Here is a 111,745-nt window from a genome sequence, read left to right on the forward strand (position 1 = left end):
CGTGTTCCTCGATGCAGGCGACCTGGATCTGATGCATCGCATAGACCATCGCGGTCGACGCGCAGCTTTGTCCGAGGATTTCGCAGATCGTCGCGATATCGGCGAGCGGCAGGCCGGCGCCGCCGAATTCCGTCGAAATCATCGCCGAAAGCAGACGCTCGGCACGCAGCGCGGCAAAGGCTTCTGCCGGAAAGCGGGCTTCACGGTCGACCGAGTCGGCGTGTACGGCGGCCACCTGGGCGGCGCGGCGTGCCGCGGCGCGCCAGCCCGATTCCGTTTCGACTGTTGAAAGCGGCGCGGGCGATGCAAACTGGGCCGGCGCGGAGGCCGACGAGTCCACGCGATCGGGCGCGACGGCATCCTGCGCGAGCGGGGCATTCATGCTGCCGCCTTCGCCTGTTGAAGCTCGCTCACCGCGGCGGCGAGCGAGTCGATGCTGGAAAAGAGGCGCCGGGTCAGCATGCGGTCCGGAATCTCGATGCCGAATTCGTCTTCGATCGCCAGCATCAAATGGACCGTCGCGAGCGAGGAAAGCCCCGCCGCGTAGAGATCGGCATCGTCGGCCAGGGTGTCCGGCGCCACGTCGAGACGTGCCGACTCGGAAAGAATGCGTCGCAGTGCCGTTTTCATGGAATTGAGCCCCTTCAGGAAATGTGTCATCGCACCAGCATTGTTGTGTGGGGCCCGTCGCCGGTGAATCCAGGCCCATTGCACGGCGCCCGGGACGAACGGGAGCGTGCATCGGTTGACGTATTAAACGGACTGCCAAGGTTGAGCGTCAGTGCGATTCCGCACGGAAACGCGCCGGTTCCAGACGTAAGGTGTCGTCATGGCAACGGGTGTACGCCGTTGCGCGACCTGTCTGGGGGAAACCGTGATGAACTGGAAGACGCTGGAATTCGAGCACCTCACCGCGCGCGAGCTGTATCTGATTCTGCGTGCACGCAGCGCGGTGTTCGTGGTCGAACAGTGGCACGTCCATCTCGATGCGGACGGCCACGACGAAGGCGCGCTGCACATCTTCGCTGCGGAAGACATGACGCGTCCGATGCCGATCATGGCGTATGCGCGCATTCAGCCGGGCGACACGGAAGACCCGGAAGTGGTGATCGACAAGGTCCTGACGAGCCCCGCGCGCCGCGGCGACGGCACGGCGGAAGTGCTGATCGAGCGCGCGCTGAACACGATTTCCGAACGCTGGCCGGGCCGCGTGGTGCGGCTTACGGCGCCGATCGGTCTGCGTGGTTTTTACGAGCAGTTCGGCTTTCGCAAGACAGATGGGCCGTTTCTGGATCATGGGACGCCGTTCATCGGCCTGCGACGCCAGCCACGCGGAGGCGGGCAGCCGATGTTCAGCGGGCTGCGGCGTGAGCGGGGTGGTCTGTCGGTCGTCAGTACGTTTGAGCTGCTGTGAATTCGAACGCCGGCTTTCCTGACAGTCTGCCTCCAGGTCGTGCCGCCGGCATGGTGGTTGCGGACGGCATGAGTGCGGTCATACCCTCCGCGGAACGGCCTGGAATGGACCCGGCGGCCCCGGCACAATCGACATATCCGCATGTACACCATCACCTGGGGATGCGGCCGGCTGCCAGGGCAAAAAGGAAAAACCATATCGGCCCGGTTTCGGTGCCTGCCGGCATGTTCATCATGATGTTCGTGATGTGCTTCATGCACATGGGACGGATGGTCGAACTGTTCTATCCGGCCGCCGCCGTGCTGATCGCGCTGTGGCTGTATCGCGTTCACCCGGCGCACTATCTCGGGTTTACGTGCTGGGTATTTTTTCTGTCGGCGGAACTCCGGCGGATTGGCGACTTTTTCGCGGGCGGGTTCAATCCGGTGAGCACGATCATGGTGGCGCCGCTGGCGTGTGCCGCGATATCGGGTTTCGCGCTCATCACGGACATGAAAATTCTCGGGCAGCGGCGCGCGATGCCGCTTGCGCTTGTCCTGTCGGCGCTGCTCTATACGTGGATTATCGGCGTGACACGCGCGGGTTTTTCCGCCGCCACGTTCGCGCTCGCCACGGCGATATTCCCCGCACTGGTCGGCTTTCGCTTTGTTGCCACGTGGAAGGAATATCCGAACTATCAGCGCGTGCTGCTCAACACGTTTATTTTCGGCAGTATTGTGATGGGCTCATATGGCATCTACCAGTTCGTCTCGCCGCCGCCCTGGGATGTGTTCTGGCTGCTTGCATCGGGCATGACGTCCGAAGGACAGCCCGTGCCATTTGGATTGCGGATCGCAAGTACGATGAATTCGTCCGGTCCGTTCGCCAATACGGCACTCGTCTGTATCCTGATGGTGCTGGCGGGCAAGGGCAGGCTGCGCATTGCCGCCGCAATCGCATTGCCTGCGCTGATGTTTACCGCGGTGCGCAGCGCGTGGGGCGGCCTTCTTCTCGGGCTGATCTATCCGATAACGATGCTCGACGGACGCAGTCGCATCCGCCTGATCGCGGGTATCGTGGCCTGCGTTGCGATATGCCTGCCGCTCACCATGATCGACGAGGTGTCGAAGCATTTCACGTCACGGCTCGAGACGGTCCAGAACCTGGGCGAAGACGATAGCTTCCAGGTGCGGGTCGGGATGTATTCCAGCTTCATGAGTCGTGCGCTGACTGACATCTCGGGTCAGGGGTTCGGCACGACAGGCGTCGCAAGCAAGCTGGCGGACACGTCGGACGTGATTGCCGTGTTCGATAGCGGCGTCATGGAAGTGCCCTATACGATGGGCTGGCCCGGCGCGCTGCTCTACGTTTCGGGAATCGCGATGTTGATCTCGCGCGCATTTGCAGCAAGCCGCGCGCGGCCGCACGACCGCCTGGGTGTCTCCGGTGTCGGCGTCGCTGTCGCGATCGTTGCCATGATGATTTTCTCCAATACGCTGGCTGGAATGACCGGCATGTTCTTCTTTATCGGCGTACTCATGCCCGTGAATGGTCTGCGCTATGCCCGCGAAATGGAAGCTGCCGCGCGTCGCGAGAAGGCGAAGCGTCAGGCCGCCGCGCCACCGGCCGCGTCGCCGGCGGTACCTCAATACGGACCGCGTACGGTTCGGTCTGCTTCCATCCATTCCGGAGTCGCATCATGAAAATTCTGCTTGTGACTCACCGCGTGAGTACCAACGACGGCCAGGGGCGGGTGAACTACGAAATCGTGCGTGCACTCCTTGCTGCAGGTCATTCGGTAACAGTCCTCGGTTCGAGGATCGAGCCAGCATTGCTGGAAAACCCGCTCCTGCGCTTCGTGCAGATTCGCGAGAGCTATCTGCCGACCCGGCTTGTGAAGTACCAGATTTTTGCGCTGCGAAGTGGCGCATGGATCGCGGCACATCGCAGGGAGTTCGATCTGATTCACGTGAACGGTTTCATCACCTGGGCGCGTGCGGATGTGAACAGCGTCCATTTCGTTCACGACGGGTGGTATCGGTGCGGCTTCTATCCGATCCGTCTTCGGCAAGGCGCGTCCGCGGCCTATCAGCTCGCTTTCACACGACTCAATATGTGGTGCGAGAAGCGCGCATTCCGTGCCGCACGCACCGTGGTGCCGGTTTCGCAAAAAGTGGCCACCGAGGTGCGGGCCACCGGCATTGACGCGCGAAATCTGCACATGATTCACAACGGCGTCGACGTCGAAGAATTTGCACCGGGCCCGACGCATCGGGAGCGCTTCGGTCTGCCATCAGCGCCATTCCTGCTGCTGTTCGCAGGTGACCTGCGTGTTGCGCGAAAGAACCTCGATGCGGTGCTGCGAGCCCTGGTGTCCACGCCCGCGCACGTGCATCTGGTGGTAGCCGGCGGGGTGGGCAACTGTCCCTATCCCGCGCTTGCATCCACGCTGGGTATCGCCGGGCGGGTGCATTTCATCGATTTCGTGCAGGACATGCCCGCCTTGATGCGTTCCGTGGATGCATTCGTGTTTCCTTCGCGCTACGAGGCAATGAGTCTCGTCATGCTCGAAGCGCTCGCGAGCGCACTGCCGGTTGTGACGGTTGCAACGGCAGGTGGCGCCGAAGTGATCGACAGCGCGTGCGGCGTCGTGCTCGACAGCCCGGAGGATATTGCCGGTCTGGCAGCCGCGATCAGCTGGCTTGCAGCAGACCCGGAACGCGCGCGGACGATGGGAATGGCCGCACGTCGACTGGCGACATCCTTGAGCTGGGAGCAGATGGCCATGCGATACCTGTCGCTGTACGACGACCTGATCGAGGCGCGGGCGCCGGGCGCCAGCGGGACCACGCGCGATACGGTGTCCGCGGCATCATGAGCGAGTCGATCAATTCGCTGCAGATCGGCATGCACTGGTTCGGCGAGCGGCCGGGTGGGCTCGATCGCGTGTTCAAGGCGCTGATCGAATCGCTACCCGCGCAGGGCGTCAACGTACGTGGCATGGTCGCAGGCAGTACACGTGTGTTCGACGAATCAGGCGGTCAGGTGCATGCATTTGCCGATGCCGAAGACCCGTTGTCCACACGTATGTGGCAGGCGCGCCGTCATTCGCGGCAGCTCAAGCGGGCGCTGCGGCCCGATGTGGTGGCGTCGCATTTCGCGCTCTACACGGTGCCGACCGTGGGCGTATTCGCGCGGATTCCGCGCGTCGTGCATTTTCACGGGCCGTGGGCAGACGAATCGAGAGTGGAAGGCCGCAGCAGTGTGTCGCGCATCGCCCGACACGCCCTCGAAAAGTCGGTCTACCGCAATGCGAGCCGGCATATCGTGCTCTCGCGCGCGTTCGGCGACCTGCTGCGCAACCGGTATGGCGTGCCCGAAGAGCGTATTCGCATCGTGCCCGGCTGTGTCGACGTCGAGCGTTTCAACGTCACGCAGACGAGAACCGAGGTTCGCGAGGTCCTGGGTCTGCCGACGGATCGTCCGCTCATCTTCTGTATCCGCAGACTCGTATCGAGGATGGGGCTCGAAGAGCTTGTCGACGCCATGTTCATCGTGCGGCAGACCGTGCCCGACGCGCTGCTGGTCATCGCGGGCACCGGCCCGCTCGAAGCCGCATTGCGCACGACGATTGCAGCGCGCAGGCTCGAGAACCATGTACGGCTCGCGGGCTTCGTCGCGGACGAAACCCTCCCGTTCTGGTATCGCAGCGCAGATGTGACTGTCGTCCCGACCCTCTCCCTTGAAGGCTTTGGTCTGACGACAATCGAATCGCTCGCCTCCGGCACACCCGTGCTGGTGACGCCCGTGGGCGGCCTGCCGGAGGCCGTGGCGCCGCTTTCGCCGGAACTGGTGCTGCCGTCTGTCGGCTACCAGGCGATTGCCGCCGGAATCTCCGACGCACTGCGCGGCAAGCGCGTGCTGCCGGACGAGGCCGCATGCCGCGAATACGCGCGCGCACGCTTCGACAATGCCGTGGTGGCGGCTCAGGTCGCCCGTGTCTACCGCGAGGCTGTAGGCGAACGGTAAGCCGGCGTGGGGCCCGAACTTGTGTGTGCCCCCGCACCGATAGCGCGCCCGAACGCTGGTCCAATACGTCAAACGAGGCATTCCGGCTTGCGCAGGTCCGGTCCGCACGGCAGCAAGCCGCGGTCTGACGATCGCCGCATGAACGGTGATGCCGTCAACCTGGGGGCAAGATGGACAGTCGGATCCTGCGCAACGTCGGCCTGAATCTGCTCGGAACCGCAGTTCCGATCGCGATTTCACTCGTGACCGTGCCGGGATATCTGATCACGCTTGGCGCGGAGCGCTATGGCGTGATGAACCTTGTCTGGACGCTGATCGGCTACTTTGGCGTGCTCGACATGGGCATCAGCCTCGCTACGGAGAACCGCATATCGATTGCCCGCGCGGCAAAAGACCAGTCGCACGAAAGTGTCGAGCAGGTGTTCTTCAGCGCGCTCTTCGTCAACTTCATGACCGGCACGGCCGGCGCATTGCTGCTCTGGGGCATTTCACTCACGTGGCTGAAGATGTTTGGCCACCTGTCGCCCGCGTTCAGTCATGAGGTGTACACGAGCCTGCCGTGGCTGGCCCTCGCCATTCCGCTTGCCAACATTACCTGGGTGATGGCCGGCTCGCTCACGGGCGCCGAACGCTTCGCAGTCTTCAATCTTAACCAGGTGTTTGGCATGGCGACGTTTCAGTGTCTGCCGCTCGCCGCCGCGCACTGGATCTCGCCGACTTTACCCGTCGTGATCGCGACCGCCGTTGCCACGCGCTTTGTCGGCGCGATCATCTTTGGCGTGTCGACGTGGCGCGTGCTGGGCCTGACGCGCTGGCGCCGGCCGCGCTGGCCGATCATCAAGGAACTGTTCCAGTATGGCAGCTGGATTGTGATCGGCGGCAGTGCGGAAATGTTCGCTGCGAGCATTGATCGCGTGATCATCGGCACGATGCTCGGCGCGCGCGCGGTCGCGTATTACTCGACGCCGCAGAATCTGGTGGGTCGCCTGTCGGTGCTGCCGACCGCCGTGATGCGTACGTTGTTTCCACGTCTGTCCGCTTCGTCGCACGTCGACGCCCATGAGCTCGCGCGGCAGGGCATCGCGCTCGTCGTCGGCATTCTCACGCCGTGCACGATCATCGCCATCTGCGCGCTTCAACCGTTCCTGACGTGGTGGGTCGGCAGCGAGATGGCCAGCGCGGGCACCGCGGCGGGTCACATCATCGCACTGTCGGTATGGGTCGGCAGTTCGGCGAGCGTCGTACGCGTGCTGTTGCAGGCGCGTGCCGACCCGGGCCGCGCCGCGCGGATCAGTCTCGTGCAGTTGCCGGTGCTCACCGTGCTGCTGTGGCTCGGCATCTCGACGTTCGGACTCGTGGGCGCCGCGTTTGCTGTGCTGCTGAAGACGGTGATCGATGGTGCAGTGCTGATCATCCTTTCGCGGCTTGGCGGCCGCGCGCTGCTGGGCGTGCTCTTCCCGCACGCGCTTTGCCTGTGCCTCGCGATCGCGATTGCGAGCGTGGTCGACAGCCGTTTGATGCTGGCGGGCACGGCGTTCGCCCTCGTAGCGGTGAATCTCGCGCTGTCGCTGGCGCTTTCGGCGGAACTGCGCGACTTCGTGCGCAAGCTGTCGGAACGCGCCCGTTTCGGGCGCCGCATCGCGCCGCAGAACAAGCCGCTCGACGCTGAAACCTGACGCGATGCAGCACCCGGCGCTCATGACTGTGGGCATGCGCACGGAAGCTTTGCGACGCGCCTGCTGTAATGCACCGGACAGCGTGGAATGCGCGTGATCTGCGTGATGCATCTGATGCGCGGGCGCAACAGCAGGCAACTTGCATGGGACAGGCGTCTGGCGCTAAAGCGTCAACGCGGGTCAACAGGGGAATGAACGGGCGATGGAACGGCTGGACGAATCGAATCAACCGATGGAGCCGATCGTATTTGGCGATTGTTTCGGCTGGCTGCATGGCGCAAACGGCACGCATGCCGGGCGCGGCGTCGTGCTGTGCAGCCCGTTCGGTTACGACATCCTGTGCACGCATCGCGGCTGGCGCAAGCTGGCAGAGGGCATCGCCGCACGCGGCATGCCGACGTTGCGCTTCGACTATCCGGGCTCCGGCGACTCGGCCGGCGTCGAGGAAGATCCGGACCGCGTCAACGCGTGGCTCGACAGCATCGACGCCGCGATCGAAACACTGCGCGTGCGCACCGGTGTCACTGAAGTCGCACTGTGCGGCTTCCGGCTCGGCGCGCTGCTGGCCGCGCGCGCCGCTGAACGGCGCGGTGGCGTCGACGCGCTCGCGCTGCTTGCGCCCGTGATTTCCGGGCGCCAGTACGTGCGCGAACTGCGTGCCCACCGGCAGAGCTGGGCGACGACGCCGGCGGGATTCAGCGCCGATCCATTGCCTGATACGAATACGTATGTCGAGGCGTTTGGCTTCGGCGTTCACGGCGACGACGTCGCGCAACTGTCGGCGCTCGATCTGACGAAGGTCGAATCCAGCGTGGCGAAGCGTGTGCTGCTGCTCGATTCGCGCGGCGGCAAACAGATTGGCAATCTGGCGAGCCGCTACGAAGCGCTCGGCAGCGAAGTGGAAACAGGTCCATTCGACGAATGCGACCGATTCCAGCTGGAGGCGCTCTACAGCGAAGTGCCGGAGGACGTGTTCAGGCGTGCGACTGAATGGCTCGCGCGCGACATGCCGCTGCATACCTGTGAACCGGGAGCCGGGGAACGGATGTGCGGCGAACTGAAACTGCCCGCACAAGCCCTTTGCGAAACACCCGTTTCATTCGAGGTGCCTTACCAGAGCGGCCAGTATTTCGGCATACATTCTGTGCCGGACCGCATTGATCCTGAACTGCCCGCCGTACTCTTCTGCAACACGGGCGCGAGTCACCACATCGGCGACGGACGCATGTTCGTTCTGTTTGCGCGTCGGCTTGCGGAGCGTGGCGTTGCATCGCTACGGATGGATCTCGCCGGGCTCGGTGACAGTTCGCCGCTTTCGCCGACGGTCACACTCGATACTATCTACGCCGACGAATCCGGCATCGACGTCGCAGCAGGCGCGCAGTGGCTCGTTTCGCAGGGTTACCGGCGCGTGGTGGTGGTCGGCGTGTGCGGCGGCGCGTTCAACGGCCTGCATGGCGCGCGCAGGCATCCGGCGATTGTCGGGTGCGTGAGCGTGAACCTGCAGAAGTTCATCTGGGACGGCGAGGATCGCGCGCCCGGCACACCGGTGTTTGCGCAGAGCCGTCTCTACTGGCGCTCGGCATTCAGCCTGAAGAAATGGCTCGAAGCGTTGCACGGCAAGGCGAACCCGATGCGCGCGGCGCGCGCCGTATCGCAGCGTGCATGGCGGCTCGTGCGCGCGCGGACTGGCGATGTGGTGGCACGGGTCGGTGGCGAGGACAGGGATCCGATCCGTACGCTCGCGCGCGATCTGGCCAGCAAGGGCGTGCAGGTGCGTCTGCTGTATGGCGAGTTCGACGTCGGCCTCGAGGAACTGAAGATTCACTTCGGCACGCATGGCAGTGGTCTTGGGCGGTATCCGTCGATCCGCGTCGTCCTGCTGCCGAAACTCGATCACGCGCTGTTTACGGGCGCGGCCCGGGAAGCCGTGATGCGCGACACCGAATCATGGCTTATGCAGTCGATGCGCGAGCCTGCGGTTCCGAAGTCCGACGCGAAGGAAGCGTCGCAAACAAGGCAGGGCGCGGACCGGCGGCACGCCGGACTCCCGCTCAACGCAGCAAATCCTGCCGTCGCGGTTACGGAAACAGACTCCGGCCGTCAGGGTGATACGGCGCTCCAAGGGGCGCATTTTCCAGGAGTCGGATCATGAATCTGGGCAAGGCACTCGATCACGTCAACCAGAGCGCGTGGAATTCTCGCGACGCCAAACGCGAATTCACGACGCATCCGGGCTGGAGCGATCCGGGCGAACGCGCGGCCATCGAATGGGTTGCTTCGCGCACACGCGGCGCGCCCATTCTCGATGTCGGCGTGGGCGCGGGACGGACGGTGCCGATGCTGACCGCGCTGTCGAATGACTACACGGCGGTCGATTACACGCAAAAGCTCGTTGATCTGTGCAAGGAACGCCATCCGGAGATCGACGCGCGCTGGATGGATGCGCGCGACATGTCGGCGCTGCCGTCCAGTCATTACGCGTTCGTGCAATTCAGCTGGAACGGCATCGATTGTGTCGATTACGACGATCGCATGCGCATTCTGCAGGAAATGAAGCGCGTGACGCGGCCTGGCGGCCTGATTCTTTTTTCATCGCACAATCGCGAAGGTCCGGGCTATCGCGAGCCGTTCAGCCGGATTTTCCCGGTGTTCACGTTCAATCCGCTGAAGCTCGGCGCGCGTACGCTACGTACGTTGCGCCGCATGCCGGCGGCGAGCTATAACTATCTGCGCCATGCGCGTCTCACGCGTGATTTCGATGGGTATTCGATTGCGACCGCAGCCGCGCACAACTTCGGCATCGTCATCGTGTACACGACCCTTGCGCACGAACGTCGCCAGATCGCGGACCTTGGTCTCGAACTCGAGGCCGTGTTCGGAAGCACCGATGCCGAGCGCATTCCGGACGACGCACCTTCGTCAGACGCATGGTGGCTGCATTTTGTCGCGAGAAAGCCGGAGCAGGTGGCGTGAGCCTGAGTCAGCGAGTGGCCGGAAGCAGTAAAAAGGCAGCACGTCCGTGCTGCCTTTTTTAATTGACGCATGAGGCGAAGCGGTACTGATTGCGCGTTATACGCCGATTCACGGCGCGACGATCGTCAGCAGGTTGCGCGGCAGTTATTTGCCGCCGCCCGCGCGGCCACGATCGAAACGCGCGACGTTCTCGTCTTCTGTGTGACGTATCGCACGGCGAAAGGACCCTGGCGCCGCTACGATGCCCTGCATGATGCGTCGCAGACGTTCACGCGATGCCGGACCGGCAATCTTGAGGGTATCCAGGGGATGAAGCGGACCTGTTCGTGGCTGACTTACCTGCTCGTAGGCGCGTCCATTTCGCTGGTCTGGGCCGTCACGATGCTGAATCCGGCCCATCTGAACTGGAGCCCATGGGCGTATTCGGAATGGCTGATCAGCTATGACGCGGGCTTCATCCGGCGCGGCATCGGCGGCTGGCTGATCCGTCTCATCGATGGCGATGGTGCCGATCTCGCCACCGTCAATCTTGTCGTATTCGCGAACTACGCGATGCTGAGCCTGCTGATGGTGTGGGTCTGGGCGCGCTCACGCGAACGCAGCCCGGCCGCACTCGCGCTCGCGTTTCTGGTGCCGGGCGGTCTCTTCCAGATGGCGATCGGCAACGCGTTCTTCTTTCGCAAGGAGATCGTTTTTCACGTCGTGCTCGGTATCGACTGCCTGCTTTACAGCATGATCGTCGGGTTGACCGTGATGCCGCGCCGGTTGCGCGCCGCGCGCTGGCTGGCCGCATTCTTTCTCGTACAGGCCGTGGCGTTGCCACTCCTGCACGAATCGTATGCATTCATTTCGTTTCCCGCGGCCTGGCTGATCGCGCGGCGCCTCGCCGCGATGTTCCCCGCGCAGGCCGCGTTTGCACGCGTGGTGAAGGTGTCGATCGCGCTGCAGGTCGTGATGTTCCTGATCTGCGCCGCATTCAAGGGCAACCCGGATATCGCGAGCCAGCTCTGGCACATGCTCGCGCCCGCGGACCGGTCGCTGATCTCGCCGCGGACGCCCACGGTGCCCGGCGGCGGCATCTCCGCGATTGGATGGAGCACGGTTTTCAATCTTTCTGGTGTCGCGTATCTGCTCATGGCCGGGCAGTTCTGGGTGTGGGCTTTCGCGGGCTTCGGCATCGCCTCGATTCTTGTGCTCGTAACGTTGTGGAACGGGCGCGGTTATGGCCTCGCTCACGAAGAGATGCTGCGCCGGCATCTGGCGCAACTCGGGTTTCTCTTTGTCGCCTCGCTGCCGATGTATCTGCTCGGTATCGACTGGGGACGCTGGCTTTCGTCGGTATCGATTTCGTATCTGCTGCTGTTTTTTGTCGATGGTCCGGCGGCGATCACGGTGCCGCAGTTGAAGCATCTCGTGCCGCGCAACGTGCGCGCGCGGATCGCAGATGCATTCGTTGCCACGCCGATCGATGTGATGCGCGGCATCGTTGCTTCGGCGGCCCGCCACCGAAGGGCGTTGTTCCTGCTTGCGCTGTTCTTCTGTCTGACGTTTCGCGCGCCTGAATGCTGCATTACGGTCGGTAGCCCCTTTTACCGGCTGAAGCCGATGGTCGAGCGGATCCTCAATCCGGTGGCGCAAGGCCAGTGACGAGGCGTACCGCACGGCAATGTGGCGCCACGTACAGAGACAAACGGGCCGGCCTGTTTCAATGGGCCAGCGATGCGGATCGCATGCGTCGCCGGCATTGACCTGCTTCTGCGGCGCGGACACGAACCGCGCGCCGCACGTCGTATCGACGGAGAGTGTCGAATGAACGATTTCGTACTACCGCGTGCGCTTCGCGACCGTGACGCCGGTTCGCGTTGCACGGTTCAGCCCGTGATTCTGGCGGGCGGCTCGGGCACACGGCTATGGCCGTTGTCGCGCGAACAGTATCCGAAGCAGATGATCGGCCTCATCGACGATGAATCCCTGCTGGAAGCCACACTGCGCCGTCTCGACGGTGCGTTCGTACCGGCCGCCGCCGATGCGGGCGGGAACGCCATGGACATGGTCCAGACCGCACCGATGATCGTCTGCGGCGAAGACCTGCGGCTTTTGACTGTCGATAAGCTCGAGCGCTGCGGCAAGGCCGCGCGGCTCGTGCTCGAACCGTTGCCGCGCAACACGGCGCCCGCGCTGACCATCGCGGCGCTCGCCGCGCAGGACGACGCGCCGGTGGGCAGCGATCCGGTTTTGATCGTGATGCCGGCCGACCATCTGATCGCCGATCGCGCGGCCTTCGCGCATGCGCTCGAAGAGGCCGTGCTTCATGCGGCGCGCGGCGCGATTGTCGCGCTCGGCGTGCCGCCGGAGCGTGCCGAAACCGGCTACGGCTATATCCGGACCGGCGCCGCGAGTGGACAGAACGGTGCACGGGCCATCGACCGCTTCGTCGAAAAGCCCGACGCGGAACTCGCCGCACACTACGTGGCTTCGGGCGAATACTGGTGGAACAGCGGCATTTTCGTGGTGCGCGCATCCGTCTGGCTCGATGCGATCGCGCAGTGCCGTCCGGCAATCGCGACGGCGTGCGCGGATGCGTTCGCGCACGCGTCGATCGAAAGCGACGGCGCATTGCGTCTCGATCGCACGGCCTTTGCGCGCTGTCCGTCGGATTCGATCGACTACGCGGTCATGGAACAGATCACAGGCGATGAGCGCCTCACTGGCGTCGTCGTGCCGTTCGTCGCAGGATGGTCGGACGTCGGCGCATGGGACGCCGTGTGGGACGTGTCGAAGAAAGATGCCGATGGCAACGTCGCGCGCGGCCGCGTGCTGTTCGAAGGCTCGCGCGACAGCTTCGCGCATTCGGATGGACGGCTCGTCGCGTGCGTCGGGGTGAGCGGCGTGGTGGTCGTCGAGACGGCCGATGCCGTGCTGGTTGCATCGAAGGATCGCGTGCAGGACGTGAAGGCGATCGTCGGCCGGCTCAAGGCGACGGCTGGCACCGAGGCGAAGGAACATCGCAAGGTGCAGCGGCCATGGGGCTGCTACGACTCGATCGATCACGGCGAGCGCTTTCAGGTGAAGCGCATCGTGGTGAAACCAGGCGGCAGGCTCTCGCTGCAGATGCATCATCATCGCGCGGAGCACTGGGTGGTCGTACGCGGCACAGCGCGCGTCACGCGTGGCGACGAACACTTCCTGCTGTCCGAGAACCAGTCGACCTATATCCCGCTTGGCGTCACGCACCGGCTGGAAAACCCGGGCAAGACGCCGCTCGAAATCATCGAAGTGCAGTCGGGCAGCTATCTCGGCGAAGACGACATCGTGCGTTTCGACGACCAGTATGGTCGCGTGGCGAAGTGCGCGACAGGCGAGGGATCTTTGCAGGGCACATCGGGCGGAACCACGGGGGCTGACGATGAATGCACGGGCACTTCCGGTCAGTGACACTGCGTGTCCCGACCGTGCGGCGAGCGATAGCGCCGCGCAATTCGACGAGCGCGATTTTCGACGCGCACTGGGCCGCTTTGCGACCGGTGTCGTCGTCATCTCGACGGGCAGCGGCGAACAGCTGCACGCGATGACCGCCAACGCGTTCATGTCGGGGTCGCTCAAGCCGCCGCTCATCGTCGTATCGATTGGACATCGCGCGCGCATGCACGAGCGCCTGATGCAGGGCGATCTGTTCGGTGTCAGCGTGCTGTCCGACGAACAGGAACCGCACAGCCGCCACTTCGCCGGCGAGCCGCAGACGTGGCTTGCACCGCGCTTCACCGAGGTCGACGGACTTGATGGCGTCGTGCTGCTCGACCGGGCGGTTGCGCGGTTCGGCGCGCGCATTGTCGACCGGCATCCCTGCGGCGATCACACGCTCTTTGTCGGCGAGGTCCTCGTGTTCTCACTCGACGAGCATGCGCCCCTCGTCTTCTTTGGCGGCCGCTACGCTTCGGTCGCACGCGATCATTGAGCGCCGCCGCGCGTTGGCCGCTTTCGGCGCGGCCGCACTGCGCGAGCGCTTTCCTGTGCCGGATTGCGGTGTGCCGCCGCGCGACGATGCGGTACGAACGACCGTACGCGTGCACCGGCCGCTTCCTCGCATTTCATGCAAGGCAATGCAATTTTTTCAGGGGGCGTCTGCCTGAGAGCCGCGCAGTGCGTGTCTTTGGCGGCCGTGCGTTACGTAGACGAAACAAATTGTCAGAGGGATAACCCTGTCAGGACGGATCCCAACTGGCGCATCTGTTGTGAACAAAGCAACGTACAGAAAAGCAATAAGCATAGATACGAGGGCGCAGGGTCAACGGGCAACACAGGCGACATACGCCGCATCGGGGAGAGTGTCATGGAACAGGCGAACAAGGACCGCTCGCTCGTGAGCAAGGTCATGGATGGGCTCGTCACGGGCATCGTCGAAGATAAATATGGCGCGGTGCTGCCGCCGCAGGATGTGCTGTCGAAGGATTTCGACGTAAGCCGTACGGTGATGCGCGAGGCGCTGTCGATGCTGCTCGCACGCCACATGCTCGACGTGCGGCCGAAGATCGGCACGCGCATCCGCCCCATGCGCGACTGGCGCATGATCGACGAGGAAGTCGTGAACTGGCGCTTTCGGGCGAAACCGGATCAGACGTTCCTGCGCGACGTGATCGAGTTCCGCATGCTGATCGAGCCGCGCGCATCCGCGCAGGCTGCGGCACGCGCGACGCCCGCCGAGGTCGCCAGCATTCGCGACGCGTACAACGCGTTCCGCGCGCTGCGCCCAGGCGACGCAGGTTACGTGGAAGCGGACGAACTCCTGCACACACGCATTCTGGTCGCAAGCGGCAACCAGTTTTTCCAGCAGATGGCGGCGATCATTCGCGGCGCGCTTTCGGCTGCGCGCGAAGTGGTCGACCAGAAGGAAGGTGTCTGGCAGACGACGGTCGACACGCACGCCCGCGTGGTGGACGCCATCGAACGTCACGACGCGAAGGAAGCGGAAGCCGCCTCGCGCGCGCTGATCGATTTCACGGCCGACGAGATCTGTCGCATGTTCGAGGCAGAACGGCCGATGTCGGGCTAAAACCTTATCGATGCGGTTCCAGTGAAGGGCAGGCGGACGTTCGCCCGTTCGTCGGTCAGTCTGCCCGGTGCTCACATGCGCGACAATGTCGCCTTCGGCAACTGCACTGGAACAAGCCATCGATGAAAGAAGATACCGTGATCCGCTGGGGGATCGTCGGAACGGGGCGTATTGCGCGCCGCTTTGCACAAGGCCTCGCGCACGTGCCCGCCACGCGGATCGACGCGGTGTGGTCGCGCCGCACTGAACCCGCCGCGGCGTTCGCCGCGGAGTTCGGCGGCGCCGTCTACGACAGCCTCGACGCATTCCTCGCAAGCGATATCGACGCCGTCTATATCGCCACCCATCAGGACAGCCACGCTGGTTACGCGATCGCCGCGCTTGAGGCCGGGGTTCATGTGCTGTGCGAAAAGCCCGCCACCGTCAATGCGGCGCAGCTCGATCGGGTCGTCGCGGCGGCGCACGCCGCGCAACGGCTCTTCATGGAAGCGATGAAGCCGCCGTTCTATCCGCTCTATCGCCAGTTGCGCGCGCATCTCGAAGCCGATCCGGTTGGCGCGATCGGACTCGTGCGCGCGGGCTGTTCGGTGCCGGGCGTGCCGGCGGACCATCCTTCGCTGTCGTTCGATCATGCGGGCGGCGCGCTGCTCGACATCGGCATCTACGAGATGTTTCTCGCCGTCGACTGGCTCGGTGCGCCGCTCGACGTGCAGACCATCGGCCGGCTCGGCGCGACGGGTGTGGACACGTTCGCGAGCCTCAACAGCCGCCATGAACACGGTATCGCGCAGCTCTTTTGCGGCCTCGACCTGGCAGGCAGGGGCGATGCGTTACTTGCCGCCACGGGCGGCCACGTGACGATCCACGAGAACTGGTGGAACCCCACGCGCGCGACGATCCGTTACGCGGACGGCCGTACTGTCGAACTCGATGCGCCATTCGAAGGCGGTGGCCTCAACTACGAGACCGCGCACTTCTGCGAACTGATCCGCGCGGGGCGCACGGAAAGCCCGGTCATGACGCACGCGAAATCGCGGCAGATGATCGCGATGGCCGACGCCGCGCGCGCGACGCTCGGTCTGCGCTTCGCTGCCGACGAGTGATACGATCTGCCCGATCGGGGCGTTGCAGCGAGCGCGCCACGCCCTGATCGAGCTTTCGGATTCCTTGCCGCAGGAGCAGGTCGTGACACGTATGTTGATGAGATTCTGGCGCAGCAACAAAAGCCTGATTGCCTTTCTTGCGCTGATGGTGCTGTTTCGCAGCGCCGTGGCCGACTGGAACGTCGTGCCGAGCGGCTCGATGCTGCCGACGATCCGCGAAGGCGATCGTATTCTCGTCGACAAGATGGCGTACGACCTGCGCATTCCGCTCACGCACATTGCGATCGCGCACCTGCACGATCCGCAGCGGGGCGATATCGTGACGATCGATTCGTCGGCGGCGCATGAGCTGATCGTGAAGCGGCTGATCGGCTTGCCGGGCGACCGTATCGCGATGCGCGACAACGTGCTGTACGTGAACGGCGTGCGCGCGGATTATCAGCCGATGCAGCAGCGGTCGTTGCCGGGCGATGCGCTGTCGCCGGGCGACTATCTGCGCGAGCGGTTTGGGAGTGTGTCGCACGTCGTGCGGCTCTCGGAGATCGCGCCGAGCCCGCGCCGCTCGTTCGGGCCGGTGACGGTGCCCGCGAATGCATATCTGATGCTGGGCGACAATCGCGACGACAGCGCCGATTCGCGCTACTTCGGTTTTTTTCCGCGCAATGAGCTGATGGGACGTACGCGCCGCGTCGCCTACTCGCTCGACCCGGACCACTTCTACAAGCCGCGCTTCGAGCGATTCGGCGCGGCGCTCGATGCGCAGGCGGCACGCGGCGGTTAATCAGACCGCGACGCGCTGGCCTGTGTGGTCGCGCTTATACGTTCGCGTTCGCCAGCGCCTGCGCGCATTCGGCGACGAGCGCCGGGCCGCGATAGATGAACCCGGTGTAAAGCTGCACGAGCGAAGCGCCGGCGGCGAGTTTCGCGCGGGCATCGGCGCCCGAAAAAATCCCGCCGACGCCGATGATCGGCACTGCATCGCCGACTTCCGCACGCAACTTGCGGATCACAACGTTGGACGCATCGAACACCGGCCGGCCCGACAGCCCGCCGGTTTCGTCCGCATGCGGGAGTCCCTTGACCGCTTCGCGCGAGAGCGTCGTGTTCGTGGCGATCACGCCTTCGAAGCGGTGACGCAAGAGCGTATCGGCGATCGACTTGATCTGCTCGTCGTCGAGATCCGGGGCGATTTTCAGCGCGAGCGGCACCAGCTTGCCGTGCAGGTCGGCGAGACGCTGCTGCTTGTCCTTCAGCGCGGCGAGGAGCGCATCGAGTTCGTCCGCGCCCTGCAACTGGCGCAGGTTCTTCGTATTCGGCGACGAGATGTTGACCGTCACGTAGCTCGCGAACGGATACACGCGCTCGAGACAGTACAGGTAGTCTTCGGCGGCGCGCTCGATCGGCGTGTCGGCGTTCTTGCCGATGTTCAGGCCGAGGATGCCGCGATAGCGCGCGGCCTGCACGTTCTTCACGAACTGGTCGACGCCCGCGTTGTTAAAGCCCATGCGGTTGATGACCGCGTTGGCCTCCGGCAGGCGGAACATGCGCGGGCGCGGATTGCCCGGCTGCGCGCGCGGCGTGACCGTGCCCACTTCGATCGAGCCGAAGCCGAGTGCGGCCAGACCGTCGATGCACGCGCCGTCCTTGTCGAGCCCGGCGGCGAGGCCAACCGGATTGCGGAACGTCAGACCCATGACAGTGCGCGGCGCGTCGGGCACACGCGGCGCGAGCGCGCCGGCAAGGCCGGTACGGCCGGCGGCGCCGAGCATGCGTAGCGTCAGATGGTGAGCGTCTTCCGCGTCCATGCGAAAGAGCTGGGCGCGCACGAGCGGATACAGGGAGCTGAACAAAGGGGAACTGAACACAGGACGAAGCCGGGCGGCCGGAAAATGAGAACCCGCTATTTTAGCCGATGCCGCCGCCGCGCCTGCCGTCGGGTTGGGTATCGGGTTTCGCATACGCGGCGGCGCCGACCGGAGAAAGATCGATGTTCGCGGTGTCGAGCACTTTCCAGAGACCGTCGTGCAACCCTTCAAGCGGCCGGAAATTCGCCTTGTACGCCATCTTCTGGCTCTCGCGAATCCAGTAGCCGAGGTACACGTAGGGCAGGTTCAGGCTGCGTGCCTGCTCGATCTGCCAGAGGATGTTGTACGTGCCGAAGCTCGCGTGATGCTGGTCCGGATCGAAAAACGTATACACGGACGACAGCCCGTCGCCGAGGATGTCGATCATGCTGACCATCCGCAGGACGCCCGGGAGATCGGGATGGCCGCCATGCGGCGCTTCGCGGAACTCGACGAGCCGCGAATTGATCCGGCTTTGCAGCAGGAACTGCTCGTACTGGTCGCGGCTGTCGCGATCCATGCCGCCGCCCGCGTGCCGCGCCGACTGGTAACGCATGTAAAGCGCGTAGTGTTCTTCGTCGTAGTGGAGCGGCGCGACGGACGCGATCAGCTGGCCATGCTTCTTCCACACGCGCCGTTGCGTGCGGTTCGGCTCGAAGCGCTCGACCGGCACGCGCACCGGCACGCACGCGCGGCAGCCGTCGCAGTAGGGGCGATAGGTGAAGACGCCCGAGCGCCGGAAGCCCGCCTTGACGAGTTCCGTGTAGACGTCCGAGTTGATCAGATGACTGGGCGTGGCAACCTGCGAGCGTGCGATACGCCCTTCCAGATAACTGCAAGGGTAAGGCGCTGTTGCGTAGAATTGCAGCGCCGAAAGCGGTGACAGCGGCAGCTCATTCGGGTGAGTCACGTTGGCAGCTCTCGAAGCGTTTTCGGGTCCCGCAAAGCCGGCGGTACCTGAGCGGCGCAATCCGGACAATCGCCTTCACGTGAGGCGCACTCCGCCGTTTGCACTTCAGTGTGTTCCGCAGTTTGCACATCACGCCGCACGCGTGACGACGTCGGTCAGTACAGTCTTGTCGAAGCGCCAGGGTATGGACTGCGCATCGACCGAGGCACGGACATGCGCTACGAACGCCTTGCGCGCTATCTCGCGACCGCCGAGCGAAGCCAGATGCGACGTGTTCTGCTGGCAGTCTATCATTTCTATTTCGTGACGTCGCAGGTGAGCGACAAGCGCGGCGAGCGCGATTTTCGAGGCATCCGTGACTTCGGCGAACATCGATTCGCCGAAGAACATGCGCCCGAACGACACGCCGTACAGGCCGCCGACGCGCCTGCCTTCGTGCCAGGTTTCGATACTGTGCGCATCGCCCACGCGGTGCAGCGACGTATAGGCTTCGACGACATCGGCGGTGATCCACGTGCCGCGCTGGCCGTGGCGGGGCGCGAGTGCGCATGCGCGCATCACGCTCGCGAAATCGTGATCGACGCGGATCTCCCATGCGTCGTCGCGCAGCACCCGTTTGAGCGTCTTTTTGAGCGAAGGCGAGACCTTGAACTCACCCGTCCGCAGGATCATGCGCGGGTCGGGGCTCCACCAGAGCACCGGCTGGCCATCCGAATACCACGGGAAAATGCCGCGCCGGTAGGCGTCGATGAGCCGCGAGGGCAGCAGGTCGGCGCTCGCGGCAAGGAGGCCGGGCGCGCCGCTTGCCGCCCCGAGCGCGCGCTCGACGGGCGGAAACGGATCGTCGGGTCCGAGCCAGGGCACCATGCTCGCGGACCGCTCAGCCGTCGCGCAGCGAGCGGAAGATGTCGCCGGTGTGCAGGCCGTAGTTGCCTGACGCACGATCGGCGAAGAAGAACCGGAGTGTCTGGCCGACCGTCGGGAACGCGATGTCGTCCCACGGAATTTCGTGTTCCTCGAAGAGGCGCACTTCGAGGCTTTCCTCGCCGGCGGCGACGTCGAGGTCGAGCAGTCGCGCCATGTAGAAGAGGTGCACCTGATGCACATGCGGCACGTTGAGGAGCGAGAACAGGTTCTGCACTTCGACGCGCGCCCCAGCTTCTTCCAGCGTTTCGCGCGACGCCGCTTCGGCCGTGGTTTCGCCCATTTCCATGAAGCCCGCGGGGAGCGTCCAGTAGCCGTAACGCGGTTCGATCGCGCGGCGGCACAGCAGCACCTTGTCGTCCCACACGGGAACGGTGCCGACCACGTTGCGCGGATTCTGATAGTGCACGGTACCGCAATCAGCGCAAATGAAGCGCTCGCGGTTGTCGCCGGGCGGAATGCCGAGGCTGACTGCGTGGCCGCAGACGGAGCAGAATTTCATGGAAAAGGGGAGGAGGAACGGTGATGGGAGTTTATCACCGGGGCGGGTGTTCACGCCGGCCGACGGTTGTCGCGGGCGCTACCCGGGCAGCGGCCTGGGCCGGATCTGCGTGGAAGTCATCCGGAACGGGCCAGAATCCGGCCGGTATATTGCCGGAATCCGCCGGGAAATGCCCTGGATATGCCCTGGATATGCGTGGGTCGGCCTGGCGGCACGCGCGGCGTTCGAACAGTGACCAGTCGGGTACTTCCTTCACAAGCACTACGTCGCATTCGTCGTTCTTGAAGAGCGTCGCAGGGAGCGGTTTCGTGTGGCGCACGAAGAAATAGCGGTACACGCGGCCGTCCACGGCGTGCCAGTCGAAACCTTCCGCCGTCGATTCCTGCGGACCCGGCCTTACCGCGGGCACGCGATCTGGCCGGAAGCGCACGATCTGCGGGAGGAAGAAAGCAAAGTTGAAATCGACGAAACCGTGCCGCTCGGCCTGATACCACAGCGGAAACGTGTGGTAGGTCCAGAGGTTGTGGACGATCGGGCTTTCAGGCGCGAAGATCAGGCTGAGCGCGCGCTGGCCCGGTTCGGTCGTCGAAAGCAATGTTTCGAACGGCGCGTTCTCGACGGCGAAGCGATGTTCGCGCACCGCCAGTACGCCCAGATACGACCAGCAGAACAGCACGATCACGAGTTGAGTGAGCCGCACGACCACCGGCGACGCTGCGCGTCTTGCGAAAGCGGGGTCAGCCTGAAACATCAGCGCATAGAGGGGCAACAGGAAGATCGGGAAGCGCTGATAGAGAAGTGCAATGCCGAGCGCGTCGGACGGCGCACAAAACCAGACGAACACCATTGCGAGCATCGGCAGCCATGCCGTCGGGTCGCGGTAGTTGAGCTTCGCGCGCAGCAGCCACGGCGCCGCCAGCAGGAACGCCGCGCCGATCAGGAAGTACGCGTCCTTCATCTCGGTGGCGAGCGTGTAGAGCACGAAGTTGTAGACGCGGTGCCAGCCGAACGGACCGGTCCAGTCCCATGCCATGCCCGACGAAGCCTGCGTCGCCGCCCCCTGTATGACAAGATCGTTTTGACGCACGTAGATCAGATAGCCGAGTGTCAGCGCGGCGAGCAGCACGTACGGAACAAGCGCACGGATGATACGCGCCGGTTGTCGCGTGAAGCACGGAATAAACGCCGCGCCGACGGCGCACGCGAATACGAATACGAGTCCATGCGAGAAAAACATCACCACGCCGGTGACGGTCAGACTGATTCCGCCCACGATGCCAGGCGCACGCGCAAAGCGTCGCGCGAGGAGCAGGAAGTAAAGTCCGACCGGCACGGCAAGCAGATACGTATAGAAGCCGTATTGATACGCAAAGCCAAAAAAGCCAGGTACGAATAGCCAGTCGAGTCTCGCATCGGCTTCGTATTCCTTGCGGAGTGCCACGCCCGCTGCGACGTACGCGTAGAACGCGAGCATCATGAAGAGCTTCATCGCGCTCACGACCGGTATCACGTACGACAGCACGAACGCGAGGCCGTACCCGAGCAGATAGGGCGTGAAGTAGTTGGCGCGCACGAGATCGGCCCACGCCGACGTACCGCTCACCAGATCATGCAACAGCGCGACCTGGGCCGCGTGCTGAGGCAGATCGCCCATCGGCGGACGCGGCGCGATCCAGAACAGCGCGCCAGCCATCAGCACTGTGGCGATGAAGAGAATCCGGCAGAGCCACGCACCCGTACCGTGGTGACGATCGACAGAAGCGAGTGAAGCGGAAGCGGTATTCATTGTTAACCTCGTTTACCGGGCACGTTCACCGCACATGCGAAACGCTGCTGCATTCATTGTCGCGATCGTCTCCAGCCTGTGCAACGGGAATGCCTTGCTGGCCGCTCAGGCCTGCGGCGTAACCGATGAAAAAAGGAGAAACACGCCCACCAGCAGGAAGCCCGCGCCGGTCAGCGTCCTTAACGTCAATGCCTCGTTGCTCACCACGCCGAAGACAAAAATTTCGAATACCGTAACGCCAACCATCAACGGATATGCGACGCTCAGTTCGATCTTTTTGAGCGCGATGGCATAAAAAATAAAGCCAAGGCCGTAGGCGCCCAGCGCGCCGACACGCAACAGCATGGCCTGGTTGAACAGTGCGGAAAGGTGGCTGAAATCGTCAGCCGATTTGCCGGCGACCCGAAGCAGCACACTCGCCGTTGCACTACAGGTGCCGCTTAGCAGCAGAAATATTATGTACATTGTGGCGTGTCGCTGGCGTCAGGAGTCGGCGTGCCGCATCGACACGAATCGACACTGTGCGGCACTGCGTTTTCGCAAAACATACAGGGACGACGATTTGACGTGTGTTCGCTAACCCACGTCGCGCAATATCCGAGGGATCAGGGGGGCGCAGAAGGGAGCGAACGAGCGATTGAGAACGACGTTTTGCAGCCGGAGAGCGGGCACGCAGCGAGAGCCGCGGCGACCGAAAGGGACGAGCAGAAAGCAAAGATCAAAAACAAAAAGCCCATCGCAGAGATGGGCTTTGAATTCTTTCGAGGACTGGCTTTAGACCATTCACACGCGACTTGTTTGAATGGTTGCGGGGGTAGGATTTGAACCTACGACCTTCGGGTTATGAGCCCGATTTCACCGGGTTACTACGGGTTACGTCTGGCTACCAGTGTTTTAAAATCAACGACTTATGGATATGATGGGCTGCTGATGTTGCTCGCCGTCTACGGCGGCTATTGCCCAAAATTAACCCAAAAAGAGTCGAAACCATGCCCAGACCCCGTTCGCGCGTCGAAATCAACCGCGACTTCATGCGCGCCCTCGCGCCTTCAGGAACCTTTCAGGAATACGCCGACTCGGCGCTGACCGGTTTCACCGTGCGCGTCACGCCCGCCGGGGCGATCCAGTACAACCTGCGGTACCGCAAGCCTGACGGTTCGTTCGGGCGCAAGCGGATCGGCCGCTGGCCGGAAATGTCCGCGGCGCAGGCTCGTGACGCGGTGCGCCTCGAACTCGAACAGACCCCGCAGAAGCAGGACACGCCCGCCGTGGTCGAGGAAAAGAAGCGCCGGCGCGTCGAGAGCGTGCGGCGCGCGCACGGCTGCCCCAGCCTGCGGACCTTCCTCGACGCCGACTATGTGGGTTATCTCGAAGCGAACGACATCAGCACGGCCAATGCCAATGTCATCCGCTCGTCATTTGAGGACCTGCTCGACCGGCCGCTCAATGAGCTCACGCCCTGGGTGCTTGAAAGCTGGAAAGCGCGCACCGCGAAAACTGGCGTCAAACCGAAGACCATCGCAAACAAGTTGCACGCGCTGCAAGGTTTGCTGCGCGTCGCCGTCAAGGCCGGTCACCTTACCGACAACCCGGCGAAAGAGGTCCCGCGCAACGGCCGCGCCGATGTCGTCGTGCGCTATCTGTCCGCCGACGAACGTGAAAGGCTGTATGCGGCAATGACTGTGCGCGAGGAAGCCAACCGCGACGCACGGCACCGCACCATCGCGCACCGCCGGATGCGCAAGCTGCCCGCCCCGCCATCGCTGCGCCACGTGCGCTACACCGATCACCTGCAGCCGCTCGTCGTGACGGCGCTTCACACCGGCATGAGAAAAGGCGAACTGCTCGCGCTCGAATGGGCCGATGTCGACCTCGAGGTCCGCACGATCCATGTGCGGCGCGGCACGACCAAGGATGACGAACGGCGCGACATCCCGATTACCGACGAACTGTTCGAGTGTTTCACCACATGGAAGCCGCTCGCGCACCGCGTGTATGTGTTCGGCAACCGCGAGACCGACGCGCGGCTCACGGACTTCTCGAACGCGTGGGAGGCGCTGCTGGAGGCCGCACAGATCCCGAACTTCCGCTTTCACGACTGCCGGCACGACTACGCAAGCAAGCTGGTCGCAGCGGGCGTCGACCTGAACCGCGTGCGCGCGCTGCTCGGTCACGCCGACCTGAAAACGGTGCTGCGCTACGCGCATCTGGCACCCGACCATCTGCACGAAGCAATCGACCGGACCTTCAACGCGCCGCGTCGGGAGTCGAAGCGCAAGCGCGCACCGACCGCCGTTGCGCTGCTCGACACCCCAAAAAAGGCGCGTGTTCGTGCGGTGCGTGCGTCATGAGCGACTTGCACTTCGACGGCGCGACGCTTGCCGAACTGCGCGCGATGTATGAGGCGAGCGCCGAGGGGCGCGTAGACGACGAGGCGATCGACCTGTTCGTGCGCGAACTTGAGGACTGCGCGAGTACGGCGCCACAACTGGCAGCTGCGCAACTGCCGACGCAGAAGGAACGCGTACGGCAGTTCAACCGCGTCGCCGGTCATCTGATGGACCTGCATGAAGCGCTCAGCGAGCTCGACTCAGCGGCACGCGGCTGGTGGCTCAAGGAAATCACGAACGCTCTTCCGGGCGTGGGCCGAACCGACGTGCCCGCGGCCGCATTCATGGCGCAGATGCAGCTGCTCGCCCCGGACCTGCTGACCGGCCTGCAGCAGCTCCAGCTCGTCACGCAGCATGCCGCGCGCACGCTGCCGAAAGCGGTGCGACCGGAGCGCCCGGCGATGTTCGCGGCGCGCGGTGTCATCTACACGTTTGAGAATCACCTGCTACCGGTCGAGGCTGGCGAGAACAGCTTCGCCGCCGCTGCGCTACGTGCGGTGCTGCGTCTGATGGACACTACTGCCGACGAAGCCACGCGCGTGGGCTACTGGCTGCAGAAGGCCGTCGGCGAACGCCCGTATCCGTAGCACATCACGCCGCACGCTGCCAAACAAAAAGCCGTCCAGAAACTGGGCGGCTTTTTTGTTAGAAATCCGGGTCGTCGCTCGCTACGCTAAAGGCATTCACCTCAAGTACTGGGAGTCTTCGATGATCCGCACGAGTACGCCACACGCCGAAGTTGCCGAGGTCCCTGCCGCGTCTCCGGAGGACCGTTCCGGAACCGCGCATCACGCCGCCTATACACCGGGCGCGCTCTCGCTGCGGGAGTTTTGCGAGGCCTACGGCCTCAATCGCGCGACCGTCTTCAAGCTGCGCCGCGAGGGGCTTGGACCGGACGAACTGGTCGTCGGCCGGCGCATTCTGATCACGCACGCAGCGGCTCGCGAATGGGAAATGCGTATGCAGGCGCGCGCCCGTACCGAGCGGATCAAGCGCAACCAGGCAACCGGCAAATCGTCCGCGATAGTCGAACCGGCCTGAGCGGAGGCCGCAATGTCCACCAACAAAAACGCCCGGCAGGACGGGCCGGGCGCGACGAGCACATCATGGAATGAATCGAGCGCGCAGAGCAGCGCGCCTTCGCAGCGTAGCGCTTCATGCGCACGGCCGCAAGCCAGCGGGAAGCCGTCATGAGCGGTGCGGCGATGAAGTGGGTGATGCCGGATAGGGACGAACCGCCGAAGTTCACCGATATGCACGCGGAGAAGAAATGGTTTCTCGCTTGCCTCGCATGGGAAGCAAACCGTTTCGATAACCGCATCTGCGCCGAGGACGACCGCGATATCATCACACTCGCCCGCGAGGCGGGTGTGAGCGTACGCGCGGCCCGGCGATACGTGAAGCAGTTCGTGACCGAAGGCATCCTCGAAGTGGTCGGCCGCACCGGCTATCACAACCGCGTCGTGATTTATCTGTTCACGATGCAGCGCACCCGCATTGCAGAAAACGCGCGTCCGAAACGTGCCAGCAACAGCACTATTCAGGATCACGCGAAAAGTGCCAGCAACGACACCATTCAAATGGCGCGAAACATGCCAGAAGATGCATCGAATGGTGACAGCAACGACACTCGAATGGTGCCAGCAGTTACATCGAATGGTGCGGGCAACAGCACTATTCAACCGCCCTCTATATATGGTTTACAAGAACTACCAAGTAAACCACAAGAAAAGCACAACGCTCATTGGCGCGTGCCTAGTCCCGTTTCGCGGGCGAAGCCGCGACCGCGCGATGACGCGGATATCACGAGTAATGCAGCGCACCAGTCCGCAGTCGCTCAGGCGATGGCGATGATCGACGAGTTCTATCCGCACTGCGAGACGAAAACGCGCGGCGAGGTCGAAGAAGGCTGCCTGCACTTCGCGGAGAACGGCGTGGGCCTCGAAGACATGCGCGAGGCGATCAGGACGGCGAAGCGCAAGCAGAAGCCCGGCAGCAAACTCGGGTGGGCGGCAGTGGCCAACGTACTCGACGGCGTGCTGGCTACGCGCAAGTCGGTCATTGGATACCACCAGGCGCAGGACGAGCAGATCAGACGCGGCGCGCAGCAACTCGAAGCGATCTTCGAACGCCACCTCGACAAGCCCTCGTGGACTTCTGGCTGCACCCGGGCCCACATGGGCGAATGGCTCTGCCGCTGCGTTGCGTGGCACAAGGTCGACGTTGCCATGTTCGAGGCCGCCTGCCGCGACGCGAAGAAGAATGCCAATGGACGGGTGCCTACGTGGAAGACCGTGCGCGACTTGATCGACAAGCGAGTGAAGGCGCGCAATAGCGGGGCGCAACACGCCGCAGGAAACAAACCAAATTTTGACCGGCCCGGCGCAATGCCGGGCTCTTTCATCGCGCAGGGCAACTCGACCCTGCACTAGCTGCAAGCGAGGTATGTCATGAAATTCCAGTCTGATCCTGCCGGGCTCGACCGTCGCACCGCCGACGCGCTGCATTGCTGCCGCGACCTGTTCGCCGAAGCGCAACGCACCCTCACGATCACCATTCACGGCGATTTGCCGACGGTTGTCGATACCGTGCGACAGCACTACGCCTCGGTGCGGACCGTGCTGTCCAGTCCACTGGCGCTCGATGCGCTCGGGATGTTTGCGATCCAGCAATGCCGCGCGGGTGACACGCTCGCGCCGCACCAGGCGCGTGACGCTCTGCTCGATCCGCAGCAGCGTCACACTGCCGGCACCGGTTGCGTGCATGTGTTGTTGCTGGCGCTGAACTTGGCTGAACGTCGAGCGCGTGGGCTTCTTGACGTGACGCCGGCCAGCACGTTGCTGAACTGATTGTCGAGTGCCGCGCGGGAGACTATCGTTCGCATATCGAATGGACTCACGCGGGGTGTGCGATGGCCGCGAACGCGGGCGAGATCGTGATTCAACGTTTGGTTGATGACGTGCAAAGCGGTCGCATTCGATGGGTCGCACGCGTCAAGGATATTGACGAAATGCAACCGATGACCCTGGTGCGACGCAGGCAATGGGAAACCGAACGCAAGCGGCGACAGCGTGACGCGAAGAAGCCGCGATGACGCGTGAGCAGGACGGTGGGGAGCGGCCGCAGGGGCGGAGAAAGACTGGAAAGCGTTCCGGCAGAACACCTCGGGCAATGGTTTTTATACATTTTCGCGTTATCGCAACAGGGGGTTGATTACCTCCCGGAACAGGATCACCAACGGCGAAAACTGGCCGTGCCTCTGATCATGCGTGATGCTTGAGGAGGTGTTAAGTCCCGCGCTGGCTGCGCGGGCGCACTCTGCGCGATGCAGAATCTGGGGCGACCGTGTGAAACCGCCGTGAAGGAGGAAATCGCAGGAGTCCACCATGGACATGACCGAAATCAAGAAGGCGCTGGACGAAACGTTTAACCCGATCAAGGAAAGACTGACGAAACTGGAAGCGAACACGATCGATCTGGGTCAGAAACTGGCTGGACGGACCGAAGGATTATTCAGCGGCGTCGTCGGCGAAGGCTACCGCGAGACGCTCGGCGCCCTCGCCGCGAAGTCGCTGTGGGAAAAATGGGAAGGCGGCAACGGCGCGACGCGTGTGAAGGTCTCGCTGAACGACGTCAGCACGAAAGCGGTGCTGTCGTCACAGGCCGATCCGGCAAACGGCTATCCGGTCGCGCCGCAACAGCAGGTTGTGACGCCGATCATCCTGCCGTACTTCTGGTCGAGCCTCTCCTCGGTGCCAGTGACATCGAACGCTATCGAGGTCGTGAAGGCGGACTTCACGAACAACGCCGCGGTGGTGGCCGAAGGTGCGCTGAAGCCGGAAAGCACGAACGGCTTTTCGAGCGAGCTGTCGCCGGTCGTCACAATCGCGACGTGGAAACTCGCCAGCCGTCAGGTGCTCGATGACGTGCCGCAGCTGCAGGGCTTCATCAACACGGAGCTGCGCGACGCGGTGAACCAGACGGTCGACACTCAGGTGCTCTCAGGCAGCGGCGCGGGCGGCAACCTGCTCGGTTTGATGACCGGTGGCACGCAGGTCGACGGCGCCACTGGGGATAACCGGCTCGACACCCTGCTCGGCGCGGTGGCGTCGCTCCAGGCGATGGGCGCGACGCGGGTCGTGGTCGGCCTGAACCCGGTTGACCTGATCGCGATGGCGACCATGAAAGGCAGCGACGGGCAGTACATGCTCAATCCGCTGGCACCGCTGACCGGCGTGCTCGGCGCGAGCTTCGTGCCCAGCGCCGGCGTGCCTGCTGGCCAGTACGTCGCCTGTGCAACGCCGCAGGGTGCTTACGTGGGCTTGCGGCAAGGCATCACGGTCGAAGTCTCGCGCGAGGACCGCGACAACTTCGTGAAAAACATGGTCACGATGCTCAGCGAAATGCGCCTCGCGCTGGTGATCCAGCGACCGGAACTGGTGTTCTACGGCGCGCTCGTCGAACCCGTCGCGCCCGGTGGCGAATCCGCAAGGTCCAAGGCTTCGAAGTCGTAACCCTCTTGCGTCGGGGGCGCTTGCGCACCCGGCACCCAGGCGGCGCGGCGCCCGCAGGAAACCGCGCATTTTTCTGTTCTGCCGCCGGGGGTAAATCATGGCTTCAGCAGGAACGCTTACCTTTGACATCGCCGCCGATGTCTCGCGTCTGCGCACCGACATGGGCAAGGCGACCAAGGAGATCAACAGCGCGCTCGATTCGATCCGCAAGTCGAGCGCGGCCGAAGCCGCGATCAGCGGCGCGGAGTTCGCCGAAGAATGGGCGAAGGCGTTCAGCGAAAAGATCATGGCCGCCATCGACCAGGGCGACGCCATTGGCAAACTCGCGCAGCGCATCGGCACGACGACCGAAGCGCTGTCCGCGCTCACCTACGCGGGCTCGTTCGCGGGCGCGACGGTCGAGGACCTGACGGCCGGTTTCAAGGGGATGAACAAGTCCCTGCTCGATGCGCGCGATCCGCTCTCGGAAGCGGCATCAGCCTACAAGTCATTCGGCCTGAACGTGGCCGAACTGCAGCGGATGGACCCGGCCGAAGCGTTCAACGAGATCGCGGAGGCGGTCAGCAAGTACGCGGACGGCGCGCAGAAAGGCGCGGCGGTGAACGCGATTTTCGGCAAGTCCGCCCAGGTCCTGATCCCGCTGCTCGATGGCGGCAAGGAAGGACTCGCCGCGGCGCGTGAGGAAGCGGAGAAGCTCGGCCTGATCATCTCGGGCAGTACTGCCCGCGCGATGTCGGATTTTAACGATGACGTCGACCGCCTGAAGAAGGTCAGCGAAGGCGCGGCGATGCAGGTCGCGGAACGGCTCGTGCCCGCGCTCGATGAACTCGTGCGCTCGATGGGCGACGCGAATGTCGCGGGCGGCGTGTGGCAACAGACGCTCAAGTGGCTGGGCGACAACATGAGCGACCTCGTGCTGGGCGCGATCAATCTCGCGACGGGCGTCGGCATTCTTGGCAAGGCGGTCGCGGACTACGGCAACGTGGTTGACCTCGTGAAGCAAGGCCAGTTCAAGGAAGCGTGGTACACGGCCGGCGACATCGAGGACAAGGCCGGCAAAGACATCGACGCGCTGAAGGACCGGATCGGCAAGGCGATGGACCTTCAGCGCGAAATGTCCAATAACCCGATTGACCTTGGCCGGGGCACGGACGACTGGGGCACGAAGAAGGCGAACGACTTCACGGGCGCGATCGATGCCGCAGCGGCCGCGTCGAAGAAGGCCGCGAAGGAAGCGGACGTTTTCAAGTCGATCATGGAATCGATCGACCAGCAGGCCGCGAAGATGGTCGCAATGGGCGACCCGTTCAAGGAGTTTCTGGCGAACCCGAAACTGCAAAGCCTGCCGCCCGAGCTCCAGCAGAAACTGATCGACTACGAGAAACAGGTCCTCGACACGACCGATGCGCTCAAGTTGCAGAAGGCCGCGCAGGACGCTGTAACAGAGGGCCAGCAGGAAGCGCTCGATGACGAGATCGCGGCCATCGATGCGCGCGAAAAGTTCGTCAAGGCCACGCTCGATTCGCTCGATCCGACGCGCCAGTACATCGAGAACATCAAGGCGGTGGACGACGCGCTTCAGCACAAGACCGTCACCGAGAAGGAAGCGATTGCGATGGAGGAGTACTTCGAGAAAAGACTCCAGGACGACCTGAGCAAGAAGAGCCAGTCCGAGATGCTCAACCAGATCACCGACGCGATCAACCAGTTCGGCAAGACGTCCTCCGATGCCTTTGTCGACTTCATCGCCGGGACCGGTGCCGCGTCGCAGTCGTTTAGCCAGATGGTCTCCAGCATGCTGGTCGACATCGCGAAGATGCTCGTCTATCAGACCGTGTTCAAAAGCATGTTCGAGGGGATCAACTCGGGCGTGAAGGGCTTCGGCGGCGTGATATCGGACTGGGCGCAGTCTCAGGCCATCGGCCGGATGTCGGGCGGTCCTGTTGAAGCGGGCATGCTGTACGAGGTCAATGAGCTGCCCTACCGCAAGGAGTTCTTCATCCCGGCTACGTCAGGAAAGATCGTCACCGATGCGAACGGCGCGGGCTCGGGAGGAACACCCGTGACGATCAATGTCCGCGTCAACAATGACGGCACCAGCCGGCAGGACAATCCGGCCGACGATGGCCGCAAGGCGACGGAACTCGCGAAGCGCATCGCGGCGGTGACGCGTCAGGTCATCGCCACCGAGAAGCGCAGCGGGGGATTGCTCGCGAGCTGATTGCACGGCGGCGCTGTGCTTCGGTGTAGGCTTCATCGAGGCTCATCTTCCCTTCGATGATTTGCGGGACCATCTCAGGACAAAACGCGTTCACCGCGCGGGCGTATGATAGCCAGTATCAGGAGCCCGCGGTATGAGCACAAGCGCCAGTGAGCGGACCATCGCCACCGATGGCCGCACCTATCCGAAAGATCGCGCGGCGCACCGTGAAGCGATTCGCGCCGCGATTGAAGCCAACCCCGCCGCCACCAATACCGACATCGCGAAACGTGTGCATGCGTCGCGCGATTTGGTCATCGCCGTGCGAAAAGAGACCGGTAGCGCAAACGCGCTGATCGCACTTGAGGCGACACGTCAGGCGTTGATCGTAGCCGATGAGATTTCGGACGTGAAGAACATTCGCGACAAAGCCAAAGGCATCCAGACATGGGCGCGCGAAGCAAGCGATACCGCCATGTTTGAAAAAGCCACTCGTCTTTTCATGGAGGCGGAACGGCGCGCGGGTGAATTGCTCGGTGCGATGAAGGACAAATTAGCCACGCCTGCGGACGGCGCAAAGTTTGGCGCAAACAAACACTTGTTCCCGGAAGGAACGAGTGATTTGCCGACTACGCTCGTGAGATGCGTGAAGAAGAAATGCTTTTTGCCGCAAAATCCTTTGCGACTTCCGAACGCTTGCCACGGTGCGTCGTTACCGCTGGAAAGCGCACCGCAACGAGCATCGCTTTTTGCCCTTTAGTGAGGTCGCGCCGTTCGAGGTTCGCGTCGGCGATGAAGGCGTCTTGATCTTCACCGTTTAGCGTGATCGACAGTGCGATATGGTGTCGTTTTTCAGGAGGCGACATGCCAGCAACGATCACGAGATTCAAATCACGCAGCCAGCCGCGCGTCGTGCGGCGCGTGTCTGTCACGCTGGCCGGCGAGCACCGCGAGCGCATCGAGGCCGCGGCGAAGCGGCTCGGCGTGTCCGCGCAGGACTTCATGCGCTATGCAGCGTCGAAGTTTGCGGAACGCTTCGAGGATGAACGCGCGGTCTGATCGAAGTCTGCGCTGAGGAGACCCAGGCAGTCACACGAGAATCGTCAGCACGGCCGCAAATCGCGCCGTGGTGACGCTGGCGACCTCGGGCCTATGTCGTCGCAAGGGTGAACGACCCGAACGCCCCAGAACGCCCAAAACAAAAAACCCGCGCGAAGGCGGGTTTGATGTTGCGACGGGATTTTGCGGATTTCTCGCGGTGTTTGCCCACCGGTTGCCCAAATTTCAGAAAAATGATTCTTCGGAAAAGGGCTTAAATCGCGCAAAGCCTTGCTGGTATTGGTTGCGGGGGTAGGATTTGAACCTACGACCTTCGGGTTATGAGCCCGACGAGCTGCCAGACTGCTCCACCCCGCGTCCGTCGAAGAAAAGATTATAGGACAGATCGAAAGCTGGCGCAATAGCTATTTAAGAACTGGTTTCAATGTCTGCGTAACCGGTGCTTCGCCGCTGACGCCAGCGCCCCTCGCACATACAGTCGCACAAGGCCGCACGACATGCTGCGCTAGAATTGAGCCCTTCCTGAGCCGGTGTGACATGGCTCGTCCTTTCACCTTCCTTCTCCTGCTTCCATGGACATCGCACACGATCTGCAGTCGATTCTCGCCCAGGAAAAAGCGCTGGTGTTTCCCCGCTTCGACACTGACCGCGCGTGGCAGCTCGGTGTGTGGCTGCGCGAAGTAGCGAAAGCGCGCGGGCTCGCGCTTGCGATCGATGTGCGCACGTTCGGCCAGCCGCTCTTTTTCAGCGCGCTCGAGGGCGCGACGCCCGACAACGTCGACTGGGCGCGCAGAAAGGGCAACGTGGTCGCGCATTTCCGGCGCAGTTCTTATGCGATCGGGTTGCGCATGCAGCAGGCCGCCACGACGCTCGTCGAGAAACATGGCCTCGCGGCAAGCGAATATGCGTCGCACGGCGGCGCATTTCCGTTGACAGTCGCAGGCGCGGGTGTGATCGGCTCGGTCACCGTGTCGGGTCTGCCGCAGCGCGCGGATCATGAGCTCGTCGTCGAGGCACTGTGCGCCCAGCTCGAACTTGACTACAGCAAACTCGCGCTCGCGAAGGCCTGACCCGATGCGGCTGCCTCCCTACCTGTGGCTCGCCGTCGCAATCGTCGCGGAAGTGATCGCGACTTCCGCGCTGCGTGCCTCCGAAGGCTTCACGCGGTTCGTGCCTTCGGCGGTTGTCATCGCGGGCTACGTCGTGGCGTTCTATTGTCTTTCGATGACGCTCCGGACGATGCCTGTCGGTATCGTCTATGCGATCTGGTCGGGCGTCGGCATCGTGCTGATCACGCTCGTCGCAATCGTGCTCTATCGTCAGGTGCCGGATCTTGCGGCGATCTGCGGGCTTGGACTGATCGTCGCCGGTGTCGTTGTGCTCAACCTGTTTTCGAAGATGCAGGCGCACTGAGTGCGCGCAGTGACCGCGCCAGGATCGCGCGCCGTTACTTGCAGCGAATCACCATTGAGCGGTTCTTCACGTTCGCCGAAACGACGTTCGTGACGCCGCCGCCCGCGGTGCCGCCTTCGTCGTTGTCCTTCGAGACGATGTCGTAGCCCGTCGCACCGCACGCCTTGCCGGCCTGCACATAGCACGAGGCCCAGCTGGAGCCGGCATCGGCGCCGCTGCAGTTCACGGCGAAACCGGTCTGGCCGTTCGGCAAGTTGATCAACGATGTCGTGTTCGACGACGCACAGGCGGCGAGGCCCGCGATCAGCACGGCAGCACATGGTACGGCGGCGAAGCGTGCCGCGGCGAAAAGGGCAGACTGGCGCGAGCGCCGCTCGAATAGCTTCATGGTGTGTCCTTGCAAATGAAAGGCATGTAAACAGGTACGCAGGTTGAGCGCTGGCCGCTCACGCGGCGCGCCTCGCCTCAGGTGATCTCGGGGTCGATACGAATACCCGCGCTGCTGACGATGCGACGACTTTCAGCGCCGCTTTCGGTTGCCGCGTCTTCCCAGATGCTGATGGCTTTCGGTATATCGATGCCGTGACGCCCGGCGTACGCAAACCACTTGCTGGCCGCATCGGGCTCGGGGACTTCCGTGTCGCGCATGAAATATTTTCCCATATCGACGATTCTCGCTTGCGAATCTGCGCGGACCGGGCGCGTTCTCTTACCGGTTCGACCGCGCCGGCGGCGACAAGTGCGTAGCAATCGTCGTGCTGGCACAGAACTTATCGCGGCGGAAAATGACAGATACGTGATGCGAGCGCGACGGCTGCACGCCGCGCCGCATTGCAGCAGCGGGTTTGCGCGCAGCACGCATCGTCATGCCGGACGCACCGTCGACCAGGTGACGACGTGCAACTTACCAGAAGAGGCACGAGGAGGACGAAATGGCAGAACGGGTGAGCGGCCCTTACCGCGGGTACTACATCAGCGCCGCCGCGCGGCTCGTCGCCGCCCACGAGGCGACGCAGCCCACACAGCCGGATCACCGGCATGAGGGCCTTTACGTTGGCACCGTCAGCCTGTCGCAACGCGGCCCGGACGATCCGCACCGGATCGAAACGCTTGTGGAACTGGGCGCGGAGCACCGGTTTGCCACCGAGACCGATGCGCTCGAACACGTCGAGAAAGCCGCGCGCGAATACGTCGACCGTCTGTTCGATACCCAGTGAACAATGACGGTGCAGGGCAGCGATGCGTGAGCGCGGCATTAAAGGCCCGTTAAAGGCCGCTAGCTGGACCGCCCATGTGCCGGCGAGTACCATGATGCGCTGCGCACGCCTATCCTCGAAGCAACCGGGGTGCGACGCGGTTCATGCCGGATTTTCCTGATGAGGTGACCATGGAAATTCGTTTTCTCGCGGAAGCGCCTGCTTATCGCGACTTCAACCTGACCCTCGTGTTTCCCGCGCTTGTGGACGGCGAACCGGTGCCGTGCGCAATTTCAGTCGAAGCGCTCGAAGACCATTTCGGCGCGCAATCCCACGACAGTGAAGGATGGCGTCGCGCGTTCGACGCAGGCCGTGCGCATATCGAACGAGTGGCGCGCGAGCATCTGCGTATCAGCAACGGAACGCCGGTCCTGCTAAAGAGCGGTCACTTTCCACCGGGCAACGTCTCCGACGCCTGAATAAGGGTTGAGAGGACCGCGCGCCCCATGTCAGGCGGCTCGCGCTGCGCTGCGTCGCGCGGCTTCGACCGAGTGCGCGATGCCTTCTTCGTATGATGTTTTGCGGACGGGCCCGATGAGCGCGCGCAACGCCGTATCGTCGAGCACGACCGGGTCGGTTACGAGGTAATGCATTTCCACCAGTTCCCGCATTACCGGATTGAACAGGCCCATCACACGCAGTGTCGGTTTGCCCGCCACGATCAGCTTCGGTGCGCGGCCCGCAAGCGCGTACGCCTTTTCCGCGATTTCACGTTGCGTGACCGTGCCTGCGCCAGCCAGATGCAGCACGCGGCCATACGCCTGCGGGGTACGCGTCAGGGTTTCGACGACGGGGCCGACGTCCGGCATGAAAACGAACTCGTGCGGCACATCGATCGGGCCGATCATCTGCGCGCGTGTGCCGCGTGCGGCGCCTTCGAATACACCGTGCAGAAAACTGCGCTCGATGCCGGGTCCGTAGAAGTCCGGCAGCCTCAAAACCAGCGTTTCCAGACCGTGATGCCCGTGCGCATCGAGCACGAGGTTTTCCTGCGCGAGACGCATCTTGCCCTTGAACGTATGCGGGTTGCGCGGATGCGTTTCCGTGACCGGCATGGTTTGCGCACGCCCGTACGGATACACGGTGCCGATCAGGATCAGCCGCTGCACGCCGGCTGCAATGAGGCCGTCGAGCGTTTTCTGCATCAGGGGCGGATGGGTCGCGAACTGGTCATAAGGGACGCCGACCAGATACACCGCAGTGTGCAGGCCCGCGAAAGCCGACTTGACCGATGCCGGGTCCGCCGGATCCCACGTGACGATTTCAGCGTTCGGATCGTTGCCGAAGGCACGCTGCAAGGCGCTTTGCCCGCGACCGATCACGCGGTAGGGGCGGCCGGCCGTGCTCAATGCGGCCGCGATGCTTTGCCCGGCCGCCCCAGCCGCGCCGATCAGACCCACTTTCCCTGCAGTTTCCATATCGACTCCCGGTTCAGGCACGGCATCGGGAAAACCCTCCCGCCACGCGCATTAACGTTTAAATTAAACTGAACAACGTTCAGTAAACAGTGTTCAGTTTAATTTGACTTTTCAGTTTGTCAACCCGAAAATGCACTGTATGGGAATCGCCGAACGAAAGAGCCGTCAGAAAGTCGCGCTGCGTGAACGCATCCTCGATGCGTCGCGGCGCATTGTGATGCGCGAGGGCTTTGCTGCGCTGTCGATGCGCAAGATTGCCGACGCCATCGAATATTCACCCGCCACGCTGTATCTGCATTTCGCAAGCCGCGATGAAATCGCGCGGGCGTTGTGCGCCGAAGGCTATGCGCAGTTGCTGGCAAGCTTCGAGCCGCTCGTACAGATCGCCGACCCCGTCGAACGTTTGCGGGCGCTCGGGCACGCATATGTCGCGTTTGGCATTGCACATCCGCAGACCTACCGGCTGATCTTCATGGAAGATCCCAGCTATACCGACGCCGCGCTGGCCGAAGCCGCCGATGCATCGGACGAAGCGGGCGACACATCGTTTCGTCTGATGGTCGATTCGATCGACGAACTCAGGGCGGCCGGGCGGTTGCCTGCATCCGCGCAAGGGGAGGTGTGGGCTGAGGCATTGTGGGCGACGATGCACGGTGTCGTCGCGTTGAAGTTGACGTGTCCCGTCTTTCCGCGCACGCCGGTCGACACGCTGATCGACGTCGCGTTCGACGCGTGGTTCGGCTCCGCGCAGCAGGGCACGGGCGCACGTGCGGCAGCGTCAGTGGGCGATCCGCAGGCGCCCACGCCTGCGGAACCGAAACCGCGTACGAAGCGCACACGCCGGCCGGCCGCGAAACCGGAATCGCCTCTCGCGTGATACCGTTCAGGTCCCGATTCATTCAACTTTTCGCAGCCCATGTCCATCACCGCAACACCCGCGACGAGCGACGAGATCGTCACCTATGTCGCGAATCATATTGGTTTCATTGAACTCGAGCGCCCGAAGGCGCTGAATGCGCTCTCCACCGGCATGATTCGAGCGATGCGCGCCGCGCTCGAAAGCTGGCGTGAAGATCCCGACGTGCTCGCGGTCGTCATCCGCAGCCAGCATGCACGGGCGTTCTGCGCGGGCGGCGATATCCGCTTCCTGTACGAATCTGCGCAACGCGGCGCACGCGATGCGCTGGATACGTTTTTCACCGAAGAGTACGCGCTCAATCACGCGATCTTCACGTATCCGAAGCCGTATATCGCGCTGATGAACGGTGTCGTGATGGGCGGCGGCATGGGCATTTCGCAGGGCGCCCATCGCACGCATGGTCTGCGGGTCATCACCGGTTCGACGCGCATGGCCATGCCGGAAACGCGCATCGGACTCTTTCCGGACGTCGGCGTGGGCTGGTTTCTCGCGCGCACGCCGGGCGCTCTTGGGCGTTATCTGGCGATCACAGGCGAGACGATTGGCCCCGCTGATGCGCTCTATGCCGGCCTCGCCGATGTCTGCATCGAAGATGACGCGCTGCCTGCACTGATCGATACGCTGAAGAGCGAATCGTTCGAGTTCGGCGCTGACGTCGTGGCGTGCGTCGCGCGTGAAGCGGAGAAATGCAAGGTCGTGCTGCGGCCGGACGCCTCGCCGCTTGCGCAGGTGCGTCCATTGATCGACCGGCATTTTGCGAAACCTGATGTCGGCCAGATTTTGAAGTCGCTGGACACCGAAGCGGAATGCGAGGCAGCCGAATGGGCCGAGCAGATCACGGCCGTCCTGCGCGAACGCTCGCCGCTCTCGATGGCGATTTCACTCGAAGTGGTGACGCGCGCGGAGGGATCGATGGCGGAGTGTCTGCGTCGCGATCTCGATCTGACGCGTTCGTGCTTCGCTCAAGGTGACGTGATCGAAGGCATCCGCGCACGCATCATCGACAAGGACAACCGTCCGGCCTGGCGCTTCGCGCAGATTGAAGACGTGCCGGCCCAGGCGGTCGAGGAGATGTTCGAGAGCCCGTGGCCGGCGGATGAGCATCCGCTGCGCGACCTGCAGGGCTAGCCAGCGTCAGGAGAAACCGGGCCGCAATGGCCCGGATCAGCGGTTCAACCTGCGGCGAGCGGTACGGTGAGCGATCTGACCGGGCGCCGCGGGCCCCAGCGATAACGCCTACTCCTCTTCGTGCGACGCCATGAAGGCTCGCATAAAAACCAGCGCACCCCAGCCCCACATCGCATTGGCTGCAAAGCCGACTGAGAGCCGCGGCAGCATGTTGCCGCTCGGCCAGATGCCACGCAGCGGGTCGACGACGAAAACGCCCGCCGCCGTCAGCACGATGCCGCCGAACACGAACGCCTGAACCCACGGGGCGATCCGCTCGGGCGAGACACGCAGCAGCCACGCCATCAGTACCGCCCAGAACGCGCTCCAGATTGCATTCGCGATGAACACGGGCAAGCCCAGCGGCAGGAACGGGTCGGTCGAGAAGCCGCTCGCGTCGATCAGCCCGGCAGCGTGCAGCAACGCAAGCGTCGATTCATGAAAGAACAGGGAAGCCAGAAAGCCGGACACGAATGGCAGGATGATCTTTTGCATGCGGTGCACCGCCAGGGGCACATCGACGCGCGTCATCGCGCCGGGCCGGGTTATCGGAAAACGTGCGTCATTATATAGACCGCGAGCGGCCACGCCTTCGCCGCGCCCGTATGTTAAAGCGTCGGGCTAATCACGAAAGTGGAAAACCTAAGCTCAAATAAATCGTTCAAAAGCTTCAGGCCCATCCATAGACTGTTTCTCCATGCAGACGCGATAGCCGTCTCCCTTCTGGCGCACGCAGGTTTGCGTCGCGCGCTCCTCGATGATGCCGCTGGATCGCCGTGTGTCATGAACGGCGAGGCGGGGTATTGCGTGCGGCGTGTGCGGCGCGTGTATGAGCCCGGCCGGATCGATTTCGTTTCGAATAAAAGCAGGAGTAGCCCATGAATGTGTTCTGGTTCATCCCGACTCACGGCGACAGTCGCTACCTCGGTACATCCGAAGGCGCGCGCGCGGCGAGTTACGACTATTTCCAGCAGATCGCCGTCGCAGCCGATACGCTCGGCTACGAGGGCGTGCTGCTGCCTACCGGCCGTTCGTGCGAAGACGCCTGGGTGGTCGCTTCGAGCCTGATTCCCGTTACGAAGCGTCTGAAGTTTCTCGTCGCGATCCGTCCTGGCATCGTGTCGCCTGGTTTGTCGGCGCGCATGGCCGCAACGTTCGACCGCCTGTCGAACGGGCGTCTCCTGATCAACGTCGTGACGGGCGGCGATGCGGCGGAACTCGAAGGCGATGGTCTTTTCGTCGATCACGATACGCGCTACGAAATCACCGACGAATTCCTGCGCATCTGGCGCGCGCAGTTGAGCGCTTCGCACACGAACGATTCGATCGATTTCATCGGCAGGCATCTCACGTCGAAGGGCGGCAAGACGTTGTATCCGCCCGTGCAGGACCCGCACCCGCCGTTATGGTTCGGAGGTTCTTCGCCGGCTGCACATGCACTCGCGGGCGAGCACATCGACACCTATCTGACGTGGGGCGAACCGCCCGAGGCCGTCGCGCAGAAAATCGCCGACATCCGCGCCCGGGCCGCGACGCATGGTCGCGAGATCAGGTTCGGCATCCGCCTGCACGTGATCGTGCGGGAAACCGAGGAAGAAGCGTGGGCCGCCGCCGACACGCTGATCAGCCGGCTCGATGACGATACGGTTGCGCGCGCACAGGCATCGTTTTCGAAGATGGATTCCGAAGGCCAGCGACGCATGGCTGCGCTGCATGGCGGCAAACGCGGCAACCGCCAGGCACTCGAGGTGTATCCGAACCTGTGGGCCGGCGTCGGCCTTGTACGTGGCGGCGCAGGCACCGCGCTCGTCGGCAATCCGCAGCAGGTTGCCGCGCGCATGCAGGAGTATGCGGACCTCGGCATCGAGACGTTCATTCTGTCCGGCTATCCGCATCTCGAGGAGTCTTATCGCTTCGCCGAACTTGTGTTTCCGCTGCTGCCGGGACGTCTGAAACAGCGCGCGAGCGGTCCGCTGTCGGGACCGTTCGGCGAGATTGTCGGCAATAACTATCTGCCGAAAGCCGCGCAAAGTTGACCCGGGTGTCCGTGTGCGTGATGCCTTGAAAGTATCAGCCCGCAACGCCCCGAAACAGGGAGAACGCCATCATGGCTGAATCGCGTATCGAAACAGGACGCCTGCGACGGTTCTCCGCGCAGATCGCGCCCTGGATCGCGCCACTGCTGATCCTGCTCGCGTGGGAAGCGGCCGCGCGAAGCGGCGTGCTGTCGGCGCGCGTGCTGCCCGAACCGCTCGCGGTGGTGAAGGCCGCGTGGGCGCTGATCCGCTCCGGCGAAATGTGGGCCAATGTGAAAGTGAGCGCGTGGCGTGCGATGTCGGGGCTGATTGTCGGCGGCGGCATCGGCCTCGTGCTCGGTCTCGCAACGGGACTCTTCAAATCTGCCGAAGTCGTGCTCGATTCGACTGTGCAGATGATCCGCAACATCCCGGCACTTGCGATGATTCCGCTTGTGATCCTGTGGTTCGGCATCGAAGAAGAGGCCAAGGTTTTTCTGGTCGCGCTCGGCGTGTTCTTTCCGATTTACGTGAACACGTATCACGGCATCCGCTCGGTTGACGCGAACCTGATCGAGATGGCGCGCAGCTATGGCGTGAAGGGTTTTGCGCTGTACCGGCATGTCATTTTGCCGGGGGCGTTACCGTCCATTCTGGTCGGCGTACGGTTCGCGTTCGGGCTCATGTGGGTCACGCTGATCGTCGCTGAAACGATCTCCGCGCAATCGGGCATCGGCTACATGACGATGAACGCCCGCGAGTTCCTGCAGACCGATGTCGTGGTGGTCGGCATTCTGCTGTATGCCGCGCTCGGCAAGCTTGCCGACGTGTTCGCAAAGCGCATCGAACACGTCGCGCTGCGCTGGCACCCGGCGTATCAACGAGGAGCGAAAGCATGAGCGCCACGCTTTTTTCCGCATCGTATGCCGGTGTTTCGGGCCTTGATCTTGAAGCCGAGCTCCGGGAGACCCGTACGACCGATCGCGATGCGGCCGGTCCCGACGTTGCCCGCGTTGGCGGCGAAGTCCATCGCGCGGAAACACCGGTCGCGCTTCTACGCGAAACGTCGCGTGCGGCTGATTACGCGGTCGAGTTGCAAGCCGTGGGGAAACACTATGGCGAGCGGATCGTGTTGTCGGATTTCAGTCTTTCGATCGAGCGGGGCAGTTTCGTCGCGATCGTGGGTCGAAGTGGATGCGGGAAGTCGACGCTGTTGCGCCTTGTCGCCGAACTCGAAGCGCCCAGCGCCGGCGTGCTGAAAAAACACGACGCCGACGGCGCGCCGCTCGACACGCGGATCATGTTTCAGGACGCGCGTCTGTTGCCGTGGAAGACCGTGTTGCAGAACGTGATGCTGGGCGTGAGTCGCGGTGCCCGCGACGACGCGCGCGCGGTGCTCGCCGAAGTCGGTCTCGCCGGCCGCGCGAACGACTGGCCCGCGCAACTTTCTGGCGGCCAGCGTCAGCGTGTCGCGCTGGCGCGTGCGCTGGTGCACCGTCCGCAACTGCTGCTGCTCGACGAGCCGCTCGGCGCGCTCGACGCGCTCACGCGCATCGAGATGCACGCGCTGATCGAGCGCCTGTGGCGGGAGCACCGCTTCACCGCGCTGCTCGTGACTCACGATGTGCACGAAGCTGTCGCGCTCGGCGACCGCATCCTGCTGATTGAAGAAGGGCGCATCGCGCTCGATCAGCCTGTGCCACTCGCGCGTCCGCGTGCGCGTGCGTCGTCGACGTTCGCCGCGCTGGAGGAGCATGTGTTGCAGCGTGTGCTGAAGAGCACGCCGGGCGACAGTGCGCCGCTGGTTCATCCGTTTAGCGATGTGCGTTCCGCACGGCCTGCGGATGTTCGCTGGGCCATTTGACATCGCATGCGTAACCATTTCCTGTCGTTCCACTGGAGTCAATCGATATGGGCATTGCCGCAATCAACGTACGCAATCAGTTCAAAGGGAAGGTCAAGGAAATCATCCGCGGGCCGGTAGTGTCCGAGGTCGACGTCGATACGCCGTTTGGCATCGTGACGTCGGTGATCACGACGCGCTCCGTCGATGAACTGGAACTGAAGGTCGGCGCGGAAGTGGTCGCGCTCGTGAAATCGACGGAGGTGTCGATCGCGCGTCTCTGACATGCGCTGAAAGTCGCGGATCAGGACGGCGCGGTGCCGTACGCGAGGGGACGGGTTGTTTATTACCGCCCCCGCCACGGCCTTTGCATGACGAGCCGCGAACCACCCGCGTTACGCTACTTCGCGTTTGTCGCGCTGGCTGGCGGCTCGCGCACGATCTTGTCTCTGGCCGGTTTATCGGGGCGCTTGACCGGCATGTTGTCAGGATTATCCGGGTTGTCGGTATGCGCGTTGCCCGATGCCGCCGAAGGCGGAACGACCATCGAAGCAGCGCCGTCTTTCGACGCGGGCTGCTGTGCCGTCGCAAATCCGCTTATGACGGCAAGAAACAACGCGGCGGCAACACGCGCAGCCTCTACCCATTCGATACGTTTCATTCGACTCTCCCAGCGGTTTTTCCTGCAGACGCACCTCAAGGGCAAAGTGCGTATCGTCTGCCGGCGAATACGCGCTGAACCGCACACGCGTGCACTCCTGCGCGACCTTCCTGTCATCCAGATTCAGCAAACAACACGCCCGGACCGGTGCTGTGTCTGTCCCCTCAATCGCGTTCCGCGCGATTTCGTGGAAGTGCTAGGATAAATTGAGCATGTAGATGCAGAAGGAGGCAGTCATGCCGAAAGCCTTGAGTCCTGAAGCCATCGACGCATTGCGGCAACTGAACGATGTCGGAAGCGGGCAACCCGCGCCGCAGTTACCGTCGGGTGTCGCGGCTGAACTGCTGGGTGCCGGCGTTGCGACACGCAGCGCGGACCACGTCGAAATCACCTGCGACGGCAGAAAGTATCTATCCGGCGATTGCGACTGATACTGAACGTGGGTGCGCACGCACCCACCGGCGGCCGCAGCGCAATGACCAGGATACCGGACGCGGACGCGCTCGCGTCTGCGGGGCCACTGCGCGCTTCCAGCCGGAATAACTGGGGAAAATCCATGAAACCTGCTGGCGCCGATATGGGCGACTACACGGAAAGCTATCGCGATTACGTCATCGAAGTCGCGGTCGAGCAGGTGCTGACGGGTGTCAAAGCGCACTTTCGCGTGCTGAAGTCGGACGCCGTGACGATCGACTGGCGCCTCGTGCCCATCGATCGCCTGTGGTCGACTGAGCATCGCGCAGCAGAAGCGGGCTTTCAGGCCGCACGCGAGGCCATCGACGCCATGGATAAACCTGGAGCAGGCGCGGGGTGACTGACGTTTCGCTGAATGCGAAAGCGCTCGCTATGGCAAATAACGGATGCTGTAACTGGATTTTGCGTCCCGAAGTCGACTATGCGAACGAGTGCGTGGAACGCAAGTAACTGAAGTGGGGAGAAGTTTATGGGGTGGCTGATGGGACTCGAACCCACGACGACAGGAATCACAATCCTCTCAAGGTGGCATTTCCCAGCGTTGACCGAGATTTACGAAATTCCGCTAATCGGCTTATGAGTATTGGATTGGCAGGTTTACGGTTACATTATCCTGTTGACTTGCGTTGACTGGTTTGCCTAGAATCGGGTTACATGGCGGTTACATGGAGAGTATGTAACCCGAAACCCGGATGGTGGCGACAATGGCAAAGGTCAATTTCACGGCGGGACGCGTCAACGGTCATAGCTGCCCCGCTGGCAAGTCTCAGGCGTTTCTGTGGGACGGCGGCGCATCCGGCCTAGGCCTTCGTGCGACGGCTGCGGGTGGGCTGTCCTATATCTTTCAGGCCAAGTTGAACGGGGCAACGGTGCGCGTGACGATTGGCTCGCCGAAAGACTGGGGCATTGACGATGCACGGGACGAAGCGCGCCGCCTGCAACGCCTCGTTGACGCTGGCAAGGACCCGCGAGAGGAAGCTGCCGAGCAGCGCGTCGCCCATGAGGCACGAAAGGCTGAGGCACGCCGCAAGGATGTGACACTGGCCGACGCCTGGGCAGCGTACATCGAGGCGCGCCGCTCGAAGTGGAGCGAACTGCATCACCGTGACCATGTAACCCTTGCCGGTGCTGGCGGGCAACCGAAGAAGCGCGGCAAGGGATTGACGGAGCCAGGGCCGCTCGCTGCCCTAATGCCGCTGAAGTTGTCCGACCTGAGCGCCGACCGCGTGGGCGAATGGCTGACGGACGAAGCCGCCCGGCGTCCGGCCCGTGTCCGGCTCGCCTTCAACCTCCTGCGCGTCTTCGCGGCGTGGTGCGAATCGAGGAGCGAATATCAGGGACTCATCGACCCTCAGGCCGTCGACACCCGCCTTTCGAAAGATGCCCTGCCGAAGCAGGCCGCCAAGACTGATTCCATCCAGCGCGAGCAACTGGCCGCATGGTTCGGTGCCGTCCGCCAGCTCAGCAATCCGGTCATGGAGGCGTATTTGATTGGCCTGCTGCTGACCGGCGCGCGCCGGGAGGAGCTGGCCGAACTGCGCTGGGACGATGTGGATTTCCGGTGGCGGAGCCTGCAACTGAAAGACAAGGTGGAAATCGAGACCGGGCGGGTCATTCCCCTGACACCTTATTTCGCCAGCGTCCTGCTCGAGCTGAAGCGCATCAACGACACGCCGCCGAATGTGCGGCAGATGCGCAGCCTCGTGGCCAAGGGCGAAACGTGGCAGCCGTCAGACTGGGTGTTCGCCAGCAAGACTTCCGGTGATGGTCGGCTGGCCTCGCCGAATAACGCCTTGCATCGCGTCTGCGGGATTGCCGGCATCGCGCCGGTGACGTTGCATGGCCTGCGGCGGTCATTCTCAAGCCTGGCCGAATGGACGGAAATTCCGTCAGGCATCAAGGCTCAAATCATGGGGCACAAGCCGTCCGCCATCGCTGAGCGTCATTACAACGTGCGTCCGCTCGACCTTCTGCGTATGTGGCACGACAAGCTCGAGGCTTGGATTCTCAAGGAAGCAGGCATCGACTTCAAGCCGGAGCAGGCCAAACCGGGATTGCATGTGGCCGCAAACACTTGAATCGCGTAACGCATCACGATACAATTGACATATGATTAGAAGCTTCGCGCACAAAGGGCTGGAACGCTTTTTCGAGACCGGCAGCAAGTCCGGTATTCGCCCCGACCACGCGGCCAAACTTGCCCGCCAGCTTGCCATTCTCAACGTGGCCAGCAAACCGGAGCAGATGGACATTCCCGGCTGGGGACTGCACCCGTTGAAGGGGGATATGGCTGGGCGCTGGTCGGTGTGGGTAAGCGCGAACTGGCGGCTGACTTTCCGATTCGTGGGCGAGGATGCCGAGATTGTCGATTACCAGGATTATCACTAGGAACCATCATGCGTATGCATAACCCGCCGCACCCCGGCGAAACGCTCAAGGAGGATGTGTTGCCTGCCTTGGACCTGAGCGTGACAGAGGCATCCGAGCAACTGGGCGTGTCCCGCGTTGCCCTGTCGCGTGTACTGAACGGACGGGCGGCTATCAGCGCCGAAATGGCGATTCGGCTGGCGCAGTGGCTGGAGGGCAGCCCCGAAGTGTGGCTGCGCGCTCAGTTGCAATACGACCTGTGGCACGCGGAGCAGCAAAGCACGGCGAAGGTGAAGCCGGCGAAGCGGCTGGCCGCGTGAGTACGGTGCGCGCAATGACCGACCTCGCAACCTTGAAAAATCGTCTGCTGGCGGATTCGGAAACGCGTGCCGAATACGACGACTTCGCCATTGCCAGAGAACTCATCGCTGCGCGCGTGCGTGCAGGACTGACTCAGGAACAGGTGGCCGAGAGGATGCAGACGACCCAATCGACCGTCGCACGCATGGAAAGCGGACGCACGATGCCGTCACTGCGCACGCTGTCTCGCTACGCCGAAGCGACGGGAAGCCGTGCCGTGGTGCGTCTGGAGGCCGCCAAGTAATATCACCGCCGCCTGACGGTATCAGGCAAAGCGGCGGCGCGGGTGTTCGAGCACTTCACGCCGCCTGACCACAAACCAAGCTGAAAAGGAGCTTGAATCATGGCTGAAGCTGATTTTACCCCTGGTCTATCCACTATCACCGACGATGCCCACATCGCACTGCCTCGCTCTATACATGCATATCAGATGTCGGACGATTCAATGCGTCCGCGTATCAGACAGGGCGAGTTTGCATTGCTTGAGGAATGCCGCGACATCGCGGACGAGTTGGACGAGGAGGTGCTGGTGCAACTCCGCGACGGCAAATGGCAACTCCGAACGGTACAGGCATACTCGGCCCAGACTGTGACGTTTTCAGCCTACAACCTCTCGTCCATCTTGAAGGTGCGCCGGCGTGACATCGCAGCAATTTTCCGGGTTGAAATGATTGTGCCACCGAGCACTTTTGCATTAATGACGGACCGACCGCTCTGTTGGGCGGCGCGAGACGCAAACGGCGTCGAGTACGGCACCTTCCCGACTTACGATGAGGCGACAAAATTCGGAGATGCGGTCGCACAGAGGCTGGGGCTCGACGAGATGCGCTACTACCGAGTGCTCGTTCCCTCCGAACGTGCCCAAGCGGAGGCGCGCCATGACTAAGGATGATTTCCTGTCTACGGACTTGACCAAACAATGGTTGCGAGTGGTCTCCGACAGCATGGCTAATCCAAATAACGTTCGTGATTCTTGTCATCCTGGCGACTTGCTATCCATAGACCGCAACCGGAAGGCAGCGGACGGCGACTTCGTGATGGTCGATGTCGGCGACATGGTGTCGCTGATGGAGTTGAACATCAAGGATGGCAAGTGCATCGCGAGATATTTGAACCCCGCCTATCCGAACGTCCTGACTATCGATGACTCTTGTGTGCTCGGCGTTGTTTCGATGGTTGGTAGGAGAAGAAGCCTGGACCAGAAGGAGGTTTGTCATGCTTGATGAAGCTAACGTCATTCACGACGCCGCCGAACCATCGACGTCGACCTACGACTCCTTCTGCAACCCCGAAGTCATCGTGACGACCTACGGCGATAAGCGACTGGCTTGCCTCATCGATTGGCCTTGCCGATTCGAGCAAGCCTGCGACGGGCCAACATTTGTCGTCATCCGGCCCGAGGCTACGGACGAGCAACTCGGTAAGCTGGTCGACCGCTTCGGCCTTGATATGGATTACCTGAAGGCCTTCCGGACGCACCACGCGACATAGAAGCAGGCGTGCTTACGGCCCATGTTGCTCAACTTGCTCATGTTGTTCAACGTGGGAAGTATGAGCAAGTTGAACCGTTTTGCCCCTGCCTAGCTTTAGCGGGCGAAAAGCCGGACACCTTCACCGGCCTGACAGGGGCATCCATTTTGAGGGTTGCGCATGAAGGGCGCGAATGGACGCTGCTGCAAAGCATGAGAACCGCTATCGAGCGGTCATCGAGTACGCGAACGGTGCGATGTTCAATGTGGCCGAGTTGGACGCATGGGCTGTATCGAACAAGGTACCTGTCTCTTTCGAAAAGTTGTTGAAAGACGAGCACATCTCGGAAAACTACAGCGCAAGCAATCACTTTGTGCATTTCGAAGTCCTGTCTATCACGCTGACTAATCGGCTTGTCCCGCCCGAAATGGACCCGGGCGAAGCCTCCATCCAGCTCATGGCCGCAGGCGATGTGGAAAGCTACAAAGACCCCGTCAGGCGTCTGCGAGACCTCGTTATGGTGCGATACGACCGCCAGCTACTGAGCGCGGTTTTCGACGGCGACCTCTCCCTGTACGACACGCTCACAATGTCGCGAGTTGACATGGGGGCCGCCCGGATGCGTTACGACGCCGAGCCTGAAGCCTACTTGCAGGCGGCACAAGCGCGGCTAATCGATACCGCGCAGGGGATGGTCACGGCTGCCGACATCGAGCAGGCCAGGAATACTCTCGAACGGAAATTCGCCAGACTCGACCATCTGGCGTGGGCAATGGTCATCCTGACCGCGGATGTGCCGCCGTCCGGTGAGGACCGTTACCGCCAAATCCTCAGTGCGGCGCGCTGGCTTCAGTCGCTGGGCCTTCCCTTCCGGCATAGCAACGGGCTGCCCGCCAGCCAGCCGAAAGGCGTCCCCGTTGCCGGGATGGATGTGCGCGAATACCAATATCTGGCCGTTGCAGATGTTCGGATGGCTGCGATTGAGGCCCGATGCTGGCCTACCGAGGAAAAGGAAACTCCGCCTATGCCGCTCATCTCGGACTTTGCGCCGTGTCCGGTCAGATTGCCCAACGCATCGAGAGTAAATGTCGAGTGGCTAGTGCGAGAAATCGCTTTTGCATTGGTTGAAATTCCAGATGACGAGAGACTGGCAATCCTGGAGAAGGAAACGCCTGACGGCCCGGGTAAGTGGAACATCGAACCACTGACCGGAGACGATTGGAGATTGATTCGCGAGATTTGCGGAAGCAACCCGCCCGCACCGTGTTCGACGGCTCAGTTTGAGGCATGGAGAGCACCATTCGACACTGCTCCGAACAGGCCTGATTGGGGTTTGCGCCCGGAATTTAAGCCAAGCAACGAGATGCAGGCTGCTCAGTCACGCTGGAGTCTCTTCAATGTTCAGCATCTTCAGCAAATCAGGCAGAAGGCTGAGCGCAAGGAGCTTTCGCTGATAAATCCGGCAGGTATCGAGGCAAGCGACATTTACGATAACGCAGGCCTGGCCGTTGGTTGCCTTCGCATCGCCGACGCAAAGGCATATCTCGACCAGTGCTGCATCGCGTGGGAAGTCGCATCGACTGCCGACCCTGCGCCGGGTGCGACGAAGCCGAAAAAAGGCATGACCCATACCAAACCGAATTGGAGCGTATGGCACCGTATGCTTAAGGCGAGTCTGTCCGATGCAGTATGCCTGTCATGCAACGTCAACCCAGGCGCGGCAACCTTGAACCCGATACAGCACGGCATCGCGCACCTGTTGGGACTAGATTTTGTCGGATGGGACGTTACCCGCGAAATCGCAGAAAGACTCTCCATTGCACGAAGCCACGCCGGAACCGGCGGCACACTGTCGACCCTGACCGGGGATAAAGATGGTGAGGTGTACCTGGCGACGTTCGCGGAATGGGCAGTGAATACTATGAAATGGACCGTGCCTGATGAGCTGCGTGCGCTGGCGGGCAGCGCGCAACTTCCCGACGCAACGGTGGCCGAGGCACCCTCTATTCCAGTGTCTACCACGACCGGGATTGTCCAGCACTCGACCAAAGGTCAACGTTCGACGCCACTATCGGCCGAGATTGCCAAGGCCAAAGAGAACGCCGGCAATAACGATGGCAACGTGCGAAGTGTCTGGGATGAGTTGGTGAAGCTGGCGGAAGCGACACCGAAATTCGGTTGCCTGATTGGTTACTCATCAGAAGGTGTGCAGTATCGCGGAAAGGTGTACCAGGAAACGGGAGCCCCCGACGTATTCACGCTAAAGAATCTTCGCGACCGGGCTGGCGGCGCGCAGAGGCGCGCGGTGAAGCGTGACAAGGCGCGTTAAGACGCCTGGCGGCGCGTGAGAGCGCGTTGCTATCGGTCAACGCCGAAGTAAGGCAAAGAATCCGTATCACCTTAATTCGAGCCGAAAGGCAAGGTGATACGCATGACCATGCAGCAACTCGCGGCGGTTCAATCGAGCCGGCCCATCACGACCGAAGAGTTGGCCGTGCTCCTCTCGATTCGCCCGCAGTCTATCCGCAAACGCTACTGCCAGACCGGCGCGTACTTCTCGCTGCGCCCGGTGAAGATGCCGAACGGTCGCTTAATGTGGCCGGCGGATGCTCTCGATAAGCTGGCGGAAGGCTAAGGCGATGGAAAAAGAAAACGCCCGCCAACCGAAGTCAACGAGCGCCGAGGGACACGGCAATCATACCGCAGGTACACTGCCCACGCGCAAGAATACCGTCACCGCGAGCGTCCTGGCCGCGCTGCTGGAAGGGCAGGCTATCACGGGCATGGAAGCAGTCTTTGAGCAGTCCACGACCCGCGCCGCCGCCTTCATTTACTACCTCGAAGCGAAGTACGGCTGGACCATCGAACGGCGCGACATTGCAGCCGGCACGAACGACGGCCGCATTACGTGGGTTTCGGTCTACTGGCTGACTGCCCAGGCACGCGAGGCGGCGTTTGTCGCTGGCGCGCGCGCATGGATTGACGACGTGAAGACTGCCGCCAGCAAGCGCCGCAAGGGGGCGGATAAAGCCAAGGCGACTGCCGCGAAGCTGAATAAAATGCGCCGGATTGACCCGCGCCAAGGCGACATGTTCGGGGGCGCTCATGGTTAATTTCGACGCCTACGACATCGGCAGTCACCGCCTGAGCTGCCCAGCCTGCAGTCGCGGTCCGCGTGACAAGACGCTGGGCCTGACCATCGAGGCGGACGGTGCAGGCGTAGCGCATTGCTTCCGGTGCGCCTTCACCGAAAGCTATCGCCCGGAGCGAGGCGCGCCTCTCACGACGCCGAGTAAGCCGCGTATCAAGGCCGCTGCGCCGACGGCGAAGGGGAGCGACTGATGGCGACGAGGAAGAAGCCGGCGAGCGCGACGCCTGGGAAGCAAGCCAACATGACCGTCGAGCAGCAGGAAAGCGAATCCAAAGGCAAGGCATTTGCTCGGCTGGCGGGCAGTCCGACATTTCGGGCGTCAATCACGGAGCGGCAGATTGTCGGGACGACGATGGGCGGCGCCGAACTGCACCTTCTCGACGTCAATTCCGCGCTCACGGAACGTTTCCTGAAGGTCACGGAGGACGGCGACATGGCGACGCCTGAAGCCATGCTGTTAGCCCAGGCGCACACATGCGAAGCCATCTTTCACGAGTTCGCACGCCGCTCGCTCCGCAGCGACACCATGCCGAGGCTCGAGGCATATATGCGGATGGCACTGAAGGCGCAGCAGCAATCGGCGTCCACGCTGCGGGTATTGGGCGAACTGAAAAACCCGCGTGTCGCGACATTCGTGAAGCAGGCGAACATCACGAGCGGCAATCAGCAGGTGAACAACGGACCCGTGATGCAGGGCAACGCGACCAGTACGCACGCGCATGCGCGCACGGAAGAAAAGCCGGTCGCGACGAACGAACTATTAACCGACGACAGGGAGGCGCAACATGCCGCGACACTGGACACCGGAACAACGGGCAGAACAGTCCGCGAAAATCCGGCGCTGGCGGCCGTGGGCGAAGTCCACCGGGCCACGGAGTGACGCGGGCAAGGCCGTCGCCTCACAGAACGCCGTTAAGCACGGTCTGCGGGGCCGCGAGTGGACCGAAGCACGCAAGCTCATGAATGCAATGCTTAGGGCCTGCCGGGAACGGCTGGACGAGTTCTGAACGATGACAACCCCGCCGAGTTCGGGGTTTTTTTGTGTCTCGCACTCGAACCGGATTATGCGACCAGTACGCGCACGCGCGCGAGGCTGGTCTCGAATCGCAGGGAAGCCCAGCCCTCAACGTTTGAAAAAATATCAGGGGGAATCAAGCACATGCCCCGCTGTAACAGCCGATGTAACAGCAAAAGCAACGGCCAAGCGGCCGGTACGCGCCGCCTGTATAGGAGGACCGTCCCGCGCGCGCGAGGCGCTGGCTTCACATGCCCACCATGTCTTCCTTGCATCCGTGAACGGCGGTGGCATCTTCTTCCGTCGTCATGCCGGGGAAAATCTCCATGTAGGTAGTGGCAGCGCGCATCCTCGTCATATCAGGCCCGGAAACGCGCCAGGTAATAACGGCGGGTGCACCGCGCGGCCCCGATACCTGATATTGCGGACCGGAGTCGCCCTGGCATACGCGCTGCACGGTGACCCCGGCGCTTTCGAGCGCTTGCCGAATATCGCCAGTGCATACGCTCGAATCAGTTGACGTGCAATCGTTTGTGCCGATGCCTATCTGGGTCAAGCCATCACCTTTGGGTGCGATATGAATATCGCCAATTGCGCCGTTCTCGAACACTAGGATGCCGTCACGGCTTGGTATATCGCTCTGCTTGGTCCATTTCACTGGCAGACCACCGCTGTTTGTCCACGCCGCCTGCGTGCCTGCGGTTGATAGCAAGGCAGCGGCCAGTTTTCCTATGTTCACCACAGGCGTACCGCACTCATATCTGTTGCGCGATGGATTGCATATCATGCTGTCACTCCCATGCGCTGTCACGGCCGCAGCGACTCGCTGTTCGACAGTGGCCGGATTAGCCTGCCGCCCATTTACGGACGAGTTCACGGAAGCTGCTCGACTGGGACCATAACTTCCGTCATAGCCGCCGTCCGGTTTCTCCCATGCGCTGAATTGATAGTTCCTGTCGACGTGGCCGTCGTCCCAAGAAACGGAAATCGTGCAGTCGATTCGGTAGCGGCCATTACCGATTTCGCGTGCATGGGAATTGCCGGTCGGAACGATTCCCATGATTTTCGGGCCGTCCGAAGCGATGTGGAGCAGCTGCGGTATAGCTGACAACTCCATGAAATTTGCCATTGGCGCACGGCAGTTCTCTGGCATCCCTTGGGCGAACGACAGCGTTGGCACCGTCAGCAGTGCAGCAATCCACAAACGATTCGTCATGGTCCCCTCTTGGTCTTTGTTCGCTCTCCAGATTCTATCGAAGACGATTTTCGCGGGTGGAAAACGCCGAATTTTTCCGCAAATTAGTTCGCATTTTTCCGCGCAGTTTCTAAACGGCCAGATTGGCTGGAAGCCATGAACGGCAAAGGGAAAGGGCTAATGCAGTCGCGAATTTCGGAACGATTTCCGCGCAGATAAGTACGCAGATAAATCCGAACGCCGAGCGCAACATTACGGCATAGCTTGCGAATTGCATACATTGAGGCACGGTACGCATGGCCGAGGTACGCAGCGCGGTACGCACGGCAAGTTGCAGGTTGCAGGCTGACGGGCAAAAAAGCAGGTTCGCACCGTCGAGGTTCTCAGTTAGGTTCGCAGCGAAACCGATGGTTACCATCGCGTGGTACCAGGCGGTTACTACCGAAACGCTGGTATCCACCGGACAGTATCCACTCAGGTAGCCACGGTTTGGACGGTTGCCAGGTGCGAGGTTGCCACTGTTTGAGCCAGTTTCCACGGCGGCAGTTTCCAGTGAGTTTCCACTGCTGGCGTGGATAATTTCGAAACAAACCATAGGGATGTGCTGCCGGAGCACTCCTGAGCAGTTGGGGCGATTTAGTTTGACCTAGCCTTTACGGTTTTCGGCGGGCAATTTGCTTGGCGCCATAATGGGCGGTCGATTCGCCGGAATCGGCAGCTGTCTCCGTCAAAGTAAGGCAGACGGGCACTCGCTGCGCTCTCTGCAGTGGAAAGTAAGCTCTCCAAGTCACAGCACGTCAATGCTAAGCTCCAGAAAACATTCATAGGGGAGCGGGGGGATGGGCATTCTCGGGAAACTGTTCGGGCGGAAGCACACTGCAGTCGTAGATGCCGTAAAGCCGCAACCTAACCGGCGAGCAGAAGCAATGACCGTTAAGGCTAGTTCTGAGCGCATCGAGTCCGAACGCCAGATGCAAGCGGAGGCCTTCGCACTGATTGAGTCTCAGCTGGTCGCGTCCGGCCTGTTTAATCCCGAGTCAGTGCCGGCCATGATCAGCGCCATTCGAGCTAACAGTCCGCCATTCACGCCGGTCAACGCGCACTTGCTTCTAGGGAAAAAAGGGCGTCCCGAAGCCGAGGCGGCGCGAATCTCTCTGGCAGACTGCCTTGTTTCTGCCAGCCCGCCCAGCGCGGACCCTGCAACGTTTATTCAGGCGGCATGTACGCACAGTGCCAACCTGGCGAGGAATCGGCACGCACTGATTCGCATGAAGGGCATCGGCATCGAGGCCGTGCGGGTAACCTTTGTCAAAGACAAGGGCTCCTGTGCGAAGGTCAAGAAGCTGACGAAATCGTATCCAATCAACGACGCTCCTGTGCTTCCGCTGCAGGACTGCAATGGCAAGCGTTGCTTCTGCGCATACAAGGCGATTATCCCCGGCTTGGACGACTGACGACAGATATGAATCTCTTTCGAAAGCTGTTCGGAGCAAAGCCGGTGCAGTCGACTGTTCGCGACGACCACGAGGCGCAATCGGCCAAGTCCCTGTCGGATGCCTCACCACGGCGAAGCGCGATTGCGACCGGGGCACCCACGCCTTTTCAGCAATTGGCTAACGAGCGAAATGCAGCCGCCACGACGGGCGGGGCAATCGCTGCAGAATGGAGCTGGCGGGGCGGAACGTCGGGCTGCTGGATACCTGAACACGAGGCGCGTAACGGTCGCGTCTATGCGGTGCGCGGAAACTGGGCCGAGGAAAAAGGCTTCATGACAGCCGGCGACGGTTACACCGACGAAATCACCGGGCCGCTTGAGGAGGACGAGTGCCGGTGCATGTATGTTTACTTATACGCGCTGCGGAACGTTCCCGATGCGATGGTGACAGCTGCAGGTAAAGAATCGCTTGCGCGAGCCAGAAGCCTGATTGAGGCGGATAGGCGCCGCCGAAGTGACGCAAGCAGCAAATGAGGACTTGACGCTACGCCTAACGCCCAGAGGCCCTGCGCGCGCGGTCAAGCGCCATATCCCATCTCATTTGCCGTCGCATAGCCCCTGCGACCTCTCCGACGTTAGAGAAGAGTCATGCAGGCAGTGTGACCTCTCCGACCTTCCCGTGCATCATCGGGTAACGGTGCGAGCTGCGATTGATGGAATCCGGTTACACAGCGGTTACACGGACTCCAGAAAGCAAAAAGCCCAGTCATAGAGACCGGGCTAAGTGCTTGATTCTTTTGGGGTGGCTGATGGGGCTCGAACCCACGACAACAGGAATCACAATCCTGGACTCTACCAACTGAGCTACAGCCACCACTGAGACAACTTTGAACTGCTTTGTGGCTCGCCATGAACTGGCTTGCCGATCAAGAAGCGAGATTATACAAACATGAATGCGGTTTGCCTAGCCCTTTATTCAAACATTTCGGCAGGCTCACGCAGATGCGTGCGCGCTTCATCGAAGATCGCGAGATCGCCGAGCGCAAGCTTCCTGTTATCCGACAGCACACGGCGCCATCCACGCGCACCCGCGACACCGCGATACAGTCCGAGCGCATGACGCGTAATGCCACCGAGGAACGTGCCGCGCGCGAGTTCAGCCGCGCAGTATTCGATGAGTTTCGCTTCGGCGGCTTCGCGACTCAACACAGGTTCCGGCGAACCATAGAAGCGCGAATCGACATCGGCGAGCACATACGGGTTGTGATACGCCTCACGTCCGAGCATCACGCCATCCACATGCTGCAGATGGGTCTCGACTTCATCGAGCGTTTTCACGCCGCCGTTGATGATGATTTCGAGCTGCGGAAAATCGCGCTTCAACTGATATGCGTAGTCGTATTTGAGCGGGGGAATCTCGCGATTCTCCTTCGGGCTCAATCCTTTGAGGATCGCATTGCGCGCGTGCACGATGAAGACATCGCAGCCCGCATCGGCAATCGTGCCGACGAAGTCGCGCACGAATCCATATTCTTCGACCGCGTCGACGCCGATGCGGTGCTTCACCGTCACCGGCACCGAAACGACATCGCGCATTGCCTTCACGCAGTCGGCGACCAGTTGCGGCTCGTTCATCAGACACGCGCCGAACGCGCCACGCTGCACGCGCTCCGATGGGCAGCCGCAGTTCAGATTGATTTCGTCGTAGCCCCACTGTTCGCCCAGTTTCGCTGCGTGCGCGAGGTCGGCCGGCTCGCTGCCGCCGAGTTGCAGCGCAACGGGCGCTTCATCGGCCGTGAACGCGAGGTGACGCGCAACGTCGCCGTGAATCAGCGCGCCCGTCGTCACCATCTCCGTATAGAGCCACGTGTGGCGCGACAGGATGCGATGAAACGAGCGGCAGTGGCGATCGGTCCAGTCCATCATCGGCGCAACCGATACGCGACGGGGACTCGGGGAGTGGGAGGAAGACATGGGAACGGCCAGACGGCAGGAATCAAACCGCGATTTTACAGCAAGCGGATGACGCGGCTTCTCCATGACGTGCGTGCGGGTTTAAACGCGCCCAACCTGCCCGGAACCGGGGTCGAAACGGCTGCATCCCTTGTCCTCCAAGGCGGCGGGGCATTGTTCCCGTTTGAAGAATAGTAAATTCGAATTATCGATACAAATTTCCGATAGTAGGGGTATACACTGCCTCCATCGACGTTGCGACAGGCGAGACAAAAACCCTTCCGCAACGGCTTCGTACCGAAAATCAACGTTTATTGGAGAGTCATCATGAAGAGCAAACTCGTCGCAGTTCTGATCGCCGCTTCTGCCGCAATCGCCGCTCCGGCCTTCGCAAGTGGTTACGGCCCGGCGCCGCATTACAACCCGACGGTCGGCGCGCCGGCTTCGCAGCAAGGCCAGAGCTCGCAAACCGTTGCCGCTGAGCGTGCCGCTCAGGCTTCGAACAGCGCCTACGGTGGTGTCAACGCTTCGACGTCGCAATCCGGTAGCCGCGCCGAGCAAACGGGCCCGGGCTCGGTGTTCTTCGGTCATTGATTGATCGCGGGCGGGACGCCTCACAAGGGCGTCCCGCTTTTGCGTTTCTGGCTGTCCGCGTCCCGCGTTACCCCTGCGCTTTATTTCCTCTGCTTCACCGCTCCGCCTTCGTTCTATTTTCCCGCTTTTCCATTTCGCGTTCCGTTGCTGGCCATTCCTGCTTCGTCGTACAGGCGGTTTTGACCTTGCGTCGATCGCGGCATCGATGCGCGTGTCAGGCGTCGACGTGCGTGGCGCAAATTCCGCTTCCAGTGTGCCATTCCCAACTTTCAGGCGGCGCGCATCTTTCTATGATGGTCGATGTCGTGCGCCTTGCAACTCCGTGTTGCCCGGCGCAACCTGCATCGCCCGCGTGGCGAAGAAGACGGAGCGTCGATGGATCCAGTCAATATTCACGTGCATCTGTATTACGGGGTGGATCCGCTGCAATTTCGTAAAGGCGAAAATGCAGGCTGTCTTTATGGATATCACTTTGCCGAATCGGACGCGATGGCGCTGTCCTATTCGCGGGACCACCCGGAAGGCGGGTTGTTGCGCCTCGTACGACGCAGCCTGAAATCGCTACTCGGGTTCGACTTCATTCACACCTATCGCAATAGAGCCGCTCTTGCGAGCGCGGACGTGATCTGGACGCACACAGAGCGCGAATATCTGTCCGTCGCACTTTTGTTGCTGCTGACAAGGCGCAGCCGGGAACCGCTTCTCCTTGCGCAGAGTGTGTGGCTGCTCGACATCTGGAAGTCGCTGAGTCCGCCCAGGCGTCTTTTCTACCGATGGCTGCTTGGCCGTGCCGATGTGCTCACAACCCACAGCCCGGATAATGCCGCGCTCGCCCGGAAATACTGGGGACGCGAGGCAACGGTGGTTCGCTACGGGCTGGACACGCGGGATTTCCCGCTGACGACGATTGGCGACTGGCGTCCTCACCAGCCGTTGCGTATTGCGTCGATTGGTAACGATCGCGATCGCGACTGGAACACCTTGATCACGGCCTTCGAGAACGATCCGCGCTATTGCGTGCGAGTCGCGACACGGCGAAAGATCTGGCGGCATTCGAAAGCCATCAACGTGACCGTCGCACCGGCACATGGTCTCGCTGCCCAGCGCGCGCTGTATGAATGGGCTGACGTCATCGTTGTTTCGTTACATCCGAATCATCACGTCTCGGGCATCACCGTCATCCTTGAGGCCGTCGCAACAGGTAAGCCCGTCATCGCTACGGCAGCAGGCGGACTCGAAGAATATTTTGGCCCGGGCAGCATCTGGTATGTGCCCGCCCATGATCCCACGGCGATGCGCGAGCAGGCCGCGTTTCTGGTACGCGAACCCGGTGTCGTGACAGAACAGATGCGTCGCGCACAACAGGAATTCATGCAGAAAGATCTGACCACACGTGCGTTTGCAGACCAGCATGTGATGCTTACGCGGGCATTGCTTGACAGGCCGATCGCGTGCACGGATGAGCCGTTGCCGCAATCGCGCACATAGCCGCACATATGCCATCAACTGAACCGGGCGTAACGATGAGTCAGTCATCGTCACGCTCCGTGAGGGGCATGGCATTACAGCAAACAGGCTGCCGGATTGGCCTGACTGCCTGTCACTTTGCGGATACCACGAGTTTGAGCTTACCTGCGCCCGCCGTGATTGCGGTGATTTCCGTGCGGCTGGCGCGTGCGCCCAGATAGAAATGCTGGCGGCTGGGCGAATTCTGGTCGTGTGTCGCTTCCGGGAGACATGAAGCGATATCTGCTGCCACGGCCTGCAGCGCATCTGCCGTGGGGCCAGCTTCGCTATGCGGTGTCCAGACGCATTGATAGTTCACGCCTTCGGTGCTGCATCGCGCGTCGTCACCGTACGGCTGCGCGACGCTTCGGCCGTCGCCCGGCTGCAGCGAGGTGAATCGGTCCGGCGCGGCCGCCACGATTCGTTTTAGCGCAGCGCACGGGCTGGGCGTGTCGTCGGCCCGAGCGGCGCCACTCGATAGTGTCCACACTGACAGTGCGATCACTGTCAGGAGCGAAGAAGCCCGTTTTTCCTGCCTCGTCTGGTTCATCGAAAAAATGTCCTCTCAGTAGTGCCGCGACAGGGTCCGTTGTGAGGATGAGCACGTTTTTTCCATCTCTTCGCAAAGTTTCCCGGTGACCATCTCGAGCGCCCGATGACGCAGATAGCAATACCAGACAGGCTATCGTTCCAGATCGAAGCGAATGGTCTGATCGTTCGGGTTCGCCGGCTGCGGGTTGACGGTATCGGCGAGAAATGGCTCAAGACCGAAGAGCCGTGCGAATCCCAACGCGAGCGAGTCCGACAGGCGCATACGCTTTTTACGCTCGATGTCTTCAAGAATATCGCCTGAGACGGGCGCCACCGGGACGACGGAATCGCCGGGTTCGGCGGAAGCGAGTGCGGGATCTGGGTTCATGGCGAAAGCCTTGCGCTGGAAGGTGGCGCTGTTGATCAGCAATCGGTGTGCCCGAGCGCTTCTATCAACCGTGTCAGCCGCCGCTGCGGCCGTGCCCGCTCACATGTGCACCCGCACGCCGGTCGAGGCCGATGACATCCGCGATAGCCACGAATCCCAAACCGGCCACAATCAGGAAGGCGCCATTGAAATCGGCGGTGGTGACGGTCTGGCCGTCGTGGCCGTGAAACCATGCCGCCATCCGCAACGCAATCGCGCCGAACGCGACGCCCATGCCCACGGTCATCTGTCCCAGCGTGCTCGACAGCGTTGACGCGCCGCTCATCTGCGGCCTGGGCACGTCGGCGAACGTCAGCGTATTGATTGCGGTGAACTGCAGCGAGCGCGCAAGCCCGCTGACAAAGAGAACCGTCACGATCCAGAACGTGGGCGTCGCGGGTGTCAGGAGACTCATCGCGGCAAGCGTCAAGGCCGCGAACGCGCCGTTCACAAGCAGCACGGAGCGGAAGCCATAACGCCGCATGATGGGCGTCGTCACGAGCTTCATCATGAGATTGCCGGCGAATACTGCAAGCGTCAGCAGCCCGGACTGGAACGCGTTCATCCCGAAGCCGACCTGGAACATCAGCGGCAACAGGAAAGGAACCGCGCTGATCGAGATACGAAAGATCGATCCGCCGCCCATCGCGACCGCGAACGTCCTGATCCTGAACGCGGATAGATCCACGACCGGATGCGCCGTACGGCGCAGATGAAACAGCGCGGCCGCACCGGCCACGACGCCAACGCCGAGCCACGCAAGCGCCTGCTTCCACGGCGCGTCGACGCGTCCCGTCAACTCCATCGCGTACATCAGCGCGGTGCAGGCGAGCCCCGAGAGCACGAAACCCGCCGCATCGAACGGACGTTTTTGCGTGTCACGGTCATTGCCGATGAAATGCCACGCGAGCACGAGCCCGATCAGACCCAGCGGCAGGTTCAGATAGAAGATCCAGCGCCACGACGAATACGTGGTGATGAGTCCGCCGAGCGGCGGTCCGATGACGGGCGCGACGAGCCCCGGCCACGTGATGATCGAGATCGCGCGCATCAGGCTGTCCCTGGGCGTCGAACGCAGCACGGCGAGCCGGCCCACCGGCACCATCATCGCGCCGCCGATACCCTGAAGAACGCGCGCCGCTGTGAATTCGACGAGGCCGTTCGTCATGCCGCACAGCACCGACGACGCAGTGAACACCGCGAGCGCGCCGGTGAACACGTTGCGCACGCCGAAGCGGTCGGCGGCCCAGCCGCTGATCGGGATGAACACGGCGAGCGTCAACAGATACGACGTGATGCCGATGCTGAGATCGACCGGGTGGACGTTGAACGAGCGCGCCATCTGCGGCAGCGCGGTAGCGATGATCGTGCCGTCGAGGTTCTCCATGAAGAACGCGGCGGCCACGAGCGTGACGATCAGTGAAGAATCGCCGGAACGCGGTGCGGCGGACGATGAACCTGACATCTGCATGACACTCCGGAGCGAAGCAGGCGACGTGAGCGAGTGGTGGACAAAGCGCAGCGCGACGCATCCGCGTGTGCTGCGCGAGAGCGTCATTCTAGCGGCACACGCAGGACGCGCCGGCATGGTAACTTCGACGTTCTTCGTTCACTTAACGCACAAGGAACCTTTCGATGGAATATCGCAGACTCGGCGCAACGGACGTAAAGGTCAGCGCCATCGGCCTCGGCACGATGACGTGGGGCGAGCAGAACACCGAAAGCGAAGCGCACGCGCAGATCGGTTACGCGCTCGATCACGGCGTCAACCTGATCGATGCCGCGGAAATGTATCCGGTGCCGCCGCGTCCGGAGACGCAAGGGCTGACCGAGCGCTATATCGGCACCTGGCTGGCGCAGCATCGCAGCGCGCGCGAGCGGATCGTGCTCGCGACCAAGATTGCCGGTCCAGCGCGCCAGCCGCACAATCCGCGGCACATTCGCGGCGCAGGCAACCAGTTCGACCGCAAGAACCTGACCGAAGCGCTGAACGACAGCCTCAAGCGCCTGCAGACGGATTACGTCGACCTGTACCAGCTGCACTGGCCCGACCGCAGCACGATGACGTTCGGCCGCACGTCGTATCCGTGGGTCGACGACGCCTATACGGTGCCGATCGAGGAAACGCTGTCGGTCCTCGGTGAATTCGTGAAGGAGGGCAGGGTGCGCCACATCGGCGTGTCGAACGAGACGCCGTGGGGTGTCGCGCAGTTTCTGCGTGCCGCGGAAAGGCTCGGGTTGCCGCGCATCGTCAGCATCCAGAATCCGTACAGCCTGCTGAATCGTACGTTCGAGCTTGGCCTGTCGGAGTTCAGTCACCGCGAAAACGTCGGTCTGCTTGCGTATTCGCCGCTTGCGTTCGGGTGGCTGACGGGCAAGTACGAGGGCGGGGCGCGTCCGGCGGGCGCGCGCATCACGCTGTTCGAGCGTTTCCAGCGCTACAGCAAGCCGCAATCGGTCGAAGCGACCACGCGCTATGTCGAACTCGCGAAGCGTCATGGATTTTCGCCCGCGCAGTTCGCGCTTGCGTTCGTGAACAGCCGTCCGTTCCTCACGAGTAATCTGATCGGTGCGACTTCGCTCGACCAGCTGAAGGAAAACATCGCGAGTGCGGACGTGACGCTGTCGGCGGAAGTGCTCGCTGAAATCGAAGCACTTCACGATCGGCAACCGAATCCGGCGCCGTAGCATCGCGTGGATTGACGTCTGGCATCGTTGGATGCGCACAGCCCCGGCTACTTTCAGCCGGGGCTGTTTTGTTTTCGCAGGCGATGCCTGTAACTGCTGCTCAAACCGGTATGCCGGACCGGTGAGTGAATGCGCCCCTGCGATGCGTTCGCAAATGGGGCGTGCCACAATTGGCGCTCCCGACCCACGCTGGTCCCGGAGACAATCATGAACACCACACGTCAAACGCAACCCGTTTCCGGCTGGCTGGTCTTCCTGCTGATTGCCGTGGTCGGGCTCTTCTATGTGAAGTGGTTTCCGTACTACAACCGCGCGTTTACGGCGGCATCGACGCATTCGACCGGCAAATCGATCCTGATGGGCACAGCGGCGAGCCCGCCCGAGCCGTCATTTGCGGCAGCGCTCGACTACGCCTCGGCTTACGGCAAGGCGATCTGGCAGGCGATGGTGCTGGGCCTGCTGCTCGGCTCGGCCGTTCAGGCGCTGATACCCGCGCACTGGGTTGCGCGGGTGCTCGGCAGGACGAATTTTGGCGCCGTCGCCGCGGGCGGCCTGCTGGCGATTCCCGGCATGATGTGTACCTGTTGCGCCGCGCCGGTTGTCGTCGGTCTGCGCGCGCGTGAGGCGTCGCCGGGTGGGGCGATTGCATTCTGGCTCGGCAACTCCGTCCTCAATCCGGCGACGCTTGTCTTCATGGGTTTCGTGCTCGGCTGGAACTGGTCGGCCCTGCGGCTCATACTTGGCCTGCTGATGGTGTTCGGACTCGGCTATGCCGTGAACCGCTTCACCACGCAAGAGGACGCTCGCACCGCCGCGGGTCTTGCAGAACGCGTCGCAAGCAGGCAGACGGGCAACGTGTTCGTCCGCTGGCTGGAGATTCTGGCGCGTATGGCCGTGCGCCTGATTCCCGAATACCTCGTGCTGATCCTGCTGCTCGGTGCAGCGCGGGCGTGGCTCTTTCCGCACATCGGGCCGGACATCGCTGGATCGTCGCGCTGGCGGTTGCGAGCATGCTGTTCGTGATTCCGACGGCGGGCGAAGTGCCTATCATTCAGGCAATGCTGGCGCTTGGCATGGGCGTGGGCCCCGCGGGCGCACTCCTGATGACCTTGCCGCCGATCAGCGTGCCGTCTCTCGCAATGCTCACCCGTTCGTTTGCGCCGCGCGTGCTGGCGCTGGTGGTCATTTCGGTAGTCGGATTTGGCGTGGTGGCGGGATTGCTCGCGATCGCGCTCGGCTTCTGACGGCGCATGCCCCGATGGGTGCGTTGCCACGCGATCGGCGACGAATTGCCGTGTTCAATCGACAAACGCGACCTACACTGGGGAACGGAGCAGGCGAGCCGCAGGGTCTGGCCGGCCGTGGCGCGCACGCCGCAAACAACGGGCGTCTGCCCGCGCAACGGTGCGCCGGCGCCTCGGGATGGTACGATTCAGCCCGCGATGGCATGCACCGCCTACCGGCTGTCCGTGCGAAAAGAACGATTGAATTCAGGAAACAGAATGGCGCAACAAAAAACGAATCCGAAACTTGAACAGGCGCTTACGCGCGGAGACCTCGCGATCCGCCAGGCGAACTCGGCGCGCGCAACTGCGCTGCTGCGCGCGCTCGGCAAGATGATCGTCGACGCCTCGGCGACGATCGGCGTGGAAGCGTTTACGCTGATTCCCGACGGCGATCGCATCTACGATCCGGCCGACGGCCTGTGGCCGCAGACGCTGCTCATCTCGCTCGACGGCCCGGTTGAAGAGGCGGATCCGGACGAGGTGCGCACGATCCGTCTCGTCGCCGACGACCCGGGCACCGTGTTTCGCGTCGAGTGGCAGCGCGCGGACGGCAAGCTCGGACGCCAGGACGGCGGTCCGTTCGCGACCGTCGCGTTTATTTCGGACGTCGACATTCCCTGGACCGACGACGAAGACTGACCCCTCGCATCATCAGCCTTGTCGCCGCTTCGATGTGATCGTGTCCGCGTTCAGCGCATCATGCGGCGCCGGAACAGCACCGAAGCCAGGATGAACGGCACGATCACATACGCCGCCAGCACGCCGACGTGCAACGCGGCGCCTTCCATTGGCCGGCCAAGCATCGCCGGCCGGATCAGCTCCACGGCGTGCGCGAGCGGCAACAGCAGCGTCACCCGTTGCGCGAGCGCGGGAAGCTGCGTCACGGGAAAGAACACACCGGAGAGCAGCATCATCGGCGTAAGCGCGAGCGTCTGGTAGAACATGAAGAAATCGTACGACGGCGCGACCGCCGTCACGATCATCGCGAGACTCGCGAATGCGAGACCGGTCAGCACAATGACGGGCAGCGTAATCAGCATCGACGGAAAACTCGCATAGCCGAGAAGGCCCGCCACCAGCATGATTGCCGCGCCGGACAGCACCGATTTGCTGGCCGCCCAGATCACTTCGCCCAGCATGATATCGCCGAGCGTGAGCGGCGTGTGCATGATCGCTTCCCACGTGCGTTGTACATGCATGCGCGAAAAGCCCGAATACATCGACTCGAAACTCGCCGACATCATCACGCTCGACGCGACCGTGCCCGCCGCGAGAAACGCGATATACGACACGCCTTCGACGTGTCCGACCATCAGCCCAAGCCCAAGGCCCAGGCCGAACAGATAGATCATCGGATCGGCGAGATTGCCGAACATCGACGCAATTGCAAGCTTGCGCCACACCAGATAGTTGCGGCGCCAGACGGCGATCCAGTTGACCGCGTTCGCGGGCAGCGCGGCGAAGCCTTCGTGCAACCGGGAAGGCTTTGCAGGGGAAGATTCGTAACTGCGTGCGTCCATATTTGTCGGGTCAATCTCTTTGCCAGTGCTACGTATGTATGGGCCGGTTCGCCGTGGTGCCGGCTGCGGTGTTCATCGGTCAGTCCGACCAGTCTTGCTAGTCCTGCATCTCGCGACCCGTGAGCCGCAAAAAGACGTCTTCGAGATTGGCCGGTCGATGCAGATAACGCAGATCGGTTCGCTGCTTGAGTTTGACGTGCACGGGCTGCGGATCATCGACGTAGCAAAAAAGCGTCTCGCCGCTGATTTCCGTGCGCACAGCGAGCGGCGCGAGTTCGTCGCGTAGCGTCACGGGGTCCGGGCCGTAAATCTCGATCACATCGCATCCAATCTCCGACGCGATCAGTTCGCGCGGCGCGCCTTCCGCGATCTTGCGGCCTTCCTCGATCACGCACACCCGGTGACACAGCCGCTCGGCTTCTTCCATGAAGTGCGTCGTGAGCAGGATTGTCTTGCCGCGCGCGAGCAGTGAACGCAGCCGCTCCCAGATCAGATGCCGCGCCTGCGGGTCGAGGCCGGTGGTGGGCTCATCCATGATCAGGACGTCGGGATCGTTGACGAGCGCGCGGGCGAGCGTCAGGCGCCGCTTCATCCCGCCCGAGAGTTCGCCCACGCGTGCATCGGCCTTGTTTTCGAGCCGCGCGAATTCGAGCAGGGATGGCACGAGCTCACGCGTTTGCTTCGCGCTCAGGCCGAAGTAGCGGCCGAACACCAGCAGATTTTCGCGGACGGTGAAGTCGGGATCGAGGTTGTCGAACTGCGGCACAACACCCACGCGCATGCGCGCATACCGGGCGCGCGACGGAATCGGCTCGCCGCAAAGACGGATCGTGCCCGCGTCCGGCGCAGCGATGCCGAGCAGCATGCGCAGGGTGGTCGTCTTGCCGGCACCGTTCGGGCCGAGCAGGCCGAAACATTCCCCGGCGCGCACGTGGAACGAGAGGCCGCCGACGACGGTCTTCTCGCCATAGTGTTTTTTCACGTCTTCAAATTCGATTGCAGCGGCTGACATGGGACGACACGTGCTCCGTTCGTTGCGAACCTGCATGGAAAACGCCTGCAAGGCAGGGGCAGGCTATTCTAAGGGCTTCGCTGACCGCGCGTTGGGCGTCGTGACGCCGTGACGGGGCGTCTTTTGCACTGCGGCAGGGCATTCAAACGCGATGGGAACGCACCTGGCGTTTTCCATCCCTTGCAACCTGAATTGCGGCGCACCATGATTGAAGTGAAGCCGCGATAGACGCGGAAGGGAGATGACCATGGCGAGCTACAAAAAAATCCTGCTGTGCTACGACGGCTCGCGCGAAGGCCGCAAGGCGCTACGTTGCGGCGCTGACCTTGCACTGGACCTGAAAGCCGAGACGCACCTGCTCTCGGTTGTCGATATGCGTTCGAGCATCGCGCAAAGCGCGGGGCTGCTCACCGATGTGGCCTGCGGCCGCTTTGAAGACACCGCCCGCGACATTCTCCAGGAAGGCGTGACCTGGCTCACCGAGCGTGGGGTCCAGGCGCACGGGCATTTTGCGTTCGGGCATCCGATCGACGAAATCGCCAATCTGGCGAACCAGTTGCAGGTCGATCTGGTCGTGGTCGGCCACCGCTGCCGTACGGGACTCTCGCGATGGTGGATGGGCGCGGGCAACACGCCGCTCCTCGACCGCGTCTCGTGCAGCATTCTGGTTGCATGCTCGTCGGTGGAAGAGCAGCAACAGGCGGCGGCCTGAGCTTTCAAACGGCCTCAGGGTTCGGACGCAGTTCCGCCGTTGAGATCGACGGCGGACAGCTTCCACGAAAAGAGTCCATCGCGGCGCAGAATCGCGGAATAGCGCGTATCGCCGACGCCATGCTGATACGTCACCACAAACTCGTTGATCCCGCGATACGCCGCCGTGGTTTGCGGCGGCTGGGGCGGCGTCTGCCGGGCTGACGCAGCGGAACCAGCGGCAGCCGCGGGCGCGGTTGCCGTTCCAGCGGGCGGTGCCTCGGCCGTACCACCCGCCGCAGGCTCCGGTGGTCGTTCGCCGGGTTCACCGCGCGGCGGCATGCCATTCAGCAACGCAGCGACGCCATCGGGCGTCGCGTACGCATCTACCAGCGGACCAATCAACGCAACGCCGATCATCGCGCCGATCGCGGCAAGCGGATTGCCGTTGTGTTGAGCATCGAGCCGTCGCGCCAGCAGACCGGTGACCTGCTGCTTCAGGCTCTCGCGCAGCGCCGGAAAGTCCACGTATTCATTGACCGTTTCGGCGTCGCGGGCATCGGCGGCCCGCTTGAGGCGATCGAGCGCGACGTATGCCGACGCATAACCATATCCAAGCGCCGCGACGCCAACGATTACGATGATCGTGATCAAAAATGCGCGAAACGACCGACGATTTCGTGCGGGTACCGAAACACTCATAAGGTGCGAATCTCCGTTAAACGTGATCTAACGTTGACCGCAACGAAACGGAAACGATCCCGTGCAGCGCCCAACACGGCGACATGACCGCAGGAAACCGCGTTAGCAAGACTTCAGTTATTCGAACAGCGCGCCCTGCATGGCTGCGCTTTCTTCAGCGATACAGCGGTCGATCATGTTGCAGACCGCGTCGACCGTTCCAACCATGATGAGCCGCGACGGCCCGTGATACACGCGCACCGGCGCGCGCCGACCCGGCTCCGCATTCAGCCCGGAATTCAGCGAAACCCGCGCGAACGCCGGCATGGCGGAGGGCAGCGTGGGCGCTTCAGGCGTTGAAACGCGCTCGAAGAGCGACGGCGCGCGGAGCGCGTCGAGCGCGCCGCACGGCACCAGGTTGCGCAGATGACGCAGACGTCCGAACTGACGGAAAGGGAGCAGGCGGGCAAGGCGTTCCATGTGACTCTCCAGGCAAAGTTCAGAATTCAGTCGGGCGAATCAGCCCGACTGCAATGCCTTCGAGCGCAAATTCCCCGCTGCCGGCCTGAACAAAGATGTTGTCGTAATCGGGGTTCTCGGCGATCAGCTCGATCCCGTCCGGACGGCGCTTCAGGCGCTTCACCGTGACGTCGTCGCCAATCCGGGCCACGATGATCTGCCCGTCTTTCGCTTCGCTTTTCTTCTGAACGGCGAGCAGATCGCCGTCGAAAATGCCTGCGTCGCGCATCGACAGCCCGCGGACCTTCAGCAGGTAATCGGGTTTGCTCGAAAAGAGCGCCGGGTCGCACGCGTAATGCTGCGAGATATGTTCCTGCGCGAGGATCGGGCTGCCGGCAGCAACCCGGCCGATCAGCGGCAGCGACAGCTGCATGATGCTCGAGTGCGGCAGCGTGAACTGGTAGGGGCTGTCATCTGAGCCCGACAGCAGACGGATGCCGCGCGAGGCGCCCGCTGCAAGCTCGATCACGCCCTTGCGCGCCAGCGCGCGCAGATGTTCTTCCGCCGAGTTCGCCGAACTGAAACCGAGTTCGGCGGCAATCTCCGCGCGGGTGGGCGGAAAGCCGGTGCGTTCGATCGCCCGGCGGATCAGATCGAAAACCTGCTGCTGTCGTGCGGTGAGTTTGGTCATGGCGCCACTGTATGGATGAACAGGTGACTGTATTTTTATACAGTACGCGGCGCATTTCAAGCTTTACTTTAAGTTCGGCCAGACCGGTGCCACCGGAACAGCGGTTTTCGGCGCTATCGCACCCGGATTCGCGTCGCAACGCCGCACCGGGCGGTCGTTACCACTTTTAAGTATTAAAGAATGAAGAACAATTATTTTTAATGATGAAAGCCCTTCGATAGACTGGCCCTCAATCGATGCAAAGCAACGCACACACGCCGCAATAACGAAAGAACAAACCGGAGAAATCGGAAATGAGCAGCAGCACGGGGCTGGCACGCAGGACACGAAAAATCGTCACGGCGCTTGCGCTGGGCGTCGCGGCAGCAGCCGGTTTCGCCGGTCAGGCTCACGCGGCGGATACGACACTGCTGAACGTTTCGTACGACCCGACGCGCGAGCTGTATCAGGACGTCAACCAGGCGTTCGGCAAGGAATGGAAGGCGAAGACCGGCGAGCAGGTCACGTTCAAGCAGTCGCACGGCGGCTCGGGTGCGCAGGCGCGCTCGGTGCTCGACGGGTTGCAGGCGGATGTCGTGACACTCGCGCTCGCTTATGACATCGACGCGCTCGCTAACAAAGGCCTCATCGACAAGGGCTGGCAGAAGCGTCTGCCGGACAACGCGTCGCCGTACACGTCGACGATCGTGTTTCTCGTGCGCAAGGGCAACCCGAAGCACATCAAGGATTGGGACGATCTCGTGAAGCCGGGTGTGTCGATCGTGACGCCGAACCCCAAGACATCGGGCGGTGCGCGCTGGAACTATCTGGCCGCGTGGGCGTACGCCGAACATCAGCCGGGCGGCAACGACCAGAAGGCGAAAGAATTTGTCGGCAAGCTTTACAAGAATGCGGGCGTTCTCGACTCTGGCGCGCGCGGTGCGACGACGAGCTTCGTGCAACGCGATATCGGCGACGTGCTGATTGCGTGGGAAAACGAAGCGTTCCTGTCGGTCAAGGAATTCGGCACCGACAAGTTCGAGATCGTCGTGCCTTCGGTGAGCATCCTGGCCGAGCCGCCGGTCGCGGTGGTCGACAAGGTCGTCGATAAACACGGCACGCGCAAGCTGGCCGAGGCATACCTGAACTTCCTGTATAGCGACGAAGGTCAGGAAATCGCCGCGAAGAACTTCTACCGGCCGCGTTCGAACAAGGTGCCGGCTGCGCTGACGGCGAAGTTTCCGAAGCTGAAGCTTTACACCATCGACGACAGCTTCGGCGGTTGGGCCAACGCGCAGAAGACTCACTTCGCGGACGGCGGCGTCTTCGACTCGATCTATCAGCCGCAGTGAAGTGACGTAGCGATGGATGAGGATCAGCAGTAAAGCCAGAAAGGCGCGCCCGTAGGGTGCGCCTTTCTGGCGAGATGGACCCCGACGTTTCAACCCGGCCAGATCCGCTTTTTTCATGTCTCGAGCGTGAAGCAAAAGCGGTTCGAGCCCCGAACGAGCATCCAGCATGACGACGTTGACCTTCCGCAAGCCGAGCGCGTTACCCGGCTTCGGCCTGACACTTGGCATCACGGTGGCGTATCTGAGCCTCGTGGTGCTGATTCCGCTTGCCGCCACCTTCCTGAAAACCGCGACGCTCGACTGGTCGCAGTTCGTGCGCGCCGTGACATCGCCGCGCGTGCTCGCGTCGTACCGGCTGACGTTTTTCGCCGCGCTGGGCGGCGCGCTGATCAACGCCGTGTTCGGCTTTCTCGTCGCGTGGGTGCTGGTGCGCTATACGTTTCCGTTCAGACGTCTCGTCGATGCCGTGGTCGATCTGCCGTTCGCGCTGCCGACGTCCGTGGCCGGCATTTCGCTTGCCGCCGTGTATGCGAGCAACGGCTGGCTCGGACAGTTTCTCGTGCCGCTCGGCATCAAGGTCGCGTTCACGCCGGCGGGTGTGCTGGTCGCGCTGACGTTCATCGGTCTGCCGTTCGTCGTGCGCACCGTGCAGCCGGTGCTGGAGGAATTCGAGCGCGAGCAGGAAGAAGCCGCCGCCTGCCTTGGTGCGTCGCGCTGGCTGACGTTTCGCCGGGTGGTGCTGCCCGCCGTTTTCCCCGCACTGCTGACGGGGTTTGCGCTCGCCTTCGCCCGTGCACTCGGCGAATATGGCTCGGTGATTTTCATCGCGGGCAACGTGCCGATGAAATCTGAAATCACGTCGCTCCTCATCATCACGAAGCTCGAGCAGTACGACTATGCGGGCGCCACGGCGCTCGCGGTCGTCATGCTGGTCGTGTCGTTCCTGATGCTGCTCCTCATCAATACGTTGCAGTGGTATCTGCAACGGCGCACGAGTCGCGGCGCGTCCGGGCCGCAGGTGCCCCCGGGGTCGCACACAGGCAGTGCGGCACATGCAGTCGTGGCCGGAGGTGCGCAATGAGCGATTCCGTGACGACCGTCTCACGCAATACCCGCGGCGCCCAGACCGCCAGCCGTCGCCCCGATCCCGTGACGGAATCGCGCGTGGTCCGCTGGCTGCTGGTCGGCATTGCGCTGCTGTTTCTCGCGCTGTTTCTGGTCGTGCCGCTCGTGGCGGTGTTCTATCAGGCGCTCAGCAAGGGCATCGGCTTCTACTTCGAGTCGCTCGCCGATCCGGACGCGCTGTCGGCCATCAAGCTCACCGTGATCACCGCGGCGATCGCCGTGCCGCTGAACCTCGTGTTCGGACTGGCCGCCTCGTGGTGTATCGCGAAGTTCGAATTCCGCGGCAAGGCGCTCCTCACGACGCTCATCGATCTGCCGTTTTCCGTGTCGCCGGTGATCTCGGGTTTGATCTATGTGCTGATGTTCGGCGCGCAAGGCTGGTTCGGGCCGTGGCTCGAAGCGCATAACGTGCAGATCATCTTCGCCGTGCCGGGCATCGTGCTCGCGACGATCTTCGTTACGTTCCCGTTCGTCGCGCGCGAGCTGATTCCGCTGATGCAGGCGCAGGGTAACGATGAGGAAGAGGCGGCGCACGTGCTCGGCGCATCGGGCTGGCAGATATTTCGCCGTGTCACGCTGCCGAACGTTCGCTGGGGTCTGCTGTACGGCGTGATTCTCTGTAACGCGCGTGCGATGGGCGAATTCGGCGCGGTGTCGGTAGTGTCGGGCCATATTCGCGGGCAGACCGACACGATGCCGCTGCACGTCGAGATTCTCTACAACGAATACAACTTTTCCGCGGCGTTTGCCGTGGCCTCCGTGCTCGCGCTGCTCGCGCTCGTCACGCTGGCCCTGAAGCTGCTCGCGGAGCGTCATCTTTCGGCGGAGCAGGCCGATGCGCGGGCTGTGCCCGCGCACGCCGGTCCCGTCACCCCGTCGCCGGCACCGTCGCATGCGGCCAGCCGTCCGGTTCAGTAAGGAGAGCAGCACATGGGCATCACCGTTCGTAACCTGCAGAAGCGCTTTGGCGATTTCACCGCGCTCGACAACGTGTCGCTCGATTTTCCGCCGGGTGAACTCGTCGCGCTGCTCGGACCCTCCGGCTGTGGCAAGACCACGCTGCTGCGTGTGATCGCGGGCCTCGAATACGCCGACGCCGGGCAGGTCGTGCTGCAAGGTCAGGATGTCGCCGAAGTCGGTGCGCGTGAGCGGCAGGTCGGCTTCGTGTTCCAGCATTACGCGCTGTTCCGTCACATGACGGTGTTCGAAAACGTCGCGTTCGGTCTGCGCGTGAAGCCGCGGAAGGAGCGGCCGTCGGAAGCGGTGATCCGCGAGAAAGTGCATGAACTGCTGAAGCTCGTGCAGCTCGACTGGCTCGCGCAACGCTTTCCTTCGGAGCTGTCGGGCGGCCAGCGTCAGCGGATCGCGCTCGCACGTGCGCTCGCTGTCGAACCCAAAGTGCTGCTGCTCGACGAGCCGTTCGGCGCGCTCGACGCGAAGGTCCGCAAGGAACTGCGCAGCTGGCTGCGGCGCCTGCACGACGACCTGCATATCTCGACGATCTTCGTCACGCACGACCAGGAAGAAGCGCTCGAAGTGGCGGACCGCATCGTGGTGCTCAATCACGGGCACGTGGAGCAGGTCGGCAGTCCGCAGGACGTGTACGACCATCCGCAGACGTCGTTCGTCTACGAGTTCCTCGGCGCGGCGAACCGTCTGCATGGCAAGGTGGATGGCGGCGGATTCGTGGTCGACGGTGCCGCATTGCCGATTTCGGTGGCGGCCGGTTTCGAAGGCCCGGCGTTCGCGTATGTACGTCCGCACGATCTGGCGTTGTACCCGAAGGCGGATAGCCACCGCGACGGCATCACGGTCGGCGTGCGCCGGGTCGTGACGCTCGGCGGTTCGGTGCGCGTCGAGCTCGAAGGACACGAGGGGCGCGTGCTCGAAGCCGAGCTTGACCGGGAGGCGTGGCGCGAACTGCGTCTGAATGTCGGCGATGGCGTGACGGCCGTGCCGCGCGCGCTGCGTGTGTTTCCCGCGCACTGACCGTACCTCACACGTTCACTACACCAACTTAACTTCGGCTGTACCGGAGACAAGAACATGAATTTCCAGCAACTGCGTTTTGTGCGCGAAGCGGTGCGCCAGAACATGAACCTGACTGAAGTGGCGAACGTGCTGTACACGTCGCAGTCGGGCGTGTCGAAACAGATCAAGGACCTCGAGGACGAACTCGGCGTCGATATCTTCATCCGTCGCGGCAAACGGCTGACGGGTCTGACCGAGCCCGGCAAGGCGGTGCATCAGCTGATCGAGCGGATGCTGCTCGATGCGGAGAACCTGCGCCGTGTCGCGCGTCAGTTCGCCGATCAGGACAGCGGCCATCTGGTCGTCGCTACGACGCACACGCAGGCTCGCTACGCGCTGCCGAAGGTGATCCGCCAGTTCACGGAAGTGTTCCCGAAGGTGCATCTCGCGCTGCGTCAGGGCAGCCCGCAGCAGATCGCGCAGATGATCATCAACGGCGAAGCGGACATCGGCATTTCGACCGAAGCGCTCGACCGCTATCCGGACATCGTCACGTTCCCGTGCTATTCGTGGCATCACGTGGTGGTGGTGCCGAAGGGCCATCCGCTCGTCGGCCGGCCGAACCTGACGCTCGATGAAATCGCCGAATTTCCGATTGTCACCTACGACCAGGATTTCACCGGCCGCTCGCATATCGACCAGGCGTTCGCGAAGGCGGGCGCATTGCCCGACGTCGTGCTGACCGCCATCGACGCCGACGTGATCAAGACGTACGTCGAACTCGGCATGGGCATCGGCATCGTCGCGGCGATGGCCTACGATCCGAAGCGCGATACTGAACTCGTCGCGCTCGATACGCAGCATCTGTTCGAGGCGAGCACGACGCGCGTCGGGCTGCGCAAGGGCGCGTTCCTGCGCGCGTACGCGTACCGCCTGATCGAAATGTTCGCGCCGCAGCTGAACGAAACAGAAATCGCGGCACAGTTGCGCGAGGCGGCCTGATCGGCGTTCGTGCCGGCAGTGGGGAAAGCATGCGCCCGGGCGTACGTCGCGCATCGCTTACAATCGGCGCCATGAATACTTCCACTTCTTCTTCCGGCGCGGCGCCGTCGAACGGTCTGCCGCGCATCGCCGTGCTCGCGACGGGCGGCACGATCGCGGGTTCCGCCGCCGATGCCACGAATACCGCTGGCTATCAGGCGGGCGTGGTCGGCGTCGACCGGCTGCTCGCGGCGGTTCCGGCGCTCTCCGATGTCGCGCAGGTACAGGCCGGGCAGGTCGCGAGCATCGACAGCAAGGACATGGCGCTCACGCTGTGGACCACGCTCGCGCAACGCGTGAACACGCTGCTCGCAAGCGATGACATCGATGGCGTCGTCATCACGCACGGCACCGATACGCTCGAAGAAACCGCCTATCTGCTGCATCTCACAGTGAAGAGCACGAAGCCGGTGGTGCTGACTGCCGCGATGCGGCCATCGACGGCGCTTTCCGCCGATGGCCCGCTCAACCTGCTGAACGCGGTCGTGGTCGCCGCCAGCGCCGCCGCGCACGGGCAGGGCGTGCTCGTCGCGGTCAATAACCGGATCCACAGCGCGCGCGACGTCGTGAAGACCAGCACGTTCGCGCTCGACGCGTTCCAGTCGCCCGAAGTGGGCGCGCTGGGCTGGGTGCAGGACGGGCGCGTCGAGTTCCAGCGCAGCGTCGTGCGCGCCCACACGGTCGCCACCGAATTCGTGATCGGCGCGACATGGCCGGGCGTGGACATTGTCACGAGTTACGCGGGCGTGTCGCGCGTGGCCGTCGATGCACTCGTCATGGCGGGCGTGCGCGGTATCGTGGTCGCGGGCACCGGGAACGGCTCGATCCATACGTCGCTCCAGCAGGCGCTCGCCGACGCCGTATCGCAGGGCGTGGCCGTCGTGCGTGCGTCGCGGGTCGGCTCGGGGCACGTGATGCGCAACGGCGCTGCGCCGGACGATACGCTCGGTTTTGTCGCCGCGAACGGGCTGAACCCGTACAAATCGCGTGTGCTGCTGATGCTGGCGCTCGCCGCCGGTGGCGCCGGCCCGGTCGTGCTGCAGCGCGCGTTCGATACGTACTAGGCGCCCGTGGAGCGGCGGCGCGGTGCGAGCTTTCCCCGTCTGTGAGGTAACCCACGCGGTTTGCCGGCTTTTCGTGCCAGGATGATGCTCATACCGTCCATCGTGGCACCCAATGAGCGCGTCGAAGCTCCAGTCGTGGGGGCATTACCCCTACGCGCCCCAATCCAGTCATCCGCTGTCGTGGCGTGACGCCGTCCAGGCTGAACTGGACGGCACGCGCGCCCGCTTCGGCACGACCTTGCCGTTCGGCAACGGCCGCAGCTATGGCGACAGCTGTCTCGCGGCGACCGATCACGTCCTCCATATGCGCGGCCTCGGCCGCTTTATCAGCGCCGACTGGGAGCGCGGCATCCTGCGCGCGGAAGCCGGCGTGATGTTGGGCGAGGTGCTGGAACTGTCGATTCCGCGCGGCTGGATGCTCCCGGTGACGCCCGGCACGCAGTTCGTGACGCTCGCCGGCGCGGTGGCCAACGATGTCCACGGCAAGAACCACCACGTACGCGGCACGTTCGGACGGCACGTCCGGCGGTTTTCGTTGCTGCGCTCGGATCGCGAACCGACCGAATGCGCGCCCGGCGAAAACGACGATCTGTTTCGCGCGACGATCAGCGGGCTCGGCCTGACGGGCGTCATCGAATGGGTCGAAATCCAGCTGATGCCGGTGCGCTCCAGCCGCATTTCATTGACGAGCATCCGCTTTGCCAATCTCGACGAGTTCCTCGCGCTGTCGAGCGAACTCGATCCGCATCACGAATACGGCGTGGCGTGGGTCGACTGCCTCGCGAGCGGCGATTCGCTCGGGCGCGGCATTTACATGTCAGGCGATCACGCGGCGGATGGCGATTTCTCGATAAAAGGTACCCGTCGGCGCAACGTGCCGTTCGTGCTGCCGTGGTCGCCCGTCAACCGCTACACGCTCAAGATTTTCAACGAGTTCTATTACCGCCGGCAGACGCAGCGCGTCGAGCATTCGGGCGTCGATTTCGCGAGCTTTTTCTATCCGCTCGATGGTGTGCGCAACTGGAACCGCATATACGGGCGACGCGGCTTCCAGCAGCATCAGTGCGTCATTCCCGAGGCGGCATCACGCGATGCACTGAAGGAAATTCTTGCGACGATTGCGAAAAGCGGCCTCGGATCGTGCCTTGCGGTGCTGAAACGCTGCGGAACGCTGGTTTCGCCAGGGCTGCTGTCGTTTCCGATGCCGGGCGTCTCCCTCGCGCTGGATTTCCCGCAGCGCGAACGCCGCAACGAGGCGCTTTTCCTGCGGCTCGACGCGATTGTCAACGAAGCGGGCGGTCGCCAGTATCCGGCGAAGGACGCCCACATGAGCGGGGCGGACTTTCGCGCCGCGTATCCCGCGTGGCAGGAACTCGAACGCAATCGCGATCCTGCCCTGATGTCTCGTTTCTGGAAACGGACCACACAGACATGAAAAACATCCTGATCGTGGGCGGCTCGTCCGCCATTGCAGTGGCATGCGCGCGTCGCTGGGCCAAGGAGGGCGCGAACCTGTTCCTGACGGGGCGGCACGAAGTCCGGCTCGCGGCCGTCGCGCAAGACCTCCGCGTGCGGGGGGCGCCTTCGGTGGAAACGCACATGCTCGACATGAACGACCATCTGCAGCACGCCACGATGCTGAAGGCCTGTCAGGCGGCGTTCGGACGGATCGACATCGTGCTGATCGCGCACGGCACGCTGTCCAACCAGGCGCAGTGCGAGCGCGACGTGGAAGCGGCGATGCGCGAACTGTCGACCAATGCGATGTCGACGATTGCGCTGCTCACATTGCTGGCGGGCGTGTTCGAGAGCCAGAAAAGCGGCACGATCGCTGTGATTTCGTCGGTGGCGGGCGACCGCGGACGACCGTCAAATTATGTCTATGGCGCGGCGAAGGCGGCGGTGGGCACCTTCTGCGAGGGGTTGCGGGCGCGTCTCTTCAAGTCCGGCGTCCGTGTGCTGACGATCAAACCGGGTTTCGTGGATACACCGATGACGGCCGGCCTGTCGCTGCCCGGGCCGCTCGTCGCCTCGCCGGAGCGCGTCGCGACCGATATCGTGCGCGCCGTCGAGCGCGGCCGGGACGCGCTGTACACCCCGTGGTTCTGGAGCGGCATCATGCTGATCATCCGCTCGCTGCCGGAGTTCGTTTTCAAGCGGGTTTCGCTGTGAGCGCGGCCGCCCGGCCATGGCGGTGGATATCGGACGCGCGGAGGCCAGCATGAACAGCCCGACGCTCGATGCGCCATTGGGCCGCTCGCGGCTTGTCGTCTGGTACGCGATTTTCGCGGCGATCTCGATCGGCGCGAATCTCGGCAGCCAGAAATTCGCGTTCTGGCTTTATCAGGGTGCGTTCGCGGTGCCGCTCTCCGTGTGCATTGGCACGGGCGTAGGCCTCGTCGTCAAATACCTGCTCGACAAGGCGTGGATCTTCCGTTATCCGCACCGCAGCGTCGCGCATGGCATCCAGACCTTCGCGATGTACGTCGCGATGGGCCTCGGCACCACGCTGGTGTTCTGGGTAGTCGAGTTCGGCGCCGACGCCATTTTTCATACGGAACCCGCGCGGCTCATGGGCGGCGCCATCGGCCTCGTGCTTGGTTATTTCGCCAAATATCACCTCGACAAGCGCTTCGTCTTCGCGTGAACCGGAGTGCGCTGGCGCACAGAGCGCCGCGCGCCGCGCCTTTAGGATGCAGACAGTAACGTGTGGTATCGCGGCCTCATTCCGCGAGCGCCGCATGCTATGACGAAAGCCGCTTTTCTGTGCGCATTCCCCGCGATGTTCAGGCGAAGCGCCAGCGCCGCGGCGACATCCGGCTCATTGCGAAACCGACGCTCCGGCGGCGAGGTGTGACATGACAAGCGCGACGATCCCGCTGTGTGTGGATCTGGACGGCACGCTCACGCGAACCGACTTCCTGCTCGAAAGCTTCCTCGTGCTGCTGAAGCAGAACCCGCTCGCGCTGTTTCTGTGCATCGCCTGGGCGCTGCGCGGCAAGGCGCATCTGAAGGAACAGATCGCAAAACGCGTGACGATCGACGTCGGCGTGCTGCCATACAACACTCAACTCGTCGACTATCTGCGCGACGAGCATTCCGCCGGCCGCACGCTCTATCTGTGCACGGCGTCAAACCAGCGTTTCGCGAGTCAGGTCGCCGAGCATTTCGGGCTGTTCAAGGGCGTGCTTGCGAGCACCGCGGATCACAACCTGATTGGCCGCAACAAGGCCGATGCGCTCGTCGAACAGTTCGGCGATCACGGCTTCGACTACTGCGGCGATGCGCTCGCCGATGTGCCCGTGTGGCGCAGGGCGCGGCAGGCGATTGTCGTCGGCGACAAGCATATGGCCGCCGCGGCTCGCAAGGTCAATCAGGCGATCATCTTCTTCGAACGCAAGCGCCAGTTCATTCCGCTTGTGCTGAAGGAAATGCGTGTGCATCAGTGGGTCAAGAACGTGCTGATCTTCGTGCCGTTGCTGACTGCACACAAGTTCACCGATATCCACGCATTGATTGCCGCCTGCGTGGCGTTTGCGTCGTTCAGTCTGTGCGCGTCATCGGTTTATCTGCTCAACGACATGCTCGATCTCGACGCCGACCGCCGGCATGCGCGAAAGCGCAGCCGGCCGTTTGCATCGGGGAACCTGTCGCTGTCGTTTGGCATTGTAATGACGGTCCTCTTGCTGGTGGCGGGCGCGGGTCTCGCGGCGCTGCTGCCGTGGCAGTTCGGCGTCGTGCTGGCCGGTTACCTGGCGGTGACCGTCGCGTATTCGTTCAGCCTGAAGCGCATGGCGCTGATCGACGTATTCACGCTCGCATGCCTTTACACCGTGCGCGTGATCGCGGGCGGCGCGGCGAACGATATCGCACTGTCGTACTGGCTGATTCTCTTTTGCGTGCCGATCTTCCTGAGCCTCGCGATGGTCAAGCGCTACGTGGAACTCGAAAGCATCCTGCGTCTTGGCAAGATGGAAGCGGCAGGGCGCGGCTATATCACGCAGGACATGTCGATCCTTCGTTCGTTCGGCACTTCGTCGGCGTATCTGGCCGTGCTCGTGCTGGCGCTCTATCTGAACTCGCCGGAACTCAAGGCGCTTTATCGTCATCCGCAGATGATGTGGGCGGTATTCGCGTTGACACTCTACTGGGTAAGCCGCATCTGGATGTTCGCGTTTCGCGGCCAGATGCACGACGATCCGATCGTGTTCGCGTTCAAGGATCGCGTCAGTTGCGGGGTGATCGGACTGTGTGGCGTTTGCATGGTGCTCGCGATCTAGTCTCGCTCGCCCGGACGTGCTACGTGACGTGCAGATGAAACGCGGCGGTGCAGGAGGGACCTGAACTGCCGCGTTGTTACGTCGTGTTCAACGCAACCTGTCGAAGCACCCTCACACAGCCGGAATCACCAGCACCTGACCCGGATAGATCTTGTCCGGGCTCTTCAGCATCGGTGTGTTCGCCTGAAAGATCACATCGTTCTTCGCGCCGCTGCCGTAGTACTTCTCCGCGATCTTCCACAGGTTGTCGCCAGCGACGACCGTATGGAACTGTGCTTCCGGCGCCGGGTGGGTGACCGTGAGCCGATCGTCCACTTTTTCGACGTTGTGCACGTTGCCGGCCGCGACGAGGATTTTTTCTTTCGTCGCCGTATCGGGCGCTTCGCCCGATACGGTGACCGTATGACTCGCGCCGTCGAAGGTGACCTGCAGGTTGGCGGCGTTCAGGCCCTGCACATGGATGTAGTTCGCAATCGCGTCGCCCGCAATCCTGTTCAGTGCGGCGACATCCACGGGTGCCGCGGCGGGCGCCTGTGCGGCTTGCGCGGATGCCGCTGTCGTGCCGAACAGCTTTTCTCCAGCGTCCTTGATGAAACTGAGAATACCCATCGATCGTTCTCCTGACGTGATGAAGAGGGCGTGTGCGGCCCTCGTGATCCGGTCGAAAATCGACCAGAAAGAACGATCAATTGTAGGAAGGCGCGCTGGGAGAATTGTCAAAAAAGATGGGGCAGACGGCGCGGCCAATGAGGGCCAGGCGCGCGCGAAGTAACATGAAATCCGACAGCCGGACACCCGACGACGACGTCTGACCGACCAAGGCTTCCCCGGCATCGCCGGGCGCCGCTGCGGACCCCACTCGCCGCTCTCAGCCCAGAGCGGCTCGATTTGCCTTACCCGTCACGCGTGCCGCGCAGCGGACAAAGCGCCCCACTGATATGGCCGCCGCGCGAGTGGCTGCGTCCACGTTGTCCTGCATACCGTGTATCCCGGCCCGTCAGCGTTGCCATCACAGCGCGCACGATAACGGGCCATCAAACGAGCCTTGCAACTCAGGCGGCTTTCACTTCCTTGCCCGGTGCCTGCGCGACTTCGAAGTTCGCCATGATTTCCAGTGCACGCACCATTGCCGAGTGATCCCACGCCTTGCCGCCGTTCGCCGCGCACACGCTGAACAGTTGCTGCGCGCTCGCAGTGTGGGGCAGCGCGATGCCGAGCTTGCGCGCGCCATCGAGTGCGAGATTCAGGTCTTTCTGATGCAGTTCGATGCGGAAGCCCGGATCGAACGTGCGCTTCGTCATGCGTTCGCCGTGCACTTCGAGAATGCGCGACGAAGCGAAGCCGCCCATCAGGGCCTTGCGTACGCGTTCCGGATCGGCGCCCGAACGCGCGGCAAACAGCAGCGCTTCGGCAACGGCCTCGATGTTCAACGCGACGATGATCTGGTTCGCGACCTTGCACGTCTGACCGGCACCGTTGTCGCCGATGAGCGAGATGTTCTTGCCCATCAGGTCAAAGAGCGGCTTCGCGAGGTCGAACGATTTCTGCGGGCCGCCCACCATGATCGTCAGCGTCGCTTCACGTGCGCCGACTTCGCCGCCCGATACCGGCGCGTCGAGGTAGTCGCAGCCGAGCGCGTTGATCTTTTTCGCGAACGCCTGGGTTTCGAGCGGCGAAATCGAGCTCATGTCGATGACGAGCTTGCCCTTCGTGAGGCCGTTCGCTATGCCGTCGTCGGCGAACAGTACGTTGGCGACGTCAGGCGTGTCCGGCACCATCGAGATGACGATATCTGCGGCTTTCGCGACGGCAGTCGAGTTCTCGACGACCGTGGTCTGCGTGCGCAGGTCGTCCGGCACCGGATATGCGCCGTTGACGATCAGCGTGTGACCACCCTTGATGAGATTGCGCGCCATATGCGCGCCCATGATGCCGAGGCCGATGAAACCAATTTTTGCCATTGATGTGTCTCCGTGATGCCGGGTTGATCGTTCGAAATTGCGCGATGTCGCGTGTTGACGCTGGCCGTGGCCTAGGCGGCGACGCGTGACTGGCCCGCGATACGCTGAAGCCAGTCGAGACCTGCGACGGTCGTCGTGCGCGGCTTGTATTCGCAGCCGATGTAGCCTGCGTAACCCAGCGAATCGAGCAGTTCGAACAGGAACGGGTAGTTGATCTCGCCGGTGCCCGGCTCGTTGCGGCCGGGGTTGTCGGCGAGCTGGATGTGTGCGATCTGCGGCAGGTTCTTTTTGATCGTCGCCGCGAGTTCGCCTTCCATGCGCTGCATGTGATAGATGTCGTACTGCAGGAACAGGTTGTCCGAGCCGACCGCGCGAATCACGTCGAGACCTTCCGACGAACGGTTCAGCGCGAAGCCGGGAATATCGTAAGAATTGCACGGTTCGACCAGCAGGCGGATGCCTTCTTTTTTCAGCGCTTCGGCGGCAAAACGCAGGTTGTCGACGATCGTCGAGCGCGCCTTGTCCTTGTCGATGCCGGCCGTCGGAATGCCCACGAGGCAGTTCAGTTGCGGCACCTTCAGCGCCTTCGCGTATTCGATCGCGCGCCCGACGCCTTCCTGGAATTCGCCGACGCGATCCGGCAGGCACGCGATGCCACGTTCGCCGGCATCCCAGTTGCCCGCGGGCAGGTTGTGCAGCACGAGCTTCAGACGATTCTGCTCGAGACGTTCGGCCAGTTCGGCTGCCTTGAACGGGTAGGGGAACAGAAATTCGACGGCGTCGAAGCCCGCGCCCGCCGCCGCCGCGAAGCGGTCGAGGAACGGGACTTCGTTGAACAGCATGGTCAGATTGGCTGCAAATTTAGGCATGGTTCGAAAGATTTCCGGCTGGTCGGTCAGTTGAAAAGAAGAAGCTCAGTCGAGTGTGCTGATCGCGGTCGGCGCGTCTTCGTGCCGCGCGGCGAGTTCTTCGAACTCGTTGATCGCGTCGATCTCGGTGCCCATCGAAATGTTCGTCACGCGCTCGAGAATCACCTCGACGATCACCGGCACGTTGAACTCGGACAACATCGATTGTGCGCGTTGCAGCGCCGGCTTCAATTCTTCCGGCTTGAACACGCGGATCGCCTTGCAGCCGAGACCTTCGGCCACCGCGACGTGATCGACGCCATAGCCGTTCACTTCCGGCGCATTGATGTTGTCGAACGCGAGCTGTACGCAGAAGTCCATGTCGAACGCGCGCTGTGCCTGGCGGATCAGCCCGAGGTACGAGTTGTTCACGACCACATGCACGTACGGCAGGTTGAACTGCGCACCCACGGCCAGTTCTTCGATCATGAACTGGAAGTCGTAGTCGCCCGAAAGCGCGACGATCGGACGTTGCGGGTCGGCGGCGCGCACACCGAGCGCGGCCGGAATGGTCCAGCCGAGCGGGCCTGCCTGGCCGCAGTTGATCCAGTTGCGTGCCTTGTACACGTGCAGGAACTGCGCACCGGCGATCTGCGACAGACCGATCGTGCTCACGTAGCACGTGTCGCGGCCGAACACCTGGTTCATCTCTTCGTACACGCGCTGGGGCTTGATCGGCACGTTGTCGAAGTGCGTCTTGCGATGCATCGTGCGCTTGCGTTCCTGGCAGTCCGCGACCCATGCGCTGCGGTCCTTCAGCTTGCCGGCGGCCTTCCATTCCTTCGCTACTTCGACGAAGAGTTCGAGCGCCTTTTTCGCATCCGACACGATGCCGAGATCCGGGCCGAACACGCGACCGATCTGGGTCGGTTCGATGTCGACGTGCACGAACTTGCGGCCCTTCGTGTACACCTCGACGCTGCCCGTGTGACGGTTAGCCCAGCGGTTGCCGATCCCGAGCACGAAGTCGGAGGCAAGCATCGTGGCGTTGCCGTAGCGATGCGACGTCTGCAGGCCGACCATGCCGGCCATCAGCGGATGGTCGTCGGGAATCGCGCCCCACGACATCAACGTCGGGATCACCGGCACGCCGACCGTTTCCGCGAACGCCACCAGAAGGTCTTCAGCAGCAGCGTTCAGCACGCCGCCCCCGGAGACGATCAGCGGCTTGTCGGAATCGTTGAGCAACGTGAGCGCGGCTTCGATCTGCTTGCGCGTTGCAGCAGGCTTGTAGACCGGCAGCGGTTCGTACGTGTCGATGTCGAATTCGATTTCGGCGAGCTGCACGTCGATCGGCAGATCGACGAGCACAGGACCCGGACGTCCCGAGCGCATCAGATGGAAGGCCTGCTGGAACACGCGCGGCACGAGCGCCGGCTCGCGCACGGTGACCGCCCATTTCGTGACCGGCTTGGCGATCGATTCGATATCGACGGCCTGGAAGTCTTCCTTGTAGAGGCGCGCGCGCGGTGCCTGACCGGTGATTGCGAGAATCGGAATCGAGTCGGCCTGCGCGGAATAGAGGCCGGTGATCATGTCGGTGCCGGCGGGGCCCGACGTGCCGATACACACGCCGATGTTGCCCGGCGACGCCCGCGTATAGCCCTCGGCCATGTGCGACGCGCCTTCGACGTGCCGTGCCAGCACGTGGCTGATGTTGCCGGCCTTGCGCATCGCCGAGTAGAACGGATTGATTGCGGCGCCCGGCACACCGAACGCGGTATCGATCCCTTCGCGTTCGAGCACGAGTACGGCTGCGTCGACGGCTCTCATCTTGGCCATGAATGTCTCCTGAATGTCTTTGAATGCTGTCTGAACTGCGTCGGGCGAGCCGTTGCAGGCTGTTGAGATGCACTTTAGGCTTCACGCGAAGGTTTGATAAGATCGCTTCAGGTCACTTATTCCGAAACAAAAAGTATGGAATGCGGTTTTTACGGGCTTCGCCTGTCAGTGGCACGCGGAGAGGCGCAAAAACGCCGCAACTTCTTGCAGGGGACCGGGGTAACGCGCTAAAGCGCGAACGCCGGTCGACAGGAGACAGGACATGGACCGCTTCAAGCAGATCGAAACCTTCGTGCGGGTCGCCGATGCGGGCAGCCTCGCGGCCGCGGCGCTGGAAGAGGGCGTGTCGCCCGTGATCCTCGGGCGCCGGATCGACGCGCTCGAAAAGCGGCTCGGCGTGAAGCTGATGTACCGCTCGACGCGGCGGCTCGTCGTCAGCGAAGAGGGCGCGGCGTTTCTCGAGCGCTGCCGGGGGCTTCTGAGCGAATGGGATCAGGCCGAAAACGAACTGACGGCGGGGCGGCGCGCGGTCAGCGGCCACCTGATCGTCTCGGCGCCCGCCGCTTTCGGGCGCAAGCACGTGGCGCCGCTCGCGCCGGCGTTTCTCGTCGACAAGCCGGAGCTGCAGCTGTCGTTCAATCTGACCGATCGGGTCGTCGACCTCGTGCGCGAGGGTTACGACCTGTCGATTCGCATTGGCGGTGCCGTGGACCCGAATTTCGTCGCGGTGAAACTGGCGACGAACCGGCGCGTCGTCTGCGGCACGCCCGACTATTTCCGCAAGCACGACCGGCCGAAAACGCTCGAAGACCTGCCGCAGCACAACTGCCTCGCGTTCAATCTGCAGGGCGGCCAGAACCGCGGCTGGTATTTCCGGCGCAATGGCAAACTGGCGACGGTGCGCGTCGGCGGCACGCTCGACTGCAACGATGGCGAACTGCTGCACCGCTGGGTGTCAGAAGGACTCGGGCTCGGCTGGCGCTCGACGTGGGAAGTGCAGCAGCAACTCGCGCGCGGCGAACTGGAAACGGTGCTCGACGAATTCGCGCTGCCCGACTACGACATCCTCGCGGTCTACCCGCAGCAGCGCTACGTGCCCGCAAAAGTGCGCTACTTCATCGACTATCTGAAGGACGTCTATGCGCGCGACGATTACTGGAGCGGTGTAGCGTAGTCATCGAGACGCGCCGCAGCCGGGTCGATAGCGCGCGCCCGTCAGGCCGCGGTCGATATTTTTCGCCGGGATGCCGCGAAGGCGGGAATAAACCCGGAACGCGACCAGTATTGCAGCCGTGAAGCCAGGAGGGCCCGCGTGCGTCAGACCGATACCACTACCCGAGGAAGAAGCGACGAAGCTGAACGCAGCCGTCGTTTCCAGGCGCTGGCGCTGCCGCATCTCGACGCCGCCTTCAACCTTGCACGCTGGTTGTCGGGCAATGCCAGCGATGCCGACGACATCGTCCAGGAAGCCTTTATGCGTGCGTTCCGTTTCTTCGATACGTTTCGTGGCGATAACGCGCGCCCGTGGCTGCTGGCGATCGTGCGCAGGACCTGGTATACGGAATGGCGCAGAAGGACGAACTCGCGCGAGGTGACCGAATTCGACGATTCGCACGAAGAAGCCGCGTTCGACGGCTGGAGTCCGGCGAGCATCGATCCGCAGGCGTTGATGATTCGTGAGGAAGACGCCCGGCGCGTACACGTCGCGCTGGAACAACTGCCAGTGGAGTATCGCGAAGTGCTGATCCTGCGGGAGCTGGAAGAGTTGAGTTATCGCGAGATTGCGATCGTCGCCGATCTGCCGGTCGGCACGGTCATGTCGAGGCTGGCGCGGGGCCGGCGCCGGCTGGCGGTCGCGCTGACCGCACTGGAAGCGCGCGGCAGCAATGCAGGGCGCATGGACGTCGACGACACGCGCAACCGCGCGGCCGGCGCCCGGGCGGCAAGTCCAGGCACGCTCGACATGCCGCCGTCCGGCTGGATGCCGGGCGATCCGGGCGCCACGGCCGCCGGCGCAAAACGGGAGACGCCAGATGGACTGTAACGAAGTGCGTCCGCTCATCGATGCCAGCGTCGACCGCGAGCTTTCGCCGGTCGATGAACGCCGCGTGCAGCAGCATGTCGCCACCTGCGCGGCGTGCCAGCGCGAAACGGAGATCGTTCGGGCCCTGGCCGGTACGATCCGTCAGGCCGACTACCATCGCGCGCCGGATGTGCTCAGGGCGCGTATCGTCGCCGGGCTGCCGCAGGCAGCGGTTTCTTCGACGTCAAAGGGCGCGCGCGGACGCGCCTGGTGGTTTCCGTCGTTCGAGGGTTTGCGCCTGCCGGTGGGTGGGGGATTCGGCGCGGCCAACGGCAGGATGACGATCGGATCGGGCTGGCTGACCGTCATGATCATCGCCTTGTGCGCGGCTGTCGCGGGCGTGACGCTGACGCTGCGCCGTCCCGCCGACACCAGTCCGTTCGTCGATGAACTGGTGTCGAGTCACGTCCGTGCGCAATTGTCGGGACGCGACATCGACGTCATTTCGACGGATCAGCACACTGTGAAGCCGTGGTTCAACGGCAGGCTCGACTATGCGCCGCCGGTGGTGGATCTGACAGCGGCCGGTTTTCCGCTGGCCGGCGGCCGGCTGGATTACCTCGGCCACAGGCGGGTGGCGGTGCTGACCTACCGCTACCGCAAGCATGTAATCGACGTGTACGTCTTTCCCGACACTGATCGGACGAGCAGCGATTCCGGCACGGGATTGGGCACAAAACCGGACGCGACGCTGGTTCGCGACGGCTATTCGATGGTGCGCTGGCGTGAGGACGGCATGGTCTGGTGGGCGATCACCGACGCCGCCCCGGATGCGCTGAGCGCGCTGGAAACCGCGCTCAAGGCGCGTCCGCAGCCTTCGGAGTGACGTTTTCAGGCCAGAATGCGCTGAATTGCGCGGCCCGCCGGTGGGCCGCGGGGTGTGCCGGCTGCTGCCTTGTCGGGCGAAAACGGGGGCGCCTGTCGTCCCGCTACGCGATAACTCCTTGAAAACACGTCCGAAACGGCGCAAATCGAAGCAAAGTCTTGCATGCCGCCCCCATTCGTGTTACATTCTTCGGCTTCTCACTTGCCACACCGGTTCCGACGCCCGGGTGGCTTCTATCCATAAGTCAGCACAAGGAGTGAATATGCGTCATTACGAAATCGTATTTATCGTGCATCCGGATCAGAGCGAGCAGGTGCCCGCCATGATTGAGCGTTACAAGACCACGATCACGTCGCACGGTGGCCAGATCCATCGTATCGAAGACTGGGGCCGTCGCCAGCTGGCCTACATGATCGAGAAACTCGCGAAGGCACACTACGTCTGCATGAACATCGAATGCGATCAAGCCACGCTCGACGAGCTGGAACACGCATTCAAGTTCAACGACGCGGTTCTGCGTCACCTCATCGTCAAGCAGAAGAAGGCTGAAACGGCTCCGTCGCCGATGATGAAGGAAGTGCAGCGCGAAGAAGCCAAGAAGGCGGCTGCTACGCAACCGTCCGAAGCGCAGGCTTAAGACAGTCAGTTATTTAAGCCATCAGGATTAAAGCGTCGCTCTCGTGAACAGGCTGCAACTGACAGGCAGCGTCGTCGAACGCGAACCGGTGCGGTACACCCCCGCCGGCGTTCCGATTGCAAGCTGTACGTTGCTTCACCGCACGGAAGTCGTCGAGGCCGGTGTTAAACGGCAAGTCGAACTGACCATGCCGGCGGTGGCCGCCGGCGAGACGAGCGGCAGGCTGGAAAAGTGTGGAATGGGCGTCGAAACGCTCTTCACCGGTTTTCTGGCCAAAAAGAGCCGCAACGCGCGAACCCTGGTGTTTCACATCACAGAATTGCAGGACATTGGAAAGGACTGAACATGCCCCGCCCGACTGGTAAGAAATTCGACAAGCGTCGTCAGCAACAAAATCCGCTCTTCAAGCGCAAGAAGTTCTGCCGTTTCACGGCAGCTGGTGTCGACCAGATCGACTACAAAGACATCGAAACGCTGAAGGACTTCATCGGCGAGAACGGCAAGATCACGCCGGCGCGTCTCACGGGTACGAAGTCGCACTATCAACGCCAGCTGGACACGGCAATCAAGCGCGCGCGTTTCCTCGCGCTCGTGCCGTACACCGACCAGCACAAGGCCTAACCCGACGACGCAACAAGGAGCATCCGAATGCAGATCATTCTTCTCGAAAAAGTCGTCAACCTGGGTAACCTGGGCGATATCGTCAAGGTCAAGGACGGTTACGCACGTAACTTCCTGATCCCGAACAAGCGCGCTCGCCGTGCCACGAAGGAAGCGATCGCTGAATTCGAAGTCCGCCGTGCGGAACTCGAAAAGGTCGCCGCTGAAAAGCTGGCAGTTGCTCAAGCCCAGGGCGAAAAGCTGGCAGGCTCGACGGTTCAGATCGGCCAGAAGGCTGGCGTCGACGGCCGTCTGTTCGGCTCGGTGACGAACGCTGACATCGCTGACGCGCTCGTCAAGCAAGGCTTCGCTGTTGAAAAGGCGCAAGTGCGTCTGCCGGAAGGTCCGCTCAAGCTGGTTGGCGACCATCCGGTGCAGATCTCGCTGCACACCGACGTGCTCGTCGATGTGACGGTGTCGGTGCTGGGCGAACACGTCTAAGACGTCGTCCAGTAGCGAGTAGCATTCGCCAGGCTGTTTCTGGCACGAAGGCGGGAGCCGGGAAACCGGCTCCCGCCTTCGCGTTTACGGCGCCACGTGCTGGGCGCCGTCTTTCTGGTTCCCCGACGCCGCCATTTGCACGATAATCCGTCTCCATGAACGCACCGTCGAAAGATCCCCAACTCGAATCGCTGAAAGTCCCGCCGCACTCGATCGAGGCCGAACAGTCGGTACTCGGCGGCCTGCTGCTGGACAACGCGGCGTGGGACCGCATTGCGGATTTCCTGTCACAGAGCGATTTTTACCGCTACGACCACCGGATCATCTTCGAACACATTGGCAAGCTGATCGCGGCGACGCGCCCGGCCGATGTGATCACGGTCTTCGAGGCACTCGGCACGTCGGGCAAGGCAGATGACGTAGGCGGTCTGGCGTATCTGAACGCGCTCGCGCAGAACACGCCGAGCGCGGCGAACATTCGCCGGTACGCCGAAATCGTGCGGGATCGGGCGGTGTTGCGCCGTCTCGTTTCAGTCGCCGACGAAATTTCGGCGGACGCGTTCAATCCGCAAGGCAAAGAAGTCCGCCAGCTGCTGGATGAGGCCGAATCGAAAGTGTTTTCGATCGCCGAAGACGGCGCGCGCGGCACGCAGGGCTTCCTGGAGATCGGGCCGCTCCTGACGCAGGTTGTCGAGCGGATCGACACGCTGTATCACACTGCCAATCCGAGCGACGTCACGGGCACGCCGACGGGCTTCGTCGACCTCGACCGGATGACCTCGGGCATGCACGGCGGCGAGCTGATCATCGTCGCGGGGCGGCCTTCGATGGGTAAGACCGCGTTCTCGATGAACATCGGCGAATACGTCGCAGTCGAGTATGGTCTGCCGGTGGCCGTGTTCTCGATGGAAATGCCGGGCACCCAGCTGACGATGCGGATGCTCGGGTCGGTTGGCCGGCTCGACCAGCACCGGATGCGAACCGGGCGCCTGACCGACGAAGACTGGCCGAAGCTCACGCACGCCGTGCAGAAAATGAGCGAGGCGCAGATTTTCATCGACGAAACGGGCGGTCTGAACCCGATGGAACTGCGTTCGCGGGCGCGGCGTCTGTCGCGTCAATGCGGCAAGCTGGGGTTGATCATCATCGACTACCTTCAGCTGATGAGCGGTTCGTCATCGGGCGAAAACCGGGCGACCGAAATTTCTGAAATTTCCCGTTCGCTGAAGAGCCTCGCGAAAGAACTCGACGTGCCGGTGATCGCGCTTTCGCAGTTGAACCGCGGTCTCGAACAGCGGCCCAACAAACGTCCAATCATGTCGGACCTGCGGGAATCCGGCGCTATCGAGCAGGATGCGGACGTGATCCTGTTCATCTACCGTGATGAAGTTTACAACCCGGACAGCCCGGACAAGGGCACCGCGGAGATTATTATCGGCAAACAGCGGAATGGTCCGATCGGGCCAGTTCGGCTCACGTTCCATGGTCAATTCACGAAGTTCGACAATTTTGCCGGCGCGCAGAATTTTTACGGCGAGTAAAGCCACTGCAGGCTGATCTGTTGTAACCATGCCCTCACAAGTGCGGCATCCTGGCCGCGACGGTACAATATTGCGGTTTTATGTCAGTCATAACCGTGACCAATTCCCGGGATCCTAATGTTCGGTCGATTCATGCCCACCGAGGGCAAGTTCTTTGAAAATTTCAACGCGCACGCCGCCTGTATCGTATCGGCGAGCCGCGAACTCGAGCTTCTGATCGATAACCTGTCCGACGCCGAGATCCACAAGCAGAACGTGCAGGCCGCCGAAAAGGCCGCAGACAAACTGACGCACGAAACGATCGACCTGCTGCACAAGACCTTCATTACGCCGCTCGACCGCGACGAAATTCACAAGCTGATCACGACGATGGACGACATCCTCGACCTGATGGAGGATGTCGCCACGGCTATTTCGCTGTACGACGTGCAGGCCGTGACCTCGGAAGCGAGCCAGCTGGCGCATATCTGCACGGCGACGTCCGAACGTGTGCAGTTTGCGGTCGGCCTGCTGTCGGACATGAAGCAGGCGAGCCAGATTCTCAAGGCATGTGAAGACATCGACCGTCTCGAGTCGGAAGCCGACCGCGTGCTGCGTGCCGCGATGTCGAAGCTCTTCCGCGAAGAAGACAATGTGAAGACGCTGATCAAACTGAAGGCAATCTACGAATTGCTCGAGACGATCACAGACAAATGCGAGGATGTGGCAAACATCATCGAAGGCATCGTGCTGGAAAACGCCTGAGATGCATTCGATTCAACTCGCTATCTGGATAGTCGTCGCTCTCGTCGCTGTCGCTCTCGTATTCGACTTCATGAACGGCTTTCACGATGCCGCGAATTCGATCGCGACAGTCGTGTCGACCGGCGTCCTGAAACCGCAGCAGGCAGTGGCATTTGCGGCGGCCTTCAACGTCATCGCGTATTTCATCTTTCACCTCAAGGTTGCGCAGACGGTCGGCAAGGGCACCATCGATCCCGAAATTGTCGATCACTACGTCATTTTCGGAGCGCTGGTCGGTGCGATCGGCTGGAATGTCGTGACGTGGTACTACGGCATTCCGTCGAGCTCGTCACATGCGTTGATCGGTGGCCTCGTCGGCGCCGCGCTGGCGAAGTCGGGTTGGAGCTCGCTCAACCTGGATGGGCTGCTGAAAACCGTCGCGTTCATTTTCATTTCGCCGCTTCTCGGATTCGTGCTCGGATCGTTCTTCATGCTGGCGGTGTCGTGGCTCTATTTCCGCACGCCACCCAGCAAGGTCGACCGGCGGTTCCGGCGTCTCCAGCTTTTGTCCGCGGGGTTGTACAGCCTTGGCCACGGCGGCAACGACGCGCAGAAAACCATCGGTATTATCTGGATGCTGCTGATCGCCACCGGCTATGCGTCGGCAACCGCCGATGCGCCGCCGATCTGGGTGATCGGCGGCTGTTATCTGTCGATGGGCCTCGGCACGCTGTTTGGTGGCTGGCGGATCGTCCGCACGATGGGGCAGAAGATCACGAAGCTCAAGCCCGTTGGCGGCTTCTGTGCCGAATCGGGTGGCGCGATTACGCTCTTCATCGCTTCCTGGCTCGGTATTCCGGTATCGACCACGCACACGATCACCGGCGCAATCGTCGGCGTTGGCGCGACGCGCAAGCTGAGCGCGGTGCGCTGGGGCGTCGCCGGTAACATCGTCTGGGCCTGGATTCTCACAATCCCGGCTTCTGCTGTACTCGCCGCGGCTGGATGGTGGGTCGGACACCGACTGCTGTAAATCCCTGAGGCTGCACGCGTCAACTCACATCAGATGAGCGGCGCGCTGCCGCCATCCATCGGGATAATTGCCCCAGTGACGTAGCTTGCACGCCGGCTCGCGAGGAACAACGCGACGTCGGCGATTTCTTCCGGTTTTGCGAAACGCCCAAGCGGCACCCTGGCTTGCCCGCGCGCGAGCGCCTCTTCCGTGTCGATGCCTTGCTGGCCGGCTTCCAGCTTCAATGCTTCTTCGACCCGTTCTGTGAGCGTGGCGCCCGGATTGATCGCGTTGATCCGGATGCCGTAGCGCGCGTAATAGTGGGCGAGCCCGACCGTGGCCAGCATCAGCGCCGCGTTCGCGGCGCCGCCGGCAATATGGATGTCGCTGGCAATCTTCCCGCCCATGCCGATGACGTTCACGATGGTGCCGGGCTCTGAGCCTCCGCCCGCCTTGATCCGCTCGACCATCCTGCGCAGCACCTCCTGCTGCGGATAGATGTACGGAAAATACTTCGCTTCCATCGTTGCCTTGAACGCGGCGGCATCCAGTGTTTCTGGATCGTAGCGTTTCGCTGCCCCGGCGCTGTTGATCAGGATATCGATCGGGCCCATTGCCTGGCTGGCTTCCTCCACGACATCCGCCGCGCTGTGGGGTTCGTGCAGATCCGCGCGCGTCAGATGGACGTGCAGACCTTCTTTCGCCAGTTGTTCGCGGGCACGGGCGAGATTGGCGGGATCGCGCGACACGATGGCGACTTTCGCGCCCTCAGTTGCGAACGCCCGCGCACAGGCGAGCCCGATGCCTTTGCTGCCGCCTGTGATGAGCACTACCTTGTCTTTCAGACCGAGATCCATCGCTTGTCACCCGCTGTCAGGAGAATATGGGCAACGATAGCAGAGCCCCGCACCTGCCGCGAGTCGGCCGAACGGCATATGGACTGCAATGTGGGAAAGTCAGAAACTGCCGTTAGCAAAGCGGGCGATCGGATCGTCACCGGTTTGTGTGGGCGCGGGCAGGGGGCGAGAGGCGGTCGAGGCGCGCATGATCCGCACGCCACCATCGGCGTCGGGCTGCGGCGGTTGCTGTGTCTGCTGGGCTTGTTGCGCCTGCTGCGCCTGACGTGCCGCCACAGTCGCGGGTGGCGGAGGCTCGAAGGCATCGGCGGCGGCGTCGATTGCGTCAGGCGCGGGCGTGGCGGGGGCCGTCGAAGGCAACGGCGGACGCGAGGAGGCGACAACGCCCGTCGGCCCTGGCGCATTCGTGCCGGCATCCGGTTGCGTTTGGGCGCCTGCAACAGTGGCCGGGGAGGTCGCGCCCGCTGCGCGCGCCTGCATCTGGGCAGCGGTCCTGCGGGGCGGCGGCGGCTCGAACGGATCGACGGATGCGGCTGCTGCTGGGCCCGCCGCGCCAGACGCAACCGCGATTGCGGCGGGCGGCGTTGCCGTAGCGAAGGTCGGGGCCGTCGCAGCCGGCGGCGGCCGCGGCGCACTGGTGGCGCTTCGCGCTGAAGCTGCAACAGCGGTGCTACCCGTGACCGGACCGCCAGTTCCGTACCCAGACTGCGCGGCCGGTCGCGAAGGCGTGAGAGCGGGTGCGGCGCCATTGGACTGTGGTGAAGCCGAAGCCTCGTAGGTCGGCGTATCGAACGGCGCGGGTTGGCTGGTCGCAGGCGCGACGCGCCGGATGCCGTCGAACCGCTTCGCCCAGTATGGGTTGGTCAGATAGTCGAGTCGCACCGTGCCGCCTGTCGATGGCGCATTCACGAAACGAAGCTTGCCGACATAAATGCCGACGTGCGAATGTGGCCGTCCCGTCGTGTTGAAGAAAATCAGGTCACCGGTGGCGATTTCGTCGGGTTCGATGGATTCGCCACGGCCGCTCATATCCGCTGTCGTGCGGGGCAGATTGACGGAGGCGGCCCGCGAAACCACGTAACGCACAAGCCCGCTGCAGTCGAAGCCGCTGTCGGGCGTGTTGCCGCCCCAGCGATACGGCACGCCAACCAGACTCATCGCCTGAATCGAGATTTCCTCGCGTCCGACAGTGTGATCGACAAAATTGGGGAACCCGGGCGGGATAGTCCGGTATGCACCAGCGCTCGAGGTAGTCGAAGCGGCCGGGCCACGCGTGGTCTTCTGCGGTGCGCCCGAGCAGGCGGCGAGCAGAAGCACGATCAGTAGCGAGAACCCGGTTCGGCGCATGGCATCGCGGACAGGCGTAAGTGTCCGCTTAAGGCGAAGATGTGCCGATGGTAGCCGGTCTGGCGAGGGCCGGGCAACAAAACCTCACACTTCACTTGAGGTTTACGCGCTAACTGTTGCTGTCGCGAAACGAATGGTGAGCCGCGAAGGCATGAAAAAAGCCGCACCGGACTGGTCCCGGTGCGGCTTTCCGAACAAACAGACTGAAAAGAGCTACAGGATTTCGGATGCGTAATCGGCCAGTCGCGAGCGTTCGCCGCGAGCCAGCGTCACGTGCCCGCTGTGCGCCCAGCCCTTGAAGCGGTCAACCACGTACGTCAGTCCCGAACTGCCTTCCGTCAGGTATGGCGTATCGATCTGCGCGATGTTCCCGAGACAGATGATCTTCGTGCCCGGACCCGCCCGCGTGACAAGCGTCTTCATCTGCTTCGGCGTCAGATTCTGCGCTTCATCGATGATCAGATACTTGTCGACGAACGTCCGGCCGCGCATGAAGTTCATGCTCTTCACCTTCAGGCGCGAACGGATCAGTTCCTGGGTCGCGGCGCGCCCCCATTCGCCGGCGGCGTCGTCGGTTTTCTGGAGCACTTCGAGGTTGTCGTCGAACGCACCCATCCACGGCTGCATCTTTTCCTCTTCCGTGCCTGGCAGGAAACCGATGTCTTCGCCGACCGGCACCGTCGCGCGCGTCACGATGATCTCGTTGTAGCGCTTGTCGTCCAGCACCTGCGCGAGGCCCGCCGCGAGCGCGACGAGCGTCTTGCCCGTACCGGCCTGACCGAGCAGCGTGACGAAATCGATCTCCGGATTCATTAGCAGATTGAGCGCGAAGTTCTGCTCGCGGTTGCGCGCCGTGATGCCCCACACGTTGTTCTTGTGGTGACCGTAGTCGCGCAACGTCTGCAGCAGCGCCGTCTTGCCGTTCAGTTCGCGCACGAGCGCGTGAAACGCCGGCTCGCCGTTCTGCGGTTCGAGGTAGACAAACTCGTTGACGAGCATCGACGCACACAGCGGACCCGTGACGCGGTAATACGTCGTGCCGGTTTTCGTGTCCTGCCAGCTTTCCATGCCCTTCGCATGCTTCGTCCAGAAGTCCTGCGGCAGCGCGCGAATGCCTGAATAGAGCAGATCGCTGTCTTCGAGTACCTGGTCGTTGAAGTAATCTTCAGCGGGCAGCCCGAGTGCGTGCGCCTTGATCCGCATGTTGATGTCTTTCGACACCAGCACGACCTGGCGGTCTTCGCGGTCGCGCTGCAACGCGCGCACGACACCGAGGATCTGGTTGTCCGCCTTACCTTGCGGAAGGCCTTCAACCGGCTCGATGTGCGTGAGTTTCGTCTGGAAGTACAGACGCCCGACGGCCTCGCGGCTGCCAAGGCGCGACAGCGAAATGCCTTCCGACATCTCGCCAGCGTTGGCGACGAGCGCGTCGAGCGTGCGGCTCACCTGGCGCGCGTTACGGGCGACTTCCGACATGCCTTTCTTGTGGTTGTCGAGTTCTTCCAACGTCATCATCGGCAGATAGACGTCGTGTTCCTCGAACCGGAACAGGCAGCTCGGATCGTGCATCAGCACATTCGTGTCCAGCACGAAGAGCTTGCGGATTTCAATTTCGCCCGTCTTGCGGCCACGGCTTTTCGCCGTGCCACGCGTGCCCGGCGCAGCTGCGGCGGGTGTAGCGGCGTCCGCCTGCTTGCCCGCGCGGGCAACGACGGGCTGTGCAGCGGGCGCTTCCGGCTCGGTGCGTGCGACCGGCACCGGTTGCAGCAACGCGGCGGTCTGTTTCTGCCGGCGTCCGCGCGCGGGCGCTTCGGCGGCAGGCGTTGCCGGGACGGGGCGCAGCGTCGTGGCGGCGTTGGCCGCATGCGACATCGGCGTCGCGACATTGGCGCGGCCATAGTCGGCGAGTTGCGCGGCTGTCTGCGCCGGCTCGGCTTCGTGCGCCTGTTTGCGGGCGGATTTTGCCGCCGGGGTGGCTTTCGCCTTGTATTCGTCAGGCGGCAGGAGATTGCCGAGCTTGCTGGGTGCGGTAGGCAAAGGCATGGTTTCCCTCGAAGAAAGCGGGTCACATATCGTGCGTCGCCTGTCGCATCCTGCCGTGCCCGGGTTGCGCACGCAGTTTGCGTCCGGAGACGCGCTTTGGTCTAGAAATGCCGGTTCGCCTGAGTTTCGATGAGCTCCTTGAGGAAAACGCGTTGCTGAACGAAAGAGCGGCTTCGCGCAAATAAAAAAGCCGCCGCCCCGGCAAACGGAGCAAGCGGCTCGACTTCGGTCGTCGCGTGGCGCCTCACTTCCTCTACGGCGGCGGTATCGAAACCGGCGTCAAGGTTGCCGTCGAGGGTGCCATCGAAGGCGGCGCAGCGGCGAAAAGAATGGGATGGACAGTCACTCATTGCAGCCCAATATAACGCGCCTCAAAGGCCTTGTACAGTTTCCAGAATTTCGTCGACATGCCCTGGTACCTTGACGCCACGCCATTCGTGACGCAGCACACCATCGCCGTCGATCAGGAACGTCGAACGCTCGATGCCACGTACCTCTTTGCCATACATTTTCTTCAGTTTCATGACGCCGAAGAGCAGGCACAGCGTTTCTTCGGGATCCGATACCAGAGTAAACGGCAGTTCGAGCTTCGACTTGAAGTTGTCATGGGAGCGCACGCTGTCGCGCGACACGCCGACGATCTCCGCACCGGCCTTCGTGAACTTCGGATACAGGTCGCGGAACTGCAGGCCTTCGGTCGTGCAGCCCGGCGTGTTGTCCTTCGGATAGAAATACAGCACCACCTTCTTGCCCCGAAGACTGGACAGCGTGAAATCGCCGCCGGTCGCGGCAGCGGTGAAGTCGGGGACGGGTTGGTCGACTGCGATGGGCACGAGGTTCTCCGTTTGTTATTGGCCGGCGCGCCGCGGTGAAACGGCGGTGCCGGGCCTTGAGCGTCGAGCGGGGAAAAAGCGGATCGCCAAACCGGCGCGGTACGCGGGTTGGCCAGCATGGTGGCCGGCGAGCGTGACGCGGATCAGTCAGGCTGGACGATCAGTTCGCCGGAGCGGCCAGGAATTTCACCCCACGTCACAGGGTACGATGGCAACGTGCTGCGGTCCAGCGTGGCGTGGTAGTCGCCCATCGTCGCAAACGTGTAGCCCTGCGCGCGCCAGCCGTCGAGCAGCTGTTCGAACACGGGCGCAAGTTTCTGCCCCTCGAGTTCCGCATGCAGGGTGAACACATGGTCCCGCGGGTTATTCCCGGTCAGCTTGAGATACCACGCCGCCACGTTGCCGGTATCCACGCCATCGACGCCCAGCACTTCGTCGAGTGTTGGCAGTGTGGTTGGCATCTGCACATGCGAGAGCTGTCGGCCGCCCACGACCGGGAAGTACGGCGAATGACCCCGGCCGTCGGAGGCATACTGCATGCCCCACGCGTCGATCTGCTCGAACGCGTGGCCGTTCATCTGCCAGCCCGCCGCGCCGTGCGTGACGGGCGGTGAACCGAATACTTCGATGAAGCGCGCGTGGCTTTTCTCCATCTCGCCGGCGGTCCATTCGCGCGAACGGGCGCGGACGTTGTCCTGCCAGTACACGTGATCCCACGTATGAATGCCGCACTCGAAGCCGGCTTCGTGGATCGCGCGCATTTCGGACGCCGCACGGGCGCCGACGTCGGGGCCCGGCAGCAGCACGCCGTACATCAGCTGCTTCACGCCGTAATGTTCGACCACCGACGTACGCGATACCTTCTTCAGAAACCCCGGCCGCAGCACACGGCGCATCGCCCAGCCGGTGTGATCGGGCCCGAGGCTGAAAAGAAACGTCGCGCGCGCCTTGAAGCGGTCGAAAATACGCGCGAGATTCGGCACGCCTTCACGCGTGCCGCGCAACGTGTCGACGTCGATCTTCAGGACAATACGAGGCAAGGTCGGCTCTTTTTTTGTTTACTGCTGCTCGACCAGTGCGCGGGCTTCGCCCACATGCCCGCGATACGCTTCGAAAATCTTGCGCAGCGCGTCGTCGAACGTGGATTCCGGCTTCCAGCCCAGTTCCTGCATCGTGTTGTCGATCTTCGGCACGCGGTTCTGCACGTCCTGATAGCCCGCGCCGTAGTACGCACCCGACGACGTCTCGACCAGCTGCACCTTCTTCGCCATGTCCGCGTATTCCGGGAACTCGGCGGCGAGCGCGAGCATCTTGTGCGCAAGTTCGCGCACCGAGAAGTTGTTCACCGGATTGCCGATGTTGTAGATCTTGCCCGTTGCGACGCCGTTCTTGTTGTCGATGATTTTCATCAGCGCGTCGATGCCGTCGTCGATGTCGGTAAACGCGCGCTTTTGCGCACCGCCGTCGACGAGGCTGATGTTCTCGCCGCGCACGATGTGCCCGAGGAACTGCGTGACCACACGCGAGCTGCCTTCCTTCGGCGTGTAGATCGAGTCGAGGCCGGGGCCGATCCAGTTGAACGGACGGAACAGCGTGAAGTTCAGGCCTTCCATGCCGTAACCCCAGATCACGCGGTCCATCAGCTGCTTCGAGCACGCGTAGATCCAGCGCGGCTTGTTGATCGGGCCGTAGGTGAGGGCGGACTCATCTGGATCGAACTGCTCGTCCGAACACATGCCATAGACTTCCGACGTCGACGGAAACACGAGGTGCTTGCCGTACTTGACGGCCGAACGCACGATCGGCAGGTTCGCCTCGAAATCCAGCTCGAACACGCGTAGTGGCTGCTTGACGTACGTGGCCGGCGTCGCGATTGCAACGAGCGGCAGGATCACGTCGCATTTCTTCACGTGATACTCGACCCACTCCTTGTTGATCGTGATGTCGCCTTCGAAGAAGTGCATCCGCTCGTGGTTGACGAGGTCGCCGAGGCGCTCGGTCTGCATGTCCATCCCGAAGACTTCCCAGTCGGTCGTTTCGAGAATGCGCTTGGACAGGTGATGGCCGATGAAGCCGTTCACACCCAGAATCAGGACTTTTTTCATGAAGGATGGCGGGAAGAATGAATGAGCTGGGCGAACCCGGCGGGGGTGACGACAGTTTCCTGTCCGTCGCGCTGGTGCCGCAATTCGTGGATGGCGATCGCGCGGCCGTCGCCGCATATCGCAAAAACGGCATTATCGCTTACGTGCAGACCCGGCGGCAAATCTGACTGGATTGCGCCCGGACGCGTCAGTCGCGCCCGCGCAACGATAAACCGTTCATCGCCGATATCGGTGAACGCGCCGGGATAGGGCGGCGCGACCGCGCGGATCAGGTTGTAGACCTGTTGCGCGGGTTTCGTCCAGTCGATACGGCCGTCTTCCGGCTTGCGTCCGCCGAAGTAGCTGCCACGCGCCAGATCGTTCGGCAGATGCGGCGCCTCGCCGGCGAGGAGCGCCGGCAATACGCGCCAGAGCGTCTGTTCGGCCGCGACGGTGGTCTTGTCGAACACCTGTGCTGCGGTGTCGTCGGGGAGGATCGGCACGGGCGTCTGCGCGAGGATCGCGCCGGCGTCGGGCTTCGCGGCCATCTCGTGCAGTGTCGCGCCGGTTTCCGTTTCGCCGTTGAGCACCGCCCAGTTGGTCGGCACGCGACCGCGGTATTTCGGCAGCAGCGAACCGTGCATGTTGTACGCGCCGCGGGCGGCCATCGCCAGCAGGTCGACCGGCAGCATGTGCCGGTAGTAGAACGAGAAAATGAAATCCGGGCGCGCGGCACTCACCGCGGCGCGCAGTTCGGCGCTTTTCGGGTCGGCCGGCGTCACGACCGGAATGCCGTGTTCGGCTGCGACGGAGGCGACGCTGCCGAACCAGATGTTTTCGGTCGGGCTGTCTTCGTGCGTGACGACGAGCGCGACGTCGACGCCGCGCGCGAGCAGCACCTGCAGGCAGCGCACGCCGACGTTGTGATACGCGAAAACGACCGCGCGTGGCTTCATGGCTGCAGGTCCTGGTCGATGAGCGGCGCGTTCTGCAGGTTCTGCACGCCCTGGACGACTGTCTGACGTGGCGCCTGCGTGACGGTCGTGCCGTCGCGCTGTTCGAGGATCGTCTGTACCAGATAGCGCGGCCGCGCGCGCACCTGCTGATAGATGCGTCCGATGTATTCGCCGAGCAGGCCGAGCGCGAAAATGATCACGCCGAGCAGGAAGAACGTAATGGCGAACAGCGTGAACACACCCTGAACTTCCGCCCCGATGATGAAGCGGCGAATCAGCAGCAGCACGAAGAGCGCTGCGGATCCGAACGACAGGATCACGCCAATGAACGACAGCCATTGCAGCGGTACGACCGAGAACCCGGTCACGAGATCGAAGTTCAGCCGGATCAGGCTGTACAGCGAATACTTCGATTCGCCCGCGAAACGCTCTTCGTGCGCGACCTCGATTTCCACCGGGTTCTGCGCGAACGTATATGCGAGCGCCGGGATGAACGTATTGATCTCGCCGCACCGGTTGATCGTGTCGATTACCTGACGGCTGTAGGCGCGCAGCATGCAGCCCTGGTCGGTCATCTTGATGCGCGTGATGCGCTCGCGCAGACGGTTCATCGCGCGCGACGCCTTGCGCCGGAACAGGCTGTCCTGCCGCTGCGTGCGGATCGAACCGACGTAGTCGTACCCTTCGCGCATCTTCGAGACGAGTTTGGCAATTTCCTCGGGCGGATTCTGCAGGTCGGCGTCGAGCGTGAGCACGATCTCGCCGCGCGACTGCTCGAAGCCGGCGAGAATCGCCATGTGCTGGCCGAAGTTGCCGTTCAGCAGGATTACGCGCGTCACGTCCGGCCGGGCGCGAAACTGTCCGGCGAGGATGGCGGCGGATTTGTCGCGGCTACCGTCGTTGATGAAGATCACTTCATAGGTCGTGCCCAGCACGTCGAGCGCCGGATACAGACGTTCGAATAGGGCCGCGAGGCCCTGTTCCTCGTTGTACACCGGAATGATGATCGAGACTTCCGGCACGACGGAGTGATGTTCCGTTTGACTCATTTCCGCTTATTTTCCGTATTGTTCGCAAATTTCATTGACCGCGCGGCACACACGCGTCACGTCGTCTTCGCTCATCTGCGTGAAGAGCGGCAGCGTGACCGTGGTCGCGCCGAAGCGCTCCGCGTGCGGGAACATGCCTTCCTTGAAGCCGAGCGCGCGATACAGCGAAAACAGGTGAATCGCCGGGTAATGCACGCCCGAGCCGATCCCGCGCTCCTTCAGTTGCGCCATGAAGCCTGCGCGGTCGAGCGACAGCTTTTCCAGCGGCAGCGTGATCTGGAACATGTGCCAGTTGCTGTTTTCGAAGTCCGCAAGCGGCAGGCCCACGCCGAGCCCGACTCCCGCGCCACCTTCGAAGCCGGCGAAATACGCCCGTGCGAGTTTTTTGCGCTGTGCGGTAAACCGTTCGATGTGCGGCAACTGGCCCAGACCGACGCGCGCCGCGACGTCCGTCAGATTGTATTTTCCACCCAGCACGTCGCAGTCCATGCCGTCGAAGCCGGTTCGTGTGATGCCCTGCAGGCGGTATTTCTGCGCGAGGATCGCTTCGTCCTCGTTGTTGAGCACGAGCGCGCCGCCTTCGATCGACGTCAGGTTCTTGTTCGCGTGGAAGCTGAACGACACGATATCGCCGAGCTTGCCGATGCGCTCGCCGTTCCAGGTCGAACCGAACGCCTGCGCCGCATCTTCGATCACGCGCAGTTTGTGCGCGCGGGCGATGTCGTACAGGCGGTCCATGTTGACCGGCAGACCGGACAGATACACCGGAATGATCGCCTTCGTGCGCGGCGTAATCGCTTTTTCGAGCAGATCGAGGTCGATATTGCGCGTTGTCGGGTCGATATCGGCGAAAACGGGCGTCGCGCCCGTTTCGAGGATCACGTTGCTCGTCGAGACCCATGACGCGGGCGTCGTGATGACTTCGTCGCCTGCCTTCACGCCCGCGATGCGCAGGCCGATTTCGAGCGTCGCCGTGCCGGAATTGAACGTACGGACCGGGCGCCCGCCGCAGAATGCCGACAGCGCCGCCTCGAACTGCTGGTTCTGCGGCCCGGTCGTGATCCAGCCGGAGCGCAGCACGTCGGCGACGCCCTGAATCGTCTCTTCATCGATTTCCGGACGGACAAACGGTAAAAACGGGACGGATGACTCGGTCATGAATGCAGTGCTCTATAAAAGGTGTGCAGTTTCGCGCTTTGGCGGCTGGATCGTGGCCAGCCTTTTGCGTCATGGGCGCCGTGCCGTTCCGGCTAGCTTCGCGCCAGCACGACAACGCCAACGAGAATGATGCCGATGCCGACCATCTTCTGGACCGACATGATTTCGCCGAACAGATACCAGGCTGCGAACGCGTTGACGACGTACCCGAGCGAGAGCATCGGATAGGCGATCGATACGTCCACCCGCGACAGCCCGACCACCCAGACCGCGACGCTGATCACGTAACAGGCGAGGCCGCCGATGATGGGTGGCTGCGTCGCCAGTCGCCAGGCGACAGGAATGATGTTCGCACGGGTGAATTCAAAGTGTCCAACGGCATTCGTGCCTGCCTTCAGCAGCAGCTGGGCGCCTGCGTTCAGCGAAACGCCCGCGAGGATACAGAAAAGGGAAATAGGGTTCATCTGCGAAAAGCGGTCCCGTGGTTGATATGTGGGGTCACTGTTGCGGTTTTTCCACGCCGGGTTTTTCGACAATCACGCGGCGCGAATCGTGCGCAATAACCTGCATCGGCACGTGCTGCGCCGTCAGGTCGTTAAAGCGCTGCGTCGTCATCAGGGCCAGCCCGCAGGGCTCGGCGTTCCAGCGCTGGATCCATTCGGCGACGGTCGGCACCCATTTTTGCGGCTCGACGGTGACGCCGAAGCGCAGTTCGTCCGGGTTTTCGACCATGATCATCGTGTGGCCGATGTAGAACGGCATCGTATGGTCGAGCACGCCGACCGCGTAGAACGGCGCGTCGGGTGGCAGCTTCGCCATGGCGGCGCGCACGGTCGGCGCGAGCGGCGCACCGGAGCTCAGGCGGCCGAACACGTCGTGTCCGGTGCCGGCGATTGTGCCAAGGAGCACCCAGCCGGCGGCGAAAGCGACCGTCGCGCCGACGATACTGCCAGGGCTGCGGCGGTTGATCCACAGCGCGACGATCGTGAGCGCGAAGGCGACGCCGAGCGCCACGTATACCCAGACCTGGAACGCCCGGTACAGCTCGTTCGGATTACGCGCGTCGCCGGCGCGGCCGAGGAAGATCGCGCCAAACGCCGCAACGACGAAAAACACTGCGTAGCCGGCCAGATGGCGACGGAACTCATCGCGTTTGAGAAGCGGCAGGTACATGCCGATCAGGAGCGCAAGCGCGGGCGCGATGGGCAACGTGTACGAGATCAGCTTCGAATGCGATGCGCTGAAAAACAGGAAAATGAACGCCGACCAGACGATCAGCATCATCGGCGGCGAAAAGCCGTTCGGCTGGCGCGGCACGCGCAGCGCGTGCCGGATGCTCTGGACGCTGACCGACAGCCACGGCAGGAAGCCGACCAGCATCACGGCCGCGAAATAGTAGAACGGGCCGGGGCGGTTCTGTTCGGGCGTCAGATAACGCTGGAACTGCTGGACGATGAAGAAGAAATTCAGGAATTCCGGGTTGCGCTGCTGCACAAGCACGAACCATGGCGTCGCGATCACGAAGAACACGATCAGGCCGCTCACGAGATACAGACGCTTCCAGATTGCCCAGTCGCGCGCGATGAGCGTATAGAGCACGAGCGCCGCGCCCGGCAGGATCACGCCGATCAGGCCCTTCGACAGCACGGCGAGCGCCATCGAACCCCAGCACAGCCACATCCACAGCCGCACGTGATTGGCGGGCAGGTTGGGGCGCTGCGCAAGGAGCAGCGAACACAGCGTGACTTCCATCCAGAACGACAGGCCCATGTCGAGCGTGTTGAAGTGGCCCATCAGGTTCCAGTACGGCGCGCTCGCGAGCACGATCGCGGCGAAAACGCCCGTCGCGGCGTTGAAAACGCGCGCGCCGGTATAACCCACGAGCAGCACGCCCGCGAAGCCGGTCAGCGCCGTATAGAGGCGCGCCTGCCATTCTCCGATGCCAAACCACGCGAACGTGAGCGCGTTGAGCCAGGTTTGCAGCGGCGGTTTTTCGAAATACTTGTAGCCGTTGTAGCGCGGCGTGATCCAGTCGCCGGTCACGAACATTTCGCGTGCCATTTCGGCGTACCGGCCTTCGTCGCTCGGCAGCAGATGGCGCCAGCCGAGCGGCACGAACCAGATGAGCGCGAGCGCGACGATCAGGAGCAGGATCGCGGTACGGTTGAGCGGTAGCCGTGAAGGCGTATCGTTCATGTGGAATCAGCCTGTTTGTCAGTGCCGCACACGCGGCATGGTGAGATCTGGATGCTGTGGCGCTGGACGCGCGCCGTGTTCGCACGGGCATAAAGGGCACCGCGCGAACGCCCGCCACGTCTGCCGCTGTGACGAATGCCGCGCAGTGTACGTTACCGGCGTGACACGGCCGTCGATGCGCCGTGCCGGCTAGCTCTCGATCAGCAATGCGGCCGCGACCTTGCGGCCCTCGGCCATCAGGATGTTGTAGGTCCGGCAGGCGGCCTTGAAATCCATCGTTTCGACACCGATGTGATGCTTCGCGAGGGCCGCCGTCAGGCGCGGATGCGGAAAACGCAGGCGCTCGCCGCTGCCGAAAATGACGACTTCCGGCGCAGGCGCAATCAGAAGTTCGAAATGTTCGGCGGCGAGCGCTTCGAACGAGGCGACGGGCCAGGGAATGACAGGCGCCTCCGGCAGCACGAGAATGCTGCCCTGATGGCGCACGAGGTTGATTTCGACGTAGTCGGGCCCGTAACCGGTAACCGTGTTGAGGGCGCCGCTGGAATCCTGATGTAGTTTCAAATTCGTGATCCGGGGTCGTCGTTTAGCGTGGTGTCAGATGCTGCGTGATCCTGCCTGAAGCCTGTGCGCCCGCGGCCGTCGCCACGGGCGACGGCGCGTGTGCCGGTCGGACCGGCGCGCATTGTAAAGGTTTCGCGCAAATTGACACGAAATAGCCGAAAAGCCCCGCCGACGCGGTTGGTGCATTGCGGAACCCGGCTAAAATCCGCTAAATTATAACTTTTTAGCCGCCCGGCGGCGCCCACCTGACTTCCGCGTCGTCACAAGCAGCGCCGGAGTTGCGCCGCCAGACGGCGGCCGGGCGCGATCAGACAGGTCCGCACACCCCGCGCATGACCGGCCCGCCCGGGTCCGGCTTCCCGTCTTCAGGCTTTCCCAGGCCGGTTCACCCCGGCTGAAATATCCAGACCGACCCGTCTGGCCGACTGATGTGGCCTGTTCTTCTGGCTGACTCACCAGGCTGGACGTGGATGGCCGACCAGATGGCTGATTCCACCGGCTGACCGGCCTCGCCGGAGCAGCCGGCCGATTTACAGGACCTTGTGCCCGCCGTGAAACCGATTCTGAAATCCAACAAGCTGTTGAATGTCTGCTACGACATCCGCGGGCCCGTTCTCGAACACGCGAAGCGCCTCGAAGACGAAGGCCATCGCATCATCAAGCTGAACATCGGCAACCTCGCGCCGTTCGGTTTCGACGCGCCGGACGAAATCATCCAGGACATGATCCGGAACCTGCCCGGCTCGTCGGGCTATTCTGACTCGAAGGGCGTGTTCGCCGCGCGCAAGGCGATCATGCACTACGCACAGCAGAAGAACGTGCAGGGCGTCGAGCTCGACGACATCTTCATCGGTAACGGCGCGTCCGAACTGATCGTAATGGCGCTTCAGGGTCTCCTGAACGACGGCGACGAAGTGCTGCTGCCCGCGCCGGATTACCCGCTGTGGACAGCTGGCGTAAGCCTTTCGGGCGGCACGCCGGTGCATTACATCTGCGACGAATCCAATGCCTGGATGCCCGACCCGGACGACATCCGCGCGAAAATCACGCCGAACACCCGTGCGCTGGTCGTGATCAACCCGAACAACCCGACGGGCGCGCTGTATTCCGACGAACTGCTGCTGGAACTGATCCAGATCGCGCGCGAACACGGCCTCGTGATTTTCGCCGACGAGGTCTACGACAAGATCGTTTATGACGGCAAGACGCACACGGCAATCGGCGCATTGTCGGAGGACGTGCTGACGGTTACGTTCAACAGCCTGTCGAAAAGCTACCGTTCGTGCGGTTACCGCGCCGGCTGGATGTTCATTTCGGGCCTGACGGGCGAAAACCGCCGCCGCTCCAAAGACTATATCGAAGGGCTCGGCATTCTCGCCTCGATGCGGCTGTGTCCGAACGTGCCGGGTCAATACGCAATCCAGACGGCGCTCGGCGGCTACCAGAGCATCAACGACCTGATCGTGCCGAGCGGGCGCCTCTACAAGCAGCGCGAACTCGCCTATGACATGCTGACGTCGATTCCTGGCGTAACCTGTGTGAAACCGCAGGCCGCGTTGTACATGTTCCCGCGTCTCGACCCGAAGATGTACCCGATCCAGAACGACCAGCAGTTCATTCTCGACCTGCTGCTTGCGGAGCGCGTGCTGCTCGTGCAGGGCACCGGTTTCAACTGGAACGCGCCGGACCATTTCCGCGTCGTGTTCCTGCCGAACGTCGACGATCTGGCGGATTCGATCAACCGTATCGCACGTTTTCTCGACGGTTACCGCAAACGGCATATGTCGTAAGGCCAGATGTTCAATGCCATCGTCGCCGGCAATACTGTCCCCTTAATCTCTTACTCGAAAACACACGCTGCATGGAACCGATCAAAGTTGGACTGCTGGGCTTCGGCACGGTAGGCAGCGGCACCTTCACCGTACTGCGCCGCAATCAGGAAGAAATCAAACGTCGCGCGGGCCGCGGTATTGAAATCACGCGCATTGCCGTGCGCAACCCGGCGAAGGCCACTGCCGCGCTCGGCGACGCAGCCGGTTCCGTGCAGGTCACGGACGACTTCGGCTCGGTAGTCGACGATCCGTCGATCGACATCGTCGCGGAAATGATTGGTGGCACGTCGATTGCACGTGAGCTCGTGCTGCGCGCCATCCGCAACCGCAAGCACGTGGTCACGGCCAACAAGGCGCTGCTCGCGGTACACGGCACGGAGATTTTCGAGGCGGCGCGCGCGAATGGCGTGATGGTGTCGTTCGAAGCAGCCGTCGCCGGTGGCATTCCGATCATCAAGGCGCTGCGCGAAGGGCTGACGGCGAACCGCATTCAGTACATCGCCGGCATCATCAACGGCACGACGAACTACATCCTGTCGGAAATGCGCGACCGCGGCCTCGATTTCGCCACGGCGCTCAAGGCCGCGCAGGATCTCGGCTATGCGGAAGCCGACCCCACGTTCGACATCGAGGGCGTCGACGCCGCGCACAAGGCCACGATCATGAGCGCGATCGCGTTCGGCGTGCCAGTGCAGTTCGACAAGGCATACGTCGAAGGCATCAGCAAGCTCGACGCGATCGACATCAAATACGCCGAGGAACTCGGTTACCGGATCAAGCTGCTCGGCATCTCGCGCCGCACAGACAATGGCATCGAACTGCGCGTGCATCCCACGCTGATCCCGGAAAAACGCCTGTTGGCGAACGTGGAAGGCGCAATGAACGCGGTTGTCGTGCATGGCGACGCGGTGGGCTCGACGCTGTACTACGGCAAGGGCGCCGGCGCGGAGCCGACGGCATCCGCGGTGGTGGCCGATCTCGTCGACGTGACGCGCCTGCATACGGCTGACCCGGAGCATCGCGTGCCGCATCTGGCGTTCCAGCCGGACAGTCTGTCGAGCACGCCGATCCTGCCGATCGACGAAGTGACGAGCGGTTACTACCTGCGTCTGCGGGTGGCGGACGTGACGGGCGTACTGGCCGACATCACGCGCATTCTGGCCGACCGGGGCATCTCGATCGATGCCTTGCTGCAGAAGGAATCCGAGCAGGTCGATGCGAACGGCAAGGGCGAAACCGACATCATCCTGATCACGCACGAAACGGTCGAAAAGAACGTGAACGCGGCTATCAAAACGATTGAAGCCCTCAAGACCGTCGTATCGCAGGTGACGAAGCTGCGCATGGAAGCGCTGAACTAGGCAGACACATGAACTACATCTCTACGCGCGGCGCCGGTGTCGGCGAGCGCCACACTTTCTCCGACATCCTGCTTGGCGGTCTCGCGAAGGACGGCGGCCTGTATCTGCCTGCCGAATACCCGCGCGTTTCGGCTGACGAACTGGCCCGCTGGCGCACGCTGCCGTACGCGGATCTCGCGTTCGAGATCCTGTCGAAATTCAGCGACGACATTCCCGCGGAAGACCTGCGCGCGCTCACGCGCCGCACCTACACTGCGGAAACCTACTGCAACGTGCGCGATGACGAAAGCGCCGCGCAGATCACGCCGTTAAAAACGCTGGGGATCGAAAACGGCGCGCCGCTGTCGCTGCTGGAATTGTCGAATGGTCCGACGCTCGCGTTCAAGGACATGGCGATGCAGCTGATCGGCAACCTGTTCGAATACGCGCTCGACAAGCACAGCGAGACGCTGAACATTCTCGGCGCGACCTCGGGCGATACCGGCAGCGCCGCCGAATACGCGATGCGTGGCAAGAAGGGCATTCGTGTGTTCATGCTTTCGCCGCACAGAAAGATGAGCGCGTTCCAGACGGCGCAGATGTACAGCCTGCAGGATCCGAACATTTTCAATCTGGCGGTCGAAGGCGTGTTCGACGACTGCCAGGACATCGTGAAAGCCGTCTCGAACGATCACGCATTCAAGGCTCAACACCGGATCGGCACGGTCAATTCGATCAACTGGGCGCGCGTCGTGGCGCAGGTCGTGTACTACTTCAAGGGCTATTTTGCAGCGACGAAATCCAACGACGAGCGCGTGTCGTTCACGGTGCCGTCAGGCAATTTCGGCAACGTCTGCGCGGGTCACATCGCGCGCATGATGGGTCTGCCGATCGAAAGGCTCGTGGTCGCGACGAACGAGAACGACGTGCTTGACGAATTCTTCCGCACCGGTATTTATCGCGTGCGCAAGGCCGCCGAGACCTATCACACGAGCAGCCCGAGCATGGATATCTCGAAGGCATCGAACTTCGAACGTTTCGTGTTCGATCTGCTGGGGCGCGATCCGGAGCGTGTGCTGCAGCTGTTCCGCGACGTCGAGGAAAAGGGCGGCTTCGATCTGGCGGCGAGCGGCGATTTCGCGCGCGTCGCGGAGTTCGGTTTCGTCTCGGGGCGCAGCAGCCACGCGGACCGCGTCGATGCGATCCGCGACGTGTTCGAACGTTACGACACAATGATCGATACGCATACCGCCGATGGCCTGAAGGTCGCGCGCGAGCACCTGCAACCCGGTATCCCGATGATCGTGCTGGAAACGGCGCAACCGATCAAGTTCGGCGAAACGATCCGCGAAGCGCTGCAGCGCGAACCGGAGCGGCCGGCCGCGTTTTCGGGTATCGAAGCGCTGCCGCAGCGCTTCGAAGTGCTGCCGGCCGACGCGAAGCGGGTGAAGGAGTTCGTCGCGACGCATACGGACGCTTAAGGCGGCCCGCGCAGACACATGCGCGGCAGGACAGGTGAGCGGCCATGACGGGCCTCGCGATGCGATGAGATGCGAGGCTGGCGTCATGGCCGTTTTGCTGTCTCGTGCCCTGGCCGGATGGCCGACATGCAGGCTTGCCCGCCCCTCGAAGTCCGGCGCCCGCTACAATATTCTTTTAGGTCCTGCGCGCTCGCCCAATCGATGTCCACGCCCACTTCTCCCGCGCCCCGTGCGCCGATGCTTTCGACTGCCGAGGCGCTCGTCACGCTGCTTGGCGCGGCCCGTGCGGTCGAGGGTAGCGAAACGTTGCCCACGCTGGACGCGTTGAACCGCGTGCTCGCCGCCGACGTCGTCTCTTCGCTCGACGTGCCGCCCATGAACACCAGTTCGATGGATGGCTACGCGGTGCGCGTGGCCGACCTTGCGCAGGGCGATCGCCGGCTGCCTGTGTCGCAGCGCATCCCGGCGGGCCATGCGCCGCAGCCGCTCGCGGGCGGCACGGCGGCGCGCATTTTCACGGGCGCAACAGTGCCGCCGGGCGCGGACGCCATTGTCATGCAGGAGCAGGCCGAAGCCGACGGCAATGATGTCTCGATCCTGCACACGCCGAAAGCCGGCGAGTGGATCACGCAGCAGGGCGCGGATATCCGCAGCGGCTCGGTGATCCTGCCCGCTGGCACGCGTTTGACACCGCAGGCGCTGGGTCTCGCCGCATCGGTGGGGAGCGCTTCTCTGACGGTGGCGCGGCGCGTCAAGGTCGCGGTTTTCTTCACCGGAGACGAACTGACAATGCCGGGCGAGCCGCTCAAACCCGGCGCGATCTACAACTCGAACCGCTTTACGCTGCGCGGCCTGCTGGAAAACCTCGGCTGCGACGTGACAGATTACGGCATCGTGCCCGACAGGCTCGATGCGACCCGTGCCACGCTGCGCGAGGCCTCGCGGGCGCATGATCTGATCCTGACGTGCGGCGGCGTATCGGTGGGCGAGGAGGACCACGTGAAACCCGCGGTCGAGGCCGAAGGGCATCTGTCGATGTGGCAGATCGCGATGAAGCCCGGCAAACCGCTCGCGTTTGGCGCGGTGCGGCGCGCGGCCAGCACGGGTGCTGTCGCCGATGCCGCCGGGTCGGAGTTGAACGAAACGTATTTCATCGGTTTGCCCGGCAATCCGGTTTCCGCTTTCGTCACGTTTCTGCTGTTCGTCAGACCGTTCATCCTGAGAGTTGCTGGCGTACGCACGGTCTCGCCGCGCGCGTTATCGCTGCGCGCCGATTTTTCGCAGTCAAAGGCAGATCGTCGCAATGAATTCCTGCGCGCGCGCATCAATCCGGCGGGTGGACTCGAACTGTTTCCGAACCAGAGTTCAGCGGTGCTGACCTCGACCGTGTGGGGCGACGGGCTCATCGACAATCCGCCGAACCACGCCATTACCGCCGGCGAGACTGTGCGGTTCATTCCATTTTCCGAATTGCTGGGCTGACGCCGTCACGCGCCGCGCCCGGGACCCGACATGAAGATCCAGCTGAAATATTTTGCGAGTGTGCGTGAGGCAGTAGGGATCGCCGACGAATCCGTGACCCTCCCCGACGGTATCGCGACACTGGGCGACGTGCGCGCCTGGTTGCGCGTACGCGGCGGCGCGTGGGCAGAGGTACTCGCCGAAGGCCGTGCGTTGCGGATGGCCTGCAACCACATCATGACCGATGCCGGCACGCGCGTCACCGAAGGCTGCGAAGTCGCGTTTTTTCCGCCGGTCACGGGCGGCTGAGGAAACCTCAATGACTGTTCGCGTCCAGACCGAAGATTTTGACCTGACTACCGAAGTCGCCGCGTTGCGCGCCCTGAATCCGAAGGTCGGCGCGGTGGCGTGCTTCGTCGGCACGGTGCGCGATCTGAACGACGGGAGCACCGTCGAGACGATGGAGCTCGAACACTATCCGGGCATGACGGAAAAGGCGCTGGAAGCGATTGTCGTGGCGGCGCGTGAGCGCTGGCCAGGCATCGAGGTTCTGATTGTGCATCGGGTCGGCAAGCTCTATCCGCTCGACCAGATCGTGCTGGTTG

120 protein-coding genes, 2 tRNA genes and 1 pseudogene (2 of these 123 running past the window's edge) are annotated in these 111,745 nt (G+C 62.8%); 80 read left to right on the top strand and 43 right to left on the bottom strand.

Annotated features, from left to right (window positions below; all coding sequences use genetic code 11):
• Positions 1 to 382 carry the start of an acyl-CoA dehydrogenase family protein gene (locus tag LPA36_RS15860; protein ID WP_228878277.1) on the bottom strand. Its footprint begins 908 nt before the window's first position, so 382 of the gene's 1,290 nt are visible here — the first part of the coding sequence; its start codon is at positions 380 to 382; its stop codon lies beyond the left edge, outside the window.
• A complete protein-coding gene (locus LPA36_RS15865) occupies positions 379 to 630 on the bottom strand; it encodes an acyl carrier protein (RefSeq protein ID WP_228878280.1) in 252 nt (83 codons plus the stop codon). The genes LPA36_RS15860 and LPA36_RS15865 overlap by 4 nt, the downstream gene beginning before the upstream one ends.
• A gap of 247 nt (positions 631 to 877) precedes the next feature.
• On the opposite strand from LPA36_RS15865, the gene LPA36_RS15870 reads away from it, so the two are divergent.
• The 13 genes from LPA36_RS15870 to lepB all read left to right on the top strand — a co-directional run bounded on the left by LPA36_RS15870 (position 878) and on the right by lepB (position 17,008).
• Complete coding sequence (locus LPA36_RS15870; protein WP_228878305.1) at positions 878 to 1,414, top strand: GNAT family N-acetyltransferase; 537 nt, start codon at positions 878 to 880, stop codon at positions 1,412 to 1,414.
• Positions 1,415 to 1,638: 224 nt separating this feature from the next.
• Positions 1,639 to 3,096, top strand: a complete 1,458-nt coding sequence (locus tag LPA36_RS15875; protein ID WP_228878317.1) for a hypothetical protein — start codon at positions 1,639 to 1,641, stop codon at positions 3,094 to 3,096.
• Positions 3,093 to 4,271, top strand: a complete 1,179-nt coding sequence (locus LPA36_RS15880) for a glycosyltransferase family 4 protein (protein ID WP_228878320.1) — start codon at positions 3,093 to 3,095, stop codon at positions 4,269 to 4,271. The genes LPA36_RS15875 and LPA36_RS15880 overlap by 4 nt, the downstream gene beginning before the upstream one ends.
• A complete protein-coding gene (locus tag LPA36_RS15885; RefSeq protein ID WP_228878323.1) occupies positions 4,268 to 5,422 on the top strand; it encodes a glycosyltransferase family 4 protein in 1,155 nt (384 codons plus the stop codon). The genes LPA36_RS15880 and LPA36_RS15885 overlap by 4 nt, the downstream gene beginning before the upstream one ends.
• A gap of 170 nt (positions 5,423 to 5,592) precedes the next feature.
• Positions 5,593 to 7,098 carry a flippase gene (locus LPA36_RS15890; protein ID WP_228878325.1) on the top strand — a complete coding sequence of 502 codons (1,506 nt, stop codon included), beginning with the start codon at positions 5,593 to 5,595 and terminating at the stop codon, positions 7,096 to 7,098.
• Positions 7,099 to 7,300: 202 nt separating this feature from the next.
• Positions 7,301 to 9,253: an alpha/beta fold hydrolase gene (locus tag LPA36_RS15895; protein ID WP_228878327.1), complete on the top strand. Its 1,953-nt coding sequence runs from the start codon at positions 7,301 to 7,303 to the stop codon at positions 9,251 to 9,253.
• On the top strand, positions 9,250 to 10,074 hold the full coding sequence (locus LPA36_RS15900) for a class I SAM-dependent methyltransferase (RefSeq protein WP_228878329.1): 825 nt from the start codon (positions 9,250 to 9,252) through the stop codon (positions 10,072 to 10,074). The genes LPA36_RS15895 and LPA36_RS15900 overlap by 4 nt, the downstream gene beginning before the upstream one ends.
• A 69-nt stretch (positions 10,075 to 10,143) precedes the next feature.
• Positions 10,144 to 11,721 carry a hypothetical protein gene (locus LPA36_RS15905; protein ID WP_228878332.1) on the top strand — a complete coding sequence of 526 codons (1,578 nt, stop codon included), beginning with the start codon at positions 10,144 to 10,146 and terminating at the stop codon, positions 11,719 to 11,721.
• A 162-nt stretch (positions 11,722 to 11,883) separates the two neighbouring features.
• Positions 11,884 to 13,509 carry a mannose-1-phosphate guanylyltransferase/mannose-6-phosphate isomerase gene (locus LPA36_RS15910; protein ID WP_228878334.1) on the top strand — a complete coding sequence of 542 codons (1,626 nt, stop codon included), beginning with the start codon at positions 11,884 to 11,886 and terminating at the stop codon, positions 13,507 to 13,509.
• A complete protein-coding gene (locus tag LPA36_RS15915; RefSeq protein WP_228878336.1) occupies positions 13,481 to 14,029 on the top strand; it encodes a flavin reductase family protein in 549 nt (182 codons plus the stop codon). The genes LPA36_RS15910 and LPA36_RS15915 overlap by 29 nt, the downstream gene beginning before the upstream one ends.
• A gap of 375 nt (positions 14,030 to 14,404) precedes the next feature.
• Positions 14,405 to 15,124: a FadR/GntR family transcriptional regulator gene (locus LPA36_RS15920; protein WP_228878339.1), complete on the top strand. Its 720-nt coding sequence runs from the start codon at positions 14,405 to 14,407 to the stop codon at positions 15,122 to 15,124.
• A 122-nt stretch (positions 15,125 to 15,246) separates the two neighbouring features.
• A complete protein-coding gene (locus tag LPA36_RS15925; protein WP_228878341.1) occupies positions 15,247 to 16,227 on the top strand; it encodes a Gfo/Idh/MocA family protein in 981 nt (326 codons plus the stop codon).
• 91 nt (positions 16,228 to 16,318) lie between these two features.
• Positions 16,319 to 17,008: a signal peptidase I gene (lepB, locus tag LPA36_RS15930; RefSeq protein WP_228878344.1), complete on the top strand. Its 690-nt coding sequence runs from the start codon at positions 16,319 to 16,321 to the stop codon at positions 17,006 to 17,008.
• 34 nt (positions 17,009 to 17,042) lie between these two features.
• On the opposite strand, the gene LPA36_RS15935 is transcribed toward lepB, so the two are convergent.
• The 6 genes from LPA36_RS15935 to LPA36_RS15960 form a co-directional block, all read right to left on the bottom strand.
• Entirely contained in the window at positions 17,043 to 18,077 is a 1,035-nt protein-coding gene (locus LPA36_RS15935; protein ID WP_228878345.1) for a quinone-dependent dihydroorotate dehydrogenase, read from the bottom strand.
• 55 nt (positions 18,078 to 18,132) lie between these two features.
• A complete protein-coding gene (locus LPA36_RS15940; RefSeq protein WP_228878347.1) occupies positions 18,133 to 18,981 on the bottom strand; it encodes an arginyltransferase in 849 nt (282 codons plus the stop codon).
• A 129-nt stretch (positions 18,982 to 19,110) separates the two neighbouring features.
• Positions 19,111 to 19,848: a leucyl/phenylalanyl-tRNA--protein transferase gene (gene aat / locus LPA36_RS15945; protein ID WP_228878350.1), complete on the bottom strand. Its 738-nt coding sequence runs from the start codon at positions 19,846 to 19,848 to the stop codon at positions 19,111 to 19,113.
• A 13-nt stretch (positions 19,849 to 19,861) separates the two neighbouring features.
• Positions 19,862 to 20,407, bottom strand: a complete 546-nt coding sequence (locus LPA36_RS15950) for an NUDIX hydrolase (protein ID WP_228878353.1) — start codon at positions 20,405 to 20,407, stop codon at positions 19,862 to 19,864.
• A gap of 34 nt (positions 20,408 to 20,441) precedes the next feature.
• A complete protein-coding gene (locus LPA36_RS15955; protein ID WP_228878356.1) occupies positions 20,442 to 22,193 on the bottom strand; it encodes a hypothetical protein in 1,752 nt (583 codons plus the stop codon).
• 105 nt (positions 22,194 to 22,298) lie between these two features.
• A complete protein-coding gene (locus LPA36_RS15960; protein WP_228878358.1) occupies positions 22,299 to 22,658 on the bottom strand; it encodes a DMT family transporter in 360 nt (119 codons plus the stop codon).
• A 524-nt stretch (positions 22,659 to 23,182) separates the two neighbouring features.
• On the opposite strand from LPA36_RS15960, the gene LPA36_RS15965 reads away from it, so the two are divergent.
• The 10 genes from LPA36_RS15965 to LPA36_RS16010 all read left to right on the top strand — a co-directional run bounded on the left by LPA36_RS15965 (position 23,183) and on the right by LPA36_RS16010 (position 32,356).
• A complete protein-coding gene (locus tag LPA36_RS15965; RefSeq protein ID WP_228878360.1) occupies positions 23,183 to 24,544 on the top strand; it encodes a site-specific integrase in 1,362 nt (453 codons plus the stop codon).
• On the top strand, positions 24,541 to 25,170 hold the full coding sequence (locus LPA36_RS15970) for a hypothetical protein (protein WP_228878363.1): 630 nt from the start codon (positions 24,541 to 24,543) through the stop codon (positions 25,168 to 25,170). The genes LPA36_RS15965 and LPA36_RS15970 overlap by 4 nt, the downstream gene beginning before the upstream one ends.
• A 121-nt stretch (positions 25,171 to 25,291) precedes the next feature.
• Positions 25,292 to 25,624: a hypothetical protein gene (locus LPA36_RS15975; protein ID WP_228878364.1), complete on the top strand. Its 333-nt coding sequence runs from the start codon at positions 25,292 to 25,294 to the stop codon at positions 25,622 to 25,624.
• Between the two features lie 149 nt (positions 25,625 to 25,773).
• Entirely contained in the window at positions 25,774 to 27,015 is a 1,242-nt protein-coding gene (locus LPA36_RS15980; RefSeq protein ID WP_228878369.1) for a hypothetical protein, read from the top strand.
• An 18-nt stretch (positions 27,016 to 27,033) separates the two neighbouring features.
• A complete protein-coding gene (locus tag LPA36_RS15985; protein WP_228878371.1) occupies positions 27,034 to 27,432 on the top strand; it encodes a hypothetical protein in 399 nt (132 codons plus the stop codon).
• Positions 27,433 to 27,494: 62 nt separating this feature from the next.
• Positions 27,495 to 27,677, top strand: coding sequence for a hypothetical protein (locus tag LPA36_RS15990; RefSeq protein ID WP_228878372.1), 183 nt, complete (start codon positions 27,495 to 27,497; stop codon positions 27,675 to 27,677).
• A gap of 292 nt (positions 27,678 to 27,969) precedes the next feature.
• Positions 27,970 to 29,097, top strand: a complete 1,128-nt coding sequence (locus LPA36_RS15995) for a phage major capsid protein (RefSeq protein WP_228878374.1) — start codon at positions 27,970 to 27,972, stop codon at positions 29,095 to 29,097.
• Between the two features lie 97 nt (positions 29,098 to 29,194).
• Complete coding sequence (locus LPA36_RS16000) at positions 29,195 to 31,318, top strand: hypothetical protein (RefSeq protein WP_228878375.1); 2,124 nt, start codon at positions 29,195 to 29,197, stop codon at positions 31,316 to 31,318.
• Between the two features lie 133 nt (positions 31,319 to 31,451).
• Positions 31,452 to 32,057: a hypothetical protein gene (locus LPA36_RS16005; RefSeq protein ID WP_228878376.1), complete on the top strand. Its 606-nt coding sequence runs from the start codon at positions 31,452 to 31,454 to the stop codon at positions 32,055 to 32,057.
• Between the two features lie 104 nt (positions 32,058 to 32,161).
• Entirely contained in the window at positions 32,162 to 32,356 is a 195-nt protein-coding gene (locus LPA36_RS16010; protein ID WP_228878379.1) for a hypothetical protein, read from the top strand.
• A gap of 280 nt (positions 32,357 to 32,636) precedes the next feature.
• Here the strand turns inward: LPA36_RS16010 and LPA36_RS16015 are convergent.
• Positions 32,637 to 32,713, bottom strand: a tRNA-Met gene (locus LPA36_RS16015).
• A gap of 215 nt (positions 32,714 to 32,928) precedes the next feature.
• Between LPA36_RS16015 and LPA36_RS16020 the strand changes: the two genes are divergently transcribed.
• Entirely contained in the window at positions 32,929 to 33,426 is a 498-nt protein-coding gene (locus LPA36_RS16020; RefSeq protein WP_228878381.1) for a heme-degrading domain-containing protein, read from the top strand.
• 10 nt (positions 33,427 to 33,436) lie between these two features.
• Positions 33,437 to 33,769, top strand: a complete 333-nt coding sequence (locus tag LPA36_RS16025; RefSeq protein ID WP_407674296.1) for a DMT family transporter — start codon at positions 33,437 to 33,439, stop codon at positions 33,767 to 33,769.
• Positions 33,770 to 33,803: 34 nt separating this feature from the next.
• Here the strand turns inward: LPA36_RS16025 and LPA36_RS16030 are convergent, their stop codons facing one another.
• Both LPA36_RS16030 and LPA36_RS16035 read right to left on the bottom strand, forming a co-directional pair.
• On the bottom strand, positions 33,804 to 34,157 hold the full coding sequence (locus LPA36_RS16030; RefSeq protein WP_228878384.1) for a hypothetical protein: 354 nt from the start codon (positions 34,155 to 34,157) through the stop codon (positions 33,804 to 33,806).
• A gap of 77 nt (positions 34,158 to 34,234) precedes the next feature.
• Positions 34,235 to 34,432, bottom strand: a complete 198-nt coding sequence (locus tag LPA36_RS16035) for a hypothetical protein (protein ID WP_228878386.1) — start codon at positions 34,430 to 34,432, stop codon at positions 34,235 to 34,237.
• Between the two features lie 269 nt (positions 34,433 to 34,701).
• Here LPA36_RS16035 and LPA36_RS16040 point away from each other — a divergent pair, with 269 nt between their 5' ends.
• Complete coding sequence (locus LPA36_RS16040; RefSeq protein ID WP_228878388.1) at positions 34,702 to 34,986, top strand: hypothetical protein; 285 nt, start codon at positions 34,702 to 34,704, stop codon at positions 34,984 to 34,986.
• 170 nt (positions 34,987 to 35,156) lie between these two features.
• Positions 35,157 to 35,444: a DUF1488 family protein gene (locus LPA36_RS16045; protein ID WP_228878390.1), complete on the top strand. Its 288-nt coding sequence runs from the start codon at positions 35,157 to 35,159 to the stop codon at positions 35,442 to 35,444.
• Positions 35,445 to 35,474: 30 nt separating this feature from the next.
• Here the strand turns inward: LPA36_RS16045 and LPA36_RS16050 are convergent, their stop codons facing one another.
• Positions 35,475 to 36,443 carry an NAD-dependent epimerase/dehydratase family protein gene (locus LPA36_RS16050; RefSeq protein WP_228878391.1) on the bottom strand — a complete coding sequence of 323 codons (969 nt, stop codon included), beginning with the start codon at positions 36,441 to 36,443 and terminating at the stop codon, positions 35,475 to 35,477.
• A 139-nt stretch (positions 36,444 to 36,582) separates the two neighbouring features.
• Between LPA36_RS16050 and LPA36_RS16055 the strand changes: the two genes are divergently transcribed.
• Positions 36,583 to 37,320, top strand: a complete 738-nt coding sequence (locus LPA36_RS16055) for a TetR/AcrR family transcriptional regulator (RefSeq protein WP_228878392.1) — start codon at positions 36,583 to 36,585, stop codon at positions 37,318 to 37,320.
• Between the two features lie 39 nt (positions 37,321 to 37,359).
• Entirely contained in the window at positions 37,360 to 38,490 is a 1,131-nt protein-coding gene (locus LPA36_RS16060; RefSeq protein WP_228878393.1) for an enoyl-CoA hydratase/isomerase family protein, read from the top strand.
• Positions 38,491 to 38,598: 108 nt separating this feature from the next.
• On the opposite strand, the gene LPA36_RS16065 is transcribed toward LPA36_RS16060, so the two are convergent.
• Positions 38,599 to 39,024, bottom strand: coding sequence for a hypothetical protein (locus tag LPA36_RS16065; RefSeq protein ID WP_228878394.1), 426 nt, complete (start codon positions 39,022 to 39,024; stop codon positions 38,599 to 38,601).
• 383 nt (positions 39,025 to 39,407) lie between these two features.
• Between LPA36_RS16065 and ssuD the strand changes: the two genes are divergently transcribed.
• The 4 genes from ssuD to LPA36_RS16085 all read left to right on the top strand — a co-directional run bounded on the left by ssuD (position 39,408) and on the right by LPA36_RS16085 (position 42,671).
• The gene (gene ssuD, locus LPA36_RS16070; RefSeq protein ID WP_228878395.1) at positions 39,408 to 40,565 is read left to right on the top strand and encodes an FMNH2-dependent alkanesulfonate monooxygenase; all 1,158 of its coding nucleotides are present in this window, start codon (positions 39,408 to 39,410) and stop codon (positions 40,563 to 40,565) included.
• A 71-nt stretch (positions 40,566 to 40,636) separates the two neighbouring features.
• The gene (gene ssuC, locus LPA36_RS16075; protein WP_228878397.1) at positions 40,637 to 41,443 is read left to right on the top strand and encodes an aliphatic sulfonate ABC transporter permease SsuC; all 807 of its coding nucleotides are present in this window, start codon (positions 40,637 to 40,639) and stop codon (positions 41,441 to 41,443) included.
• A complete protein-coding gene (locus LPA36_RS16080; RefSeq protein ID WP_228878400.1) occupies positions 41,440 to 42,408 on the top strand; it encodes an ATP-binding cassette domain-containing protein in 969 nt (322 codons plus the stop codon). Before ssuC ends, LPA36_RS16080 begins: the two co-directional genes overlap by 4 nt.
• Positions 42,409 to 42,455: 47 nt before the next feature.
• On the top strand, positions 42,456 to 42,671 hold the full coding sequence (locus LPA36_RS16085; RefSeq protein ID WP_228878412.1) for a TOBE domain-containing protein: 216 nt from the start codon (positions 42,456 to 42,458) through the stop codon (positions 42,669 to 42,671).
• A 116-nt stretch (positions 42,672 to 42,787) separates the two neighbouring features.
• Here LPA36_RS16085 and LPA36_RS16090 read toward each other — a convergent pair whose 3' ends face one another.
• A complete protein-coding gene (locus tag LPA36_RS16090; RefSeq protein WP_228878414.1) occupies positions 42,788 to 43,048 on the bottom strand; it encodes a hypothetical protein in 261 nt (86 codons plus the stop codon).
• Positions 43,049 to 43,284: 236 nt separating this feature from the next.
• Here LPA36_RS16090 and LPA36_RS16095 point away from each other — a divergent pair, with 236 nt between their 5' ends.
• The 13 genes from LPA36_RS16095 (at position 43,285) to LPA36_RS16155 (ending at position 51,750) form a co-directional block, all read left to right on the top strand.
• The gene (locus tag LPA36_RS16095; RefSeq protein WP_228878416.1) at positions 43,285 to 43,479 is read left to right on the top strand and encodes a hypothetical protein; all 195 of its coding nucleotides are present in this window, start codon (positions 43,285 to 43,287) and stop codon (positions 43,477 to 43,479) included.
• Positions 43,480 to 43,604: 125 nt separating this feature from the next.
• Positions 43,605 to 43,862, top strand: coding sequence for a hypothetical protein (locus tag LPA36_RS16100; RefSeq protein ID WP_228878418.1), 258 nt, complete (start codon positions 43,605 to 43,607; stop codon positions 43,860 to 43,862).
• A 364-nt stretch (positions 43,863 to 44,226) separates the two neighbouring features.
• Entirely contained in the window at positions 44,227 to 45,600 is a 1,374-nt protein-coding gene (locus LPA36_RS16105) for a tyrosine-type recombinase/integrase (RefSeq protein WP_228878420.1), read from the top strand.
• Between the two features lie 31 nt (positions 45,601 to 45,631).
• Positions 45,632 to 45,910, top strand: a complete 279-nt coding sequence (locus LPA36_RS16110; protein WP_228878424.1) for a type II toxin-antitoxin system RelE/ParE family toxin — start codon at positions 45,632 to 45,634, stop codon at positions 45,908 to 45,910.
• 5 nt (positions 45,911 to 45,915) lie between these two features.
• On the top strand, positions 45,916 to 46,209 hold the full coding sequence (locus LPA36_RS16115) for a HigA family addiction module antitoxin (RefSeq protein ID WP_228878860.1): 294 nt from the start codon (positions 45,916 to 45,918) through the stop codon (positions 46,207 to 46,209).
• A gap of 14 nt (positions 46,210 to 46,223) precedes the next feature.
• Positions 46,224 to 46,493, top strand: a complete 270-nt coding sequence (locus tag LPA36_RS16120; protein WP_228878427.1) for a helix-turn-helix domain-containing protein — start codon at positions 46,224 to 46,226, stop codon at positions 46,491 to 46,493.
• Positions 46,494 to 46,592: 99 nt separating this feature from the next.
• On the top strand, positions 46,593 to 47,135 hold the full coding sequence (locus LPA36_RS16125) for a hypothetical protein (RefSeq protein ID WP_228878430.1): 543 nt from the start codon (positions 46,593 to 46,595) through the stop codon (positions 47,133 to 47,135).
• A complete protein-coding gene (locus LPA36_RS16130) occupies positions 47,128 to 47,472 on the top strand; it encodes a LexA family protein (protein WP_228878433.1) in 345 nt (114 codons plus the stop codon). Before LPA36_RS16125 ends, LPA36_RS16130 begins: the two co-directional genes overlap by 8 nt.
• Positions 47,465 to 47,740, top strand: coding sequence for a hypothetical protein (locus tag LPA36_RS16135; protein WP_228878436.1), 276 nt, complete (start codon positions 47,465 to 47,467; stop codon positions 47,738 to 47,740). Before LPA36_RS16130 ends, LPA36_RS16135 begins: the two co-directional genes overlap by 8 nt.
• Before the next feature lie 172 nt (positions 47,741 to 47,912).
• Positions 47,913 to 50,048 (top strand): hypothetical protein, encoded by a 2,136-nt coding sequence (locus tag LPA36_RS16140; RefSeq protein ID WP_228878438.1) that lies wholly within the window; start codon positions 47,913 to 47,915, stop codon positions 50,046 to 50,048.
• Between the two features lie 102 nt (positions 50,049 to 50,150).
• A complete protein-coding gene (locus tag LPA36_RS16145) occupies positions 50,151 to 50,354 on the top strand; it encodes a DNA-binding protein (RefSeq protein ID WP_228878439.1) in 204 nt (67 codons plus the stop codon).
• A gap of 4 nt (positions 50,355 to 50,358) precedes the next feature.
• Positions 50,359 to 50,832, top strand: coding sequence for a helix-turn-helix domain-containing protein (locus LPA36_RS16150; RefSeq protein ID WP_228878442.1), 474 nt, complete (start codon positions 50,359 to 50,361; stop codon positions 50,830 to 50,832).
• Positions 50,833 to 51,060: 228 nt separating this feature from the next.
• Positions 51,061 to 51,750, top strand: a complete 690-nt coding sequence (locus LPA36_RS16155) for a hypothetical protein (RefSeq protein ID WP_228878444.1) — start codon at positions 51,061 to 51,063, stop codon at positions 51,748 to 51,750.
• 382 nt (positions 51,751 to 52,132) lie between these two features.
• Here the strand turns inward: LPA36_RS16155 and LPA36_RS16160 are convergent, their stop codons facing one another.
• The gene (locus tag LPA36_RS16160) at positions 52,133 to 53,101 is read right to left on the bottom strand and encodes a hypothetical protein (RefSeq protein WP_228878445.1); all 969 of its coding nucleotides are present in this window, start codon (positions 53,099 to 53,101) and stop codon (positions 52,133 to 52,135) included.
• Positions 53,102 to 53,210: 109 nt separating this feature from the next.
• Positions 53,211 to 53,540, bottom strand: a complete 330-nt coding sequence (locus LPA36_RS16165; RefSeq protein ID WP_228878447.1) for a hypothetical protein — start codon at positions 53,538 to 53,540, stop codon at positions 53,211 to 53,213.
• Positions 53,541 to 54,006: 466 nt separating this feature from the next.
• Here LPA36_RS16165 and LPA36_RS16170 point away from each other — a divergent pair, with 466 nt between their 5' ends.
• Entirely contained in the window at positions 54,007 to 54,534 is a 528-nt protein-coding gene (locus LPA36_RS16170) for a hypothetical protein (protein WP_228878451.1), read from the top strand.
• Positions 54,535 to 54,542: 8 nt separating this feature from the next.
• The gene (locus LPA36_RS16175; protein ID WP_228878454.1) at positions 54,543 to 55,049 is read left to right on the top strand and encodes a hypothetical protein; all 507 of its coding nucleotides are present in this window, start codon (positions 54,543 to 54,545) and stop codon (positions 55,047 to 55,049) included.
• A 264-nt stretch (positions 55,050 to 55,313) separates the two neighbouring features.
• Here the strand turns inward: LPA36_RS16175 and LPA36_RS16180 are convergent.
• Together LPA36_RS16180 and dusA are read right to left on the bottom strand one after the other, a co-directional pair.
• Positions 55,314 to 55,389: transfer RNA gene (locus LPA36_RS16180), tRNA-His, on the bottom strand.
• Between the two features lie 98 nt (positions 55,390 to 55,487).
• Entirely contained in the window at positions 55,488 to 56,489 is a 1,002-nt protein-coding gene (dusA, locus tag LPA36_RS16185; protein WP_228878457.1) for a tRNA dihydrouridine(20/20a) synthase DusA, read from the bottom strand.
• 306 nt (positions 56,490 to 56,795) lie between these two features.
• On the opposite strand from dusA, the gene LPA36_RS16190 reads away from it, so the two are divergent.
• Together LPA36_RS16190 and LPA36_RS16195 are read left to right on the top strand one after the other, a co-directional pair.
• Entirely contained in the window at positions 56,796 to 57,062 is a 267-nt protein-coding gene (locus LPA36_RS16190; protein ID WP_228878460.1) for a hypothetical protein, read from the top strand.
• Positions 57,063 to 57,437: 375 nt separating this feature from the next.
• Positions 57,438 to 58,550 (top strand): glycosyltransferase, encoded by a 1,113-nt coding sequence (locus LPA36_RS16195; RefSeq protein ID WP_228878462.1) that lies wholly within the window; start codon positions 57,438 to 57,440, stop codon positions 58,548 to 58,550.
• A 112-nt stretch (positions 58,551 to 58,662) separates the two neighbouring features.
• Here the strand turns inward: LPA36_RS16195 and LPA36_RS16200 are convergent, their stop codons facing one another.
• The 3 genes from LPA36_RS16200 to LPA36_RS16210 all read right to left on the bottom strand — a co-directional run bounded on the left by LPA36_RS16200 (position 58,663) and on the right by LPA36_RS16210 (position 60,997).
• On the bottom strand, positions 58,663 to 59,118 hold the full coding sequence (locus tag LPA36_RS16200; protein WP_228878464.1) for a hypothetical protein: 456 nt from the start codon (positions 59,116 to 59,118) through the stop codon (positions 58,663 to 58,665).
• Between the two features lie 132 nt (positions 59,119 to 59,250).
• Positions 59,251 to 59,529 carry a hypothetical protein gene (locus LPA36_RS16205; protein WP_228878467.1) on the bottom strand — a complete coding sequence of 93 codons (279 nt, stop codon included), beginning with the start codon at positions 59,527 to 59,529 and terminating at the stop codon, positions 59,251 to 59,253.
• A 31-nt stretch (positions 59,530 to 59,560) separates the two neighbouring features.
• Positions 59,561 to 60,997 carry a DHA2 family efflux MFS transporter permease subunit gene (locus tag LPA36_RS16210; RefSeq protein ID WP_228878470.1) on the bottom strand — a complete coding sequence of 479 codons (1,437 nt, stop codon included), beginning with the start codon at positions 60,995 to 60,997 and terminating at the stop codon, positions 59,561 to 59,563.
• Between the two features lie 164 nt (positions 60,998 to 61,161).
• On the opposite strand from LPA36_RS16210, the gene LPA36_RS16215 reads away from it, so the two are divergent.
• The 3 genes and pseudogenes from LPA36_RS16215 to LPA36_RS16225 all read left to right on the top strand — a co-directional run bounded on the left by LPA36_RS16215 (position 61,162) and on the right by LPA36_RS16225 (position 64,139).
• A complete protein-coding gene (locus LPA36_RS16215; RefSeq protein WP_228878472.1) occupies positions 61,162 to 62,214 on the top strand; it encodes an NADP(H)-dependent aldo-keto reductase in 1,053 nt (350 codons plus the stop codon).
• Positions 62,215 to 62,421: 207 nt separating this feature from the next.
• Positions 62,422 to 63,458, top strand: a pseudogene (locus LPA36_RS16220) (permease).
• Between the two features lie 258 nt (positions 63,459 to 63,716).
• Positions 63,717 to 64,139 (top strand): hypothetical protein, encoded by a 423-nt coding sequence (locus LPA36_RS16225; RefSeq protein WP_228878474.1) that lies wholly within the window; start codon positions 63,717 to 63,719, stop codon positions 64,137 to 64,139.
• A gap of 50 nt (positions 64,140 to 64,189) precedes the next feature.
• Here the strand turns inward: LPA36_RS16225 and LPA36_RS16230 are convergent, their stop codons facing one another.
• Together LPA36_RS16230 and nodI are read right to left on the bottom strand one after the other, a co-directional pair.
• On the bottom strand, positions 64,190 to 65,020 hold the full coding sequence (locus LPA36_RS16230; RefSeq protein WP_228878478.1) for an ABC transporter permease: 831 nt from the start codon (positions 65,018 to 65,020) through the stop codon (positions 64,190 to 64,192).
• Between the two features lie 97 nt (positions 65,021 to 65,117).
• A complete protein-coding gene (gene nodI / locus LPA36_RS16235) occupies positions 65,118 to 66,068 on the bottom strand; it encodes a nodulation factor ABC transporter ATP-binding protein NodI (protein ID WP_267478572.1) in 951 nt (316 codons plus the stop codon).
• Between the two features lie 211 nt (positions 66,069 to 66,279).
• Here nodI and LPA36_RS16240 point away from each other — a divergent pair, with 211 nt between their 5' ends.
• A complete protein-coding gene (locus LPA36_RS16240) occupies positions 66,280 to 66,744 on the top strand; it encodes a universal stress protein (RefSeq protein ID WP_228878483.1) in 465 nt (154 codons plus the stop codon).
• Positions 66,745 to 66,758: 14 nt separating this feature from the next.
• Here LPA36_RS16240 and LPA36_RS16245 read toward each other — a convergent pair whose 3' ends face one another.
• The 3 genes from LPA36_RS16245 to lexA all read right to left on the bottom strand — a co-directional run bounded on the left by LPA36_RS16245 (position 66,759) and on the right by lexA (position 68,553).
• Positions 66,759 to 67,424: a DUF2939 domain-containing protein gene (locus tag LPA36_RS16245; protein WP_228878486.1), complete on the bottom strand. Its 666-nt coding sequence runs from the start codon at positions 67,422 to 67,424 to the stop codon at positions 66,759 to 66,761.
• 117 nt (positions 67,425 to 67,541) lie between these two features.
• Positions 67,542 to 67,883: a hypothetical protein gene (locus tag LPA36_RS16250; protein WP_228878493.1), complete on the bottom strand. Its 342-nt coding sequence runs from the start codon at positions 67,881 to 67,883 to the stop codon at positions 67,542 to 67,544.
• Between the two features lie 19 nt (positions 67,884 to 67,902).
• Positions 67,903 to 68,553: a transcriptional repressor LexA gene (gene lexA, locus LPA36_RS16255; protein ID WP_090533319.1), complete on the bottom strand. Its 651-nt coding sequence runs from the start codon at positions 68,551 to 68,553 to the stop codon at positions 67,903 to 67,905.
• 293 nt (positions 68,554 to 68,846) lie between these two features.
• Here lexA and LPA36_RS16260 point away from each other — a divergent pair, with 293 nt between their 5' ends.
• The 10 genes from LPA36_RS16260 to LPA36_RS16305 all read left to right on the top strand — a co-directional run bounded on the left by LPA36_RS16260 (position 68,847) and on the right by LPA36_RS16305 (position 79,365).
• On the top strand, positions 68,847 to 69,884 hold the full coding sequence (locus LPA36_RS16260; RefSeq protein ID WP_228878496.1) for a sulfate ABC transporter substrate-binding protein: 1,038 nt from the start codon (positions 68,847 to 68,849) through the stop codon (positions 69,882 to 69,884).
• A gap of 166 nt (positions 69,885 to 70,050) precedes the next feature.
• Positions 70,051 to 70,965, top strand: a complete 915-nt coding sequence (cysT, locus tag LPA36_RS16265) for a sulfate ABC transporter permease subunit CysT (protein ID WP_228878499.1) — start codon at positions 70,051 to 70,053, stop codon at positions 70,963 to 70,965.
• The gene (gene cysW, locus LPA36_RS16270; protein WP_228878502.1) at positions 70,962 to 71,927 is read left to right on the top strand and encodes a sulfate ABC transporter permease subunit CysW; all 966 of its coding nucleotides are present in this window, start codon (positions 70,962 to 70,964) and stop codon (positions 71,925 to 71,927) included. Before cysT ends, cysW begins: the two co-directional genes overlap by 4 nt.
• Before the next feature lie 12 nt (positions 71,928 to 71,939).
• Positions 71,940 to 72,998: a sulfate/molybdate ABC transporter ATP-binding protein gene (locus LPA36_RS16275; protein ID WP_228878505.1), complete on the top strand. Its 1,059-nt coding sequence runs from the start codon at positions 71,940 to 71,942 to the stop codon at positions 72,996 to 72,998.
• 57 nt (positions 72,999 to 73,055) lie between these two features.
• On the top strand, positions 73,056 to 73,982 hold the full coding sequence (locus LPA36_RS16280; RefSeq protein WP_228878507.1) for a CysB family HTH-type transcriptional regulator: 927 nt from the start codon (positions 73,056 to 73,058) through the stop codon (positions 73,980 to 73,982).
• A 71-nt stretch (positions 73,983 to 74,053) separates the two neighbouring features.
• Complete coding sequence (locus LPA36_RS16285; protein ID WP_228878518.1) at positions 74,054 to 75,085, top strand: asparaginase; 1,032 nt, start codon at positions 74,054 to 74,056, stop codon at positions 75,083 to 75,085.
• A gap of 112 nt (positions 75,086 to 75,197) precedes the next feature.
• Positions 75,198 to 76,520, top strand: a complete 1,323-nt coding sequence (locus LPA36_RS16290) for an FAD-binding oxidoreductase (RefSeq protein ID WP_228878521.1) — start codon at positions 75,198 to 75,200, stop codon at positions 76,518 to 76,520.
• Positions 76,517 to 77,257 (top strand): SDR family oxidoreductase, encoded by a 741-nt coding sequence (locus LPA36_RS16295; RefSeq protein ID WP_228878522.1) that lies wholly within the window; start codon positions 76,517 to 76,519, stop codon positions 77,255 to 77,257. The genes LPA36_RS16290 and LPA36_RS16295 overlap by 4 nt, the downstream gene beginning before the upstream one ends.
• 49 nt (positions 77,258 to 77,306) lie before the next feature.
• Positions 77,307 to 77,732, top strand: coding sequence for a GtrA family protein (locus LPA36_RS16300; protein WP_228878524.1), 426 nt, complete (start codon positions 77,307 to 77,309; stop codon positions 77,730 to 77,732).
• Positions 77,733 to 77,943: 211 nt separating this feature from the next.
• On the top strand, positions 77,944 to 79,365 hold the full coding sequence (locus LPA36_RS16305) for a UbiA family prenyltransferase (protein WP_228878526.1): 1,422 nt from the start codon (positions 77,944 to 77,946) through the stop codon (positions 79,363 to 79,365).
• 111 nt (positions 79,366 to 79,476) lie between these two features.
• On the opposite strand, the gene lysM is transcribed toward LPA36_RS16305, so the two are convergent.
• The 4 genes from lysM to gcl form a co-directional block, all read right to left on the bottom strand.
• Positions 79,477 to 79,974 (bottom strand): peptidoglycan-binding protein LysM, encoded by a 498-nt coding sequence (gene lysM, locus LPA36_RS16310; protein WP_228878529.1) that lies wholly within the window; start codon positions 79,972 to 79,974, stop codon positions 79,477 to 79,479.
• A gap of 443 nt (positions 79,975 to 80,417) precedes the next feature.
• Positions 80,418 to 81,482 (bottom strand): 2-hydroxy-3-oxopropionate reductase, encoded by a 1,065-nt coding sequence (locus tag LPA36_RS16315; RefSeq protein ID WP_228878863.1) that lies wholly within the window; start codon positions 81,480 to 81,482, stop codon positions 80,418 to 80,420.
• Entirely contained in the window at positions 81,398 to 82,195 is a 798-nt protein-coding gene (gene hyi, locus LPA36_RS16320) for a hydroxypyruvate isomerase (protein WP_228878532.1), read from the bottom strand. The genes LPA36_RS16315 and hyi overlap by 85 nt, the downstream gene beginning before the upstream one ends.
• Positions 82,196 to 82,240: 45 nt before the next feature.
• Positions 82,241 to 84,016, bottom strand: coding sequence for a glyoxylate carboligase (gcl, locus tag LPA36_RS16325; RefSeq protein WP_228878535.1), 1,776 nt, complete (start codon positions 84,014 to 84,016; stop codon positions 82,241 to 82,243).
• Positions 84,017 to 84,278: 262 nt separating this feature from the next.
• Here gcl and LPA36_RS16330 point away from each other — a divergent pair, with 262 nt between their 5' ends.
• The 10 genes from LPA36_RS16330 (at position 84,279) to LPA36_RS16375 (ending at position 91,960) form a co-directional block, all read left to right on the top strand.
• Positions 84,279 to 85,190 (top strand): LysR family transcriptional regulator, encoded by a 912-nt coding sequence (locus tag LPA36_RS16330; protein WP_228878538.1) that lies wholly within the window; start codon positions 84,279 to 84,281, stop codon positions 85,188 to 85,190.
• A 138-nt stretch (positions 85,191 to 85,328) separates the two neighbouring features.
• Complete coding sequence (locus LPA36_RS16335; RefSeq protein ID WP_228878540.1) at positions 85,329 to 86,060, top strand: RNA polymerase sigma factor; 732 nt, start codon at positions 85,329 to 85,331, stop codon at positions 86,058 to 86,060.
• Positions 86,050 to 86,925, top strand: coding sequence for an anti-sigma factor family protein (locus LPA36_RS16340; protein ID WP_228878542.1), 876 nt, complete (start codon positions 86,050 to 86,052; stop codon positions 86,923 to 86,925). The genes LPA36_RS16335 and LPA36_RS16340 overlap by 11 nt, the downstream gene beginning before the upstream one ends.
• A gap of 262 nt (positions 86,926 to 87,187) precedes the next feature.
• Entirely contained in the window at positions 87,188 to 87,562 is a 375-nt protein-coding gene (gene rpsF, locus LPA36_RS16345) for a 30S ribosomal protein S6 (protein WP_228878544.1), read from the top strand.
• Between the two features lie 43 nt (positions 87,563 to 87,605).
• Complete coding sequence (priB, locus tag LPA36_RS16350; protein ID WP_228878547.1) at positions 87,606 to 87,905, top strand: primosomal replication protein N; 300 nt, start codon at positions 87,606 to 87,608, stop codon at positions 87,903 to 87,905.
• 2 nt (positions 87,906 to 87,907) lie between these two features.
• Positions 87,908 to 88,183, top strand: a complete 276-nt coding sequence (gene rpsR, locus LPA36_RS16355) for a 30S ribosomal protein S18 (RefSeq protein WP_074264854.1) — start codon at positions 87,908 to 87,910, stop codon at positions 88,181 to 88,183.
• Positions 88,184 to 88,210: 27 nt separating this feature from the next.
• Positions 88,211 to 88,663 carry a 50S ribosomal protein L9 gene (rplI, locus tag LPA36_RS16360; protein WP_228878549.1) on the top strand — a complete coding sequence of 151 codons (453 nt, stop codon included), beginning with the start codon at positions 88,211 to 88,213 and terminating at the stop codon, positions 88,661 to 88,663.
• Positions 88,664 to 88,818: 155 nt separating this feature from the next.
• On the top strand, positions 88,819 to 90,204 hold the full coding sequence (locus LPA36_RS16365) for a replicative DNA helicase (protein WP_228878550.1): 1,386 nt from the start codon (positions 88,819 to 88,821) through the stop codon (positions 90,202 to 90,204).
• A gap of 117 nt (positions 90,205 to 90,321) precedes the next feature.
• Positions 90,322 to 90,948, top strand: a complete 627-nt coding sequence (locus tag LPA36_RS16370) for a DUF47 domain-containing protein (RefSeq protein ID WP_228878551.1) — start codon at positions 90,322 to 90,324, stop codon at positions 90,946 to 90,948.
• Position 90,949: 1 nt separating this feature from the next.
• Positions 90,950 to 91,960 (top strand): inorganic phosphate transporter, encoded by a 1,011-nt coding sequence (locus tag LPA36_RS16375; RefSeq protein WP_228878552.1) that lies wholly within the window; start codon positions 90,950 to 90,952, stop codon positions 91,958 to 91,960.
• A 29-nt stretch (positions 91,961 to 91,989) separates the two neighbouring features.
• Here the strand turns inward: LPA36_RS16375 and LPA36_RS16380 are convergent, their stop codons facing one another.
• From LPA36_RS16380 to LPA36_RS16440, 13 genes are all read right to left on the bottom strand, one after another.
• Positions 91,990 to 92,796: an SDR family NAD(P)-dependent oxidoreductase gene (locus LPA36_RS16380; RefSeq protein ID WP_228878556.1), complete on the bottom strand. Its 807-nt coding sequence runs from the start codon at positions 92,794 to 92,796 to the stop codon at positions 91,990 to 91,992.
• A 99-nt stretch (positions 92,797 to 92,895) separates the two neighbouring features.
• A complete protein-coding gene (locus tag LPA36_RS16385) occupies positions 92,896 to 94,143 on the bottom strand; it encodes an NlpC/P60 family protein (RefSeq protein WP_228878559.1) in 1,248 nt (415 codons plus the stop codon).
• Positions 94,144 to 94,356: 213 nt separating this feature from the next.
• Positions 94,357 to 96,186: a PhoH family protein gene (locus tag LPA36_RS16390; protein ID WP_228878561.1), complete on the bottom strand. Its 1,830-nt coding sequence runs from the start codon at positions 96,184 to 96,186 to the stop codon at positions 94,357 to 94,359.
• A 101-nt stretch (positions 96,187 to 96,287) separates the two neighbouring features.
• Positions 96,288 to 96,536 carry a hypothetical protein gene (locus tag LPA36_RS16395; RefSeq protein ID WP_228878564.1) on the bottom strand — a complete coding sequence of 83 codons (249 nt, stop codon included), beginning with the start codon at positions 96,534 to 96,536 and terminating at the stop codon, positions 96,288 to 96,290.
• Positions 96,537 to 96,557: 21 nt separating this feature from the next.
• Complete coding sequence (locus LPA36_RS16400; protein WP_228878567.1) at positions 96,558 to 97,019, bottom strand: peroxiredoxin; 462 nt, start codon at positions 97,017 to 97,019, stop codon at positions 96,558 to 96,560.
• A 143-nt stretch (positions 97,020 to 97,162) separates the two neighbouring features.
• Positions 97,163 to 98,059, bottom strand: coding sequence for a polysaccharide deacetylase family protein (locus LPA36_RS16405; RefSeq protein WP_228878570.1), 897 nt, complete (start codon positions 98,057 to 98,059; stop codon positions 97,163 to 97,165).
• An 18-nt stretch (positions 98,060 to 98,077) separates the two neighbouring features.
• Positions 98,078 to 99,124, bottom strand: coding sequence for a bifunctional UDP-4-keto-pentose/UDP-xylose synthase (locus LPA36_RS16410; RefSeq protein ID WP_228878572.1), 1,047 nt, complete (start codon positions 99,122 to 99,124; stop codon positions 98,078 to 98,080).
• Positions 99,121 to 100,059 carry a formyltransferase gene (locus LPA36_RS16415; RefSeq protein ID WP_228878575.1) on the bottom strand — a complete coding sequence of 313 codons (939 nt, stop codon included), beginning with the start codon at positions 100,057 to 100,059 and terminating at the stop codon, positions 99,121 to 99,123. Before LPA36_RS16415 ends, LPA36_RS16410 begins: the two co-directional genes overlap by 4 nt.
• Complete coding sequence (locus LPA36_RS16420) at positions 100,056 to 101,108, bottom strand: glycosyltransferase (RefSeq protein WP_228878577.1); 1,053 nt, start codon at positions 101,106 to 101,108, stop codon at positions 100,056 to 100,058. Before LPA36_RS16420 ends, LPA36_RS16415 begins: the two co-directional genes overlap by 4 nt.
• A gap of 6 nt (positions 101,109 to 101,114) precedes the next feature.
• The gene (locus LPA36_RS16425; protein WP_228878580.1) at positions 101,115 to 102,266 is read right to left on the bottom strand and encodes a DegT/DnrJ/EryC1/StrS family aminotransferase; all 1,152 of its coding nucleotides are present in this window, start codon (positions 102,264 to 102,266) and stop codon (positions 101,115 to 101,117) included.
• 92 nt (positions 102,267 to 102,358) lie between these two features.
• Positions 102,359 to 102,730, bottom strand: a complete 372-nt coding sequence (locus tag LPA36_RS16430; RefSeq protein WP_228878581.1) for an SMR family transporter — start codon at positions 102,728 to 102,730, stop codon at positions 102,359 to 102,361.
• Positions 102,731 to 102,764: 34 nt separating this feature from the next.
• Positions 102,765 to 104,462 carry a glycosyltransferase family 39 protein gene (locus LPA36_RS16435; protein ID WP_228878583.1) on the bottom strand — a complete coding sequence of 566 codons (1,698 nt, stop codon included), beginning with the start codon at positions 104,460 to 104,462 and terminating at the stop codon, positions 102,765 to 102,767.
• A 189-nt stretch (positions 104,463 to 104,651) separates the two neighbouring features.
• The gene (locus LPA36_RS16440; protein WP_228878586.1) at positions 104,652 to 105,026 is read right to left on the bottom strand and encodes an Mth938-like domain-containing protein; all 375 of its coding nucleotides are present in this window, start codon (positions 105,024 to 105,026) and stop codon (positions 104,652 to 104,654) included.
• Between the two features lie 542 nt (positions 105,027 to 105,568).
• On the opposite strand from LPA36_RS16440, the gene LPA36_RS16445 reads away from it, so the two are divergent.
• From LPA36_RS16445 to moaE, 6 genes are all read left to right on the top strand, one after another.
• Positions 105,569 to 106,816: a pyridoxal phosphate-dependent aminotransferase gene (locus LPA36_RS16445; protein ID WP_324250944.1), complete on the top strand. Its 1,248-nt coding sequence runs from the start codon at positions 105,569 to 105,571 to the stop codon at positions 106,814 to 106,816.
• Between the two features lie 71 nt (positions 106,817 to 106,887).
• Positions 106,888 to 108,219 (top strand): homoserine dehydrogenase, encoded by a 1,332-nt coding sequence (locus LPA36_RS16450; RefSeq protein ID WP_228878591.1) that lies wholly within the window; start codon positions 106,888 to 106,890, stop codon positions 108,217 to 108,219.
• Positions 108,220 to 108,227: 8 nt separating this feature from the next.
• Positions 108,228 to 109,679: a threonine synthase gene (gene thrC, locus LPA36_RS16455; protein ID WP_228878595.1), complete on the top strand. Its 1,452-nt coding sequence runs from the start codon at positions 108,228 to 108,230 to the stop codon at positions 109,677 to 109,679.
• Between the two features lie 201 nt (positions 109,680 to 109,880).
• Positions 109,881 to 111,161 carry a molybdopterin molybdotransferase MoeA gene (locus tag LPA36_RS16460; RefSeq protein WP_228878597.1) on the top strand — a complete coding sequence of 427 codons (1,281 nt, stop codon included), beginning with the start codon at positions 109,881 to 109,883 and terminating at the stop codon, positions 111,159 to 111,161.
• A 30-nt stretch (positions 111,162 to 111,191) separates the two neighbouring features.
• Positions 111,192 to 111,449, top strand: coding sequence for a molybdopterin converting factor subunit 1 (gene moaD, locus LPA36_RS16465; RefSeq protein WP_228878599.1), 258 nt, complete (start codon positions 111,192 to 111,194; stop codon positions 111,447 to 111,449).
• Between the two features lie 10 nt (positions 111,450 to 111,459).
• Positions 111,460 to 111,745, top strand: the 5' portion of a protein-coding gene (moaE, locus tag LPA36_RS16470; RefSeq protein WP_228878600.1) for a molybdopterin synthase catalytic subunit MoaE. It continues 185 nt past the right edge of the window; only the first 286 of its 471 coding nucleotides appear in the window; the start codon lies at positions 111,460 to 111,462; the stop codon falls past the right edge of the window.

This window comes from Paraburkholderia saeva (assembly GCF_907164555.1).
GTDB lineage: Bacteria > Pseudomonadota > Gammaproteobacteria > Burkholderiales > Burkholderiaceae > Paraburkholderia > Paraburkholderia saeva.

Coding starts and splice junctions, on each gene's coding strand:
- LPA36_RS15865 (WP_228878280.1), bottom strand. CDS start 630: ATGAAAACGGCACTGCGACGCATTCTTTCCGAGTCGGCACGTCTCGAC.
- LPA36_RS15870 (WP_228878305.1), top strand. CDS start 878: ATGAACTGGAAGACGCTGGAATTCGAGCACCTCACCGCGCGCGAGCTG.
- LPA36_RS15875 (WP_228878317.1), top strand. CDS start 1,639: ATGTTCATCATGATGTTCGTGATGTGCTTCATGCACATGGGACGGATG.
- LPA36_RS15880 (WP_228878320.1), top strand. CDS start 3,093: ATGAAAATTCTGCTTGTGACTCACCGCGTGAGTACCAACGACGGCCAG.
- LPA36_RS15885 (WP_228878323.1), top strand. CDS start 4,268: ATGAGCGAGTCGATCAATTCGCTGCAGATCGGCATGCACTGGTTCGGC.
- LPA36_RS15890 (WP_228878325.1), top strand. CDS start 5,593: ATGGACAGTCGGATCCTGCGCAACGTCGGCCTGAATCTGCTCGGAACC.
- LPA36_RS15895 (WP_228878327.1), top strand. CDS start 7,301: ATGGAACGGCTGGACGAATCGAATCAACCGATGGAGCCGATCGTATTT.
- LPA36_RS15900 (WP_228878329.1), top strand. CDS start 9,250: ATGAATCTGGGCAAGGCACTCGATCACGTCAACCAGAGCGCGTGGAAT.
- LPA36_RS15905 (WP_228878332.1), top strand. CDS start 10,144: ATGAGGCGAAGCGGTACTGATTGCGCGTTATACGCCGATTCACGGCGC.
- LPA36_RS15910 (WP_228878334.1), top strand. CDS start 11,884: ATGAACGATTTCGTACTACCGCGTGCGCTTCGCGACCGTGACGCCGGT.
- LPA36_RS15915 (WP_228878336.1), top strand. CDS start 13,481: ATGAATGCACGGGCACTTCCGGTCAGTGACACTGCGTGTCCCGACCGT.
- LPA36_RS15920 (WP_228878339.1), top strand. CDS start 14,405: ATGGAACAGGCGAACAAGGACCGCTCGCTCGTGAGCAAGGTCATGGAT.
- LPA36_RS15925 (WP_228878341.1), top strand. CDS start 15,247: ATGAAAGAAGATACCGTGATCCGCTGGGGGATCGTCGGAACGGGGCGT.
- lepB (WP_228878344.1), top strand. CDS start 16,319: ATGTTGATGAGATTCTGGCGCAGCAACAAAAGCCTGATTGCCTTTCTT.
- aat (WP_228878350.1), bottom strand. CDS start 19,848: ATGGTGCCCTGGCTCGGACCCGACGATCCGTTTCCGCCCGTCGAGCGC.
- LPA36_RS15950 (WP_228878353.1), bottom strand. CDS start 20,407: ATGAAATTCTGCTCCGTCTGCGGCCACGCAGTCAGCCTCGGCATTCCG.
- LPA36_RS15955 (WP_228878356.1), bottom strand. CDS start 22,193: ATGAATACCGCTTCCGCTTCACTCGCTTCTGTCGATCGTCACCACGGT.
- LPA36_RS15960 (WP_228878358.1), bottom strand. CDS start 22,658: ATGTACATAATATTTCTGCTGCTAAGCGGCACCTGTAGTGCAACGGCG.
- LPA36_RS15965 (WP_228878360.1), top strand. CDS start 23,183: ATGCCCAGACCCCGTTCGCGCGTCGAAATCAACCGCGACTTCATGCGC.
- LPA36_RS15970 (WP_228878363.1), top strand. CDS start 24,541: ATGAGCGACTTGCACTTCGACGGCGCGACGCTTGCCGAACTGCGCGCG.
- LPA36_RS15975 (WP_228878364.1), top strand. CDS start 25,292: ATGATCCGCACGAGTACGCCACACGCCGAAGTTGCCGAGGTCCCTGCC.
- LPA36_RS15980 (WP_228878369.1), top strand. CDS start 25,774: ATGAGCGGTGCGGCGATGAAGTGGGTGATGCCGGATAGGGACGAACCG.
- LPA36_RS15985 (WP_228878371.1), top strand. CDS start 27,034: ATGAAATTCCAGTCTGATCCTGCCGGGCTCGACCGTCGCACCGCCGAC.
- LPA36_RS15990 (WP_228878372.1), top strand. CDS start 27,495: ATGGCCGCGAACGCGGGCGAGATCGTGATTCAACGTTTGGTTGATGAC.
- LPA36_RS15995 (WP_228878374.1), top strand. CDS start 27,970: ATGGACATGACCGAAATCAAGAAGGCGCTGGACGAAACGTTTAACCCG.
- LPA36_RS16000 (WP_228878375.1), top strand. CDS start 29,195: ATGGCTTCAGCAGGAACGCTTACCTTTGACATCGCCGCCGATGTCTCG.
- LPA36_RS16005 (WP_228878376.1), top strand. CDS start 31,452: ATGAGCACAAGCGCCAGTGAGCGGACCATCGCCACCGATGGCCGCACC.
- LPA36_RS16010 (WP_228878379.1), top strand. CDS start 32,162: ATGCCAGCAACGATCACGAGATTCAAATCACGCAGCCAGCCGCGCGTC.
- LPA36_RS16020 (WP_228878381.1), top strand. CDS start 32,929: ATGGACATCGCACACGATCTGCAGTCGATTCTCGCCCAGGAAAAAGCG.
- LPA36_RS16030 (WP_228878384.1), bottom strand. CDS start 34,157: ATGAAGCTATTCGAGCGGCGCTCGCGCCAGTCTGCCCTTTTCGCCGCG.
- LPA36_RS16035 (WP_228878386.1), bottom strand. CDS start 34,432: ATGGGAAAATATTTCATGCGCGACACGGAAGTCCCCGAGCCCGATGCG.
- LPA36_RS16040 (WP_228878388.1), top strand. CDS start 34,702: ATGGCAGAACGGGTGAGCGGCCCTTACCGCGGGTACTACATCAGCGCC.
- LPA36_RS16045 (WP_228878390.1), top strand. CDS start 35,157: ATGGAAATTCGTTTTCTCGCGGAAGCGCCTGCTTATCGCGACTTCAAC.
- LPA36_RS16050 (WP_228878391.1), bottom strand. CDS start 36,443: ATGGAAACTGCAGGGAAAGTGGGTCTGATCGGCGCGGCTGGGGCGGCC.
- LPA36_RS16055 (WP_228878392.1), top strand. CDS start 36,583: ATGGGAATCGCCGAACGAAAGAGCCGTCAGAAAGTCGCGCTGCGTGAA.
- LPA36_RS16060 (WP_228878393.1), top strand. CDS start 37,360: ATGTCCATCACCGCAACACCCGCGACGAGCGACGAGATCGTCACCTAT.
- LPA36_RS16065 (WP_228878394.1), bottom strand. CDS start 39,024: ATGCAAAAGATCATCCTGCCATTCGTGTCCGGCTTTCTGGCTTCCCTG.
- ssuD (WP_228878395.1), top strand. CDS start 39,408: ATGAATGTGTTCTGGTTCATCCCGACTCACGGCGACAGTCGCTACCTC.
- ssuC (WP_228878397.1), top strand. CDS start 40,637: ATGGCTGAATCGCGTATCGAAACAGGACGCCTGCGACGGTTCTCCGCG.
- LPA36_RS16080 (WP_228878400.1), top strand. CDS start 41,440: ATGAGCGCCACGCTTTTTTCCGCATCGTATGCCGGTGTTTCGGGCCTT.
- LPA36_RS16085 (WP_228878412.1), top strand. CDS start 42,456: ATGGGCATTGCCGCAATCAACGTACGCAATCAGTTCAAAGGGAAGGTC.
- LPA36_RS16090 (WP_228878414.1), bottom strand. CDS start 43,048: ATGAAACGTATCGAATGGGTAGAGGCTGCGCGTGTTGCCGCCGCGTTG.
- LPA36_RS16095 (WP_228878416.1), top strand. CDS start 43,285: ATGCCGAAAGCCTTGAGTCCTGAAGCCATCGACGCATTGCGGCAACTG.
- LPA36_RS16100 (WP_228878418.1), top strand. CDS start 43,605: ATGAAACCTGCTGGCGCCGATATGGGCGACTACACGGAAAGCTATCGC.
- LPA36_RS16105 (WP_228878420.1), top strand. CDS start 44,227: ATGGCAAAGGTCAATTTCACGGCGGGACGCGTCAACGGTCATAGCTGC.
- LPA36_RS16110 (WP_228878424.1), top strand. CDS start 45,632: ATGATTAGAAGCTTCGCGCACAAAGGGCTGGAACGCTTTTTCGAGACC.
- LPA36_RS16120 (WP_228878427.1), top strand. CDS start 46,224: ATGACCGACCTCGCAACCTTGAAAAATCGTCTGCTGGCGGATTCGGAA.
- LPA36_RS16125 (WP_228878430.1), top strand. CDS start 46,593: ATGGCTGAAGCTGATTTTACCCCTGGTCTATCCACTATCACCGACGAT.
- LPA36_RS16130 (WP_228878433.1), top strand. CDS start 47,128: ATGACTAAGGATGATTTCCTGTCTACGGACTTGACCAAACAATGGTTG.
- LPA36_RS16135 (WP_228878436.1), top strand. CDS start 47,465: ATGCTTGATGAAGCTAACGTCATTCACGACGCCGCCGAACCATCGACG.
- LPA36_RS16140 (WP_228878438.1), top strand. CDS start 47,913: ATGGACGCTGCTGCAAAGCATGAGAACCGCTATCGAGCGGTCATCGAG.
- LPA36_RS16145 (WP_228878439.1), top strand. CDS start 50,151: ATGACCATGCAGCAACTCGCGGCGGTTCAATCGAGCCGGCCCATCACG.
- LPA36_RS16150 (WP_228878442.1), top strand. CDS start 50,359: ATGGAAAAAGAAAACGCCCGCCAACCGAAGTCAACGAGCGCCGAGGGA.
- LPA36_RS16155 (WP_228878444.1), top strand. CDS start 51,061: ATGGCGACGAGGAAGAAGCCGGCGAGCGCGACGCCTGGGAAGCAAGCC.
- LPA36_RS16160 (WP_228878445.1), bottom strand. CDS start 53,101: ATGACGAATCGTTTGTGGATTGCTGCACTGCTGACGGTGCCAACGCTG.
- LPA36_RS16170 (WP_228878451.1), top strand. CDS start 54,007: ATGACCGTTAAGGCTAGTTCTGAGCGCATCGAGTCCGAACGCCAGATG.
- LPA36_RS16175 (WP_228878454.1), top strand. CDS start 54,543: ATGAATCTCTTTCGAAAGCTGTTCGGAGCAAAGCCGGTGCAGTCGACT.
- dusA (WP_228878457.1), bottom strand. CDS start 56,489: ATGTCTTCCTCCCACTCCCCGAGTCCCCGTCGCGTATCGGTTGCGCCG.
- LPA36_RS16190 (WP_228878460.1), top strand. CDS start 56,796: ATGAAGAGCAAACTCGTCGCAGTTCTGATCGCCGCTTCTGCCGCAATC.
- LPA36_RS16195 (WP_228878462.1), top strand. CDS start 57,438: ATGGATCCAGTCAATATTCACGTGCATCTGTATTACGGGGTGGATCCG.
- LPA36_RS16200 (WP_228878464.1), bottom strand. CDS start 59,118: ATGAACCAGACGAGGCAGGAAAAACGGGCTTCTTCGCTCCTGACAGTG.
- LPA36_RS16210 (WP_228878470.1), bottom strand. CDS start 60,997: ATGCAGATGTCAGGTTCATCGTCCGCCGCACCGCGTTCCGGCGATTCT.
- LPA36_RS16215 (WP_228878472.1), top strand. CDS start 61,162: ATGGAATATCGCAGACTCGGCGCAACGGACGTAAAGGTCAGCGCCATC.
- LPA36_RS16225 (WP_228878474.1), top strand. CDS start 63,717: ATGGCGCAACAAAAAACGAATCCGAAACTTGAACAGGCGCTTACGCGC.
- LPA36_RS16230 (WP_228878478.1), bottom strand. CDS start 65,020: ATGGACGCACGCAGTTACGAATCTTCCCCTGCAAAGCCTTCCCGGTTG.
- nodI (WP_267478572.1), bottom strand. CDS start 66,068: ATGCAGGTTCGCAACGAACGGAGCACGTGTCGTCCCATGTCAGCCGCT.
- LPA36_RS16240 (WP_228878483.1), top strand. CDS start 66,280: ATGGCGAGCTACAAAAAAATCCTGCTGTGCTACGACGGCTCGCGCGAA.
- LPA36_RS16245 (WP_228878486.1), bottom strand. CDS start 67,424: ATGAGTGTTTCGGTACCCGCACGAAATCGTCGGTCGTTTCGCGCATTT.
- LPA36_RS16250 (WP_228878493.1), bottom strand. CDS start 67,883: ATGGAACGCCTTGCCCGCCTGCTCCCTTTCCGTCAGTTCGGACGTCTG.
- lexA (WP_090533319.1), bottom strand. CDS start 68,553: ATGACCAAACTCACCGCACGACAGCAGCAGGTTTTCGATCTGATCCGC.
- LPA36_RS16260 (WP_228878496.1), top strand. CDS start 68,847: ATGAGCAGCAGCACGGGGCTGGCACGCAGGACACGAAAAATCGTCACG.
- cysT (WP_228878499.1), top strand. CDS start 70,051: ATGACGACGTTGACCTTCCGCAAGCCGAGCGCGTTACCCGGCTTCGGC.
- cysW (WP_228878502.1), top strand. CDS start 70,962: ATGAGCGATTCCGTGACGACCGTCTCACGCAATACCCGCGGCGCCCAG.
- LPA36_RS16275 (WP_228878505.1), top strand. CDS start 71,940: ATGGGCATCACCGTTCGTAACCTGCAGAAGCGCTTTGGCGATTTCACC.
- LPA36_RS16280 (WP_228878507.1), top strand. CDS start 73,056: ATGAATTTCCAGCAACTGCGTTTTGTGCGCGAAGCGGTGCGCCAGAAC.
- LPA36_RS16285 (WP_228878518.1), top strand. CDS start 74,054: ATGAATACTTCCACTTCTTCTTCCGGCGCGGCGCCGTCGAACGGTCTG.
- LPA36_RS16290 (WP_228878521.1), top strand. CDS start 75,198: ATGAGCGCGTCGAAGCTCCAGTCGTGGGGGCATTACCCCTACGCGCCC.
- LPA36_RS16295 (WP_228878522.1), top strand. CDS start 76,517: ATGAAAAACATCCTGATCGTGGGCGGCTCGTCCGCCATTGCAGTGGCA.
- LPA36_RS16300 (WP_228878524.1), top strand. CDS start 77,307: ATGAACAGCCCGACGCTCGATGCGCCATTGGGCCGCTCGCGGCTTGTC.
- LPA36_RS16305 (WP_228878526.1), top strand. CDS start 77,944: ATGACAAGCGCGACGATCCCGCTGTGTGTGGATCTGGACGGCACGCTC.
- lysM (WP_228878529.1), bottom strand. CDS start 79,974: ATGGGTATTCTCAGTTTCATCAAGGACGCTGGAGAAAAGCTGTTCGGC.
- hyi (WP_228878532.1), bottom strand. CDS start 82,195: ATGCCTAAATTTGCAGCCAATCTGACCATGCTGTTCAACGAAGTCCCG.
- gcl (WP_228878535.1), bottom strand. CDS start 84,016: ATGGCCAAGATGAGAGCCGTCGACGCAGCCGTACTCGTGCTCGAACGC.
- LPA36_RS16330 (WP_228878538.1), top strand. CDS start 84,279: ATGGACCGCTTCAAGCAGATCGAAACCTTCGTGCGGGTCGCCGATGCG.
- LPA36_RS16340 (WP_228878542.1), top strand. CDS start 86,050: ATGGACTGTAACGAAGTGCGTCCGCTCATCGATGCCAGCGTCGACCGC.
- rpsF (WP_228878544.1), top strand. CDS start 87,188: ATGCGTCATTACGAAATCGTATTTATCGTGCATCCGGATCAGAGCGAG.
- rpsR (WP_074264854.1), top strand. CDS start 87,908: ATGCCCCGCCCGACTGGTAAGAAATTCGACAAGCGTCGTCAGCAACAA.
- rplI (WP_228878549.1), top strand. CDS start 88,211: ATGCAGATCATTCTTCTCGAAAAAGTCGTCAACCTGGGTAACCTGGGC.
- LPA36_RS16365 (WP_228878550.1), top strand. CDS start 88,819: ATGAACGCACCGTCGAAAGATCCCCAACTCGAATCGCTGAAAGTCCCG.
- LPA36_RS16370 (WP_228878551.1), top strand. CDS start 90,322: ATGTTCGGTCGATTCATGCCCACCGAGGGCAAGTTCTTTGAAAATTTC.
- LPA36_RS16375 (WP_228878552.1), top strand. CDS start 90,950: ATGCATTCGATTCAACTCGCTATCTGGATAGTCGTCGCTCTCGTCGCT.
- LPA36_RS16380 (WP_228878556.1), bottom strand. CDS start 92,796: ATGGATCTCGGTCTGAAAGACAAGGTAGTGCTCATCACAGGCGGCAGC.
- LPA36_RS16385 (WP_228878559.1), bottom strand. CDS start 94,143: ATGCGCCGAACCGGGTTCTCGCTACTGATCGTGCTTCTGCTCGCCGCC.
- LPA36_RS16390 (WP_228878561.1), bottom strand. CDS start 96,186: ATGCCTTTGCCTACCGCACCCAGCAAGCTCGGCAATCTCCTGCCGCCT.
- LPA36_RS16395 (WP_228878564.1), bottom strand. CDS start 96,536: ATGAGTGACTGTCCATCCCATTCTTTTCGCCGCTGCGCCGCCTTCGAT.
- LPA36_RS16410 (WP_228878572.1), bottom strand. CDS start 99,124: ATGAAAAAAGTCCTGATTCTGGGTGTGAACGGCTTCATCGGCCATCAC.
- LPA36_RS16415 (WP_228878575.1), bottom strand. CDS start 100,059: ATGAAGCCACGCGCGGTCGTTTTCGCGTATCACAACGTCGGCGTGCGC.
- LPA36_RS16420 (WP_228878577.1), bottom strand. CDS start 101,108: ATGAGTCAAACGGAACATCACTCCGTCGTGCCGGAAGTCTCGATCATC.
- LPA36_RS16425 (WP_228878580.1), bottom strand. CDS start 102,266: ATGACCGAGTCATCCGTCCCGTTTTTACCGTTTGTCCGTCCGGAAATC.
- LPA36_RS16430 (WP_228878581.1), bottom strand. CDS start 102,730: ATGAACCCTATTTCCCTTTTCTGTATCCTCGCGGGCGTTTCGCTGAAC.
- LPA36_RS16435 (WP_228878583.1), bottom strand. CDS start 104,462: ATGAACGATACGCCTTCACGGCTACCGCTCAACCGTACCGCGATCCTG.
- LPA36_RS16450 (WP_228878591.1), top strand. CDS start 106,888: ATGGAACCGATCAAAGTTGGACTGCTGGGCTTCGGCACGGTAGGCAGC.
- thrC (WP_228878595.1), top strand. CDS start 108,228: ATGAACTACATCTCTACGCGCGGCGCCGGTGTCGGCGAGCGCCACACT.
- LPA36_RS16460 (WP_228878597.1), top strand. CDS start 109,881: ATGTCCACGCCCACTTCTCCCGCGCCCCGTGCGCCGATGCTTTCGACT.
- moaD (WP_228878599.1), top strand. CDS start 111,192: ATGAAGATCCAGCTGAAATATTTTGCGAGTGTGCGTGAGGCAGTAGGG.